Source organism: Chitinophaga polysaccharea (assembly GCF_902150045.1).
Lineage (GTDB): Bacteria > Bacteroidota > Bacteroidia > Chitinophagales > Chitinophagaceae > Chitinophaga > Chitinophaga polysaccharea_A.
Genome location: NZ_CABFVU010000002.1, coordinates 1167401 through 1282743, shown reverse-complemented (window position 1 = coordinate 1282743; position 115343 = coordinate 1167401). Strand labels below are relative to the sequence as shown.

General features: G+C 47.9%; 86 protein-coding genes (1 of these 86 cut by a window edge). 24 read left to right on the top strand and 62 right to left on the bottom strand.

What is annotated here, in order from left to right; genetic code table 11:
• Positions 1-26 precede the first annotated feature (26 nt).
• The gene (locus FN124_RS19915; RefSeq protein WP_142686503.1) at positions 27-569 is read right to left on the bottom strand and encodes a TetR/AcrR family transcriptional regulator; all 543 of its coding nucleotides are present in this window, start codon (positions 567-569) and stop codon (positions 27-29) included.
• 116 nt (positions 570-685) lie between these two features.
• On the opposite strand from FN124_RS19915, the gene FN124_RS19910 reads away from it, so the two are divergent.
• Complete coding sequence (locus FN124_RS19910; protein WP_260607524.1) at positions 686-3436, top strand: alpha-L-rhamnosidase; 2751 nt, start codon at positions 686-688, stop codon at positions 3434-3436.
• On the opposite strand, the gene rpiA is transcribed toward FN124_RS19910, so the two are convergent.
• From rpiA to FN124_RS19885, 5 genes are all read right to left on the bottom strand, one after another.
• Positions 3424-4125 (bottom strand): ribose 5-phosphate isomerase A, encoded by a 702-nt coding sequence (gene rpiA / locus FN124_RS19905; RefSeq protein WP_142686502.1) that lies wholly within the window; start codon positions 4123-4125, stop codon positions 3424-3426. The two genes, FN124_RS19910 and rpiA, sit on opposite strands and share 13 nt — an antisense overlap.
• A gap of 78 nt (positions 4126-4203) precedes the next feature.
• A complete protein-coding gene (locus FN124_RS19900; RefSeq protein ID WP_142686501.1) occupies positions 4204-6648 on the bottom strand; it encodes a glycoside hydrolase family 95 protein in 2445 nt (814 codons plus the stop codon).
• A 310-nt stretch (positions 6649-6958) separates the two neighbouring features.
• Positions 6959-8137: an AGE family epimerase/isomerase gene (locus tag FN124_RS19895; RefSeq protein ID WP_142686500.1), complete on the bottom strand. Its 1179-nt coding sequence runs from the start codon at positions 8135-8137 to the stop codon at positions 6959-6961.
• Positions 8137-9516: an MFS transporter gene (locus FN124_RS19890; RefSeq protein ID WP_142686499.1), complete on the bottom strand. Its 1380-nt coding sequence runs from the start codon at positions 9514-9516 to the stop codon at positions 8137-8139. Before FN124_RS19890 ends, FN124_RS19895 begins: the two co-directional genes overlap by 1 nt.
• A 70-nt stretch (positions 9517-9586) precedes the next feature.
• Complete coding sequence (locus FN124_RS19885) at positions 9587-10513, bottom strand: YihY/virulence factor BrkB family protein (RefSeq protein ID WP_142686498.1); 927 nt, start codon at positions 10511-10513, stop codon at positions 9587-9589.
• Positions 10514-11052: 539 nt separating this feature from the next.
• Between FN124_RS19885 and FN124_RS31825 the strand changes: the two genes are divergently transcribed.
• The gene (locus tag FN124_RS31825; protein WP_221887836.1) at positions 11053-11214 is read left to right on the top strand and encodes a hypothetical protein; all 162 of its coding nucleotides are present in this window, start codon (positions 11053-11055) and stop codon (positions 11212-11214) included.
• On the opposite strand, the gene FN124_RS19875 is transcribed toward FN124_RS31825, so the two are convergent.
• The 7 genes from FN124_RS19875 to FN124_RS19845 all read right to left on the bottom strand — a co-directional run bounded on the left by FN124_RS19875 (position 11147) and on the right by FN124_RS19845 (position 22560).
• Complete coding sequence (locus FN124_RS19875) at positions 11147-11527, bottom strand: tautomerase family protein (RefSeq protein WP_142686497.1); 381 nt, start codon at positions 11525-11527, stop codon at positions 11147-11149. The genes FN124_RS31825 and FN124_RS19875 overlap by 68 nt on opposite strands.
• A 151-nt stretch (positions 11528-11678) precedes the next feature.
• A complete protein-coding gene (locus FN124_RS19870) occupies positions 11679-12380 on the bottom strand; it encodes a DUF3823 domain-containing protein (RefSeq protein WP_142686496.1) in 702 nt (233 codons plus the stop codon).
• A gap of 11 nt (positions 12381-12391) precedes the next feature.
• Positions 12392-14344, bottom strand: coding sequence for a RagB/SusD family nutrient uptake outer membrane protein (locus tag FN124_RS19865; RefSeq protein ID WP_142686495.1), 1953 nt, complete (start codon positions 14342-14344; stop codon positions 12392-12394).
• A 19-nt stretch (positions 14345-14363) separates the two neighbouring features.
• The gene (locus tag FN124_RS19860) at positions 14364-17525 is read right to left on the bottom strand and encodes a SusC/RagA family TonB-linked outer membrane protein (protein ID WP_142686494.1); all 3162 of its coding nucleotides are present in this window, start codon (positions 17523-17525) and stop codon (positions 14364-14366) included.
• Between the two features lie 79 nt (positions 17526-17604).
• Positions 17605-19665 (bottom strand): beta-L-arabinofuranosidase domain-containing protein, encoded by a 2061-nt coding sequence (locus FN124_RS19855; protein WP_260607523.1) that lies wholly within the window; start codon positions 19663-19665, stop codon positions 17605-17607.
• A 2-nt stretch (positions 19666-19667) separates the two neighbouring features.
• The gene (locus tag FN124_RS19850) at positions 19668-21515 is read right to left on the bottom strand and encodes a glycoside hydrolase family 2 protein (RefSeq protein ID WP_142686493.1); all 1848 of its coding nucleotides are present in this window, start codon (positions 21513-21515) and stop codon (positions 19668-19670) included.
• 19 nt (positions 21516-21534) lie between these two features.
• Positions 21535-22560, bottom strand: a complete 1026-nt coding sequence (locus tag FN124_RS19845) for a glycoside hydrolase family 43 protein (protein ID WP_142686492.1) — start codon at positions 22558-22560, stop codon at positions 21535-21537.
• A 189-nt stretch (positions 22561-22749) separates the two neighbouring features.
• Between FN124_RS19845 and FN124_RS19840 the strand changes: the two genes are divergently transcribed.
• The 3 genes from FN124_RS19840 to FN124_RS19830 all read left to right on the top strand — a co-directional run bounded on the left by FN124_RS19840 (position 22750) and on the right by FN124_RS19830 (position 29085).
• Positions 22750-25917, top strand: coding sequence for a ligand-binding sensor domain-containing protein (locus FN124_RS19840; RefSeq protein ID WP_185937277.1), 3168 nt, complete (start codon positions 22750-22752; stop codon positions 25915-25917).
• Complete coding sequence (locus FN124_RS19835) at positions 25899-26678, top strand: response regulator transcription factor (protein ID WP_142686490.1); 780 nt, start codon at positions 25899-25901, stop codon at positions 26676-26678. The genes FN124_RS19840 and FN124_RS19835 overlap by 19 nt, the downstream gene beginning before the upstream one ends.
• A 166-nt stretch (positions 26679-26844) precedes the next feature.
• Positions 26845-29085 (top strand): cation:proton antiporter, encoded by a 2241-nt coding sequence (locus FN124_RS19830; RefSeq protein ID WP_142686489.1) that lies wholly within the window; start codon positions 26845-26847, stop codon positions 29083-29085.
• Between the two features lie 23 nt (positions 29086-29108).
• Here the strand turns inward: FN124_RS19830 and acnA are convergent, their stop codons facing one another.
• Positions 29109-31835, bottom strand: a complete 2727-nt coding sequence (gene acnA / locus FN124_RS19825) for an aconitate hydratase AcnA (RefSeq protein ID WP_185937276.1) — start codon at positions 31833-31835, stop codon at positions 29109-29111.
• Between the two features lie 113 nt (positions 31836-31948).
• Between acnA and FN124_RS19820 the strand changes: the two genes are divergently transcribed.
• Entirely contained in the window at positions 31949-32188 is a 240-nt protein-coding gene (locus tag FN124_RS19820; RefSeq protein WP_142686488.1) for a hypothetical protein, read from the top strand.
• A gap of 18 nt (positions 32189-32206) precedes the next feature.
• Here the strand turns inward: FN124_RS19820 and FN124_RS19815 are convergent, their stop codons facing one another.
• Together FN124_RS19815 and FN124_RS19810 are read right to left on the bottom strand one after the other, a co-directional pair.
• Complete coding sequence (locus FN124_RS19815; protein ID WP_142686487.1) at positions 32207-33223, bottom strand: MBL fold metallo-hydrolase; 1017 nt, start codon at positions 33221-33223, stop codon at positions 32207-32209.
• Between the two features lie 120 nt (positions 33224-33343).
• Positions 33344-35110, bottom strand: coding sequence for a chloride channel protein (locus FN124_RS19810; protein WP_221887834.1), 1767 nt, complete (start codon positions 35108-35110; stop codon positions 33344-33346).
• 147 nt (positions 35111-35257) lie between these two features.
• Here FN124_RS19810 and FN124_RS19805 point away from each other — a divergent pair, with 147 nt between their 5' ends.
• A complete protein-coding gene (locus FN124_RS19805; RefSeq protein ID WP_142686486.1) occupies positions 35258-35926 on the top strand; it encodes a Crp/Fnr family transcriptional regulator in 669 nt (222 codons plus the stop codon).
• Positions 35927-35928: 2 nt separating this feature from the next.
• On the opposite strand, the gene FN124_RS19800 is transcribed toward FN124_RS19805, so the two are convergent.
• Together FN124_RS19800 and cobA are read right to left on the bottom strand one after the other, a co-directional pair.
• A complete protein-coding gene (locus FN124_RS19800) occupies positions 35929-36621 on the bottom strand; it encodes a Crp/Fnr family transcriptional regulator (RefSeq protein ID WP_142686485.1) in 693 nt (230 codons plus the stop codon).
• Positions 36596-37393, bottom strand: a complete 798-nt coding sequence (cobA, locus tag FN124_RS19795) for a uroporphyrinogen-III C-methyltransferase (protein WP_142686484.1) — start codon at positions 37391-37393, stop codon at positions 36596-36598. The genes FN124_RS19800 and cobA overlap by 26 nt, the downstream gene beginning before the upstream one ends.
• 185 nt (positions 37394-37578) lie before the next feature.
• Between cobA and nirB the strand changes: the two genes are divergently transcribed.
• From nirB to FN124_RS19765, 6 genes are all read left to right on the top strand, one after another.
• Positions 37579-40077, top strand: a complete 2499-nt coding sequence (gene nirB / locus FN124_RS19790) for a nitrite reductase large subunit NirB (protein ID WP_142686483.1) — start codon at positions 37579-37581, stop codon at positions 40075-40077.
• Between the two features lie 24 nt (positions 40078-40101).
• The gene (nirD, locus tag FN124_RS19785; protein WP_142686482.1) at positions 40102-40479 is read left to right on the top strand and encodes a nitrite reductase small subunit NirD; all 378 of its coding nucleotides are present in this window, start codon (positions 40102-40104) and stop codon (positions 40477-40479) included.
• Between the two features lie 85 nt (positions 40480-40564).
• Entirely contained in the window at positions 40565-41887 is a 1323-nt protein-coding gene (locus tag FN124_RS19780; RefSeq protein WP_142686481.1) for an alginate export family protein, read from the top strand.
• Positions 41888-41904: 17 nt separating this feature from the next.
• Complete coding sequence (locus FN124_RS19775) at positions 41905-43194, top strand: MFS transporter (protein WP_142686480.1); 1290 nt, start codon at positions 41905-41907, stop codon at positions 43192-43194.
• A 20-nt stretch (positions 43195-43214) separates the two neighbouring features.
• On the top strand, positions 43215-46712 hold the full coding sequence (locus tag FN124_RS19770) for a nitrate reductase (protein WP_142686479.1): 3498 nt from the start codon (positions 43215-43217) through the stop codon (positions 46710-46712).
• Positions 46713-46714: 2 nt separating this feature from the next.
• A complete protein-coding gene (locus tag FN124_RS19765) occupies positions 46715-48187 on the top strand; it encodes a rubredoxin (RefSeq protein ID WP_142686478.1) in 1473 nt (490 codons plus the stop codon).
• Here the strand turns inward: FN124_RS19765 and FN124_RS19760 are convergent.
• The 3 genes from FN124_RS19760 to FN124_RS31660 form a co-directional block, all read right to left on the bottom strand.
• Positions 48162-50237 carry a CehA/McbA family metallohydrolase domain-containing protein gene (locus FN124_RS19760; protein WP_142686477.1) on the bottom strand — a complete coding sequence of 692 codons (2076 nt, stop codon included), beginning with the start codon at positions 50235-50237 and terminating at the stop codon, positions 48162-48164. The two genes, FN124_RS19765 and FN124_RS19760, sit on opposite strands and share 26 nt — an antisense overlap.
• Before the next feature lie 129 nt (positions 50238-50366).
• On the bottom strand, positions 50367-50525 hold the full coding sequence (locus FN124_RS31665; protein WP_312847235.1) for a hypothetical protein: 159 nt from the start codon (positions 50523-50525) through the stop codon (positions 50367-50369).
• A 244-nt stretch (positions 50526-50769) separates the two neighbouring features.
• Entirely contained in the window at positions 50770-51015 is a 246-nt protein-coding gene (locus tag FN124_RS31660) for a hypothetical protein (RefSeq protein ID WP_312847234.1), read from the bottom strand.
• A 169-nt stretch (positions 51016-51184) separates the two neighbouring features.
• Here FN124_RS31660 and FN124_RS19750 point away from each other — a divergent pair, with 169 nt between their 5' ends.
• The gene (locus tag FN124_RS19750) at positions 51185-51559 is read left to right on the top strand and encodes an outer membrane beta-barrel protein (protein WP_142686476.1); all 375 of its coding nucleotides are present in this window, start codon (positions 51185-51187) and stop codon (positions 51557-51559) included.
• 260 nt (positions 51560-51819) lie between these two features.
• Positions 51820-52974 carry an MFS transporter gene (locus tag FN124_RS19745; protein WP_142686475.1) on the top strand — a complete coding sequence of 385 codons (1155 nt, stop codon included), beginning with the start codon at positions 51820-51822 and terminating at the stop codon, positions 52972-52974.
• Between the two features lie 33 nt (positions 52975-53007).
• Here the strand turns inward: FN124_RS19745 and FN124_RS19740 are convergent, their stop codons facing one another.
• Together FN124_RS19740 and FN124_RS19735 are read right to left on the bottom strand one after the other, a co-directional pair.
• Complete coding sequence (locus tag FN124_RS19740) at positions 53008-53817, bottom strand: tyrosine-protein phosphatase (protein WP_185937274.1); 810 nt, start codon at positions 53815-53817, stop codon at positions 53008-53010.
• A 29-nt stretch (positions 53818-53846) separates the two neighbouring features.
• Positions 53847-56723 (bottom strand): TonB-dependent receptor, encoded by a 2877-nt coding sequence (locus tag FN124_RS19735; protein WP_142686473.1) that lies wholly within the window; start codon positions 56721-56723, stop codon positions 53847-53849.
• A gap of 22 nt (positions 56724-56745) precedes the next feature.
• On the opposite strand from FN124_RS19735, the gene FN124_RS19730 reads away from it, so the two are divergent.
• The gene (locus FN124_RS19730) at positions 56746-58065 is read left to right on the top strand and encodes a helix-turn-helix domain-containing protein (protein WP_142686472.1); all 1320 of its coding nucleotides are present in this window, start codon (positions 56746-56748) and stop codon (positions 58063-58065) included.
• Here the strand turns inward: FN124_RS19730 and FN124_RS19725 are convergent.
• Positions 58033-58968: a LysR family transcriptional regulator gene (locus FN124_RS19725; protein WP_142686471.1), complete on the bottom strand. Its 936-nt coding sequence runs from the start codon at positions 58966-58968 to the stop codon at positions 58033-58035. The two genes, FN124_RS19730 and FN124_RS19725, sit on opposite strands and share 33 nt — an antisense overlap.
• A 43-nt stretch (positions 58969-59011) precedes the next feature.
• Between FN124_RS19725 and FN124_RS19720 the strand changes: the two genes are divergently transcribed.
• Both FN124_RS19720 and FN124_RS19715 read left to right on the top strand, forming a co-directional pair.
• A complete protein-coding gene (locus tag FN124_RS19720; protein ID WP_312847233.1) occupies positions 59012-60181 on the top strand; it encodes an alkene reductase in 1170 nt (389 codons plus the stop codon).
• Positions 60171-61265: an alkene reductase gene (locus FN124_RS19715; RefSeq protein ID WP_142686469.1), complete on the top strand. Its 1095-nt coding sequence runs from the start codon at positions 60171-60173 to the stop codon at positions 61263-61265. The genes FN124_RS19720 and FN124_RS19715 overlap by 11 nt, the downstream gene beginning before the upstream one ends.
• Before the next feature lie 116 nt (positions 61266-61381).
• Here FN124_RS19715 and FN124_RS30930 read toward each other — a convergent pair whose 3' ends face one another.
• The 15 genes from FN124_RS30930 to FN124_RS19645 form a co-directional block, all read right to left on the bottom strand.
• Positions 61382-61525, bottom strand: a complete 144-nt coding sequence (locus FN124_RS30930) for a hypothetical protein (RefSeq protein WP_185937273.1) — start codon at positions 61523-61525, stop codon at positions 61382-61384.
• Between the two features lie 73 nt (positions 61526-61598).
• Positions 61599-63119 carry a right-handed parallel beta-helix repeat-containing protein gene (locus tag FN124_RS19710; protein ID WP_260607522.1) on the bottom strand — a complete coding sequence of 507 codons (1521 nt, stop codon included), beginning with the start codon at positions 63117-63119 and terminating at the stop codon, positions 61599-61601.
• Between the two features lie 69 nt (positions 63120-63188).
• Positions 63189-64490 (bottom strand): IPT/TIG domain-containing protein, encoded by a 1302-nt coding sequence (locus tag FN124_RS19705; RefSeq protein ID WP_142686467.1) that lies wholly within the window; start codon positions 64488-64490, stop codon positions 63189-63191.
• A 29-nt stretch (positions 64491-64519) separates the two neighbouring features.
• Positions 64520-66355, bottom strand: coding sequence for a RagB/SusD family nutrient uptake outer membrane protein (locus FN124_RS19700; RefSeq protein WP_142686466.1), 1836 nt, complete (start codon positions 66353-66355; stop codon positions 64520-64522).
• A 24-nt stretch (positions 66356-66379) separates the two neighbouring features.
• Positions 66380-69811 (bottom strand): TonB-dependent receptor, encoded by a 3432-nt coding sequence (locus tag FN124_RS19695; RefSeq protein ID WP_142686465.1) that lies wholly within the window; start codon positions 69809-69811, stop codon positions 66380-66382.
• Positions 69812-69944: 133 nt separating this feature from the next.
• Positions 69945-71072 carry a FecR family protein gene (locus FN124_RS19690; RefSeq protein WP_142686464.1) on the bottom strand — a complete coding sequence of 376 codons (1128 nt, stop codon included), beginning with the start codon at positions 71070-71072 and terminating at the stop codon, positions 69945-69947.
• A 17-nt stretch (positions 71073-71089) separates the two neighbouring features.
• Positions 71090-71632: an RNA polymerase sigma factor gene (locus FN124_RS19685; RefSeq protein ID WP_142686463.1), complete on the bottom strand. Its 543-nt coding sequence runs from the start codon at positions 71630-71632 to the stop codon at positions 71090-71092.
• Positions 71633-71923: 291 nt separating this feature from the next.
• Positions 71924-73033 carry an acyltransferase family protein gene (locus FN124_RS19680; protein ID WP_142686462.1) on the bottom strand — a complete coding sequence of 370 codons (1110 nt, stop codon included), beginning with the start codon at positions 73031-73033 and terminating at the stop codon, positions 71924-71926.
• A 29-nt stretch (positions 73034-73062) separates the two neighbouring features.
• Positions 73063-73932 (bottom strand): PKD domain-containing protein, encoded by an 870-nt coding sequence (locus FN124_RS19675; RefSeq protein ID WP_142686461.1) that lies wholly within the window; start codon positions 73930-73932, stop codon positions 73063-73065.
• Between the two features lie 12 nt (positions 73933-73944).
• The gene (locus FN124_RS19670) at positions 73945-75462 is read right to left on the bottom strand and encodes a RagB/SusD family nutrient uptake outer membrane protein (RefSeq protein ID WP_142686460.1); all 1518 of its coding nucleotides are present in this window, start codon (positions 75460-75462) and stop codon (positions 73945-73947) included.
• 10 nt (positions 75463-75472) lie between these two features.
• Positions 75473-78706 carry a TonB-dependent receptor gene (locus FN124_RS19665; RefSeq protein WP_142686459.1) on the bottom strand — a complete coding sequence of 1078 codons (3234 nt, stop codon included), beginning with the start codon at positions 78704-78706 and terminating at the stop codon, positions 75473-75475.
• 205 nt (positions 78707-78911) lie between these two features.
• The gene (locus FN124_RS19660) at positions 78912-80036 is read right to left on the bottom strand and encodes a FecR family protein (protein WP_142686458.1); all 1125 of its coding nucleotides are present in this window, start codon (positions 80034-80036) and stop codon (positions 78912-78914) included.
• Between the two features lie 332 nt (positions 80037-80368).
• Positions 80369-80929: an RNA polymerase sigma factor gene (locus FN124_RS19655; RefSeq protein ID WP_185937272.1), complete on the bottom strand. Its 561-nt coding sequence runs from the start codon at positions 80927-80929 to the stop codon at positions 80369-80371.
• 270 nt (positions 80930-81199) lie between these two features.
• Positions 81200-81814 (bottom strand): peptide chain release factor H, encoded by a 615-nt coding sequence (gene prfH, locus FN124_RS19650; RefSeq protein ID WP_142686456.1) that lies wholly within the window; start codon positions 81812-81814, stop codon positions 81200-81202.
• A 5-nt stretch (positions 81815-81819) separates the two neighbouring features.
• Positions 81820-83220: an RtcB family protein gene (locus FN124_RS19645; RefSeq protein ID WP_142686455.1), complete on the bottom strand. Its 1401-nt coding sequence runs from the start codon at positions 83218-83220 to the stop codon at positions 81820-81822.
• 601 nt (positions 83221-83821) lie between these two features.
• Here FN124_RS19645 and FN124_RS19640 point away from each other — a divergent pair.
• The 6 genes from FN124_RS19640 to FN124_RS19615 all read left to right on the top strand — a co-directional run bounded on the left by FN124_RS19640 (position 83822) and on the right by FN124_RS19615 (position 91430).
• A complete protein-coding gene (locus FN124_RS19640; protein WP_142686454.1) occupies positions 83822-84448 on the top strand; it encodes a TetR/AcrR family transcriptional regulator in 627 nt (208 codons plus the stop codon).
• Between the two features lie 5 nt (positions 84449-84453).
• Positions 84454-85785, top strand: coding sequence for an ABC1 kinase family protein (locus tag FN124_RS19635; RefSeq protein ID WP_142686453.1), 1332 nt, complete (start codon positions 84454-84456; stop codon positions 85783-85785).
• 120 nt (positions 85786-85905) lie between these two features.
• A complete protein-coding gene (locus tag FN124_RS19630) occupies positions 85906-86946 on the top strand; it encodes a sensor histidine kinase (protein WP_142686452.1) in 1041 nt (346 codons plus the stop codon).
• The gene (locus tag FN124_RS19625) at positions 86946-87656 is read left to right on the top strand and encodes a LytR/AlgR family response regulator transcription factor (protein ID WP_260607521.1); all 711 of its coding nucleotides are present in this window, start codon (positions 86946-86948) and stop codon (positions 87654-87656) included. Before FN124_RS19630 ends, FN124_RS19625 begins: the two co-directional genes overlap by 1 nt.
• A 140-nt stretch (positions 87657-87796) precedes the next feature.
• Positions 87797-90304, top strand: a complete 2508-nt coding sequence (locus FN124_RS19620; protein ID WP_260607520.1) for a TonB-dependent receptor — start codon at positions 87797-87799, stop codon at positions 90302-90304.
• Positions 90305-90431: 127 nt separating this feature from the next.
• Entirely contained in the window at positions 90432-91430 is a 999-nt protein-coding gene (locus FN124_RS19615) for a hypothetical protein (protein ID WP_142686450.1), read from the top strand.
• A gap of 110 nt (positions 91431-91540) precedes the next feature.
• Here FN124_RS19615 and FN124_RS19610 read toward each other — a convergent pair whose 3' ends face one another.
• From FN124_RS19610 to FN124_RS19500, 23 genes are all read right to left on the bottom strand, one after another.
• A complete protein-coding gene (locus FN124_RS19610) occupies positions 91541-92272 on the bottom strand; it encodes a metallophosphoesterase family protein (RefSeq protein WP_142686449.1) in 732 nt (243 codons plus the stop codon).
• A gap of 8 nt (positions 92273-92280) precedes the next feature.
• Positions 92281-92685, bottom strand: a complete 405-nt coding sequence (locus FN124_RS19605) for a 2OG-Fe(II) oxygenase (RefSeq protein ID WP_221887832.1) — start codon at positions 92683-92685, stop codon at positions 92281-92283.
• A 145-nt stretch (positions 92686-92830) separates the two neighbouring features.
• The gene (locus tag FN124_RS19600; protein ID WP_142686447.1) at positions 92831-93520 is read right to left on the bottom strand and encodes an NUDIX hydrolase; all 690 of its coding nucleotides are present in this window, start codon (positions 93518-93520) and stop codon (positions 92831-92833) included.
• A 248-nt stretch (positions 93521-93768) separates the two neighbouring features.
• The gene (locus FN124_RS19595) at positions 93769-94434 is read right to left on the bottom strand and encodes a Rossmann-fold NAD(P)-binding domain-containing protein (protein ID WP_142686446.1); all 666 of its coding nucleotides are present in this window, start codon (positions 94432-94434) and stop codon (positions 93769-93771) included.
• A 94-nt stretch (positions 94435-94528) separates the two neighbouring features.
• Positions 94529-95914 (bottom strand): undecaprenyl-phosphate glucose phosphotransferase, encoded by a 1386-nt coding sequence (locus FN124_RS19590; protein WP_142686445.1) that lies wholly within the window; start codon positions 95912-95914, stop codon positions 94529-94531.
• A gap of 30 nt (positions 95915-95944) precedes the next feature.
• Positions 95945-97180, bottom strand: a complete 1236-nt coding sequence (locus FN124_RS19585) for a WcaI family glycosyltransferase (RefSeq protein ID WP_142686444.1) — start codon at positions 97178-97180, stop codon at positions 95945-95947.
• A 15-nt stretch (positions 97181-97195) separates the two neighbouring features.
• Positions 97196-98629 (bottom strand): capsule assembly Wzi family protein, encoded by a 1434-nt coding sequence (locus FN124_RS19580; protein WP_142686443.1) that lies wholly within the window; start codon positions 98627-98629, stop codon positions 97196-97198.
• Entirely contained in the window at positions 98626-99207 is a 582-nt protein-coding gene (locus tag FN124_RS19575; RefSeq protein ID WP_142686442.1) for a WcaF family extracellular polysaccharide biosynthesis acetyltransferase, read from the bottom strand. Before FN124_RS19575 ends, FN124_RS19580 begins: the two co-directional genes overlap by 4 nt.
• Positions 99208-99213: 6 nt before the next feature.
• Positions 99214-100119 (bottom strand): glycosyltransferase family 2 protein, encoded by a 906-nt coding sequence (locus FN124_RS19570; RefSeq protein WP_142686441.1) that lies wholly within the window; start codon positions 100117-100119, stop codon positions 99214-99216.
• Positions 100120-101250: an XrtY-associated glycosyltransferase XYAG1 gene (locus FN124_RS19565; protein WP_142686440.1), complete on the bottom strand. Its 1131-nt coding sequence runs from the start codon at positions 101248-101250 to the stop codon at positions 100120-100122.
• Positions 101251-101259: 9 nt separating this feature from the next.
• Positions 101260-102336, bottom strand: a complete 1077-nt coding sequence (locus FN124_RS19560; RefSeq protein ID WP_142686439.1) for a glycosyltransferase — start codon at positions 102334-102336, stop codon at positions 101260-101262.
• Entirely contained in the window at positions 102333-103691 is a 1359-nt protein-coding gene (locus tag FN124_RS19555) for a hypothetical protein (protein WP_142686438.1), read from the bottom strand. Before FN124_RS19555 ends, FN124_RS19560 begins: the two co-directional genes overlap by 4 nt.
• Positions 103692-103694: 3 nt before the next feature.
• A complete protein-coding gene (locus tag FN124_RS19550) occupies positions 103695-104621 on the bottom strand; it encodes a polysaccharide pyruvyl transferase family protein (RefSeq protein WP_142686437.1) in 927 nt (308 codons plus the stop codon).
• Between the two features lie 11 nt (positions 104622-104632).
• On the bottom strand, positions 104633-105778 hold the full coding sequence (locus FN124_RS19545; protein WP_142686436.1) for a glycosyltransferase family 4 protein: 1146 nt from the start codon (positions 105776-105778) through the stop codon (positions 104633-104635).
• 18 nt (positions 105779-105796) lie between these two features.
• Positions 105797-107062, bottom strand: a complete 1266-nt coding sequence (locus FN124_RS19540) for an O-antigen ligase family protein (RefSeq protein ID WP_142686435.1) — start codon at positions 107060-107062, stop codon at positions 105797-105799.
• Complete coding sequence (locus FN124_RS19535; protein WP_142686434.1) at positions 107055-108209, bottom strand: glycosyltransferase family 4 protein; 1155 nt, start codon at positions 108207-108209, stop codon at positions 107055-107057. The genes FN124_RS19540 and FN124_RS19535 overlap by 8 nt, the downstream gene beginning before the upstream one ends.
• Positions 108210-108212: 3 nt before the next feature.
• Positions 108213-109766 carry a lipopolysaccharide biosynthesis protein gene (locus FN124_RS19530; protein WP_142686433.1) on the bottom strand — a complete coding sequence of 518 codons (1554 nt, stop codon included), beginning with the start codon at positions 109764-109766 and terminating at the stop codon, positions 108213-108215.
• Positions 109767-109776: 10 nt separating this feature from the next.
• Positions 109777-110874, bottom strand: coding sequence for a GDP-mannose 4,6-dehydratase (gene gmd, locus FN124_RS19525; RefSeq protein ID WP_142686432.1), 1098 nt, complete (start codon positions 110872-110874; stop codon positions 109777-109779).
• Positions 110875-110904: 30 nt separating this feature from the next.
• Positions 110905-112251: a UDP-glucose dehydrogenase family protein gene (locus tag FN124_RS19520; RefSeq protein WP_142686431.1), complete on the bottom strand. Its 1347-nt coding sequence runs from the start codon at positions 112249-112251 to the stop codon at positions 110905-110907.
• Between the two features lie 11 nt (positions 112252-112262).
• A complete protein-coding gene (gene fcl, locus FN124_RS19515) occupies positions 112263-113207 on the bottom strand; it encodes a GDP-L-fucose synthase (RefSeq protein ID WP_142686430.1) in 945 nt (314 codons plus the stop codon).
• Between the two features lie 25 nt (positions 113208-113232).
• Entirely contained in the window at positions 113233-114255 is a 1023-nt protein-coding gene (locus FN124_RS19510) for a mannose-1-phosphate guanylyltransferase (RefSeq protein WP_142686429.1), read from the bottom strand.
• Between the two features lie 18 nt (positions 114256-114273).
• The gene (locus FN124_RS19505) at positions 114274-114786 is read right to left on the bottom strand and encodes a transcription termination/antitermination NusG family protein (protein WP_142686428.1); all 513 of its coding nucleotides are present in this window, start codon (positions 114784-114786) and stop codon (positions 114274-114276) included.
• A gap of 102 nt (positions 114787-114888) precedes the next feature.
• Positions 114889-115343, bottom strand: partial view of a GumC family protein gene (locus FN124_RS19500; protein WP_142686427.1) — the end only. The gene runs 1897 nt beyond the window's last position; the window shows 455 of its 2352 coding nt (coding positions 1898-2352); its start codon lies beyond the right edge, outside the window — the gene reads right to left on this strand; the stop codon is at positions 114889-114891.

The window sequence follows — 115343 nt, the reverse complement described above, 5'->3', positions numbered from 1 at the left end:
CTGCGGCGATGCGTATTTTGTCTGACTCACAGCAACCCCAGCGCCATTTTCTTCGCTTCCTGTACCGGCCACTGGTTCCGGTAAAGCTGGCTTTCCACGATGGCCGACTCAAACAGTAAGTACACATGGTCCTTTACAGCCTGCTTCTCATGAGTGAGGATTTCTGCCAGGAAGGCACGCAGATCTTTTTTGTGATCCTGTATTACACTCAATACAGCAGTATCCTTATCTGTTGTTTCCGACAGGATATTCAAAAAAGCACAACCCCTGAAATGCTCCTTCTCATTATTATCAAACAGGAAATCAAACGCCGCCCCAATTTTCTCCTTCGTTTTACTTACCTCGCCGGTATAGCTTTTCAATCCGTTCATCCAATCGATATGCCGCTGGTGCAGGAACGCCAGCAATAAAGATTCCTTTGATTCATAATGCAGGTATAAACTGGCCCTCGCCACGCCGGCCTCCTCAATCACCTGGTTAATGCCCGTAGCATGATAGCCCTGGTTATAAAAAAGCGTTGTAGCCGTTTCAAGTAAACGCTGTTTCGGATCACCTGTTTTCTTCTTCATGGAACAAAGATAAGAATAAATAGACAGATCGATCTATCTTTTTCTGGTTTTTTTATAAAACAGGAAAAAAAAGTGAAGCATATTCTATCTTGTTGACAAATAATCAAGCGCTTAGCATGTATTTAATATTCCGGAAACTGTTTATTTACCTGTTCCTTTTATGGCCTGTCGTGTTGGTGGGCAAACCCGTATTTGTAAAAACCGCTCCTATGCCTGCCGGCTATCGCCATACGGGGGTAACTGCAAGTGCCGCTTCGCCCGCTACAGTCACCGGCCTGAAATGTGAGCACCTGGTAACACCAATTGGTGTCGATGCCGCTCATCCGCGACTATCGTGGCAACTGGGCGATAACCGCAACGGCGCGCAACAAACGGCCTATCAAATCCGGGTATCCACTGATTCTATGACCCTGGATACCCACCCGCTATGGACTTCCGGTAAAATCAACAGTGCAGACATCATGACCAGCTTCCCCGGGAAAGCGCTGCAACCATTTACCCGCTACTACTGGAGCGTGGAAGTATGGGATAAAGACGGCGTGAAAACCACTCCCGGCCGTTCCTGGTTTGAAACGGGCATGTTGCAGCAAAGCAACTGGAAAGGCGCGTGGATCAGCGATGGCGACGATATCCGGCTAAAGCCCGCCGCCAATTTCAGAAAAGTTTTTACCGCTACTAAACAGGTGAAATCGGCACGCGCCTATATTGCGGTGGCCGGCCTGTACGAACTGTATATCAACGGAACCAAAGCAGGCAATCACCGCCTCGATCCCATGTACACCCGTTTCGACCGCCGTACCCTGTATGTTACCTATGATGTTACCACCCTCCTGCAATCAGGCAGGAACGCCATTGGTGTAATGCTGGGCAATGGCTGGTACAATCACCAGTCTACCGCCGTATGGAACTTCCACGAAGCGCCCTGGCGCGGCAGACCCGCTTTTTGCCTCGATCTGCGGGTTACCTATACCGATGGCAGCGTGGAAACCATCAGCTCGGGGAAAGACTGGAAAACAGCACTGGGGCCTGTTGTATTCAACAGCATCTATACTGCCGAACATTACGACGCCCGCAAAGAACAACCAGGATGGAATACGGTTAATTTCGATGACAGCAAATGGAAAGATGTTATTTATCGCGCAGCGCCTTCACAGCACATTGTTTCACAACAGTTGTATCCTATCGAGAACGTAGAGGAAATTCCTGCCGCCAGTGTTGCCCATCCCAACGACAGCACCTGGATATACGACCTGGGCAGGAATATTGCCGGCGTAAGCAGGATCCGCGTAAGCGGCCCGGCAGGCACGGTGCTTAAACTGAAACACGGGGAACAACTGGATAAAAAAGGCTTTGTGGATCTCTCCAATATTATAGTGCATTACCGCCCTACAGATGATACCGATCCTTTCCAGACAGATATTTTTATTCTCAGCGGAAAAGGAGAGGAAACCTTTATGCCCCGCTTTAACTATAAAGGATTCCAATATGTGGAAGTGACGAGCAGCCAGCCGGTACAACTTCATAAGGAAAGTCTCACCGGCTACTTCATGCACAGTAATGTGCCTCCTGCGGGGCACATCCATGGCTCAGATACCATGATCAATAAACTGTTCGCCGCCACCAATAACGCCTATCTCTCCAACCTGTTCGGCTATCCTACAGATTGCCCCCAACGTGAAAAGAACGGCTGGACCGGGGATGCGCAAATTGCCATTGAAACAGGACTGTACAGCTACGATGGTATCACCATCTACGAAAAATGGCTGGCAGACCATCGCGATGAGCAACAACCCAACGGTGTGCTGCCTTCCATTATCCCAACCGGCGGCTGGGGATATGAATGGGGTAACGGCCCCGACTGGACCAGCACTATTGCCATCATTCCATGGAACATCTATCTTTTTTACGGGGATACCACGCTCCTCTCCGCCTCGTATGACAATATGCGCAGGTATGTAGACAGGATCACCGCTATCAGTCCTTCAGGGTTAACTACCTGGGGCCTGGGCGATTGGGTGCCGGTTAAATCAAAATCGCCGGTGGAGTTCACCTCTTCTGCCTACTACTACGCCGATGCAATGATACTTGCCAAAGCAGCCAAACTGTTTGGCAAAACCGCCGACTATACGAAATACAGTACACTGGCAGCAAAGATCAAAACTGCCTTTAATGCGAAATATCTCAATAAAGAAACAGGCATTTATGGAGAAGGCGTACAAACAGAGCTAAGTGTGGCGCTGTATTGGGGCCTGGTACCGGATTCCATGAAAAACAAGGTAGCCGCCAATCTTGCAAAGAGAGTGGCGGCAGACAACTTCCACCTGGATGTGGGCCTGCTTGGCACCAAAAGTATCCTGAATGCGCTTAGTGAAAACGGGTATGCAGATGTGGCGTGGAAGCTGGCCGCCCAACGCACTTTCCCATCCTGGGGCTGGTGGATCATGAACGGCGCCACTACCCTTTTTGAAAACTGGGATATCAATGCCTCCTCGGATCTTTCCCGCAACCACATTATGTTCGGTGAAATAGGCGCGTGGATGTATAAAGGCGTGGCCGGTATCAGGCCTGATGAAAATGCGCCAGGGTTTAAAAACATTTTACTCACGCCCAACTTCGTGGAAGGACTGGATCATTTTGAAGGAAGTCACGACAGCCCGTACGGTACCATCATTTCTTCCTGGAAAAGAAACGGCGCTGCCATCACCTACTGTGTAACAGTGCCTGCAAATGCCGGGGCAGATATCTTCTTTCATATCTCCCCTACACAAAAAATATATGAAAACGGTAAACCTGTGATAACACAAAACACCGGGAAGGGATTACAATATCATGTAACCGCTGGTACAAGAGAGTTTCAGATCAGGTAAGCCGGATCTTTAAGAATAAATTCCACTCCCTTCTTTCCCGCTATGATGGCAGCATGCGCCATATTATAAAAAAGCGAGGTTTCGAGTACGCCCGGGATCTCCTTTAAACGATGATTGAGGCTGTCTAATGGCGGGAAGGAACGGAACCAGATATCAATGAGCAGGTTGCCATGCTCAGTAATTACCGCCCCGTCTTTTTTATTACTAAGCCGCAACTCGGGATTTGCGAGCGAAAATATTTTCTTCAGCTGTTTCATTACAAAGGGAATCGCTTCGGGTATCACTTCTATCACCACGGGAAAAGTAGTATACAACTGTGCTACATATTTGGCTCCGTCGCCAATCAAAATAAATTTATCGGCCATTGCCGCCAGCAATTTCTCCTGTGTATGAATACCGCCGCCGCTTTTCAATGCGTTCAGCTGGTAATCAAACTGATCACATCCATCAAAATAAATATCCAGCCGGGATACATCTCCGGGTTGTTTAATATTGAATCCGTGTTCCCGCAGTTGTTGTAAGGTGTTATAGGAAGAAGTGACGGTAGTAATATTTTTAAACAACGCTTCTTCGCTTTTCAGGTAGTTCACCAGGTGAGCGATGGTGCTGCCTGCACCCAGTCCGATGGTTTGACCGGATTGTATATAATCCAGTGCTGCCCTGGCAGCCATTTGTTTCAGATCTTCCATATGAGTTGTTATGAAAGATAAAGATGCGATTTTTTTGTCTTACCCGGTATACACCGGGCAAGACAAAATTCCGCCACCTTATACTGTAATGCGATACTTCATTCCTTTCTTTGTAGCGAAGCGCAGCACGCCATCTTTGTACTGATGCGGCACTACCGCTCCGCTACGGTCCTTTACCACAGCGCTTTCCGGCAGTAACAGGCGGCATTCCGCACCTGTATTGGAAAGCAGGCTGAGCTCGTGCACAGTTTTATTTTTCCAGCTGAAATCCACTACAAAACCATTGATAGCGCAGAGGCCCTGTACCTGTCCGGCTGCAAATTCAGGATTATCCGGGAGTGCAGGCAGCAGGCGGATCACGTTATCGCCACCATGACTTTGCAGCAGCATTTCCGCGATACCGGCTACAGCGCCCAAGTTACCGTCTATCTGGAAAGGCGGGTGTGCGCAGAACAGGTTGGCATAAGTGCCTGCGCCGGAGCGCATACTGATTTCGCTGGTGGCTGCGGCAGGCGCCAGCAATTCCTGCAGCATTTTATAGGCGTGGTTACCGTTGCCTAAACGGGCCCAGAAAGCGATTTTCCAGGCACGTGACCAACCGGTACCGCCATCGCCTCTCCTGAGCAGTGTTTTCTCTGCTGCAGCCGCCAGTTCCGGTGTATCCCAGGGAGTAATTTCATCGTAAGGATATAAGCCATACAAAGGCGATACATGGCGGTGATGCGGGTCTGCCTCCTTGTAGTCTTCCAGCCATTCCTGGATACCGCCGGTAGACGGGCTTACCTGGTTAGGCGCCAGTTTACCGAGCACTATCTGCAGGCTATCCGCCCAGGCCTTATCCGTTTGCAGGATGCGAGCGGCTTCCTGGTTAGCTTTGAGGAGGTCTCTGCCTATCTGCATATCCATGGTAGGTCCCATACAGGTTTGCCCCTGCTGCCCGTTGGGCAGGATATATGCGTTTTCCGGGGAGTTAGAAGGCGCTGTGACCAGCCACTGATGCGATGGTTCCGTGATCAGGATATCTTTATAAAAAACAGCCGCGCCTTTGAGCACAGGGTATATTTCTTTCAGGAATTTTTTATCGTTGGTATACTGGTAGTGTTTCCAGAGATGAGTGGCCACCCAGGCGCCGCCCGTTAGCGTAGAGCCCCAGTCGGCCCCTTCACCGGGAGAGGTAAAGCCCCAGGGATTATTGATCACGTGCGCCACCCAGCCATCGGCTTTATAGTAGGTGCGTGCAGTGCGCTGTCCGTATTTGGCCATTTGTTTTGCCAATGTAAATAAAGGCTGGTGGCAATCAGACAGGTTGGTAACTTCCGCCGGCCAGTAGTTCATCTGTACATTGATGTTCAGGTGGTAGTCTGCATTCCATGGCGTTTGGTATTCTTCCGCCCATAAGCCCTGCAGGTTGGCCGGCATGCCGCCATTGCGGGAAGAGCTGATGAGCAGGTAACGGCCAAAGTTAAAATACAGTGAAGCCAGGGAGGCATCTTTATTGCCATCGTGCAGGCGTTGGAGCCGGTCGATGGTAGAAAGGGACCTTACCTCATCATTACTGTTATCTGCAAATGAAAGGCGGCAACGGTTAAAGAACGACGTATAATCTTTCACGTGGGCCCGCAGTAATCCCTGCCAGGGAACCGCCGCTGCTTTACTGATATCAGCCACCGTTTGGGGCATAGGCGCCGGGCCAGGCGTTTCCACTGCCGGCCAGTTCATATTGGTGCGGGCTGCCACCAGTAACAGGCATTCATTGGCGTTGCTAATAGTGATCTGATCATTACTTTCTGAGCGGGTACCGCCGTTGGAGATAACTTTCAGTATGGCCGCATATTGCACGCCGGGATCATTGTTACCGCCATTCAGTGTACCGCTCATTTCCAGGTTACCGTTTACCACTTTCAGTGCGGCGCGTTCCTTACGGTACAATCCTGTAGTGAAAGAAAGGCTGCCGGGTTTGCTGGCGGTGAGACGTACCACCGCTACCTGCCCCGGGACAGACACCAGTACTTCTTCCTTAAAACCGGTTCCGTTCCTTTCCCAGCTTACAGTGCTCAGGGCACTGTCCAACCGCAGCCACCGCTGGTAGTTGCTTATAGCCGATGTAGTATCTTTCCACTGGATAAAAAGATCGCCCAATGTCTGGTAGCAGCCAAACTTCACGTTAGCGCCACCACTGCTTCCCGGACCTTTGCAAACAAAATACTGTTGCAGCATTTTCTGCGCTTCAATATTCTTTCCTTCCAGCAATAATGTTCTGATCTGTGGCAGGTAGTTGCCGGCCTCTTTACTGTCGGCATCCTGTACACCGCCGGCCCACATGGATATTTCATTCAGTACAATCCGTTCCCTGTTGGTGTTTCCAAACACCATAGCGCCCATGCGACCATTACCCAGCGGGGCGGAAGCTGTGAAATGCCGGGCCGGTTCACTGAACCGTACGGTTACATCAGATTGCGCCGATAAAGTAAGGGCGCCCAATAAAAATGCGGCTTGCAGCGTGGAATATATCTTGCAGTTCATGTGCATCAAGATATATAAAATAGTGATGCACCGGAAGCTGGTGGGAGCGATTTGCTAAATACAAATTAAAAAATGCGAATTCCGTATTGGTGGGGGTCGCCTTCGGCGACGCGGGATTTGTCTTGGAACACTGATTATGATGATTTTGATGATTACTTTGACTTTATTTTTTGAATAATTATTAAGAGAGATATAAGCGGGTATTCGATTTTACTTTCTATCTCTCATAATAATTATTCAAAAAAATAAAAATAACATCAGCGTAATCATCAAAATCATCATAATCAGTGTTCCAAGACAATTTCCGCTGCTACAACCGCTTTATCCCTTCGAGGCAGGCGCGCGCATTGTGGTAGGGGCATTTCCAGAGCCCTGCTTTGTCTTCCGGTTTGATGGAGTAGTCTTTATACACACCCCAGAACCATTCGCCGTTGGTTTTATCAATGATGTGCTTTTCAATAAAGTGCCAGGTGTTCAGTGCATGCTGCAGGTAAGGCCCCTGTGGCTGTAGTTGCCAGGCATTGACAAACCCTACCAGTGCTTCGGCCTGCGGCCACCAGTGTTTTTCAGCAACCATATGTTGTTGGGCGGTTTCATATTCATACCAGAGACCGCCGTCTTTATCGGTTCCTTCCTGCAGGGTGAGGTTGGTGATCACCAGGGCCAGTTTTTTGTAGAGAGTGATGAGGGCGGCGTCTTCAATGATTTCCGCTGCCTGCAGCAACAGCCAGCTGGCTTCAATGTCGTGCCCGTAGGAAATGTTATTGCCTTTTACCTGCCATTGTTCATCAAAAAATAAATGCAGATGCCCGCTTTTCTGATCGATGATCTTATCATGGAATAATTGCAATAAGCGTTTTATCTGGACGCGCAATTGCTGATCCGGCCAAACGGTGTAGAGGTTGGCGTATGCTTCCACCACATGCAGATGGGTGTTCATCGTTTTCTTTTCGTTGGCATCTTTTGCGCTGAGGCGAAGGTCTGCTATTTCCTGCCAGTTGCGTGTAAAGGCTTCAAAGTAGCCATCATGCACAGGGTCGAAACTGTGCTGTTCAATACTGTTGTAAAGAGAGATAGCTGTTGTGAGCACTTCCGGATGCGCAGTCGCTTTATAGTATTCACTATAGGCATACAAAGCAAAGGCAATGGCATATACCTGTTTTTTTGTTTCCGCCGGCCGCCCGGTATAGTCTACCGTCCAGTATACGCCTCCATAAGTATGATCAATAAAGTGCGCATTAAAATAACGGTATGCACGGTCTGCTGTTGCAAGGTATACAGGATTGAGCGTATGATTGCAGGCAGCGGCAAATGTCCATAAAATACGGGCATTTAATACAGCTCCCTTTGCCGCTTCCGGTACAGGAATATTATCATTTCCCAGCTTCCCGTAAAAACCTCCGTATACTTTATCCGGTGTATACTTCATCCAGTAATTAAGGATAGCTGCGAGCTCTTTTTCCAGTGCTGTTTTTAATTCCTGTTGCATTATTTTCTTCTTTGTTCCAGTTCCGCTGATATAATAGCGATACGCTCTTCAGAAAGCGGGTACATGGCAATAAATATGACAGACAATACCGAACCTATAGCCGGTAAAAAACTAAGCATTAACAGGATGCCATTCTGTGCGGCATCCGCCTGCACCTCATTGGCTTTAAAACCAAAGGCGCCCAGCAACCAACCGGTGAGCGCACCACCGATGGTCCATCCGAATTTCTGCGACATGGACGAAGACGAGAAGATGAGCCCTGTAGCACGGCGCCCGTTCCTCCATTCGGAGTAGTCTGCGATATCGGCATACATTGACCATAGCAACGGGAAAATGATCCCCGCACAAATGCTGATGAGGAACTGGAATACAAAGATCAGTGTAAGCTGTTCCCTTCCAAGCCAGTAAAACGCTATACTAAGTGCCGAAGCTATTACCATAGCCCCCAGGTAGGTATTTTTCTTGCCTGCTTTATTGCCTAAGGGAGAGGCCAGGATGACGCCCGCTATATTCGCCGCCTGGCCCAGTACCAGGTACAAGGTGGACCAGGTGATGCTCATACCGCCCAGTTTAAAAGCATCCATATCACGGATATAATATTTGAAATAGTAAAGGGTGGCGCCATCACGTATAGAATTGAAAATAAGCGCTGCAACACCTGCTCCCAGCAATATCCACCAGGGCTTATTCTTATAAAGATCCTTTATATCTTCCTTCAGGGACGGTTGTTCATCTTTGATAGGTTGCACCCTTTCCTTTACCCATGCAAAGCACAACAGGAATAAAATTACGCAGATAACCGCTATTACTGCTACCCCCAGCTGCCAGCCGGCTTGCAGGTTCTCCTTTCCGCCGGCTTTACTGAATAAATTAACCAGGGGCTCTATCAAAGCCAGTGCTATCAGGCTGCCGCCAAACGCAAAAGCCATACGGAAAGAGGCCAGTGTATTCCTCTCCTTTCCATCTGCGGAGATTACACCGAGCAACGAAGCATAAGGCACGTTGATCAGTGAATAGATCATCATCATGGCGGAGTAGGTAATGTAAGCGTATACCAGCTTGCCCGTGGCGTTGTAGCCCGGTGTGGTAAAAGTGAGTATACCGATGATACCGAAAGGTACCGCCATGTATAAAATGTAAGGCCGGAACTTCCCCCATTTTGAATGGGTTCTGTCCGATAACGTTCCTACCACCGGATCAAAAAAGGTATCCCATATACGGGTGATCAGGAACATGGTGCCTACTGCTGCGGCAGCAATGCCCATTACATCTGTATAAAAAAATAACAGGTACATCCCGAATAACTTCCAGAACATGGAAGAAGCCATATCTCCAAAGCCATACCCTATTTTTTCCTTTAACGAAATTTTGTTATTCATAGGCGGAATACGATCCCTGTAAAATAGCATTATTTATCCATTCAGGGCGCCTTGTTATCAAGCTGAAGTATCAGTCATCCGCAGGGGTGATCTCAAACCTGCCGGCATAAGGCAGCGGTTCCACCGGGCGGTTGGTAAGCGTGCCCCAGGCATAGGTAAAACAGGCCCCGAAGTAAAAGATCAGGGAAGAATAAAACATAAACAACAGCAACAGCACTGTAGAGGCAGAGGCTCCATAGATACTGTTGATACTGCTGTAGGTGAGCATCACTTTCAATACCATTTTCCCCATATTAAACAGGATACTGGTTACCAGTGCACCGGTAATACCCACCCGCCAGCGGGGGCGCCCATCCGGCAGAAAATGGAATACCAGGAAAAACCAGATGGTAACAATGATGACAGAAATTACGTAATTAAGGGTGCCGTTATAATAACTGCCCAGGGCAGGCAGGTACTGGTCTATGTATTTCCCAAGAAAGATGCGCGCAGTTTCCGCTACCAGGTCGATGATAAAAAGAACGCCTGCAAAAACGATCACCAGTACAGCTTTGAGTCGGGATACCATTATCTCTCCAAAGCTGCTTTTATGGATGGGCCTTATTTTCCATAGTTCATTCAGGGATCCTTTAATGATTTTAAAGAGCGTGGTAGCTACGAACAGCAGGAAAATAAACCCTGCAATGGCAATGATCCAGTTTTGTGCAATGCTGCGGAACGCTTTCAATGTTCCAAGGATGGCTTCGGTTGTTTCCTGTCCAAACATATTTTCCAGTTGCTTCATCAAACGCTGACCAGGGTGCTGGATCCGGAAAATAATACGCAGCAGCTGGATGATAATGATGAGGATGGCGGGTAATGCAAAGGTGGTGAAAAAAGCAGTAGCACCGGCCATCCGCAGCGGATCGGCGGCCTGTAATGCCTTGTATGCCTCTTTGAAGGAAAGCAGAAAAAGCTGCCAGCGTGGTAATTGTTTTCCTGTTGTAACGTTATCCATACCTGCGCCCAATTTACAGATTAATTTCCTTTATCTGTACCTTTGGCTATTCATGGATGCCGTTATACATAAATCATTTACGGGGATAACGCCGTCAAAATATAAATACGCGGTGCAGCGGGGACTCACTCATGCAACGTTTCCTAATGTGATATTTGATACTGCTCTGTAAAGGTCAGGTGTTCGTCTATCAAATCCTGTTTCCATCACATTTAATTTCAACAATATTGCTTCCATCCTTCGCTCCAAAGCATCAAACCTGGTTGGCAATTGTTGAAAAGTATCCTGCTCTATGTGTCATTATTTATCAAATGTAATATCTTCATAAAGAGCAAAAAAATATCTCCACAGATATTTTTTTTCATCCTATTATTCTGATCCTGTAATTATCAAATACAAGGAAATTTTGCACAATTTCCTTTACTGTTCAATCCTCATATTTCCATGAAAAAACATGAAGAAACTGAAGGCATATATCGCCGTTAGCCTGGATTTATTGCTTACCATGATGGAAAAACTGACTGGTTGGCGGTGGGCAGTTGAATGGTGCACTCCTGGAAGCTAATCTCATCGATGAAATGATTATCCATGTAATACCGGTAGCATTGGGGAGCATTATTCCAGGTAACATGCCTATTGGATCATCTGTGCAATACCGCGGCCAAATGACCAATCGGCCAATTCATTCTCCACCAGGATAATCACAACATCATCAATACTTACCGGCGTAGCCGCGGCAATACGGGATGAAATTTTTTCATACAACGCCTTCTTCATATCCGGCGTTCTGCCGGCTTTGCATGTAATACGGATATAGATCAGATTGTCCGTGTGTGGTACATCAAAGTAGCTTTCAGGGTAAAGAATATCACCTGGTTCCATAGAATGGATCACCTGGAAGTAATCATCTAACGGGACGTTGAAGATATCCACCAGGCTTTGATGAACAGCGAGTGAAATATCTTTTTTATGTTGGGAAAGATGATTTCCCAGGTAGATCTGTATAAAGGGCATGACTTAATTAATTATTTATGAAGTTGTTTTGATTCAAATTTAGGGTGATTTCATAGATTTTCAAATTGCAGCATTTAAAACTAAACTTTAAACAACATAAAAAAGCCCACCGGGGAACCGGCGGGCATGTTAACAATCTGTTCATCATTCTTTACAGCGTGATCTCCTGTACCGGGGAGAACAGCAGATCTTCCACGCCGGCTATCTTTAAGCCAATCCTGGCAAACACGGTAGCCTGCGCAGGCTGCACATCCGGGATATCCAGCTGTAAACTGATATTAGCGGGGTTGGTAATATCCCCACCTGCCAGTTCAGCTGTTTTGATACTGTTCCTGTTATCCACAAACTGGGTTTTGCTCACATACAGGAATACCCGGTCAATATCGCGGGCGTTTACATCCTTGATGATCTTTTCCGCGCTGAAAGTAGCAGTAAGCTTTCTGGCCACTGCTGTAAATTTCGGGGAGCGGATCATGTAATATGGCATTACCTCAATGTCCTGGCGCAGGTTGCCGGAAATAGTCAGCGGTATGGTATCTGTATTGGTTGTTTTGTCCGGGATAGAGATGAATGGTCCCTGGGAAGACGGGATCAACAGCTTATAGGCAGCGTTGAACAGCAATGCTGAAAACGATCCGTCCTGGCTAACATTCACGATTATAGGCGTTCTTGTTCCCCAGCCTGATTCCCATAATTCAAAATACACGTCATTATAGCTCACATTAATGGGCTCGCCCTGGTATACCAGCCTGCCGTTAAAAGTACTGGACGGCGCTTTATAATTATCTTTCTTGCAGGAGGCAGAGAATATACCTAACGCAATGAATATAGCATACTGAATTTTAGTTCTCATAATAAATCACTTTACTGGTTAGGATTCTTAACTATCTTTGGATTATTGCTCCGGATACCTTCATCAATAAAAGCATAATAATTTCCAAAACGGAACAGGTGTGCAGAAGTAACTGCTCCCGGCAATACCTGTTTAAATACATACTTCCCGTTATTGGGGCTTCCGGGGTTATACACCTTATACGGCCACAGGCCAAATACACGGGTGCTCACAGCGGTAGCGCTTCCAGGGGTAGTAGTGAGCGGAACTTTAGCGCCATTCCATATCTTATGCGCCAAACGCCAGCGTTTCATATCCCAGAACTCGTGCCCTTCAAAGGCCAGTTCCACTTTTCTTTCATGTACGATCCGGTCGAAGGTGATTTGTGCAGCGGTGAGCGGGATGGTAAATCCGGCCCTTTCACGTACCTGGTTGATATAGCCTGCAGCCACGCCTGCCTGTCCCAGTTCAAACGCTGCCTCCGCCGCATTCAGCAATACTTCAGCATAGCGGTAGCGGATCCACCATACCTCGCTTTGGGTACCAATACGGCCGGAGCCAACAGTGGGGTCCATATATTTGCGGATAATAAAGCCGGATTGCGCACTGAATTCCAGGTTATTTACCGGCCCGTCGAAACCCACTACCTGCACATCCGGGCCACCTGGCTCCAGCTTTGCCTTCGCGCCAAAGTTATCACCGGTAACAATGCTGCCGTCTTTCTTAATATAGCCGGCCCAGATATCCACTTTCTTATCTTTGAACTCAGATCCAGGCAGCATAACAGTAGCGGCTAAACGCGGATCCCTGTTGGCGAACAGGTCGAGCGGATCATTATAGTAAATATAGTCTCCACCGGCAGTATTGATCGGCAACGGCGCAAAGGTGTTGTCCAGTAACTCGAACGACTGTACGAGATTCAGTGATGGGTTCAAACGGCCACCCTGTTGTTCTTCTGCATTGGAACGGGGCTGACTCCATAAGGTCCAGGGTTGTACCCTTCCGCTTTGCAGCTTATAATCCTTTGCAAATATCACTTCCGGGTTGGAGCCTTTATCTATAAACAGGCTGATGAAATTCTGTGTAAGGTTATCGGTATTCTTTTTATACAAAGAATAGCTTCCGGTAGCTATCAGTTCCTGTGCAGCCTGTAAGGCAGTATTATAATAAGCGGCGGCCTTTGACGCGGGAATACCTACTTCTCCGCCTGGCAGTGTTACCTGCGGTGTTTCAGCGCCATGCTTTGCAATAGAGCCGGCATACAGCGCTGCCCTGGTTTTGGTGGCCAGCGCCAGTCCTACGGTAACACGGGTTTTGCTGATGGGGCTTGCGGGCACATATTTCTTTACCGTATCCATTTCGCTGATCACAAAATCATAGATCTCAGATTCTTTTGCGCGGGGGCTTTGCAGGTAGGAAGGATCGTTCTTATAGTCGTATTCCATCGCTTTAAGGATCAATGGCACGCCTCCTACTCTTTTCACTTCTTCAAAATATACTACTGCTCTCAGGTAACGCGCTTCTGCTACAAAGCGGTCTTTCACTTCCTGTTTCAGCTTTGTAGAGGCAGCACATTTTTCAATGAAGATATTCAGTTCCCTGATGTAGGCATAATCCCAATAGGTTACTTCCGCGCCACCCTTAATAATCATGCCCGGGAACACGTATGGATAGTCAACAAAGCTATGCCGCCAGTACTGGCCGTTCTCAGAGGCAAAGGCTTCATCAAACCGGGCAAACTCGCCCCAGTTATCAATGGTTTGTACCACCATAGAAGGGATAGGGGAATTATTGACATCTGTTTGCCTGTCGGGATAACGGTCGTACAGATCTGCCAGTACAGACAGGATCAATCCTTCATCATTCCATAACTGTTCATTCTGCAGGATATCAGTGGGAGGTACATTGAGAAATTCTTTATCTCTGTTACAAGCCGTGCTTAAAACGAGTGCACAAAGACCTATATATAACAAACTTTTTTTCATAACGAAACTTATTTATTACTTAGAAAGTAAAGTTCAAACCAACATTCACCAGCTTATTCTGCGGGTATTGCAATCCGTTCTCATCTGCTATTTCCGGTTCTATTCCAAGGTCTTTCACATTATCCAGGGAGAACAGGTTGTAAGTATTTACATATACCCTTACTTTCTTAAACTTAATCCTGTCCAGTATCTGCTGTGGAATAGAGTATCCGATCTCCATTGTCCTCAACCGCAGATAATGCACATTCTGCAGCCAGAAGGTGGATGGTTTGTTATAGTTGCTGTGACCACCTTTGTTAAACCGCAACGGCGGGTTTTTACCAGGGATCCATTTGCTGTTCAGATCAAAGGGATCTTCACGGTGCCAGCGGTCGTCGTAGAATTGTTTCAGGAGGTTACCGCCGTTCTGGTAAGGCCATCTCATTTCCCAGTTCTGGTTATAAGAATACATGGAACCGCCGGAGAAGTCGGCTGTAAAGTCGAATCCATTCCATCTTACGCCGAAGTTCAAACCGAAGTTAACGGTAGGGTTACCGGTTGTCTGGTAGCCGATGGGGCGCTGATCGTAATCGTTGATCACGTTATCGCCGTTCATATCTTTATAGATAATGTCTCCGGGCAATAAAGTTTTGTTACCCTGCCCGTCGACGTTAACCGGGTATTTGTTGATCTCTTCCTGCGACTGGAACTGGCCGATAGCTTCATATCCCCAGAAGATATTATTCCAGCGGTCTTCGATAGAGTTCCTGTAATGATCCCATGAGTTGCCCCATATGGGTTTGTAGCTTTCCAGGAACCTGCTGCGGGAATAGGATACGTTACCTCCTACCATAAAGCTTACTTTGCCGGCCTGGCCGTTGTAAGCTGCGGAAAACTCGCCACCTCTCTGTGAGTCGCTGTTCACATTTTCATCCGGCAGGTTGTAGCCGATCTCACTTGGCACCAGCACATCATATTTGCGGCCCCGTAAGCCGGAGCGTTTACGGTTGAAGAAGTCGAGCGCACCGGATATTTTACCGTTCCACAACTGGTAGTCCAATCCTACGTCGGCAATTTTACTAGTAAACCAGGAGAGGCGGTTGTTGGGAACACCTTTATCCCGGGAGCCTCTTATCACCGTACCATCAAGGATCACCGTGGAAGTGCCGTAGGTGTATCCGGGCAGGTAGTCGTATGCCCCGATACCGATGTCATCATCACCCAGTTCTCCATAAGAAGCGCGCAGCTTTAATTCTGTAAGAATAGAATTCCTGCCGATCCAGCTTTTGAAGAAGGGCTCTTCTGTGATTCTCCAACCTCCGGAGATAGATGGGAAGAAGCCCCATCTTCTGTCCGGGGCAAATTTCCAGGAGCCATCATAACGGCCGGCAATTTCCAGGAAGTATTTATCGGCGAAGCCATAGTTCAAACGGCCAATGTACCCTACGCGGGCTTCTGTCCAGTCTTTATCATTGTAGGTGTCCATATCGGAAAACTGGATCAGCGGCAGCACGTTACTTTTTGGTACGGCATGCGCCCATACATCCAGTTCCCGGCGTTTGATACGTTCAGACACCAGCGTGGCGCCAATGGTATGTTTGCCGAAAGTGTTGTTATAGTTGATCTGGCCCTGCAGCACATTTTCCAGTACTTTATGTGTGCCCCTTTCCCGCCATGGGTTGGAGCTTCCGCCGGTACGCAGATAGGTATCAGTGGCTTCCTGGTATGTGTAGGTATCATACGTATATTCGTGACCGTTCATCAGCTTGTCAGCGAAGTAATACGAGTACATTCCTTTCAGTGTAAGTCCTTTAACAGGCGTTTCATACGTTGCGTTGAAGTTGGTTTGCAGTACGCGCCAATCTTCCGTCCAGTAGCCGGAGATAGCTTTTGACTGCACCGCCCAGTTCTCGGTGTTATGGCCTATATCGTTTGGATACAGGGGATTGTCGTTGGCATATGCCCTTTCTGTAGGCCTGTTGCGGAACAGGGCAAAACGGGGCGCCCAGTAGTCATCGCCACCAGGCACGCCGGGATTATCCCGCTGTTCAATACGGCCGTTGATCTGTACGCCCACTTTTACACGTTTGGCTACTTTGGCATCCACATTACTCTGGATGTTGGTGCGGTTAAAATCAAACTCCCTTCCCAGTACTGATTTCTGATCCAGGCGGGTAAGGGAAAGATAATAGTTGATATTCTCAGAACCGCCGGTAGCATTTACGTTAATGGAATTCTGCGGGGCATTTTTCTTGATGATAAAGTCGTACCAGTCGAAGCTCCTGTATCCCTTTTCAGTTCCGGCTTTCCATTTTTCCAGTTCTTCCCTGGTGATGTCCGTATGGGGGTTTTCATCATTCATTTCTGCATCTGCCTTACCCAACATCCATTCGTAGGCGTTTACTGTTTTGGGAAACCTCGACCAGTTCTGCCATCCCGTATAGGCGTCTACGTTAATAGTGTTTCCTGCGCCCATTTTACCTCTCTTCGTAGTTACCACCACTACCCCATTTGCAGCCCTTACGCCGTAAATAGCTGCAGAGGCGTCTTTGAGCACTGTAATACTTTCGATGTCGTTGGGAGAGATATTATTGAACTGGCCTGCATCTTTCTGTATACCATCAATTACATACAGGGCGTTTCCGAAGTTACGGATCTGGATGTTGGCGCCTGCACCTGGGCGGCCATCGGGCATACGGAAAGATACGCCGGGAATTTTACCCGCCAGGGTAGCGCTCACGGTAGAGGCATGCACTCTTTCCAGGTCTTTACTGGTAACGCCGGAGATGGCGCCTGTGAGCGATTCTTTTTTCTGTGTACCATACCCCACCACTACTACTTCTCCCAATCCTTTGCTATCGGTTTCGAGTTGTACGTTCACTACTTTTTTACTGCCAACCGGTACTTCCTGTTTTAAAAATCCCACATAGGAAAATACCAGTATGGCGTTATTTTCAGGAACAGAGAGGGAGTAATTACCGGCGCCATCAGTAGCGGTCCCTTTGTTGGTACCTTTTAAATTGACTGATACGCCTACCAATGGTATCCCTTTATCGTCTGTTACCTTACCGGTAATCACCATATCTGCAGGGGCAGCATGGGCCATCAGGCCAAGGGAAAGCAACAATACCGTAAGCAGCCGGCAATAGGCGCCTGGTATCACTTTCCGGATTGAATTGCGGAAACGTAATCGTTTTTTCATAACAAGTTTTTGTGTGGTCTTTTTAAATTATCAGTCTTACATAACTGTCGTTTTGGTTGAATATGCCCAGGGCTGTTGTTTACTTCACTACCGGGAATGCTACAATTCTCACCTTGGTACATCCATAGGGCACCAGGGTAATATTGGTTTCTTTATCGCTTACTTTGCCTTTATAAACACCGTTCCTGTCTGTTACGGGTTGTGGCGCTACATCATCTACAAGTTTCCATTCGGGAATCTGTTTGCCAATGGTGGTAATTGCTACAGGTGCATTTGCCAGGTTCCATACAAATGTGTCTGTTACAGGTTTCACGTTGCTTACCTGCAGGTATTTAGCCGGTTCCCGGATAATCTTTTCCGGCAGACCGTAGTTCCATTCTCCTTTGGGGTAAACGCTGAAATAATCTCCTTCTGCTTCATCATGCCCTTTCTCCCATTGCTCTTCTAACTTCAATGCGTATACAAGCGGACCTCTTTCTACAGTACGTGAGTTACGGCCCCAGTTGGAGGTACGCACCTGCATGGGCAATTGCAGTACCAGTTGGTCGTTGTTGTTCCAGTTGCGGTTTACGGTAATTACCTGTCCACCTTTTGCGGTGCGCAGCTTTTCCCCGTTGAGCAGCACAGTGGCCTCATCGCACCATGCGGGGATACGTAGTTCCAGTGGAAATACAACCGCTTTTTGCGTGGTTATACGAAAAAGCACCTGTTCTTCAAAAGGATAACCGGTCACTTCGCGGATAGTGACAGGCGTATTATTCTTTCCCACTTTTGCGGTCACTTCATTCGGGCTATAGGTAAGCGCTGCCAAACCGTTGCCTGCGGTGCCATACCAGAGGTGGGTGGCAAATTTTGTCCAGCCCTGGTGCATATTCGCCAGGCAGCAGGTGTAGCCGCTGCGCATACCCAGTACGTTGTTCATTTCCCGGTCGAACGGCAGCGAGAAATTGAATACTCCTCTTTTTATATTCACCTGGTTGGCTACCTGGAAGTATTGCTTGTTGTTATAATCGTCTGTGGTTTGTGTAGGTAATGCGTTAAAGGTCATTCGCTCCAGTGCATCCATGTACAACGGATCACCGGTGATGCCGATAATCTCTTCCAGTGAAAACATGGCTTCCACCACCGCACATAATTCCGTTCCCTGCGTAGGGGCGTTACCGTGAAGATCCTCATCTGCAGAAAAAATACCCATTGGCAACCCGTGCAGGTTCATCAGGTCGGCAAAACCGGTATGCAGGTCTTGCAGGTACTTTTTGTTGCCGGTGCGTTGGTAGTTCATCACCGGGTCTTTCAGGCCCATACCTACATTCACGCCGTGGCGGCGCATCCAGTGCTGGTCGTTTTGCTGTGCAGCGGCGTCTATTACCCAGCTGCGGTTGCCCAGCCAGCTGCTCCAGGTAAAAGCCTGTGATTGCAGCAGGGCTGCCAGTTCCAGCAATTTTTTATCCTTATTGATGCTGTACAGCCATTGTGCTACCATTACATTTTCGGCGCCCCGTGAGGTAGCCCATTCTGTCCATTTACCAAGCGGGCAGGTTTTTAGCACCTCCAGCTGATAATGAAAATACCGCGTCATAAAAGGTAAAACACGGGTATCATTTGTGGCCGTATAATATTGTTGCAGTACTTTCAGCATTACCATCTTTGGCCACCAGTCGTCGCCATCCGCAGCATTACTAACGCCAATGGGTATATTTTTTTCCCTTTCCGCTTTGGTGATGGGGCCAAAATAACCGGAGGGACGCTGATGATCCAGGGTCCAGTTGATATAGCGCAGTACTTTATTCTTTAATGTTGCATCGTTGAGCAGGTAGGCCAGCGGCACTGCGCCATCCAGCCAGTAGGGCGTTTCTTCCCAGCCGTCGCCTTTTCCGCCGAGCCATCCGTTATCGTTCTTTACTTTGCCGTATACTTCATCGAGGTGGCCGCTGGTACCGTTGCGCATGATCTGCAGCTGGTGCAGCAGCCATCCCTGCGGCTTTACGGCGCCCAGTGGTAGCGTAGTATATACCGGCGCTACAAAGGTATTGGTATTGGTATCGGCACTGGCGCCCGGCAGATGCGCTGCACCTGCCGGGATATGACCAGCCAAAAAAGCGGAAAGCATCAATAAGCCAAACAACTTTCGCTTTTTCATCGTTATGGTTTTATAGTTACCAAAGCCGGATTATATAACTTCTGATGAATCACCTTTAGTTTTTCTACAGGCATCTTCTGTACTTTCCGGTCGTAGGTCATCAGGCCGTTCGTTTCCACTTCCACATCGGTGGTTTGGGTGTACACGGCGGCAGATAATCCCTGCTTAATGAGCGTTTCCAGGCGATCGGTAAAACCGCTGTACCGTTTAAACAGGTCTTCTTCATTTTTGAAGCTCTGGTAGCCCCAGTTATCTTTCTGCTGCCATACGTGGCCGTTCACCGGCAAACCGAGCCCGCCGAACTCGCCCAGAACAATAGCGCGCTTGTCGCCATAAATAGCCGGATCCGGCATTGCAGGTTCGGGATAGTTATGCAGGTCGATGATATGTCCTACAGGATAGAAATTACCGCCACTGGCTGTATTCACCAGGCGGGACGGATCTTTTTTCATGGTCCATTCCGCAATTTCCACGGTTTTGAATTGTCCCCATGCCTCGTTGAACGGTGTCCATACTACGATAGAAGGATAGTTATATAATTCGTCGATGATAGTGTTCCATTCTTTCCGGTAATATCCTTCTGATTCAGCGGAGCGTTTCTGATCGGAACCGCGTCCTATAATACCGGGGCGTGGTTCCCAGCCATTGCCCAGATCACCACTTGGCATATCCTGCCATACCAGCATGCCCAGCTGATCACAGTAGTAGTACCAGCGTGCAGGCTCTACTTTAATATGTTTCCTGATCATATTAAAGCCCATGGCTTTGGTTTGTGCAATATCAAATTTCAGGGCTTCATCAGTAGGTGCGGTATATAAACCGTCGGGCCACCAGCCCTGATCCAGTGGGCCGTACTGAAATACGAATTTATTATTCAGCAGCATGCGCTCTATTCCATTGGCATCTTTACCAATAGAAGATTTGCGCATAGCGAAATAGCTTTTCACTTCGTCTATCACTTTACCTTTACGTGTAACCGTAAGGGTGAGGTTATAGAGGAAAGGATTTTCGGGCGACCATAATTTTGGAGATGCTATTTTCAGCACGGCATTATCGCCGCTGATCACGCTTTCAGCTACTTTAGTACCGCCATCGTAAGCAGTTACTTTCACTTCATCGCCTGCTTTTGCGTTTTCTACATTGGCTGCTACGGTGAGGGTTTGCTGATCAATATCAGGTGTTTGTTTGGTAGATGCGATATAGGTATCTGCCACGGCTTCTACCCATACTGTTTGCCAGATACCGGTTACAGGCGTATACCAGATCCCTTCCGGGCGCTTTACCTGCTTGCCTCTTGGCTGATCGCCATCATCAGTGGGGTCCCATACCTTTACTACGATTTCCTGCTTGCCTTTTTTTACCAGGGAGGTGATATCGAAAGTAAACGGATCGAATCCGCCTTCATGGCTGCCTGCTTCCCTGCCATTTACATATACGGTAGTGCGCCAGTCGGATGCGCCAAAGTGAAGCAGTATTCTTTTCCCCTGCATGCCGGAAGGCAGCGTCAGTGTGGTGTTGTACCACAGCGTACTGTCTTTCCCAACGGTGCGGCCTACGCCCGACAGTGCTGATTCAACCGCAAAGGGTACCAGTATCTTGCCATCCCAGGTTGCAGGTTGATTTTCATCTTTTGCTTTAATGGCGTAATTCCACAAACCGTTCAGATTTTTCCAGTTGCCGCGAACCAGCTGTGGGCGCGGATATTCCGGCAAAGTAGCTGCCGGGGATACCTTTTCGCTCCAGGTAGAAGCGATCCTTCCTCCTACCATTTTCCAATCCTGCTGTTGCGCTATTGCTGTACTGCTCGCCAATCCAAGTGCCAGTGCAAAAAATAGGTACTTCTTTTTCATATATTTTCTTAAAGTGATTTTATTCTCCTGAAGGATCTTTAATCCATGTATTTATTTTCACCGGGTCTCCGAAAAACGGGGTGCCGTCGGCGTTCCAGCTGATCTTTTGTATACGTGGGTTGCGTTGGTTGCCGCAGCCCTGGTTTGGTTTGGAGTTGGCGTGATAGATGATCCAGTCTTCCTTCCCGTCCGGCGACTTGAAAAAACCGTTATGCCCTGGTGCATAGGCGCCGTTTTCCGGCTTGCTTTTCAGTACAGGATCCGGCGATTTGGTCCAGCTTTGCGGCAGCATAGGATCCGCGCCGGGCTTTAATTTCATGATACCGAGTATGTAGTTTTCTGTCCAGCAGCCGCATGCGGAGAAAACAAGGAATACCTCTCCTTTTTTATTCAGGAGGATTTCAGGGCCCTCATTAATACCGTTTTGTTCCCATGGATATTGCGGTGCGGCTATCTCCACTTTTTCAGCAGCCAGCGTCCATGGATCTTTCATAGGAGCAATATAAAGGCGTTGTACCGCGTCTTTTCCATTATGCCCGCTCCAGATGAAGTAGTTGCGGCCTTTATATGGGAAAACGGTACCGTCTATAGCAAAATGCTCCGGGTGAACAGGATCTGCTATCTGCCCTTTATCGATCCAGTTGCCGGTAGCAGGATCATCCGCGGTATTTTCCAATACAAAGGTGTGCTGGGGATGAATACTGTCGGACGAACCGGCGGTATAATATACGTACCACTTCCCATCAAGGCGATGCAGTTCAGGCGCCCAGATATCCCTTGCATTGGGGCCTTTTGCCGGCGGCCTCCAGATCACTATTTCGGATGACCGGGCCAGGGCCGACATACTCTTTGTTTTTCTCATTACCAGGCTATGGCCGTTGGTATGCATATAATAATATGCGCCATTGTGCCTTACCACCCAGGGATCAGGGCCGGAGCCCAGTAAAGGATTCTTGAACATGCCGGTGGTATCCGCAGTTGTTGCGCGGCATAACCCACTGATGAACAGACAAAATATCAATGAAAGTAGTTGGCTACCTTTCATAACATGGATTTAGAGATGGCTTTATTTAAGCGTATATTTCACGCTTCTCAAAGAAAGACTATCCACCTGATACTTGTTTGCCCATTTATCTCAATTTTTCTCGCTTTTGTATCATTTTGGCTTTTGGCCGGACCAGGGTGGGTTTTAGCGGAAAAACCATTAGTTTTAGGGTTTCCACTAAACGAACACATGCCAATAGTCCGTTATTATATACTGTTCATCCTGCTGCTGGCAAGCAAAGCGCTATGCGGGCAGTCGCCCGGCTTTGTGCATTACCAGGTTGAGAACGGCCTGTCGCACAACGCTGTTATCTGCACCTTACAGGATAAGCAGGGTTTTATGTGGTTTGGAACATTATATGGCTTAAACCGCTTCGATGGCTACACTTTCCGCGTGTTCCGGCGAACAGAGCAGCCTGGAAGTATCGGCGGCAATTATGTGCTTTGCCTGTTCGAGGACGATGACGGAATGCTGTATGTGGGATCCGACAAAGGCGTATTTGTGTATAACCCGCGCAATGAGCAGTTTCATGAACTGGACAGGAAAGTACAGGGGGAAGTGCGCTCTATTACAAAAGACCGGCAGGGAAACATCTGGATTGTATCCGCAGGGCACCCGTTCCGCTACCGGCCTGCCAACGGCAGCTTAACCGAAGTGCCCGGCTTTACCGACGCCACCTCTGTTTGCGTAGATGGCGGGGGACGTGTGTGGCTGGCCTCCGGCGGTGGAAATATGGGCATCTACAATTACAACAAAAATAATTTTACCACCTATTCATTGTTTGCCCATTCCGGTAAACCCAATTCTTACGCCATCCAGAAAATAGTGCCTATGGGCAACGACACTGTATGGGTATGCACAGCAGGACAAGGCCTGAAGTTGTTTAATGCACGGACACGTACCTACGAAGATTTCTTTACCAGGGATACCACGGGCATAGAATTGTATGCAAGAGATATTATCCGACGAAACAGTGATGAATACTGGATCGCAACGGAATCCGGCATTTACATCTATCATATTAAAACCGCTAAGGTCATCAACCTGAAAAAAAGTTATGATGATCCTTATTCCGTTTCTGATAATGCCATCTATAATATTTATAAAGATAAAGAAGGCGGTATATGGGTAGGTACTTATTTTGGCGGCGCCAATTATTTTCCCCAGCCGTATACATATTTTGAAAAACTGTTTCCGAAAACCGGTTCATCCTCCCTCAGCGGTAACGCAGTGAGGGAAATCCATCCCGATAAATATGGCCATTTATGGATAGGCACAGAAGACGGAGGGTTGAACAAATTCACGCCGGCAGACGGCAGTTTTTCTGCTATTAAGCCTTTAGCCAAACATGCGCCGGGATTATCACATACCAATTTGCATGGGCTGATGGTTTCAGGAGATTCCCTCTGGATAGGGACTTTTGAGCATGGCCTGGATATCATGGATATTCCCAGCGGGAAATTTATCCGGCACTATGCACCGGGCGATGGCCCCCACCAGCTGCACAGCGGCTTTATTTACAGTATGCTGCGCACAACCGATGATCATGTATTGGTTTGTACCACCTGGGGATTATATGAGTATATCCATGACCGTGATGAATTTAACAGAGTGAAGGAAGTGCCCCATTATATTTTCTATACGGCTGTTTTTGAGGATAGTGAAGGCACTATATGGCTAGGCACAGTACGCGACGGGCTTTATTATTACAACCGCCGCACCGGAAAGAAAGGGCTTTACCTGCATAATGCCAGCGACAGTAACAGCCTGAGCAACAACAGGGTGAACAGGATCTTTGAAGACAGCAAACACCGTTTATGGCTGGCCACAGACGACGGGCTCTGTTTATACAACCGGCAGCGGGATAACTTTACCACGTACAGAACACGGCATGGCTTCCAGAGCAATATGATGTTCTGCATCCTGGAAGATCAGAGCGACCGCCTGTGGGTAACCACTTCCAAAGGGCTTGCCTGTTTTACGCCAGCCACGGAAAACGCAGTGGTATACACCAAAGCCAGCGGCCTGTTAAATGACCAGTTTAATTATAATTCTGCTTATAAAGACAGCTGCGGCAATATGTACTTTGGCAGTGTAAAGGGATTGATCCGTTTCAACCCCGAATCGTTTGTACGTAACAGTTACCTGCCCCCCGTATATATCACCGGTTTCCAGGTGTATAATAAAGAAGCATTGGTGGGCGATATACTGGAAAAATCCATCTTTCTTACAGATACCATCGTATTATCGCATGATCAATCCACGTTCAGCATCAGCTTCGCTGCACTGAGTTATACGTCGCCTGAAATGACAGCTTACGCTTATAAGATGGAGGGCCTTGACCGCGACTGGACCTACCTTGAAAGCAACCGTAAAACTTTTTTCACTAAGTTGTCGCCCGGCACTTACCGGTTCATGGTAAAAGCAGCTGCCAGCGGCGGCAGCTGGAGCATTACGCCGCGTGTGCTTACCATCACCATACTGCCGCCCTTCTGGGCCAGTTACTGGGCGTATGCTGCGTATGTTATCCTGCTGGTTAGCCTCGCGTATCTTATTATCCGCTATTATCACCAGCGTGCGCAGCAAAAACAAAAAAGGCAGCTGGAGTTGCTGGAGCATGAAAAAGAAAAAGAGTTATACCAGGCAAAAATTGAATTCTTTACGCATCTTGCTCATGAGATCCGCACGCCGCTTACATTAATCAAGGGTCCCATGGAAAAGGTGATCCGGAAGGCGGATGAAGTGCCCATGATCCGCAAAAACCTGCGCATCATGGAACGTAATACTGACCGGTTACTGGAGCTTACCAGCCAGCTGCTCGACTTCCGCAAAACTGAGATCAATGGTTTCAGTCTGAATTTTGTGCGCACTGATATTTCTGAGCTGCTGAAAGAAAATCACCTACGGTTTACGCCGGCTGCAGAGCAGCAGGACATCCGGTTCAAAATAGAATTATCCAGCCTGCACTTTTTTGCCTATGTAGACAGTGAGGCTTTACATAAAATATTAGGCAACCTGATCAACAATGCTATCAGGTATGCTGCTACAAGGGCTTCCATACACCTGATGCCCGTTGGTGAGAACGACGCTACTTTTACCATACTCGTGAAGAACGACGGCTATATTATTCCTGCGGAGATGAAGGAAAAAATATTTGAGCCATTCTTCCGCGCAAAGGCAACTGCAGACAAATCGGGTACCGGCATCGGCCTTTCCTTATCAAGGTCTTTAACGTTGCTGCATAAGGGCACCCTGGAGTTGATATCCACTGATGGAACATTAAATGTTTTTTCACTTACTTTGCCTGTTCACCAGGAAATAGAATTTAACCTGAGCAAATGGAAAGCAAACCACTGATACTGCTAGTTGATGATAATGAAGAAATACTTTCTTTCATTGCAGACGACCTGGAAGATAAATACAAAGTGATCACTGCACGCGACGGGCAGGCCGCCCTGCTTTTATTGCAGGAACAGCCTGTGCAACTGGTGATCAGTGATGTAATGATGCCTGTAATGGATGGCTTTGAGCTTTGCCGTATTATTAAATCTGATTTTGTATCCAGTCATATTCCTGTGATCCTGCTCACCGCGCGCAATACCATGCAGTCAAAAATAGAGGGCCTGGAACTGGGCGCCGATGCCTACATTGAAAAACCCTTCTCCCCTGAATTCCTGCAGGCGCAGATTGCGAGCCTGCTGAGCAACCGTCATAAAATAAAATCCTACTATGCCAGCACGCCACTGGTACACTTACGCAGCATGGCGTATACCAGTGCAGATGAGCAATTCCTGGAGAAGTTGAACGACCTGATTAACCAGCACCTCAATAATATTGACCTCGATGTAGAGCAGCTGGCGGACTTTATGAACATGAGCCGTCCTACTTTTTACCGTAAAATAAAAGCGATATCCGACCTCACCCCACATGAGCTGATCAATATTGCACGGCTGAAGAAAGCAGCATCCCTGTTATCAACTGGATCATACAAGATCAATGAAGTGGCGGAGCTTTGCGGCTTTGCATCCCTGACTAATTTCGGAAAGAATTTCCAGAAACAGTTTGGTATACTACCATCGAGGTATGTAGCACAGATACAGGCAGAAAAGGAGCGATAACCTCTTCCTGTTCCCTTATACCTAACTTAATGTTGCTTCCCCGCAGGAAAAACAATATATTAGCAATAATTCAAAGATCCGGAAACTGGCACCTGACACATATGTGTGCTGATTTTTCAGCGCCATAAAGGTACATCACACGAAACATTAAATCGATTCAAACTGTATGCATCTACCATCATTGATCATTGACCTGGCTTTAATATTAGGAGCGGCGGGAGTTATTACATTACTGTTTAAAAGGCTGAAGCAGCCGATGGTGCTGGGGTATATCATCGCGGGGTTTATAGTGGGCCCCAATTTTAAATTATTCCCCACTATCGGGGATACGGAAGGCATCAAAACATGGTCCGAGATCGGCGTTATTTTCCTCTTATTTTCGCTGGGCCTGGAATTTAGTTTCAAAAAGCTGATGCGGGTGGGAGGCACCGCCACCATTACAGCGTTTGTAGAAATAGCACTTATCACGGTAGCCGGTTACTTCACCGGTAAGCTGATGGGATGGGGCTTTATGGACAGCCTGTTCCTCGGTGGTTTGCTGGCCAGTTCCTCTACTACCATCATTATCCGTGCATTTGAGGAATTGGGCGTCAAGAAAAAATCGTTTACCAAAATTGTATTCGGCGTATTGGTGATAGAAGACATCGTAGTGATCCTCATGATGGTGTTGCTGTCTACCATGGCGGTAAGCCGTAAGTTTGAAGGCACGGAGATGTTGTTTACCATAGCCAAACTGATGTTCTTCCTGGCGGTATGGTTCCTGGCGGGGATTTTCCTGTTGCCTACCGCACTCAAAAAAATAGAGCGTTACATGAATGGAGAAACCCTGCTGATACTGAGTATAGCGCTCTGTTTGGGAATGGTGATCCTTGCCACTAAAGTGGGCTTCTCTGCAGAGCTGGGCGCCTTTATCATGGGCTCCATTATAGCGGAAACCACCTCTTCAGAAAAAGTGGAGCATCTCATTCAACCGGTGAAAGATCTTTTTGGCGCTATCTTTTTTGTATCTGTAGGGATGCTCATTAATCCTGAAATGATCATCGAATACCGCTGGCCGGTATTGTGGATAACACTGTTAACGATTACCGGCAAGTTTTTCAGTACCGCGCTTGGCGCGCTCCTATCCGGCCAGCCGCTGAAACAGGCCGTACAGGTAGGTATGAGCATGGCGCAGGTAGGTGAGTTTGCCTTTATTATTGCCACGCTGGGTCTTTCCCTGGGTGTAACCAGCGAATTCCTGTTTCCCGTAGCAGTAGGGGTTTCGGCTATCACTACTTTTACCACGCCTTACATGATCAAATTTTCCGTGCCGTTTTATAACTGGCTGGAGAAGATCATCCCCACCCGCTGGATGAATGCCCTGAACCGGTATAGCGCCAGTTCCCAAACCTTGCAGGCGGAAAGCGACTGGCGTATTGTGTTGCGGAGCTATGTGAAAGTGATCGTACTTAATGCGGTGATTATGCTGGCCATCATCCTGCTGAATACGTATTATATAGGTCCGTTTGTTATAAAATATGTGAAGAACCTGTTCCTTGCTGAGCTGTTGAGTGTGATCATTGGCATAGCCATGATGTCGCCGTTTATCTGGGCGCTGATGGTACAGAAGATCTCCAGTAATTCTTATAAAGCGTTGTGGCTCGACTCCAAATACAATCATGGCCCCTTAGTGGTTGTGGAAGTAGTGCGCAACGTGGTAGCGGTGCTGCTGGTGGGTTTCCTGGTGAACCAGTACTTTCCCTTCTGGCAGGCATTGCTGGGCACCGGCTTTATACTTGCCTGCGTGTTGATAGTACTGCGCTCACAATTACAGAAATATTACAACCGCATAGAAAGCCGTTTTCTTACCAACCTGAATGCCCGTGAAACCGCTGATGCCGCCAATCATAAAGCCACTGCGGCTGATCTGCTTCCATGGGATGCACAGGTTTCGGAAATAGAAATAGACCCATGGTCTACCCTGGTAGACAAGCCGCTGATAGACCTGCAACTACGGGAAAAATACGGCATCAATGTAGGCGCCATCAAAAGAGGGAATGTAACCATCTATGCGCCTACCCGCGATGAAAAACTATTCCCGCATGATATCCTCACCGCTATTGGTACTGAAGCACAGCTGGAGGAATTCAACCGCGTTGTAAACACCCTGAATGTAGAGAGAAGTGATGATGTGGCCGATGAAAATATTGGTCTTACCAGCATCGTGGTGGATGAGCACAATGGCCTCAAAGGGCAAACCATCCGTGGTTCCGGCATCCGGGAAAAAACGCAGGCGCTGGTAGTAGGTATTGCCCGCGGCGGTGAGCGGATCCTCAACCCTGCCTCCGAAACAGAGTTCGAATGGGAAGATGTAGTGTGGCTGGTGGGCAACCGCCGGAAGATACTGGAATTTTCACGCGGGAAATAACGCGGATTTTGACCGAAGGTCTCCTACGCTTTTTCGAGGAATGCTCTCAACACGTACTGCAGGATACCACCATGGCGGTAATATTCAATCTCAATCAGAGAATTCAATTTTGATTTTACTTTAAAGATAATGGGCTCCCCTTCTGCCGGGATAGCCGTTACCGTTAGTACCTCATTGGGAACAAGGCCGTTGGAGATACCGCTGATAGTATAGGATTCCGTTCCGGTGAGATTCAGGGTGGCTGCATTTTCACCTTCCATATATTGCAGCGGAAGAACGCCCATACCCACCAGGTTGCTGCGGTGAATACGCTCATAACTTTCCGCGATCACTGCTTTTACGCCAAGGAGGTTGGTGCCCTTTGCAGCCCAGTCGCGTGAGGAACCGCTGCCATACTCTTTCCCGGCCAATATAATAAGGGGTACCTTTTTAGCAGCGTATTGCTGAGCCGCATCATAAATGGGCAGCACCATGCCGGATGGAATGATGGTGGTAAAACCGCCTTCTTTGGGCGACAACTCATTTTTAATGCGCACATTGGCAAAGGTACCGCGGATCATTATCTCATGATTTCCCCTTCTGGAGCCATAAGAGTTGAATAACCTCGGATCGATGCCGTGGTCCAGGAGATATTTGCCGGCAGGGGTATCCTGTTTGAATGAGCCCGCGGGAGAAATATGATCGGTAGTCACCGAGTCGCCCAGTTTAAGTAAAACGCGGGCATTCTTTACATCTTCTACCGGAGGTGGAAATTCAGACAATCCTTTAAAGAAGGGTGCTTCGCGGATATAAGTAGAATCGTTGCTCCAGTGATAATTAGTTCCGGAGGGCGCCAGTAGCCCCTGCCATTGTTCGTCGCCGTCGAATATCACCTTGTAAATATTTTCAAAGTCTTCCTGTTTTACAGCAGCAGCCACCGCATCATTGATTTCCTGCTGTGTGGGCCAGATATCGCGGAGATACACCGGTTCTCCGTTAGGATCATAGCCCAGCGGGGCCGTGAGCATATCCACATCAATGCGGCCGGCAATAGCATAGGCCACTACCAGCAATGGGGAAGCAAGGAAGTTCATTTTTACCTGCGGATGCACCCTTGCTTCGAAGTTACGGTTGCCGGATAACACGGATGCCACCACCAGGTTGCCTTTCTCTACCGCTTCGGCAATGGCCGGCGGCAGCGGACCACTGTTACCTATACACGAAGTACAGCCATATCCTACAATATGAAACCGCAGCGCTTCCAGTTCAGAAAGTAAGCCTGATCGTTTAAGGTATTCCGTTACCACTCTTGAGCCTGGAGCAAGACTGGTTTTCACCCAGGGCTTCACGTATAACCCGCGGCTGATGGCTTTTTTCGCTACCAGTCCGGCGCCTATCATTACGCTGGGGTTAGAGGTGTTGGTACAGCTGGTGATAGCGGCAATGGTGATAGCGCCATCACTCAGTACATATTCTTCATTTTTCAGTTTAATGCGTACAGATTTAAGGTAATCCAGTTCTACGGCCACTTCTTCCACCTGCTTTTGTATTTCGTATGTAAAGGAAGTACCGGAGCCACCTTCCGCCAGCCATGCAGTGTCGCGGCGTTTTCCTTCTGGCGTATACATGCGTTTGAACTCCTTGCTGAGCAGGGTTTCAAATTCGTTGTGCAGGTCACGCACCAGGATACGGTCCTGTGGCCGCTTGGGGCCTGCCACGGCAGATTGTATCTGCGACAGGTCCACTTCAAGAATATCTGTATAAGTGATTTGTTCGCTGCCATGCCTCCAGAGCATATTCTCCTTGCAATAGGCTTCCACCTGTGCAATATCGGCTTCGGAGCGGTTGGTGCGATGCATGTATTGCAACGTTTGTGTGTCTATCGGGAAATAGGTAGCAGTGCATCCAAATTCCGGCGACATATTAGAAATTGTAGCGCGATCCGGTACGGAAAGAAAATCCAGCCCGTCGCCAAACACTTCCACAAATTTATCCACCACGCCGTATTTGCGCAGCCGCTGGGTGATGGCAAGCACCATATCTGTAGCCGTAACGCCTTCTGTAAGCTGCCCGGTGAGGCGCAGCCCGATCACCTGCGGACAGGTAAAATAAATCGGCTGTCCTAAAATGGCTGCTTCCGCCTCGATACCACCCACGCCCCAGCCAAGTACACCAATACCATTCACCATAGGCGTATGCGAATCTGTGCCCACCAGCGTATCAGGAAACAGCCAGCCATCACGGTTAATCACTCCTTTCGCGAGATATTCAAGGTTTACCTGGTGGCAGATACCCATACCAGGAGGCACTACCGTAAAATTATCGAAGGCCTGTTGCGCCCATTTCAACAGCTGGTAACGTTCTTTATTACGCTCATATTCATAGGCCACATTTTTCGTATAGGAGTAGTCTGTTCCAAAAAAATCTACCTGCACAGAGTGATCCACTACCAGATCCACCGGGATAGCCGGGTTTATTTTAGCGCCGTCTTTACCCTTACGGATCACTTCCGCGCGGATGGAAGCAATGTCTACTACCGCAGCTACACCGGTAAAGTCCTGCATCAGCACGCGGGCCGGTTTAAAAGGTATTTCCTTATCTGTTCCCGCCGGATCCCAGTTCACCAGTGTTTCCAGGTGCTCATCAGTAATGGCGAAATTGTCGTGGTTCCGCAATACATTTTCCAGTAAGATCCTGATCGAGAAAGGCAACCGGGAGATCTTTCTTCCGTCCTGTTCCAGTTTGCTGAGAGATGCGATACGTGGCTGCATAATCTGAGTTGTTGACATTTAGTGAAACAATGATGCTACCATTTTGTTTATTAAAGATACCTTATTATGAACCGTTTATGCGCGTTTCATATTAAAATAACCCTGCTATAGCTATGCATTGCGCAATATTAGCTTTAGTACAGGTACAGCTCAGGATGACTCCGAAAGTGACAGTTCTTTCCACGTCCTGCCCGGAAAAGCAGCAGATCTATGAAGATAATGATGCCTGTAAGTTGTTGGTGGATTTTATTAAGTGCGATGTAATGGATACCGCACTGCTATGGGGTAAACTGCCGGAAAGCAGCTCACCGGGAGCACCCGTTTATTTCATGCACCCGGTGAAGATATTGTGAAGATGTTGCGCTTCCGGATCAGGCGTTTGCCCACCAGTGTTCCTGCGGATAATGTGCGCCTACCGTTACCGGTTCTCCTATACGGGGAGTGGTTACCAGCAGGCCTCTTTGTTCACCGGCTGCAGTGGCTCTTTCCGGAGAATCGTTCCAGGCATGCATAGCCAGTACAAATTTGCCCCAGTGTACCGGTAGCAGGGCTTTTGCCTGCAGGTCTATAGCCGCCTGCACGGTTTCTTCCGGTTTCATATGGATGAAAGGCCAGTAATCGTTGTATTGTCCACATTCCAGGATCACCAGATCAAAGGGACCAAATTTATCGCCAATGGCTTTGAAATGTGTGTCGTACCCGGAGTCTCCCCCGATAAAAATCTTATACCCGAAAATTTCCAGTACAAAAGAAGACCAGAGACTACCGCCTCTTTTAAGCCCACGGCCGGAAAAGTGCCGTGCAGGCGTAGCCGTTAGAACGATCTCTTTTGCTATTTCACGGGTTTCCCACCAGTCCATCTCCGTGATGTTGTTGCCCGTTGCCAGGCAATGCTGCAGATCGCGGCCCACGCCTAACCCTGTATATATTTGTCTGGTGCGGGGTTTCAATGCTGCCAGTGTTTTTTTATCGAGATGATCATAGTGATTGTGGGTGATGATCATCAGGTCTATTTCCGGCATATCTGCAGGTGTATAGACATCTGCACCGGGGAATGCCTTTACCATAAATGACATGGGCGATGCGCTGCCGCTGAACACGGGATCTACCAGTATATTAAATCCTTTTACATGGATAAGATAGGAGGAATGGCCAAACCAGATAACCACGGGCTTTTCCGAATACAATGCCCTGAGGTCGGTATGCACGGTAGGCATGGGTCCCGGCGGTCTTGTGTTTGCCGGGCGCCGCAGCATTTTACGCAGCATGGTAAAATAGGTAACATTCTCCGGCTTCATAGGCGTAAGGGAGAGGTTCTGGAACGCGCCGTTCCGGAAGTTCTGCGATTGTTGTATTCTTTCTTCGATAGAAGATAATTTCCGCTGCATGTATTAAAGTTAAGAAGCTTTTATACGAAGACGGGCATCGCAGCGGAATATTTTACCGCGAATAAAAAAAGGCCCGCCCCAAAAAGGGCAGACCCGTATTTCAACCGTTATGTCGGCAGGTTAAGATCTTGCCAGCAAGCGTTTACCCCTTGCCATTAATCGCAGCAGGCGGGTATTACCATAAAAAGCAGAATGATATTTTTCAGCTGCCTTACGGCGTTCGCTGTACGTTTTCAACACCGCATCTGCGGTCACAATACCATTTAATTTCTTTTCCGGGCCCAGCACAGCCAGGATATCCGGTGGATAGTTGTCGAAAAGCTCAGTTACCAGGCTGATATTATCAGCAGGATACAGGTAAGGTGCAGATGGCTCCAGGTGTTCCCTTAGCGGTGTAGTACCGGCGGCCGACAACTGTTGCCTGTTAATATATCCTTTGAAGTGCCCCTCCGTATCCGTTACCGGCAGGAAGCGGTAGTTGTAGGCAGCGTTGCTTTGTAGCTGCTGGTAAGCCTGCGCCAGGGTAAAGTTTTCCTGCAGCATAACAACAGGCTTAACAGTTACGGCAGCCACATTGATCAGCTGCATCATATCCGGCATATACTCTTCCGGGGTGGCTACGCCTCTCCGGCGGATCTTTTCGGTCATGATACTGCCTTTCATCAGGAAGAACGACACGAAATAAGCGGCTGTGCAGGCGCCGATGAGCGGCAGGAGGCCATGGGTTTGCCCGGTGGTTTCCAGTGAAAATACGATAGCAGTGAGCAATGCGCGGGAAGCGCCGGCAAACATGGCGGCCATACCTATGAGCGCCGCTGTAGCGATATTGATACCGCTGCCGGGAAATATCTGCAAAACCGCTACGCCCAGCAATGCACCGAAAGCGCCGCCAATAGTGAACAGGGGCGCCAGTGTTCCGCCGGAAGTACCGCTGCCCAGGGAGATCACCCAGGAGGAATATTTAAGCACACATAATGATACCAGCAGGGCCATTGGCGCAGTACCGGTAAGCAACGTTTTAATATTATCATAGCCAACGCCCATGGTATGCGGGGCAAAGTAGCCGATCACACCTACGGCAATGGCACCCAGCGCCGGCCACCACATCCAGTGGATGGGCAGTTTCTCGAACAGGTCTTCCACGAAATAAACGGACTTCGACACATAAGCGGCCACCACACCTACTATAGCACCCATCAGCACATAGGTGACCAGGGCAATATCAGTAACGGCAGGAATATCCGGCATGGCAAAAACCGGGTTGCTGTCGAACAGCAGGATATGCATACCGGCGCCGGTGATACAGCCAATAGCTACAGGTATCACCGAACGGGGAGAGAATTCAAACAACAGCAGCTCGATGGCCAGCAGGATAGCTGCCAGCGGGCTTCCGAATATAGCCGCCATACCAGCGCAGGCGCCGGCTGCCAGCAATACCTTTCTTTCTGAGGAAGAGATATGGATCACCTGCCCGGTGAAGGAGCCGATAGCGCCACCTGTGGCGATAATGGGGCCTTCCGCACCAAAGGGGCCACCCGTGCCGATGGAGATAGCGGCCGAGATAGGCTTTAGTAATGTGATTACAGGCGGGATCTTGCTTTCGTTGTCAATAATGTTTTCCATGGCTTCGGGGATACCGTGGCCACGGATCGCTTTGCTGCCGAAACGGGCCATCACGCCCACCAGGAGGCTACCGATGATAGGGACTGCAATAACCAGGATGCCCAGCTGGTTTCCCGCCGGCCCTGCTTCTTCAAATGAAAATTTACCGTAAAACGAGAGGTTGGTAATGAGACTGATAAGCAACACCAGTGCTTTTGCCACTACGCCGATGGCCAGCGCGTTGATACATGCCTGGAGACTAAGGTAAAATACTCTCCGTGACATGTTCCCGGCAAATTTTTGCTCTTTTTTATGATTCATACTATATAAAGTGACGATAATTTATTCTTTTCAACTGCAAAAATATGATCTAAATCATATTAAAACCTATTTTTTATTCCGAAAACCCAAAAAAACACTAGTATTGCAATCATGAAAAAAGCCGGAAACTGCGATTTAAAGACGTGTTTTTTATGCCAGCACAGTATTCCAGAATGGATTGCGGCAGTATCGGATCACAGGCAACATCTTTTTTTTAAGAAAAATGAAACCATTTTCCAGGAAGGCAGCCCGGTGAAAGGGATCTTTTTTTTGTATGATGGAAAAGTGAAGGTGCATAAACAATGGGGGCCTGATAAAGAGCTTATCGTCCGCTTTGCGCAACAGGGCGATATCCTGGGGCATCGTGGCCTGGGTAGTGGGGAGCGCCTGTACACTGTTTCGGCTACCGCTGTGGAAGACACCACGGTATGTTATACGGAGCTGGCGTTCTTTGAAGCGTCGTTGAAAGTAAATCCCAACCTGTCGCTGAAGCTGATGCAATTTTATGCAGATGAATTGCAGGAAGCGGAAAGGAAAATGCGCAACCTGGTGCACATGGATGTAAAAAGCAGGCTGGCAGATGCTTTGCTGGAACTGAGCCGCTTGCACAAAGCGCTTCATTTCACTATCAGCAGGCAGGACCTGGCCTCTTTTTCAGGCACTACCTATGAAACGATTTACCGCAATTTGCAGGAGTTTATTGCAGAGAAACTGATCACTGTAGAAGGGCGTGCCATTACCATATTAAGCGAGAAGAAGCTGCGCAAATATATCGCCTGATGCTAACTGATTTCCGTGAGGCGCAATAATTTATTTTCATTCAGGATAGTGATATTTTTTCCTGAAACCGCCACCATTCGTTCTTCTATCAATTCATTCAATACCCGGAACGTGGTTTCATACGTGGCGCCGATATAGGAGGCAAGGTCCTGTTTGCTGAGCGCCAGGTCAATAAAACCATCCTTGTTAAAGCCAAACTTTTGCTGCAGCAACAGCAGTGCATTGGCCATACGGCCCTTCACAGACATATGCGCCAGGTTGCGCATCTGTTTTTCGGAGGTTTGCAGTTCCTGTGCATAGAACAGCATTAGCTCGTACAGCAGGTCGTGATTGATTTTGAGAGATGCCTGGAAGAAATCCATCTCTACAAAGCAAACTTTTACAGGTTCCAACGCAGTAGCAGAGATGGGATAAAAATGTTCAGTGCCGCCTATACCGCGGTGGCCAACGATATCGCCTTTTTGTGCAAAGCGGACGATAAGCTCTTTATCAGGCCCCCAGTGTTTATGTACTTTCATGCGGCCCTCATAGATAAAGTAGATGCCTTCTACCTTATCACCTTCTCTAAACAGGGTTTCTCCTTTGTTCAGCATAAAATTTTTGCGGTGCAGCATTGTTGCGGGCGCCCATTCTTTCAGGGATAACCGGCAAAGGAGACAGGTTTTACCATCACAGCCCTGTTTGTCTTTCTTCATGTATGATACTACTGTTTTGTAATTGTTGTAATGTTTCGTTTGCCAGCAGGGATTGCAGTTTTACTACCTCCCCTACCACTATAATAGCAGGATTGCCCATACCGGCTGCCTGGGCGCGCCATGCAATATCCTTTACGGTGCCGGTTACCATTTTCTGCTGCGGTGTGGTGCCGTCCTGGATAATGGCTACCGGAGTGTTTGCTTTACCATGCGCCTGGAAAATGTCCATGATGCCCTCCAGTTTACTCATAGCCATCAGGATCACTACAGTAGCAGTGGATTGGGCTGCCAGCGCTATATCTTTTGAGATATCGCCGGATTGTGTAGTACCGGTGGTTACCCAGAAGCCTTCTGCGATCCCCCTGCAGGTAAGCGGTATCATTTGTGACGCCGGTACGGCCACCGCACTGGAGATGCCTGGTATCACCGCTACCTTGATCCCATGCTTACGGGCAGCTTCGATTTCTTCTACCGCCCTGCCAAACACGAAGGGATCCCCACCTTTAAGCCTTACAACATGGCCATGAGCCTGTGCCATTTCCACGATCAGGTGGTTAATCTCCTGCTGCGACAAAGCATGGCAACCATATCTTTTGCCTACGAACTTAATTATCGCTCCCGGCGAGGCGTACGTCAGCAAAGATTCATTTACCAACGCATCATATAATATAACGTTTGCCTGCCGGATGGTGTTGATCGCTTTCAGCGTGATCATTTCGGGATCTCCGGGCCCTGCTCCTACTAAAGATAAAGATGGATATGATGCCTGCATACATATTGTATTTAAAATTATGTGATGATTTAACATTGAATCATACATAAAATTAAAACAAAAACGCTTAATTTTATAACCAACATCATACACCTCCGCTAAAAATCATCTCCAAAGCAAGAAATAATATTATATTAAATAAATTATAATATAATTCAAGTTTTCTGATCCTTAAATATAGTCGAATGAAAATAGTAGTTATAGGAAACGGTATGGTGGGCTACAAATTTTGTGAGAAGATCCTTTCCAAATCTGCCGATACCCCGATAGAACTGGTTGTATTTGGAGAAGAACCCCGTCCCGCTTACGATCGTGTACATCTTACTTCCTGGTTTGACGGCAAAACAGCCGATGATCTACTGCTAGCTACGGCCGACTGGTACGTGGAGCAGGGAATACGGCTGCACCTGGGCGACCCGGTGCTACAGATTGACCGCACCCAGAAAACGGTACAGTCCTATAAGGGCATTGTGGAAAACTACGACTACCTGGTAATTGCCACCGGATCCGCCGCTTTTGTACCACCGGTACCGGGCATGGATAAAAAAGGCGTATTTATTTACCGCACCATAGAAGACCTGGAAATGATGAAGGACTATGCGCCCAATGCCCGCAGCGGCGCCGTGATAGGCGGTGGATTGCTGGGACTGGAAGCCGCCAAAGCCCTCCTTGACCTCGGTATTAATAACACGCATGTGGTGGAGTTCTCTTCCCGTCTTATGCCCCGCCAGATAGATGAACAGGGCTCTACTATCCTGCAAAACAAACTGGCAGGCCTGGGGCTGAAAGTACTAACAGGCAAAAATACCCGGGAAGTACTGGGTGATGATGCCATAACCGGCTTACAGTTCTCCGATGATACCATCCTGGAAACAGACATCCTGGTAGTGTCTGCCGGTATTAAACCGCGCGACGAACTGGCACGTGCGGCTGGTCTTACCGTTGGCCCGCGCGGCGGCATCGTGGTAAACGAACAAATGCAGACAAGCGACTCCTTTATATATTCCATTGGCGAGTGCGCACTTTACAACAACATGATCTATGGCCTGGTAGCCCCGGGCTATGAAATGGCAGAAGTGGCCGCCTCCCATATCACCGGTGAAGCCAAAGCCTTCATCGGCTTTGATATGAGCACCAAGTTAAAGCTCATCGGGGTAGATGTAGCCAGCTTCGGAGATCCTTTCTCTGATCCTGAAAACTGCCACAGCATTGTATTTGAAGATAAGTTCAAAGGCACTTATAAAAGGATCAATATTACTACAGACGGCCAGTTCCTCCTGGGCGGCATCCTGATAGGCGATGCAGCGGCTTACAACATGCTGCTGCAAACCACTAAAAACAAATTGCCGTTACCTGCAAACCCGGAAGACCTGCTCCTGGGCAACAGGAGCGGCAGCGCTGATACGGGCGCCGGCGTTACAGCCCTTCCCGATGAAGCAATGATCTGCAGCTGCGAAAGTGTAAGCAAAGGCACTATCTGCCAGGCAGTAACCGACGGATTTGAAACACTGGACGAAGTAAAGAAATGTACCAAAGCCGGTACCTGCTGCGGTGGATGCACTCCTATGGTGAAAGACCTGATCACCGCCACCATGAAAGCACAGGGCAAATATATCCGCAACGTGGTGTGCGAGCACTTTCCCTACTCCCGCCAGGAAATGCTGGATCTTATTAAGGTAAAGTCGCTCCGTTCCTTTGATGAGGTGCTGGACCATTATGGCGACGGGGAAGGCTGCGAGGTGTGCAAACCAGTGGTAGCCTCCATCCTGGCCAGTTTGTGGAACGATATGATCCTTGATAAAGGCAATGATACTGCACAGGACTCCAATGACCGCTACCTTGCCAATATCCAGAAAGGTGGTACCTATTCCGTGGTTCCAAGGATACCGGGAGGGGAAATCACACCGGAGAAACTGGTAGTGATCGGCCAGATAGGCACTAAATATAATCTCTATACGAAAATCACCGGCGGACAGCGCATCGACCTGTTTGGCGCACACCTCAGCGACCTGCCCAATATCTGGGAAGAACTGATTGCAGCGGGTTTTGAAAGCGGTCATGCTTACGGTAAAGCGCTCCGCACCGTAAAAAGCTGCGTAGGCTCCACCTGGTGTCGCTTCGGACTGCACGACAGTGTGAGCTTTGCCATCCGGATAGAAGAACGTTACCGCGGCCTGCGGGCGCCGCATAAAATTAAATCGGCCGTATCGGGTTGTATCCGCGAATGCGCAGAGGCACAATCCAAAGACTTTGGCATTATTGCCACCGAAAAAGGCTGGAACCTTTATGTATGCGGTAACGGTGGCTCCAAGCCCCAGCATGCACAATTGCTGGCTTCAGATATCGACAGCGAAACCTGCATCAAATATATAGACCGCTTCCTGATGTTCTATATTAAAACGGCTGATCCGCTGACACGTACAGCCACCTGGCTCAACAAACTGGACGGTGGCATGGATTATTTACGCAATGTAGTGGTGAATGATAGTCTTGGTATAGCCGCCCAGCTTGAAACAGAAATGCAGTTCCTCGTAGATAACTACAAATGCGAATGGAGGGAAGTGGTGGAAAACCCTGAGCTGCGCAAGCGTTTCTCCCACTTTGTAAATGCCCCGGCCGACAAAGATCCGACCGTAAAATTTGAATCAATGCGCGCCCAGAAAAGGGCTGCGGAATGGAAATAAATTCTTTACACAAAATACACTGCTATGTCTACTACTCACACAACTACCATCAGCTGGTTCCTTGCCTGCAAAACATCAGATGTACCTACCAATGGCGGCGTTTGCGTAAAGTATAAAGAGGAGCAGATAGCCCTGTTCTTTTTTGCCCGCAGAAATGAATGGTATGCCACCCAGAACCTTTGCCCGCACCGCCAGCAGATGGCGCTCAGCCGTGGCATGACCGGCACCGTAAAAGATGAGCCTAAAGTAGCCTGTCCTTTTCATAAAAAAACATTCTCACTGAAAGACGGCCGTTGCCTGTCAGACGAGCACGAATGTTCCCTCACTACCTACCCTGTAAAAATCGTGGATGACATGGTATATATAGGCGTAACAGCTGAGATGGAAATGGCCGGCGCATAATATAATAAACGAAACCCGGCAGCTGGCAGGCTAACCGGGTTTCTGACCTGAGATGATTGGCTCATTCAAAATCAACCAAAGTTACATGAAAAAATGGTTTCCAGGCAAGGTATCATTGATACTACCCGGACTGTTGTTATCGCAGTACGGTTATGCCCAGCTCACACTCGGCGCACAACTCAGAACCCGCACCGAGCTACGTAACGGACAAGGGTCCCCCCAACCTGAGGGCGCAGCGCCCGCCTTTTTCACTTCCCAGCGTACCCGGTTAATGGCCGGATTCAGCGCCTACCGCATCAAGCTGGGATTAACGGTGCAGGATGTACGCGTTTGGGGACAGGACGGATCTACTATTAACCGCACCACTACCCCGGATAACAACGGGTTTATGCTGCATGAAGCGTGGGCGGAAATATTACTGACAGACACAGTGGTGAAAAATAAAAGTCTTTCGCTGAAAATTGGCCGGCAGGAGCTGGTGTACGACGACAGCCGCCTGTTGGGAAACCTCGATTGGCTGCAGCAGGGTCGCCGGCATGATGCAGCGGTATTAAAGTACGAAAGCAATGCCTGGATCTTCCACATAGGCGCAGCTTTCAACCAGAATAAAGAAAATGCCAGCGGCAGTATTTACAATGCTACACCTCCGGGCAACTATACAGCCAATACCAATGGCGGGAATATGTACAAAAGCCTGGAGTATGCATATGTATCCAGGAAACTGAACAAAGGGAACTTATCTTTTCTTTTCCTGGCCGACCAGTTTTCAAAATATCATATCGACAGCGTGGAACATGTAGCGGTGAAAACCTATGAAGGAGCCGTGAACACCCGCATGACCACGGGATTATTTTATACACAGGCGTTCAACAGATTTACCTATACAGCTGCCGCGTATCACCAGTTTGGTACCAACGGGAACGGACAAACGGTGAGCGGCAGTTTACTCTCCGGCTCCTTCTTTTACAGTGTGAATAAAGTATTCAGCGCAGGCGCAGGAGCAGATTACACCAGCCCTGATTTTGACCCGCTGTACGGCACACCGCATAAGTTCTGGGGTAATATGGATTACTTCTATGTAGCCAGCGGTTTTGGCAATAAAGGACTACAGGATTATTATGTAAAAACAAAATTGAAACCGGGCGCCAGGTGGGCATTAACCGGCGATGTACATGAGTTTTTCAGTGCCGCAGATGTAACCGGCATGAATAAACAGTTTGGAACGGAAGCAGATGTAACAGCAAATTACACGCTTACCAGGATGATAGGACTAGAAGCAGGCTACAGCCACTTCTGGAGTACTGCCACCCTGTCTTCCCCTACTGTTAAAAATGTAAAAAACGCTTCGCCGAACAGTAACTGGGCGTATATCTCGGTTAACATCCGTCCTGAATTCCTGATTAAATAACCTGTAAAACATTACACATGGCTGCTCCTTTAGAGAAATTAAAAATATTCAGTGTTGATACCATACAGATGCGCACGTTTCATATTACGTGGCTGATGTTCTTTGTCTGCTTCTTTGGCTGGTTCGGATTAGCGCCGCTGATGCCTACCATCCGTGCAGATCTCGGATTAACCAAATCGCAGGTAGGTAATATCATTATTGCTTCCGTATCCGGCACCATCATAGCAAGGCTGATCATTGGCCGGCTCTGTGATACCTGGGGGCCCCGCAAAACCGCTATCCGACTGCTATTGCTGGGCTCCTTGCCTGTATTCCTGGTAGGATTATCAAAAGACTACACCTCCTTTCTGCTGTTCCGTTTAGCCATCAGCGTTATCGGAGGTTCTTTCGTTATTACGCAGTTTCACACCTCCCTTATGTTTGCCCCTGCCATCAAGGGCACCGCCAATGCCATTACCGGTGGCTGGGGCAACCTGGGCGGAGGCGTTACCAACATGGTGATGCCGGTGATATTTGCTGCGATTGTTGGTTTTGGTTACACTAAACATGAAGCATGGCGGTATGCCATGATACTGCCGGGTTTGATGATGCTGGGTGTAGCGTACCTGTATTACCGCTATACAAAAGATACGCCTAACGGTAACTTTGATGAGATAGGTTATAATAAGAAAGATAATAAAACGGATTGGTCTGTGTTGGGCGACTGGCGCATCTGGGCGCTTACACTGGCATATGGCATGTGTTTCGGAATGGAGATCACTTTCGACAACGTAGCGTCCTTACATTTTGTAGATACTTTTCAACTTTCGCAGGGCAGCGCGGGGTTCTGGGCCGGCATCTTTGGTTTTATGAACCTGTTTGCACGGGCATTGGGCGGCATTATTTCAGACAAAGCAGGCGCCAGGTTTGGCATGAGAGGAAAAGGATGGTTATTGGCCCTGATGCTGCTGGCGGAAGGTATTGGTTTATTATTATTTGCACAGGCCGGCTCGCTGATAGTGGCCATCATTGCTATGCTGAGCTTTGCGCTTTTCCTGAAAATGGCCAATGGCGCTACTTACGGCATTGTGCCTTTTATCAATGAAAAAAATGCAGGACTGGTAAGCGGCATTGTTGGTGCAGGTGGTAACCTGGGCGGCATGTTGTTCGGCTTCCTGTTCAAATCAGACAGCATCAGTTACGTACAGGCGTTCACGTATATCGGTTATGTAGTGATAGCTATCTCCTGCATCGTAATGCTGACACGCTTTACCCGGCAACCTGCTGCTGAGGATGCACCGGTAATAACACCGGTAGCAGTTTCATAAATCATTGTAAAACCTAAAGCATGCAAGCATCATTCAAATCCACCTGTTGTTACTGTGGCGTAGGCTGTGGAATAGTGGTACATAAAGACCGCCAGGGCAAGCTGCATGTAGAAGGTGATAAAACACACCCGGTTAATAAAGGCATGCTTTGTTCCAAAGGAATGAACCTGCATTATACGGTGATGGATACTTCAGACAGATTGTTATATCCTGAAATGCGGTATCATCGTAACCTTCCACGGCAAAGGGTTACCTGGGACCAGGCGTTGGAGCGCACCGCCGCGGTGTTTGCAGCAATTATCAAAAAACATGGTCCGGATGCAGTAGCCTTCTACGCATCCGGGCAATGCCTTACAGAAGAATATTATGTAGTAAACAAACTGATCAAGGGATTTATTGGCAGCAATAATATAGATACAAATTCCAGGCTGTGTATGAGCAGTGCCGTGGTTGCCTATAAGATGGCTTTGGGAGAAGATGCCGTGCCTGGCACCTATGATGATATAGAGCAGGCCGATTGCATTTTTGTAGCAGGCGCAAATCCTGCATGGTGCCATCCTATTTTGTGGCGCAGGGTGGAAGCCGCCAGGGCAGCCAATCCCGCCATGAAGATCATTGTAAGCGATCCGCGGGTTACGCAGAGCTGTGCCCTGGCCGACCTGCACCTGCAGGTAAACCCGGGTACTGATATTGTACTGCATCATGCCATAGGCCGGGCGCTTATTACCGGTGGGTATACCGACAGCTCCTTTGTAAAAGAGCACACCAATGGTTTCGACCGGTATAAGGATACCGTGATGGAACGCACAATAGAAGAGGCCGCGGCCATTTGCGGTGTAGCGGCAGAAGATATTCACAGGGCGGCAGATTATATTGGCAACGCCTCCGGCTTTATGACCTTCTGGACAATGGGATTGAATCAAAGCTCAGTAGGCGTGCATAAAAATCTCAGCCTTATAAACCTCCACCTTATTACCGGGCAAATCGGCAGGCCCGGCAGCGGACCATTCTCCTTAACAGGCCAGCCTAACGCCATGGGTGGCCGCGAAGTAGGCGGTTTATCCAACCTTCTCCCGGCACACCGGGTGCTGAACAATCCCGCACACCGCAAGGAAGTACAGGAATTCTGGGGAGGTACGGAACTTTCAGATAAACCTGGTCTTACCGCTACAGAAATGTTCACCGCGCTGAACGACGGACGGCTAAAAGCCATCTGGATCATGTGTACTAATCCGCTCGTTAGCTTACCGGATGCACGTTTTGCCGAGGCTGCACTGCAAAAGGCAAAGTACGTGGTAGTACAGGAAATATCCAATAAACCGGAAACCCTGCGCTATGCGGACGTGGTACTGCCCGCTGCAGCATGGACGGAAAAAGAAGGAACCATGACCAATGCCGAACGGCGCATCAGCTATCTTGCCAAGATAAACGACGCACCTGGAGAAGCACTGCCCGATGCAGAGATCATTTGCCGGTTTGCACAAAAAATGGGATATCACGGTTTCGATTATACGAATGCATCTGAGATATATGATGAGCATTGCCGTCTTACTGCAGGTACCAATATTGATGTAAGTGAACTGAACTACGATATTATCAAAGCACAACGCAGCGTGCAGTGGCCTTATCAATCCGGTAACGGCACACCACGGCTGTTCCGCGACCACCAGTTTTACACGCCCGATAAAAGGGCTGTGATCCATAGTTTTGACGATGAAAACAAGTCGGAGCCACTTAGCAGCGAACTGCCGTTAATTCTTACCACCGGCCGTATCCGTGATCAATGGCACACTATGAGCAAAACCGGTAAGGTTAGTAAACTGAAGCAACACATCTCCGCCTCCTTCCTGGAAATACACCCTGAAGATGCGCGGCAGCGTGGCATTTCCGCTGATGATATTGTTACCGTTACCAATGGGCGCGGTACGGTGCGGGTAAAAGCACAACTGAGCAACACCATAAAAAAAGGGGTGGTGTTCCTGCCTATGCATTGGGGCAAAATACTTCAGAACGATCTGCACCGCGCCAACAATCTTACCAGCACTATACTGGATCCTATTTCCAAACAGCCGGATTTCAAATATGCAGCCGTGCAGGTAGAACGCTACCGCAAGCCTGTACAGAAGATCATGATAATAGGAGCCGGAGCCGGAGCCTGCGGCTTTGTAAAGTCGTACCGTGAACTGAACACCTCCGATGAAATTGTGGTTTTCAGCAAAGAAAATCTCCCGTTCTATAACCGCGTGATGCTGCCGGACTATATCAGCGGCACACAACAGTGGAAGCAGCTGGTAAAAATGACCCGTGCGGAAGAAATAGCTTATAATATCACATTACACAGGGGAGTGAGCATTACGCATATTGACCGCGCGAACAAATTACTTACAGACAGTAACGGGAACGTACATACGTACGATATACTGCTGATGGCTACCGGCAGCCGGGCAGCCACTCTCCGCGATATTCCCGCCATACCAGGCATATTTACCATGCGCACCCGGATGGATGCAGACGCCTTCAAACAACATATAGATCCCGCCAGGGGGAAAGTAATGATAGTGGGAGGTGGATTATTGGGGATTGAGCTGGCGGCATCTCTCAAAGAAATGAATATAGACGTTGGCGTTATACAACGTACTTCCCGGCTGATGGACCGGCAACTGGACGCACTTGGCGGACAGCTTCTTTATGAAGAGCTCACCGACAGGGGTATTGACATCTACTACAACGATGAAATCAACCGTTTTTCCGGGCATGAGCAACTGGAAGGCATACAGCTGAAAAGTGGTTTATATATTCCCTGCCAGGCGGTGGTAATGTCTATAGGCACGGTTCCCAATATAGAGCTTGCACAGGCTGCGCAGCTGGAATGTAACCGTGGCGTGGTGGTAAATGAATACCTGCAAACCAGCGACCCGGAAATATATGCCATCGGGGAAATTGCAGCTTTCAACGGCACCCTGTACGGTATTACCGCGGCAGCGGAGCAACAGGCGGAAGTGGTGGCCCGTTACCTGAACGGCGATATCAGCAACTATTACCAGGGCTCCCTGTTTATGAACATCCTGAAAATGCACGGTACTGATCTTTGCTCGCTGGGAATGGTAGAAACACCCAAAGACCCGGCATACGAAGAGGTAGTGTTCATTGATAAAGCAAAACGGTACTATAAAAAATGTATCATTCACCAGGACAAACTGGTGGGAGCCATCCTGATCGGCGATAAATCAGAGTTTATTGAATTCAGGGACCTTATCCAGCAAAAAATAGAACTGTCGGATAAGCGGCTGGAGCTGTTACGCTCCGGCAAAAAAGGCACACCGGTGATTGGCAGGCTGGTATGTTCCTGTGGCAATGTAGGCGAAGGCAATATCATGGAAAAAATAGCCGATGGCTGCGATAACCTGCAACAGCTTTGCCAGGCTTCAGGCGCAGGACTGGGTTGCGGCAGCTGCAAATCGGAAGTGAAGGCATTGCTGGAAAAATCTATTCAAAAAACCGCAGCAGCACTAGTATAATTATGGCGAAACATACGCATACCTTATCCGTTAACTTTACCGGTGGCATTATTTCACCGGGCTACCTGCTGGAGCTGCTGGATACAGCTACCGCTGCACATGCCACGCATGTACGTTTCGGGTTGCGCCAGCAACTGCTGATAGATATACCGGATAAAGGCCTTACTACCTTTAAAAATAGCTGCGCGGAGAAACAGTTGCCTATTGCAACACAGCCGAACATTATGAGCTCCTATCCTGCCGCTGGTATTTTTATCCACGACAGCTGGCTGAGCGAGGGAATTTATAAAGATGTATTTAACGGGTTCGACTACACGCCGTCGCTGAAAATTAATATATGCGACAGCCAGCAAACATTTGTGCCACTGTTCACCGGGCATATCAACTGGATCAGTTCCGACAGCTTACATTACTGGTACCTCTATATCCGTATGCCGGGAAGCCAGCAGCTGTATGCATGGCCAGAGCTCATTTATACCAATAATATTGCCGCCATGAGCAGGCAGCTGGAACAGAGCATTAATGAAGGCGATTCGCCGGAAGAAGTGTACCACCAGGTAAAGCAGACAGCGAAATATATCAGTCGCCCGAAAGATAAGGAACCAGACCTTCCTGCTTTTCATTTACCCTATTACGAAGGTTTCAACAAGCACGACAATAGTTACTGGTTAGGTATTTACCGGAGAGATGAAGATTTTCCGATTGCTTTCCTGAGAGAGGTATGCACCATTTGCCTGGAAACCCGTGTAGGGCAGTTGTATGCCACGCCGTGGAAATCGCTTATCATAAAAAATATTGAGCCAGCCCACCGCAAGCTATGGGACTATGTACTGGGAAAATATGGTATCAATGTACGTCATGCTGCCAATGAACTGAACTGGCAGGTGGAAGACAACTGTGAAGATGGCCTTGTACTGAAGCGGCATATCATCCGCTATTTTGATACCGCTGATGTACGGACCTATGGCTTATGTTTCAGTGTAAGGATCAACCGGCCGGCCAGTCTTTTTGGTACGGTAGTGATCCGCAAGCAGGAAAACAGGCATGGCAGCAAGCTGAAATACATGCAACGTTATGATATCCTTTATACAGCGGGGTACAATGCCAACTCTGCGCAATTGCTTTTATACCGTGAAGGCGTTTCCAAGGAACACCTCGGGCCTTACATTGTAGCGCTGTGCAGAACGTTCTATGAGCGGGAAAGCGAAGCCAATGTATTGCAGCATTACGTAACAGAACAGCAATCACTCGTAACTGTGGCGGCGGTGGAAAGAACCGTGCATCAGTGCGGGGAATGTTTAACGGTATATGATGATATTGCCGGGGACCCGGAGCAGCAGGTTCCCCCCGGTACTTTATTCTGTGAGCTTCCTGCAGATTACTGCTGCTCCGTATGTTCGTCGCCGTTAGACGCCTTTAAGCCTGTCAATGAAGCGGATTTACATGCAGCTACTTTATCCACACACATTGTGTAAATGCTCCGTTGGCTGCTGCATCCCACAACTCAACGCGTACCCATTTGCGTTTTTCCAGGTTAATATTAAAAGTGAAGGATCGGGCGCCGAATGCCTTTGTATCATGCAGTAAAATTTTCTCCCTGTAGCTTCTCTCCCCGTCGCCGGAGATGATCACTGCATAGTTAAGCGGGAAAGTCCAGCTGGCAGATACTTTCACAACTCCTTTACGGGTTGCCGGGATTGTGCTGCCGGAAGGTTTTCCATTCACGGTAAAAGCGGGCAACAGTATTTCACCGGTAGTAACAAAAAACTTTCCCTGCTGCATGGCATCAAGAACAGGTTGCCATCCATCTTTAAACGAAGGCAGGCGATCCAGCTGAAGGTAGTTCACATTCAGGTGCCCATATAATTCATCTTCCGGTGTAATACGGAAAAGATCTGCTTCTGCAATCATTGTTTTATGCCCACCCCAGTTGCTCATATCATCCAGCAAATCTAATGCACGTTTACCGAGATATGGCTGCGAAAGATCGGCAGGTAAAGCTTTCCAGGCGGCACCCATAAATTGCGGCGATGCAAAAAAAGCTTCGTCTTTATACTTATCAGGGAACCCGGTAGAGCCTTTGGTACGTGCATGCGCCGTCCAGGCCATTCCCTTTTCCTTTTGCAGCAATTGCAGCATTTCCTCTTTATTGCTTACCCGGTATACCTTTCCATAAACAGGATCATCAGATACAAAAGGCTGTGAGGGTTTACGATCCATCACCCAATACACCGGTTCGGGGAAAATATTCATCCAGTGGCCGCCGAAGAAGTTATTGGGTTCTTCTCCCGGCAGTAGCAGGAATCGGGAATTGGATAAACGCTCACATTCCCTGAACATTGTTTGCTGTTCAAGGAAACGCTGGTTCTCCGGGCCACGTGGATGGCCAGGCCCGTGGAATTCTCCCAGGTGAACAATGTCTACGCCGGTTTCCCGGAAGGCCTGTATAAACGCCGGGACCTCCGGCATTGCTACCTTGTTCAATACATCTGTGGTATGTTCCTGGTGAAAGTGGCTGCTCATGGTCTTGTACCCCGGAAGCGGCGTGTAGGTGTCGCTATGCGTATAGCGGCGTACCTCCTGCAATGTTTGGCCGGCCGTTGTATTGCTGAGCAAACAAAAGAAATGGAGGCGTTGTGCGGTGCCGGGGGGCGCGTTAAACCAGGGCACCCATCTTTTATCGCCTTCCGGTTCCTGGCGTATGCCAATGCCAAACCCCGGTTCTGTTCTGTTATAGTTATTCCCGTACCAGGTGAACGACTGGTTAAAGCAGTTATCCAGCGGATAAAAGAACTGGTGCGGTGCCGGGAACAAAGCCAGACTGCCGGTTTTGCTTTCTCCTATAATGGTGCGGTACTTTACTGCCACGTTGGTGCTTTGTTCGCTTTGCACCGCTGGTGCGGATTGCATAGCGCCCCTGGGATCCGCCCAGCGGATCTGCTGCCATGGGATATGCGCTGCCGTTAGTCCTGCATCGTACAGGATTGCAGTGGAATCTTTCTGGGTAGTCATCACGGCTGCTATATTCATTAACCCACTGCCATTATACAGTGTTATTTCTACCGCCCCGCTGAAAGGCCCTGCCGTTGCACCGGCCACCCGTATAATAGTACGTGAACCATCTGTGATAACGGCGATACTGTCTTTCTGCAATTGCACCTGGTAGGTAGTGCGGGGCAATTTTGCTGTTTTATCAAAGAAGATATTCCAGCCGTTTTGAGACACCAGGTCGCGTTTACCGGTGGTGAGAAAAAATACCGGCTGCAGACCTGAAGCCACTGTTTGCCATGTTTCCTTGCCATTATTCCAGCTGAGACTATGGATAAGCGGCTTCGCCGGTTCCAGGTCCAGTATCATCTGCGCCCGCTGGTTGGCGCCGGAGCTCCATACCGCTGTAAGCTGCTTATTGGCCACATTTACCTTCGTTTCAGCAGAGGGCTTATAAGCATTCAGGTTAATTGATACCTGCGCCACAACAGGTAAATAAAAAAAGCAACAGCTAACATAATACAGGAAGAAGCGCATAACACGTGGATATTTAACTGACAAAAAAGAGAGAATAATTACCCGTTTGTAATCATCTCTCCCTACAAAATAGTAATTGTCAGGATAACATCCCGTTGTTTTTTTATGACCGGTTACAGCCAGAATCATTTAGGTAGTAAGCTTAATAAAGTCCAGGTTCTTACTCACCTGGCGTACAGTGCTGTCGGATGTAAACCCATCAGCCGGTGTATTGATGGCATAGTCCAGCATCCGGTCGATCGTAGTGGTAGCCACATGCATGCGGGTATCAGACGACGCGTAATACATAAATATATTTCCCTCTTCGTCTGTTACCCAGCCATTGGAGAATAATACATTAGATACATCGCCTGTGCGCTGGTGATATCATCTGCCAGTCCGAAACCGATACCGCCTCCATTACCGGCTTCAATAAAGCCATCCTGCGGACGTGTATAAAAAGCATACTTTCCGTTTATCCATTCAGGATGTAGTACAACATTACGTTGTTAGGGGGAGCTTGTTTTCAGATCCGGTAACCGTTCCCAGGCGATCAGGTCCCTGGTACGGACAATGCCGCATTGATGCCAATACGTTCCTGCAGGTTTGGGTTAGTGCGTGGATCCAGGTCATATTTCCAGAAAAAAGGTATATGCGCTGCCGTTAGTACCGGGTATTTATAGCGGCTAAAGATGCCATTGTAGTTACCTGCAGGCTGATTGCTGCGTTGTATCAGCTGTTCATACTGTTCCTGTAATTGTTCCACCTGTATAGTGGCATTCTTCATAGTATGTTCCATAAATATGATTTAGAGATATCAGCTGCTACCCGGCTCTAAATAAAAATACGGACGTATGCAATACTTTACTGACACTTTCTTTTCCAAATCTTATACTATTTCAATCAATTGAAGATACCCACCGGAATGTACCGGTTACCTACCGGAAAATAACCACCCGCAAACCTATCTGCAGTTACCGCTCCTGGCCGGGTATCAATACCATATTACTCCCGTTTACAGGCTTTTTGTTCAGGCAGGGCCCTATCTCGCCTTTGGAATCGGGGGTAAGGAAATAACAAAGAGCAAAACCATTCACCAATCAGAAGAAACAGACAGAAAAGAGACATTGACAGATACCTTCGGAAAAACAAAACCCGGGCTATCAAGAACAGACTACGGGTTAAGCGGCGGACTGGGAGTTGGATTTAAAAAACTTGCACTGGTGGTTAATTATGAACTGGGATTGACAAATATTGCACCTGCTATAGAAGAGGGCACTACATCTTCTTCACGTAACTATAAGAACAGGAATTTATCTATTACCATTGGATACAGGCTATAATTTCTCCTGCTTACTTATGGAAAACGTAAGCTGCGGAGCTCCCGTGCACTCAAAGGGGTATAGATGGCTACGCAATGGAATCATCAACCATAAATCATTTAATACTATATACTTAAATATAACAAAGCATAATTCTTAACATCGCTGCGCCCGATATAAGTGTCAGCATTACAATAATCCGCACATTTCCCGGGTCAAATCTCCCCGGATTTGCCTAATTTTGCACCGTCAATGCCACAAACAGGTGTGTAGCGCAGATCATGTTAGCAGATATTCAAAATGAAACCGATGCCAGGCAATACCGCATCGCTATTTCCGTCTTCTTTTTCATCTCCGGATTAGGTTATTCCTCCTGGGCTTCCAGGATCCCTTCCATTAAGCAACAGTTGCACTTAAATGAAGCGCAGTTCGGGCTGGTGCTGCTGGCATTGCCCATCGGGCTGATGCTTACCATGCCTGTTACCGGCAAACTGCTGGGGTTGTTCAGCAGCAGGAAGATCATGGTGTTTGGCGCCATGGTATTTAACCTGATACTGAGCCTGCCCGGTTTTACTACCAGTATCTGGCAGTTGGCACTGGTGCTGTTTTGCTTTGGCTCTGCCCGCAACCTGCTGAATCTTTCCATGAACGCGCAGGCGGTGCAGGTACAGCACCTGTTTCCTCAATCCATCATGACCACGTTTCACGGGATCTGGAGCGTAGCCGGCTTTGCAGGCGCGGCTATCGGCTATCTGATGGTGACCATGAACGTTGCTCCCTCCTATCACCTGCTGATGGTAAGTGTATTATTGCTGGTGTTCACCATGTATTATTATCCCAAAACCCTTCCGGATGAGCCGGTAAAGGAAACGGTAAAAAGAGCGGCCTTTGCGCTTCCCGATAAATCATTGCTGAAATATTCCCTGATCTGCTTCGCGTGTATGGCTACAGAAAACACGATGTACGACTGGAGCGGCTTATACTTTGAAAAAATTGTCGGCGCCAGTAAACCTACTGCTGTGGCGGCATTTGGCATATACATGGTGGCCATGACCACGGGGCGTTTTATTGGCGACAGGCTCGTGAACAGGTTGGGCATTAAATCAATGCTGATGTACAGCGGCTGGTTTATACTTACCGGGTTACTGCTGGCCATTGTGCTGCCTTATCCGTTTACCGCAGGTATAGGATTTATTTTTGCAGGGCTCGGCGTGGCATGCGTGGTTCCCCTGGTGTTCAGCCTGGCAGGCAGATCGAAGAGCACTAACAGCGGGCAAACACTGGCCTCCATTTCCACTATTGGTTACCTCGGGTTTATGATAGTACCACCGCTGGTAGGATTGGTGGCCCAGGCTACCAGTTTGCGCTGGTCTTTTGCCATTATGGCCCTGTGTGGCCTGGCTATTGTTGCGCTGGTTAAAGGATTAAAAGAATAGTTAAGCGGAGGGAGCCACCCTCCGCTTAAACCCTTAAATAGTATACTTCTCTTTCAGGATAGCCCTCTCCTTTTCACCTATACCCAATTCTTTCTCAAAGAAATTCTCTACTGTACCGTATTTACCTTTAATAGCGTTGAAAAGGCTATGCAGTAACTCTGGTCTCAGTTCCAGCGCTTTACGGATAGTTTCCTCATCCATGCCGGTGCTTTGTTGTAACCCCTGGAACATCCGCTTGTTCATAGGCAGCAGGTATACATTGCTGGCAGTAAAATCGGCCTCTATGGTTTGCTGTGGCACGCCCAGCGCATAGAGGAACAAAGCGGTGGCCATACCGGTCCTGTCGCGGCCACCGGTGCAATGATACATGATGGATTCATTCGCCGGCAGCATCAGCAGTTTCTGGAACAATGGTTTATAACGATCGCCCAGGTATTGGGTATTGCCATAGAACTTCTCAAGGAAATTACCGTTCTTAATGATCTCCCCCATTTGCGCGGCGCCAGGGAGACTATCGCTTCCCGCCGGGCAGAGCAGGTAATCCGTTTTGGGCAGCAAGTGGTCTGGTGCGGCAGCGGCTTCTTTCACCCCACGGAAATCAATCACAGTATGGATATGCTTTTGCTCCAGCACAGTAAGATCCTGGTCTGTCAAGCGGCTTACATCAGCCGAGCGGAACACTTTTCCCCACACTACTTTTTTACCATCTTTTGTTTTGTATCCGCCTACATCGCGGAAGTTCACAGTTCCCTGCATATGCACTACCCGTTGCGCGCTGTCGGCTAATTGGGCAAAAGTTGCTCCCGGTAAGGCAATAGCCAGTACCAACATTAATTTTTTCATATGTTGTTTGTTATTTTTTGAAAGATGAATTATTTGATGATATCCCAGCGGATACCGGCCTGGCCGCGACTTCCATACCATTCTTCTGCGGCTACACGCCGTTTATCGCCCATATAGGTTTTCAGCGGTTCGTTAGTGATATTATTGAGCTCGGCAAACACCCGTATTTTGGAAGTGATGTTCACAGTGGCAGAGGCATCTACAGTAAAATTCTTATCTGTCCAGATATAGAAGTCCTTACCCAGCTGCTGGTTGATGGTTTCCACCGAAGCGCCGCGATAGTTACCGGCAACGCGGATCATGACGCCTTTACGCTCATAAAAGAGGATACTGTTAAATAGATGGCGCGATTGGTTAGGCAAGCTGGTTTTATCAGTGATCTTATTTCCACTTATGGTTCTCGGCACTTCAACGGTTGAATTAATAAAAGTATAGTTCAGCTCTGCGCCTAACCCACTGAGGATACCTGGCAGAAAATCGAACCGTTTGTTGATACCTGCTTCCAGTCCGGCCAGGGAAGCATTATTCAGGTTCTTTGCCTGTGCTACCACATAATTCACCCCATTCTCCACATAGTAATTTTTATCTGCAAAAATCACATGGCTGATCTGTTTATAAAAAACACCGCCGGAAATGAGACCAATATTTTTAAAATAGTATTCCCCCATCAGGTCGAAGTTATTGGAGAAGGTAGGCTGCAGATCAGGGTTTCCTTTGGTGATGGTTACATTGGAACCTGTATTGTCCACAGATTCACCCGGGGTGAGATCGGTGAAGTTAGGACGGATAAAAGTACGGGTATAGGCTGCACGCAGGTTAGCCTGGTCGTTGATGCTGTATTTAAGATGCAGCATAGGCAGCAGGGCATTGTAATTGTTTTTTACCGTAGCCGGCGTAATGACTGTTTGTTTCGGCGAGCCTTCTGCTGTAGCCTTTGAGCCATGCAGGGTGAATGTGGTATATTCATTTCTCACACCGGCAATCATTTTCAGTTTATCTGTCACATCCACTTCTGCCATCGCATAGGCTGCAGCTACATTTTCCGTGCCCGTATAAATGTTGGTGGCATTGGATTTCGAGGTATAATCTGCGAAGCCGTTCTTACGTAGCGTGGCAGTATCATATAAATCAAACAACTGTTGTTTGGTGAGGGGATCTATCATAAACTGATCGTAGTTCCCTTTCAGGCCCTGGAAGAAACCGCCTCGAACGGGGAAATCGGTGGTTTGCAATGTATTCAGCGGCAACAGGCCTGGTGAATTTGGAACACCCAATGCTGCGCCCGGCAGGTATACGATGTTGGAACCATACATACCGGCGCGGTCTTTATGGCGGTATTTGGCGCCGAACTTCAGGTTTACCCTGGAAGATGCGCTCACCTTAAAATTCAGCTGTGCGGTTTTATCTTCTTCTTTTGTATCCAGCTGAGCAATCACCAGCTGTTGCAGTGTAAGCTTTGCAGGATCCATTACTTCCCCGCTGTTTTTTACACCGGCATCAAAGTGCAGCGGGTCGCCGCCAATACCTCCCGGAGAATCGAAGCCCCAGTACCGTTTACCATCTGCAGAAAGATTATTAAACCCGCCGGTTATTTTCTGGCGGAAAGTAGCAATGGGCAGTCCTTTATTACTATTGGTGGGTGGTGTTTCAAGAAAATATTTCGTATAGTAGTCGCTGATAGCCCAGTCCATTTTTACTTTGGACGACAACTGGTGCTCGCCGCCAAGTTCTCCGCCGTTAAGCACTGTCTGATAATAGGAGTAGCGATAGTTATACTGGTAGCGGCTGTTATTGTAATCTACATAGGATTCGTATACCGGGCGTATATCGTTAAACTTATCCATCAGTCCGCGGAAGAATATTTTATTGGAGGAGTTAAACCTGTATTCCAGTCCAGCGTTAGCGCCATAGGTCTGGCGTTTCCCCATATACCGTTTAAGCATAACGGTACTGATGGACTTCTGCTGGGCAGGATCGGGCAAAGCCGTATTGTAGGCCACTTCAAAGGCATCCGTTCCCCATTGGCGGTCCCAGATGGCGCCGGCAATCATCACGCCCAGTTTGTCTTTGAAAAAGCGGTCGCCGTACACGAGTGATGCATTATAGGTTGCATCTTTTGAAAAAGTATTATACCCACCGGCCGCGCTTACATTAAGCGTTCTTTTAGCAGGAGCGGTGCGGGTAATGAAGTTTATGGAACCGCCGATAGCATCGCCCTCCATATCCGGTGTGATGGCCTTGGCCACCTGTACGTACTGGATAATTTCTGAAGGTACCGCATCGAGTACAGAGTTACGGTTGCCCAGTACATTGGCGCTGGGCAGGCGGCTGCCGTTGAAAAGGGTGGATGTCCACGCGAAGGGTGTACCTCTTACCGTAGCGGCATCCGCTTCTCCGTGGTAGCGGGCCACTGCCACGCCCTGTATACGTTGTACTGCTTCTGCCGCGTTGCGATCCGGCAATTTCCCTATGGCATCTGCCGCGATAACATCCATGATAGCGAGGGAATTCTTTTTAATACTGAGCGCCTTTACGGTGGAAGGCGCCATGGTACCCTTTACCAGCACTTCCCCCAGTTTACCGCCGGTGGGCGCCAGGACGATGTTGCCGGCATCGTTGATACCTGGTTTTACCGTAAGCTCCACTGTTTGTGTTTCATGCCCTATATAAGATACCAGCAAGGTTACTTTACCGGTGGCGTGTACGTTTAAAGTGAATGCCCCATTTAAATCGGTGGCTGTACCTTGTTTGTTGCCTGCAGTTTGCACGGAGGCGCCGGGCAGATGACCTTCCCTTCCGTTGATGATTCCTTTAATGGTTTGTGCCTTTGCCGCGCCTGTTATTACTAGCAGAAGCAGTAATGTGCAGCAGCGGCTACGTTTTAATGGTATAAAGATGCGATCCATATGAAGGTATTTTTCAGCAAAAGTGGGGATTGCTGATGATGCGTTCGACCGCATCCAACTACTGCTACGTGTATACGTATCTTTCGGTTTAAACGTACTCACTTTTATTGAAAACCAGTGCCTTAACCTGTGTTACGAAATCATTACCAATGGAGCTGCAACTGGCGGAACCGGCAGGTTTAACATTGTGGTAATATTGGTTTTATACTTTCGGTGGCATATCCGCACTATGATATATGTTATTGCCATCGGAGCTTTTCAGGCGCTAACCGCAGTAGCTTTGCTAAGCAGCAGTAAACTGCGCAGCAAGGCCGACTTCCTGCTGATCTTATTGTTGTGCAGTATTGCTGCGCATCTTGCTATTAAATTCTGTATCTATTCGTTTGTGGACGATCATGAAGTGCGTACGCAGATGAATACCTTTATCGGTTTTTGTTACGGGCCATTGTTGTACCTGTACGCTTGCCAGCGCCGGGATGCAGCATTCATTCCCGCTTCCCGCTGGTATGTTTTCCTGCCATTTATATTTGGTGCGGTGGGTTATCTTACAGTAGTATGTGTGCTGATGTGGTCTGCCGATGCAGGCCATGCCGTGTTGTATTATTATAATGAAAGCACTACGTGGATGATGATGATACCGGGCTTCCTTTTCCCGGCGTTGTCGCTCCGTATTGCAAAGCAGTTAACTGATATGCCGCAGGAGAAGAAGCTGATCAACAGTATCAGTTACCTGCTGGGTATTATAAGTATTATTTCGCTGGGATTTAAAACGGCGCAATCACTTCATATGCTGCATGGTTCGTACAATATTATCTGCAGGGATATCGTATACTCGTTGCTGTTAGTAGTGTGCCTGGTGATCATCCGGTACAAATATGTAGGGATTATAGGCTTACAGACGGTGAAAGCAGAGGCGCCTCCCGGAACGGCGGAGATACCTCCTGCCCGCAAAATGCAGCTCAGTGCTGAAGAACAGCGGCAGGTGCTACAGGTGCTGGAAGCACATCTTCATAAAACCAGGATATATACAGATGCAGCGTTAAACCTCGACAAACTCGCTCAGGGAGCAGGTATCAGCAAATATCATATTTCCGAAACGCTGAACAGTTATGCAGGCAAATCGTTCTACCAGTATATCAATGAATGGCGAATCAGGAGGGCCATGGAACAGATCCGTTTCATGAATGAAAAAGCACTACCGGTGAATGTGCTTACACTGGCGTATGATTGCGGCTTTAAGGCCAAATCATCCTTCAACCAGTATTTCAAAAAGATTACCGGTCTTACACCTACCGAATATATTAAATCGTTAGTTACGCCGGGCGTTACTATTCACGAGTGAAGGCCTGCGGAATTCTTTGGTAAAGATCTGCTGTACCTGGTCTATTTCGCCGGCGTACATTGTTTTTTTCCGGGTGCCGAAATACAATGTATTTTCCATTGCCGGTTCACCTTCCCATACCAGTTTCATGGCACCTGTTTCAATTTCCTGTGTGCATAAAAAATCGGGCACCACGGAGAAACCTGTTCCCCCGCTGAGGCAACGAACAATAGAGCAGATGTTGGGAACAATATAATTGGGTTTGAAATCCATGTGGTGGCGGAAGTTATGCTGCCAGAAACGTTTCAGGTGCTCCATATCTGCGGCGGTACTATACCACAACTGCTCCTTCAGCCAGTTCTCCGCAGCTTTGATATCCTTCTTCTTTAATAATGCGAGCAGTGGTTTCACATCTGTTTTCCCGTCGGCTACCAGTACGATCCTTTCTTTGGAAAACGGTTTAAACTCCAGGTTTTTCTGATCCCCTTTCTGTGGCGTAATGATGAGGTCCAGCAGGCCTTTATCAAGATCGTTGATCATCTGTGGATAATCACCGAACTTGATGATCACATTAAATGGCAGCCTGGCAATATATTTCTCCAACGTATACTGAAATGTTTCAAAACACATACCTATGCTGATAGTGGCCCTGTCGGCTTTTGTGCTTTTGTGGAAAAGCTGTTCTGCATTTTCCAGTTTAAGTAAAGGTTCCTCTATAAAGTTGTAGATCACCTTGCCTCTTTCTGTAGGCACCAGTTTTTTGGCGGAGCGGTCGAACAGTTTATAGCCGGTATATGCTTCCAGGGAATTGAGGTGCAGGCTTACGCCAGGTTGCGAGATAAAAAGCTCCTGCGCCGCTCCTGTAAGCGAGCCCTGCTCATAAATGGATTTGAAGGTACGGAGCCATTCCAGGTTGAGTCCCATATCATTATCATTTTTATGATACAAAGGTATAAGTTAAATAATTATGATAATAATACTTTTTAAGGGAATTTTGCTTTATCAAAATGCGAAAACAATGCTTTTTACAGATTATAAACTAGGCGGGCTTCACTTGAAAAACAGGATAGTAATGCCGCCGATGACCAGGTCCAGGGCCGCCCGTGGCGATGTAGCCACTTCACAGATGGCCGAATATTACAGTCAGCGGACCGGCGCCGGGTTGCTGATATCAGAAGGCACACAAATCAGCCGGCAGGGCCAGGGATATGCCTGGACGCCGGGTATATACACCCAGGACCAGATAACCGGCTGGAAACAGGTAACGGATGCGGTGCATGCCAATAACGGGCTCATCTTCGCACAACTATGGCATGTAGGCCGGGTATCGCATATTTCCATCCAGGAAAACGGGGCTGCCCCGGTGGCGCCTTCCGCTATCCTCGCAGAAGGCGTGAAAGTATTTGCCGATCCGGCAGGCAAAGGGCCTGAAGCCGGGGCCGGAGAAATGGTGCAGCACTCTATGCCCCGCGAGCTAACAAAGCCTGAAATCAAAGCTATCATCAATGAGTTTGCGCAGGCGGCTAAAAATGCTATTGCCGCCGGCTTTGACGGTGTGGAGTTGCATGGCGCCAACGGTTACCTGATTGAGCAGTTTATCGACTCACAAACCAATCATCGTACAGATGAATATGGCGGTTCCCTGGAAAACCGTTTGCGGTTTCTGAAAGAAGTGGCAACTGCTGTAGCCAATGCCATCGGGAAAGACCGTGTAGGCGTGCGGCAGGCGCCTTTAACTACGCTGATGGGCGCCATGGACGACCACCCGGAAGAAACCTACATTGCCGCTGCAAAAGTGCTGAACGATATTGGCATTGCGTATATCCACATTGCTGAAGCCGATTGGGACAATGCCCCGGTGATGCCGGTGGCATTCAAGGAAGCGTACAGGAAAGCTTTCACGGGTACGCTCATCTACGCCGGTAAATATACTGTTGCCAGGGCCGGGGAAGCATTACAGAAAGGATGGGCAGATCTTATTGCCTTTGGCCGTCCATTCATTGCCAACCCGGACCTTCCCTACCGGCTGCAGCACCAGCTGCCATTAAATGAGCCCGACAGATCTACATTCTTTGGTGGCGGCGCAGCAGGTTACACAGATTATCCTACCATTAAAAAAACAGCAGATGTTATTTGAACCATATACCGGCAAAAGCCTGGCATTAAAGAACAGGATCGTGATGGCGCCTATGACGCGCGCCAGGAACCCCAACGGGATTCCCAATGAAATGAATGCGCTGTACTATCGTCAACGTACCAACGCAGGGCTCATTGTCACGGAAGGCACTTCCATCTCCCCTACGGCATCGGGTGTATTACATATTCCCGGGTTATTCGCGCCGGAGCAGGTGGAAGGCTGGAAACTGGTTACCAGCGCCGCTCATGCGGCAGGCAGCAAAATATTCACACAGTTATGGCATGTGGGTCGCGTATCACATACCAGCAATCAACCCGGTGGTATTGCACCGGTAGGCGCATCAAGCATCCAGGCAGCCAACTCGCATGCATGGGGTTATGATGAAAACGGCCGGGAAGCATTTGTAACCTGCTCCGTTCCGGTAGCATTAACTACAGAAGGTGTAAAGGCAGTGGTACAGGATTTTGCCAATGCCGCCGCCAATGCGGTGAAAGCAGGCTTCGACGGTGTAGAGCTGCATGGCGCCAACGGCTATCTCATTGAGCAGTTCCTGAATCCTTTTGTGAATAACCGTACAGATGAATATGGCGGCAGCATTATTAACCGCAGCCGCTTCCTGCTCGAAGCCATCGATGCGTGTATTGCCAACATCGGCGCAGAGAAAACCGCGATCCGTCTTACTCCCTATGGCGGCCTGCATGAAATGCCGCACTACGACGAACTGGAAGCTACTTATCAATATCTTGCCACTGAACTCGGCAAGCGGAACATCGCTTACATCCATATCATGGATCAGCAATCAAGAGGGAGCTTTGCCTTACCGGAAGGCTTCATGGCCCGGTTCAGGAAACAATTCAATGGTGTGATCATCCTGGCAGGTGGTATGAACCGGGAAAAAGCGGAGCAGTATTTAAATACCGGCATCATCGACCTGGCTGCATGGGGAGAACCATTTATAGCCAATCCTGATCTTACTGAACGACTGAAAAACAACTGGCCATTGAATCCACCCGACCGGGCATTACACTATGGAGGGGCTGCGCACGGGTATACCGATTACCCGGCGTATGAGGCGGCACTTTGAATATGAGGAAGCATTAGGGTACCGTGATGCTCTTCAAAGAAGTAAAACACTGAACCCGCCTGTGACAGCGGGTTCAATTCAACTAAAACAAACTTTAGCCATTGGGTATCCGGCTATTAGCATACCCAAAAAGTTTCTCCGCAGGAAATAAACTGCGTAGTTGGCAGCGAGCGGTCTTTGCCTTTTTCCGGTGGTGCTTTGCTAAGACTGGCCACGGTAATTTTTGTGAGCTTCAGCTTTGAAGTGATTTTCTTTTTCATATTGATACAGATTTAGGTTACTTCAATCTACGATTAGAATCTGTTATCATCAATCACGTAAAAAGGGGATTTATCATTGCTGTGCTCCTTTACTGATCTTATTATTTACGATACGTGCATTACCGTCAATATCAACACTCCCGTTCACTGCCTCAGAAATAACTATCCCCGTATTACGGGCAGGTGAGCTGGCAGCAATATGCAGGTCTGGCACAGTGGTACTGATGAGTAACGGATCGGTACCATATACCGAGGCAGCATCTGTACCGGAGGTGGTTTTCCAGGCATTAAAATCAGTAATGATATTTGTGTTGGTACCATTCCAGATCCATTGCGGCGTACCGGTGGTGAAATAAAGATTATTGTCGATGATATTGCCTGATCCGGTATTGGTGTACTTATGTATAAATATATCTACCGGTCTCGCATATACGATATTATTACGGATCACATTATCAAAGCATTGCTCGGTAAGCCGGATCTCTCCCTCTATTTCGCCGAAAGCGCCCGGCTCCCGGTCATTGAACAGGAGCGTATTGTTCACCACGTAGCAATTACGTGTACCGCCCGAAGTATAGCCCAGGTAACCACCCAGATAAATACCCGTACGCCAGCAGTTATACACGAAATTATTCCGTACAATACAGTTACTGGTAGGATAAGCATCATTCTCACTTACAATACCAATGCCGCGGTCGGCCTCATGAATGCGGTTCCTTTCCACGGTAATGTTCCTTGCACCATCCACGTAAATAGCAATGGCGCCGTGACCATGTACGCCGCCCACAGGCCCACGGGTCATATCAATGTTGTACAGTTCATTTTCGCTGATCACACCATTCCTTGCATAGTTAAACGCAGGATTAGTATTAGCCGCGTAACCGCCTGCCGCATCAATACCAATGTTTTCGGTATTGTAAATGGTGTTCCTCCTGATTATAAATCCATCTACATAACCATTGATAGTAAGATTCTCACTGTAACCTGTTTTAGTGTCATGAATGATATTATCTTCCACGAGGATGTTCTTCATCACATCAGCCGTGTTCCCGATAATTTCAATACCATGGCCGCTGCGGCCCTGCGAAGGATCTACATTATGTTCTATGTTATAGATTTTATTTTTCCGGATGATGATATTGCCGGCTCCTGCATCTGCTGTAATCCCATTCACATTGGCGCCTGCCGCGTTGCTTTTTAAGTTGCAGATATCAAATCCCTCCAGCACTACATAGCTGGTGTTACTGATCGTTACCAGTGCTTCCCTGCCGGTAACAATCATTCCTGAGCCGTCAATCACGGCCTTTTCACCGGGATAAGCTTTTAGAGTGATCAGCTTTTCAAGCCGGCCTGAACGTGGGAATACTACCTTTTCCGGGTAGGTACCTGCCCGTACCAACACTGTATCGCCGGGCAGGGCTTTGGCCAGGGCAATGTTAATGCTGCGCACAGGTTTACTGATAGTACCGGCTGCGGAGTTATCTCCGTTTTCTGCCACATAGTAAGTATGTGTTTGTACAACATCAACGGGAGTAACGGTAGTAGATCCTTTACTACAGGCCCCTGCCAGCATAGTGAATAGTAATAAATGCATGTTCCTGTTTAACATCTTAAAAAAATAAACGGCAACAGCAGGAGCTGTCGCCGCAGGTTTACGTATCGGTTATTCAGAAATTATTTTCCTCACCCTGTTATTGTTTTTGTCCAGCACATATACTACACCATTCTTATCCACCGCCACGCCCATTGGCGCATTAAATGAAGCAGCGGCTCCAATGCCATCTGCAAAGCCTGCAGCATTGCTACCGGCATAGGTGATCACGTTCCAGGTATTGGCGGAAATAGCACGGATGCTTTCATCAGCATTAGCGCCATAGCTACCGTTGCCGGCCACATAAATATTACCGGAAAGATCTACTGCCACTCCCCATGGATTGGCAAACCTTGCAGCAGTGCCGGTTCCGTTTACATATCCGGCTACTCCTGTTGATCCTGCTATCACAGTGGGTTCCCAAGTGCCTGCCTTAAAACGGATAATGGTATGACCTGTATTACTGGATACATACAGGTTACCGGCCTTATCGAAGTCCATTCCGCCGGGAGCGGTGATACCGTTAATAATAGCGGTGCTGCTGCCGTTGGCGCTCATTTCAAAAACGCTTCCTCCCCCATTACTGCAATAGTACACCTTGCCGGAAGTTTTATCCACGGCTACATTCCAGGGTTCCTGTACTGTGCCCCCGAGTGTGGTAGTGGTACCATCCGGCGTAATTTTGCGGATGCTCCAGGTACCCGGATCTGCGGCATACACATTGCCTTGTGCATCTAACGCCACACCATATGGTATCTGGAAACGTGCAGCTGGTCCTTTGCCATCGTCGCTGCCGCCATTACCAGGGCTGCCGGCAAGAACGGTAGCATTACCTGCGCTATCTATTTTACGGATACAGGCGTTGCCGGGATCTGCCACATATACGTTCCCGTTATCATCGGCAGCAATGCCCATCATCCGGTACCAGCTTTGCCCGTTGAAGTTAAACAAAGCATCGGCGCCTTTTCCGTTGGCAAAACCTGCAGTCCCGTTACCAGCAAGTGTACTAACCGTTCTGGAAAATACGTAGGTAAACGGCGTACTGCTCGTTACACTGTCCTTTCCTACTTTTACCACCAGGTTACCGGTACCACATTTCTTTGGCACTATTACCATAATCTGTTTCGTATTGGCGTTCACGATAGCACAACGTTTGCCGTTGATGGTAACAGTGATATCCGATGTGTCTGCAGAAAAATTATCACCTGTAATCAATACTTCCGTGGTAGCTCCGCCAGTGGCGGGAATAAAGTCGTTGAGCAGTACGGGCTGCCCGTCTGCATGTTTCAGATCGTCGTCTTTTGAACATCCTGCGAGCAAGACAGATACCAGTAAACAACCTTTCAATATATATGAATTCAGTGGCCTGATCATAGCAGTTAGTTAAAAATTAAATAAAGAAATTACCAGCCGGGGTTTTGTACTAAAGCACGGTCCCTTTCCAGGTCCTGTTGCTGAATAGGGAACATGTACATCTTGTTGTCCCAGTATCTTTTCTGGAACAGGGTACGTGTATAAAAACCGGTGAAAGAAAATCCCTGGTCATTGTCTTTCGCATTCACATTCATACCATAGATCGCCTGGTTCTCCGGCTTGCTCATCAATAACCTGCGGATAAGAGTATAGTACCTGTCGCCTTCGAAGCAGAATTCCACCTGTCTTTCACGGAGGATATACTTCCTCATTTCTTCCTGGTTCCCTACGGCGCCGGGATATACAGTTTCAATACCAGGCAGGCCTGCGCGTGCTCTTACCATGTTAAGGTATTTTACGATATCGGTATTGGCCGGATCATATTCGTTTAATGCTTCCACATAGTCCAGCAGGATCTCTGAGTAACGGATAAGAATATACGGAGAACGGTATGCATCGGTAGACATACTTCGGAGGTTATCATTCGGGCTCAGTAATTTGGAGGGAAGATATCCTGTAATAATATTGCTACCCATTCCCAGCATGCCTGATTTACCGCTGTAGTAAAACTCCTGGCGGCCGGTGCCGTCTTTATTTTTTTCTGAGGAGAAATAGTTCTTATCATCTACAGATACCGCTGCTACCACAGGACGGCGATTGTAGGCAATGTATGCGTAGAACCGCGGCTCACGTTTGGCATACATGTTCCAGTCGCCTTCTTTATTTTCCCAGTAGTGATCGCCATCCTTCGTAGCAAAGCCAGTTTCCACATACCCGGAAGAAGGGTCGGTGATAGCTTTACCATTGTTCATATAAAACGCATCCACTACATTTTGTGTGGCGTTATACAAATTATACCCCGCGGGACCAGGAGAAGAACAAATGGTGTATCCCCAGCGTTGCCAGTTCATGGAGGCGAGGATAATTTCATCATTCCAGGAAGTAAGGAACAGGTCGCGGACTGAGAGAAACGGATCGAAGCTGGTACCGCCGTTGTCGAGATTAGTAAACAGTTTATACTTGTTGGAATCAATAATCGCTTTTGCTGCCTGTGCAGCGATGCGCCACTTATTCACATCATAGCCGGAAGGCGCCAATGCGGTACCGTCCTGGTTTTTGAACGATGCAAAAGCGGGGTTGCCATTCCATAAGGGGCTGGCCGCCCATTGTGCCACTTTTGCTTTTACAGCAAGGCATGCGCCACGGGTAGCCCGACCATTGTTACCAGAAGAGTTCCATACAAAAGGAAGACCAGCCGCGGCGCCATCCATCATATCATTGATAAATTTCACACAGGTATCGAAAGGCGCCCTTGGATATTTATTCATGTCTTCATCCTGGCTTACGGTGTTGGTAAGTTTTACAAACGGACCGTATTGCCTTAACAGCATCCAGTAAAAATAGCCGCGCAGAAAAAGGTTCTCTGCCTTGTATTGTGCCTTCAGTTCGTTACTCAACTGATCCGCCGGCACCTTATCGATGTTCTGTTCAAAGATGAAGGATTTCCGGATGGCGGTATAATATCCGCCCCAGTTATAGTAGTACCAATCGGAGGCGCTCCAGTTACCGCCTACCATATACCTTACAGTGGTACCGGGAATGGAAACGGACAATTCATCTGCCGCACCGATACCGGCATAGTCGCCGCCCGCCTGGCGGGCGCTGTAAATATTACTCAGGTAGGCTTCGGCGTTGGCCCTGGTTTGCCAGATCTGCTCTTCCGTGAGCAGGTTATCAGGTTTTTTATCCAGGTACTTACTGCAGGATACCAATGTAATAGCAGTGATACCGGTGAAAAGAAGTAACAGGTATTTATAGCTGGTCATGACGATGATCTTTTTGGTCGTTGATTAAAACTGCGCCCTTACACCCAGGGTAACTGTTTTCGGGAAAGGATACCTTGAGCCGGAAATGCCCAGTTCAGGATCCCATAGCTTAAACTTCGTGAACGTGAGCATATTGGTAGCCGTTGTGTATACCTGCAGATTGCTGATCCCTTTGCGTTTCATATCCGGCGTAATAAAAGAGTAGCTGAAAGTAGCCTGTTTCAGGCGCATAAAGCTGCCGTCGCGTATCCACCAGCTACTGTTTAAATAATTATTGTCGTTGATGTTGGCTATGGTGAGCCGTGGATAATGTACATCCTGGCTGGGGTTTTCTGTTGTCCAGCGGTTCATCATATCTTCCAGTACGCTGGCGGTATACTGGCCCATACCAGCGAAGGGTACTACGCCTACTCCATCTGCGCCGGCGCCATTGCCGGTAACGCCTATACCATTCGCCATAATACCCACATCTGCCACACCTGCAAAAACAGCAGAAAGCTCAAATCTCTTATAACCGATATTAAAACCGTAACCGTATGACCAGGTAGGGAAACTTGATTTACCCAGATAGGTTTGATCATTACCATCTACTTTACCGTCATTATTCAGATCAGCGTATTTCACATCACCCGGATGCACTACCCTGAACTGCTGCGGGCTTTTCTCTACATCATCCTGGCTGGTGAAAAGGCCGAGGCTCTGATAGCCTTTGAATTCGCCGTATTTATGCCCTTCCTGCTGGGCATAAGCATATAAGGCAATGGGATTATCAGCATAGATGATCTTGTTTTTTGCATAGGTAACGTTACCGAATACACGAATAGAAACATCCCTCCCGATATGGTCGGTATATTCTATACTACCATCTACTCCTTTATTCACCATTTCGCCGATATTACCATAAATCCTGCTGCCGCCATATCCCGCAACCGGTGAAATAGACTGCCTTTCTACAAGAATGGCGCTTCTCTTATCCTGGAATCCATCTACGACGATATTCAGTTTATTTAAAACTCCTATCTCCAGGCCAATGTCTGCTTTCGCTGATTTCTCCCAGGTAAGGTTCTGAGTACCGATTACATCAGCATTAATACCTCCATAATAAGAAGGTGTGCCGGAGCTGCCAAAAGATACGCCGCTCGCACCGTTATAATAGGTAAGATAACCGAAGCGGTTCTGGTCGATCTGATCATTTCCTGTCATGCCATAAGATCCGCGGATTTTCAGAAGACTTATTACTTTTGTATATGGCAGGAAGAAATTTTCTTTAGAGATCACCCAACCAACGGAACCTGCCGGGAAGTACCCCCATCTTTTTCCCCGGTCAAAGTTCTCTGAACCGGTAGCGCCCATATTTGCTTCCGCGAGGTATTTATCCATATAAGAATACGTAACCCTTGCCGCAGCGCTCTGGTTGCGGTAAGGAATGGCGCCTTTTACATCTCCTGCGGAGCCCACCAGGCGATTCCGGATACTACCTACCAGTAGTCCGCCAAAGTTATGTTTACCGAAGTTGTGATCGTAAGTGAGATTGCCTTCCAGGTACATCATACGTTCACCGGTAGATGAAGCTTCATAACCAAGATAGGTGTTTCCGGTCCTGGTTTGGTTGTATACCAGGTTACCATTTTCATCTCTTCCGGGTGCATAGAACAGGTCATTTACACCTTTCCTGCTGTTATCAAATTCGCTGTAGGTATCAAAAGAAAAACGGGCATTCGCGCTTAATCCTTCAGTAATTACATCCAGCTTCTGATTAAGCGATAATACAGATTGGATGGAAGGTCTGAACTCTGTGGAATAGCCGGAATTCTGTACAAGGTTAAACGGGTTGGAACCGCCGTTGTTTACCGGGCCGGCCCATTTACCATCGGGGTAGGAAACAGGGAAGGATATAGGATTGGTAGCGTAGGTGGAATACCATATAGCTCCTGCCGAATTGCCCGGGTAACGGGTATTTACCAGCATGGAAGCCAGGTTAAGGGAAAGTAAGGTTGTTTTGGTGACGTTCAGATCTACATTGCTCCTGAAATCATATCTTTTAAAATTGAGATTGGGATTATAACTGATGTCTCTTACATTATATTGTCCGTCCTGGTTATAAAAAGACATAGACACATAATAGCGCATAGCTTCTCCGCCACCACTTACATTCACATTGGCATTTGTCATGGATGCCCAGTCTTTATAAATGGTATTGATCCAGTTTACATTGGGATAGATATACGGATCAAGGCCGCTGGCCGTTTTACGGATCAGCTCATCAGAATATACTGGTTCTTCACCGGCGTTGGCACGGGCTTCATTGTACAATTTCATATAGTTCACGCCGTCCAGCATTTTGGGCATTTTCGTAAGACCACTGAAACCCGTTTCTGCTTTGGCAGATACTTTGGGTTTACCGGCAATACCCCTGCGGGTGGTGATGATCAATACCCCATTGGCTCCTTTGGCTCCATATACGGCAGTAGCAGAGGCATCTTTCAGCAGCGAAATGCTCTGGATGTCTTCCGGGTCAATGTTATTAAAAGCACCGCCGTAAGTACTGTTTACATCTTCCCTCTGCACACCGTCAACAATAATGAGCGGGGAAACGCTTCCTTTAAAAGTACCGATCCCACGGATGGTAAAATTCGGATTATCATAACCAGGTTCGCCACCGCCGCTCTGCATGGAAATCACCCCGGCCACTTTTCCCACCAGTGCATTGGTTAAAGAACGTACCGGCGTTTGCATATCGGCCATGTTTACAGTGGATACGGCGCCGGTTACGGTTACTTTTTTCTGGCTGCCAAAACCAACTACCACTACTTCGTTCAGCTTGTCCACTTTTGCAGTGAGACTCACCTTCAGCGTTTTCTGGTTAACGACCTTTACCTCTTCAGGGTTCATGCCCATCATAGCCACCTTGAGGATATCATCCTTGTTGGCTGCAATGGAAAACACGCCCATTACATCTGTAACAGTTCCTTTTTTACTGTCTTTCACCGTAATGGTAGCGCCGGGCAGGGGATTTCCATCCACATCCATTACCTGCCCGCGAACCAGCCATTCCTCCTGCTTTGCCGCCATCGGCGTTGCGGTGTTTTCCGGTGCATCGGCTTTTTTGTCGAGCACAATCCGATTGCGTTGCAGTACATAGCTGATGTTTTTATCTTTAAAAATAAAAGCCAGCACCTCTTCCAGCTTTGCCTGGCGGAAGTTGAGCGACATTTTCTCCCCATCGTTCAGCAGCTGGTTGCTGTAAACAAGGGTAAGACCTGTTTGTTTTTTAATGGCCCGGAAGATCTGCAGGAGCGTTACCTCATTGCCGGTAACCGTGACGATCGATTGCAGCGAAGGCTCCGGTGTTTGTGCTTTCACGCCGGAAAATGAAGTGCATAAAAGGGCACACAACACCAACATGCGCACAACGTTTCGCATAGCCAGCTTACAGTGGCGTATACTTTTTCTCATTCGGGAATTGTTTACAAGTTAAAATGATGGTACAGCAAATGACAGTAACAAATGCTTTCATCACAACTACATCGTTTTCCTGGAAACGGGTGACAAGGAGTAGTAAAAATATTTTTTGAGGGGAAGGAAAATCTTATTTCAGGGTAATTTCATTACCTGATAAACGATAATCGATATGTGCAGTTGTTTTGAGATCGGAGAGGAAATCTTCCAGCCGGTTGCGGTCCATCAGCCCTGTAACCACCTGGTCAGCCGCTTTGTTTTTATCCAGCACAAAGCGCATCCCGTAAAAGCGGGAGGCAGTGGCGATAAGCGTAGCAAGCGGCATACGATGATAATAATAAATGCCATTGCGCCAGGCCAATACTTCTTCTTCATCAAAGTGACGGGTCACAAATCCTTTACCGGCATCATAATCGGCCTGGATACCGGGTTGCAGCGCCTGGCGCTCGTTCATTTTCCCTTTGGTGATCACCCGGCCTTCCACCAGGGCCGTTTTCACTGTACCGGCCTGGTACGTATTAATATTAAAAGCTGTTCCCAATACCTGTACACTGGTCAATGCGGTATGAACCACGAAGGGTTTTCCCGCGTTGGAGGCCACCTTAAAATAAGCTTCCCCATCTACATATACTTCCCTTTCCGCACGGCCAAAATGGAAAGGAAAACGGAGCCTGGTAGCGGCATTCAGCCATACCTCCGTACCGTCGGACAGTGTTAGTTTATAACTTTCGCCGGCAGGTACATCAAGGGTATTCAATACAGTATCGGCAGAAGTATATTGAAGCGCGCCATTGCTGGTGCTCAGTGTGGCGTTGTTAAGGGCAATGGTTTTGGCGCCGCTGTCTTTAGTCAGCTCTACTTTTTCACCATTGCTCAGCAACAGGCGCACCGGTTGCTTTTGTTGCTGCATGGCTACAGTTGGAGATATCACAGGAGCTGTGCGGGCAAAGAAATAATAGACGCCGCTACCCGCTAATAATAACACAGCAGCAGCTGCCAGCCACTTTTTAAGGTGGGTGACCGGGCGGTGTGCTGCCCTTTCTTCCCTGATCTGCCGGAGGGCAGAAGCTGAATCTATCTGTTGCAGGTACTCGTCTGTATGCAGCGTAATGCTTTCCTGTTCAAGCTGGTTCCACTGCGCCTTGAAGTGGGCATCGTGCAGCAGCATTTCCTGCACATAGGCTTCTTCATCTGCAGAGAGTGCTCCCGACAAACGTTGTAGATATAATTCAAATATTTTCTCCTGTACCTGCTCCATTGTTAACAAATCGGGGACTAATACCCTTTATTAGTAATTGCATGACGTAATACTTTCAATCCCCTTTTCAGGTGGGTTTTGAAAGAATTGATACTGATGCCCATTTCATCCGCCGCTTCCTGGTAACGCTTTCCCTGGATGTATACCATTTGTATAGCCGATCTTTTTTGTACGGCCATATCATTAATGGCAGTGAGTACCTGCTTATAATAATCCGGTGAAACTTCAGTGCTCGTAAAACAGGAATCGTCCTGCAACTGCGTGAAGGCCACTTTATTCTCCAGTTCTGTTCTTTGTTTTTTAAGATGCGTCAGGCAGCGGTTCTTGATGGCCTGATGCAGGTATCCCCTGATATCACCGGTAAAATGAAGGTATAACTTTTTGTCCCAGATGTCGAGGAAAAAAGTTTGTACAAGATCATTTGCTTCGGCTTCATTCCGCAGGAACCAATAAGCATTCAGGCAAAGCAGCTTGTGATACTTTAAAAATAAAGCATCATATGCTGAAGCATCGCCTTCCTTTAAACGTTGTACCAATACTATGTCTGATGAATGACTCATGTAACCGGAACCTTATTGGTAATTATTCATTACAGGTAGCTTAAACACATAATATATCTGTAACACTGTCAGGTGACAGGTTTATTACAGTGATTTTGACCAATGAGAGTGGAAGAGATTTATTTCTTCCATTGTTCACGCTTTGATACTAAAGATTTTGGCGAATTAATTATTAAACCGCAATCAAGGTAAATAATAAAATTGGAAAAATATACGTCCAGCGGTAAAAAAATTAAAAGCCCCGGTAAATGATACCGGAGCTTTTTTTCCATGGGGGTTTCAGTAGATAGCTTATAATTTGAAGAAGATCTTCTTTTTATATAACCAGTAGCATAAGCCCCATTCCAGTGCCAGTACAGCAAAGGCAGATAAGATATCCCGGATGCTTTCAGGGATCCCCGCCAGGGCGGTAAATCCTTTTATAAAGATGCCGGTGGTTGGGTTCACCCATTGGCCACCTACTGTTTCAAAGAAGAGGTAAATAAAAATGGCGTTCATGCCTACCACGGTGGCTATCCAGGCGTAGCGCACATTTTGTTTTACATCTATGAGCCAGTACAGCAGGGCCATTACCAGCATTACCCATCCCCCGGAAGCCAGCGTAAAAGATGCGGTGGCAATCCGTTTGATAATGGGGATAATACCTGCCAGGTCAAGCCCGAAGCCGGTAACAAGCCCAATCACGCCTGCTGTTACCAGGATCTTTATTTTCTGCGCCTTCGGCCGGTCGCTGATCAGTAACTTCCCCGCCAGTGCGCCCCAGATGGTATGCGCGGCAGTGGGTATAAAGTTAATGGTCACCCATCCGTCAGGGTTGATCTTCCCCATCAGCACAGTATCCATAAATGCTCCGAAGTTATGTCCCTGTGTAAAGGGCTCTTCGAAACCGGGCAATAAAACAAACCTGTACATTAAATCGGTTGCCAGCAACAACAACAGGCTCACGCCCAACTGGAAACCAAAGGAACGGCGTATAATAAGGTAGGCGATCAGGGTGGTTACAGACAACTGCGTGAGCACATTCCATAACTCCCATACTAACCTTCCTGCATATACGCAATGGAGGGCAGTACCAAATATAAACAACTTTAAACAACGCAAGGCTATATGCCGGAAATTTTGTGACCAGGTAACGCCCTTTTGTGTCTTATAATACCAGGAGATGAACATGGCTGCACCGGCCATTGTCATAAAGGCTGGCTGCACCAGGTCCCAGGCGCGTAGCCCGTTCCAGGGATGGTGAAAAAACTGCTGTATCAGGCTTCCTCCGATACCCGTAGGGTGCAGGTGTGCTATCGACTCATAGATACGGGCGCTTTCTCCTGCCAGGAGGATCATGATAAGGCCGCGCATCACATCCAGGGAAATCAATCGTTGGCTGACATTGGTGGTTTGGCTCATTGTCCTGTTTGTTGGCTTAAATTAATAATTTATTCCGGCATATTTAATAAAAAAGCGGCAGCGCCTTCATCAGGGATAGTGCCCAGCTGGGTGGACCAGTCACTGGATGTAGCCACCATGCCAAGCCGTATAGCCGCTCCCGTAAAGCCCTTGATTTTTGACCGGTCCAGCTTTCCTTCAAAGCGCACTATGCCACCTGCTTCCGTAATGGTGCCCATAGTGAAAAAGTCGGTGCCCGATTGCTGATCGAAGGTAAAGCCGGTTTGCGGTCCGTTATGGTAATACATAGCCATTGGGATGGGTGCAGTGCTTTGCTTCAGCAACAGCTGTCCTTCCAGCAGTACATCATAGGCCCCACCGGTAAACAGGGCCGTGAGCAAACCTGTAGCAGCGCTGTTATCGCTGTCGATATACATATCGAAAATAGCGCCATCGGATAATTTACCGGTCATCTCTCCATAGAAATAAACATTCTGCCCGTCGTAATCCAGCTTCAGCTTTTTGAAAACGCCACCGGCCGGACCGGCAGTGATCACATTCTGGCTGATAGTATCCCAGTCGGACAGGCTGTTGTCTGTTAGTTTCACCGGCGAGGTTTTGGAAATACGGATCACAGTAGATCCTTCCGCAGTAACCCCTGCGGCGGAAGTGGCATACAACGTAGGCACATATTTACCTTTGCCCTGGTAAACATGCACGGGGCTTTGCTCCGTAGAGCTGGTGCCATCACCAAAGTCCCACTTCCAGGAGGAGGCGCCGGTAGTGGTATTATTAAAGGTAACCTGGTTCCCATCTACCGCAATAGTGTATACTACCAGTGGAGCAGGGTTATTATCGTCTTTTTTACAGGCCGTAGCTGCACAGAGCAGCAACAATATATAGAGCAGTTTCTTTTGCATGATCAGGTGGTTTTAAGGGTTCTGTACACACAGTTTGTTGGTTTCTATTTCATCGATAGGGATGTAATAGATGATCTTCGGATTATCGGGCTGTATCACCATGCCGGCATAACCGGAAGGGTTTACGGCAGGATTGATATCCGATTGCTTCAGCCCCGGCAAATGATAGCCCCAGTAGGTCCTGTTCATCGCCCTTTTATTGCGGTACACATCAAAACTGCGGTGGCCTTCAAAGGCCAGCTCCAGTCTTCTTTCCTTCAATACCACATCCAGCGCGGTTTTACCTGCCGGCAGCTGCTGGTGGTAAAGGGCCCCTGATAACCCGCGGTTGCTGCGTATAATATCCAGGTCGTCCAGTGCGGCTGCCGTTTTACCGGCTTTGGCCGATGCTTCCGCCCTGTTCAGGTACATTTCCGCCAGCCGGAAAAGAATAGGCGAGCTTAAGGTAGGACTTCCACCCTGCCCGGAAAATTTGGAGATATAATAAATGTCGATGCCATTTTTCTGCTGCAATACACCACTACCGTCTTTAAGAGGTATAATATATTTCCAGCGCACATCTTCCGGGTTGGCCGACATGGTATCCCTCAGTGAAGCGGATGCAAATTCCTCGCCCCAGCCGGAGTTACCATTGGAATAGATCATGGAGGCAATAGAGCCAAACTTGCCATAATCGTCTACGGGCGTAAAGGCTACGCAAAAAATGGTTTCCGACCCTGCTGTAGCGTTGGCGAAAAGATCAGGGTAAGTAGCAGCGGTAGTGAGTGAAAAGCGGCCGGATGAAATTACCTGCGAAGCAAAGTAAGCGGTACTGTCGTTGTTGCCTTCATAAAGATATGCCCTGGAAAGCAACGCCCATGCAGCTTCGCGGGAAGCGTACTGAGGGCCCCTGCTTTGCGACATCAGGTCCGCGCCTCTCTTCGCATCAGCAATGATCTGCGCATATACTTCACCTACGGTAGACCGGGCCTTTTGCGCGGGATCACTGGTAGAAGTACGGAGGATCACACCGGGCGCACCAGGGTTTTGCGTATAGGGCATGGCAAATAATTTCACCAGGTTGAAGTGGCTGAAAGCGCGCAGGAAATAGCATTCACCCAGCATCTGCTGCGTAGTGGCGTCGGGGTTACCCTGCTTCTCCACCGCTTCAATAACAGTATTGGCATCGTTGATGATCTTGTAAGAAATATACCAGAAGTAACGCACGTTTGTTTGCGTGGGCGAATGACCCAGCGAGAAGCTATAGAACAGCGGATCTTCTGTTGTTTGCCCGCATACAATATCATCGCTGGCAAAATCCGAGAGCTGGAAATACTGGCGCAGGTACATATTGTTATCATCCCTTGTACCGTTAAACTCCACGTGATCCTTCAACAACGAATATGCGCCATTCACCGCATTCTTCAGTCCTTCAGGAGAACCGGTAATGGTTTCTGTGGTAAGGGCATCACTTGGATTCACATCTTTCATACAACCTGTTTGCCATAACAACACAGGCAATAGTATTAATATAATAATCGCTGATCTCATGACAGGCATTTTAAAATCTGAAATTAATGTTGAACAGGTACTGGCGGTTGTTGGGATATTTAAAGTCCGATACGCCTGGCATCACCTGCGAACCCGGTGTGATGGTGGTTTGCGGGTCCTGCCCCAGGAAATTGGTGAACGTATGCACATTATCTGCAGTAAAACCAACTGTTACACCATCCAGGCGCCACCTGTTCACAAGGGCCTTTGGCAGTTCATAGCTCAGGCTGATATTACGCAATGCCCAGAAGCTGCCGTCTTTCAGGAAGCGTGTAGACGTTTGCGTGCTGTTAGCAGAGTTCTGCGGACTTGGCTCGGTGGCATTATCGCCGGGCTTAGCCCAGGTGCTGCTACCTTTGGGAAGGTTTACCTGGTTGTAGTAAGGTTCATTGCCATCATTCTCCACAAAGCGGAGGTTGTTGCTGTATACCTTGTTGCCCGACAGGAAATAAATATTCACACCCAGGGAAATACCGCTGTAAGTGAAGGTATTGGTCATACCACCCTGGAATTTCGGCAGTGCGGAACCCACTTCCTGGTAGGTAGCGCTGGCATAGTCTGAGGTAGACGACCTGTTGCCGTCTTTATCCACCACTTCCCACAAAGGCGCGCCGGTTTGCTTATCTACCCCCAGCCATTTGGGCATGTAAAATTCATAGAGATTACCACCGTTGCGGTAGATCTGTGAAATGCTCCAGGTAGATTGTGTGTTAATAATATTAGCCGGGAATTTCTGCAGTTTGTTAGTGTTAAAGTTGATATTAAAATCAGTACTCCACCGGAACCTGCGGCTGCGGATATTAACAGAGCTGATACCCAGTTCCACACCGTTATTCACCAGCTCGCCCACGTTCTCCCAGCGTTTCTCAAAGCCTACTGATAAAGGCTGGGACACCTGCAGCAGGAGATTTTTGGTGATGTTGTTGTATACATCCACACTGAGGTCTATGCGCTTAAACAATCCTATATCGATACCGCCGTTCCACTGGTATTTGCTTTCCCAGGTGAGGTCGGGGCTGGGCAGCTGTGATGGCGTTGCCGCTGTTTGCCCGTTGTACTGGTTATCCAATGAAAATAAAGCCAGGTAACGCGATGACCCGATATCCTGGGTACCGGTAACCCCGTAACTGGCGCGGAGTTTCAGGGTGGTGAACACACTGTTGTCTTTCAGAAAATCTTCATTGCTGGCCAGCCATGCCGCGGAAACAGCCGGGAAAGAGGCCCAGCGGTTGGCAGATGGGAAATTGGAAGAGCCATCTACGCGGAAAGATGCAGTGAGAAAATATTTATCCTGGTAACTGTAGTTTACCTGGGAGATGAGCGACTGTATAATCGCTTCATTGATACTGCCATTTACCAGCTGGCTGTTGGATACGATGTTCAGCACTTTTAACCCGGCGGGCAATCCTTTTCCTGAAGCTCCCATCAGTTCAGTATTGCTGCCTTCAAATGCCACGCCTGCAAGACCGCTGATCCGGTGATCGCCCATCCGGAAATCTACTTTCAACAGGTTGTTGGAAATGTAACCATAGTTAAGCGTGCTTAATTCATTGAGAAAACCGGTTCCATGATACTGCCCCGCCACATCCGGTGAATACCAGGTTTTATTTTTATTGTATCCCAGCGAGAGGCGGTTGGTGCTGGTAAATGTAAGCCAGTCGGTGATGCCGATATTAAGCCCCATATCATAATTCACATCAAAGTTTTTATAGGGATGTTCTGAATTATTAATGGTATGGATAGGGTTTACCTTATCGCGCGACCACCATTTAAAGGGGGAGTTGCCATCTACATACAATGCTTTACCGGAGCTGTCGTAAGGATTATCCCAGGGCATGTTCAGGAAGGCATAGTACATATCGTTGTAGTCGTATGTTTTACCAAAGGATCCGCTGAGATTGATGTTGTTGGTTAAGCTGATACGTTTTGTAAAGTGATAGGTAGAATTAGCTCTCAGGTTTACGCGCTGGTAATTGGTATTCATAAAAGTTCCTTTCTCATTGTAATAAGAAAGGCCCAGGTAGTAATCTGATCTTTCTGATCTGCCGCTGGCGGAGATATACACGTTTTGCATGGGCGCACGGCGGAACATATCTGTGAGCCAGTTATAATTCTGATCGCGCAGGGAGAGCGGGCGTTCGTTATAGAACTTCAGCAGGTCTATTTTATAGGAGTTGTTGGTAGCGCCGGGAATGTAATCGCGGTAATATTCTTTCTGCCTTTCGTACAATTCGCTGCCGTTCATCATGTCCATGGTTCCGAAGTCGGGTGTACGGAAGCCGGTAGTTACTTTTGCCTGGAATTGTATTTTACCGGTGGTCGCTCTTTTGGTAGTAATAATGATTACGCCTGCATTGGCCTGTGAACCATACATGGCAGTAGCCCCGGCATCTTTGAGTACGGTCACGCTTTCTATATCGTTAGGATCGTAGTTGCCGCCAATAATACCATCTACCACTACAAGCGGGCTTTGCGAGGCATTTACAGAAGAGATACCGCGCATACGGATTTCCGCTGCTGCGCCGGGAACGCCGGAGCTGCTCACTACCTGCAAACCGGACACTTTGCCCTGCAGCATGGTGCCTACGTCGTTGGTGGTTACATCTTTCAGTTTTGCGGCGTCTACTACGGTAACAGCGCTGGTTAATTCACTTTTCTTTTTATCGGAGTAGCCTACCACCACTACCTGGTCAAGCTGGCTGTTGGCGGTGCGCAGGGTTACCTGCATACCGTTGCTGGCCGGCAGTTCCTGTTTATCGTACCCGGTGAAGGTAACTACCAGTATTTCACCGGGGTTGGCAGATACGGTGAACCGTCCCCCGGCGTTGGTGGCATTCCCCCTGCTGGTGCCCTTTACAATTACCGTAGCACCGGGAAGCAACGTACCATCGGGGCCACGCACTGTACCGGTAATACGGCCAATAGTATCTGCCGGGGGCGGCGGGGGGACCAACTTTGGGCGGATCACAAATACGCCGTTGTTGATGGTAAATGTTACCGGCTGGTGTTGCAGGCATTGCTCGAGTACAGATTGCACGGAGGCGTTGCTTACCTGCAGGGTAACGGGGCTGGTGTTTTTGAGGGTGGATTCGTTATATACGATAGTGGCCCCTGATTGCAGGATTATTTCTGCAAACACTTTCTGTAACGGCATATTTTTCACCGACAGGGTAACCTGTTGGGAAAAACCCCTGGCGCTTACATGCAGGCAGGCAGCGAGGATAAGCCATGTGGTCATTTTCATAACCCGCAAAATTTTGGTTAATAAAAGTCCCTTGGGGAGAAATGGTATCTCCTTAAATTTTAAATGCATACTTTTAATAAGGTTTAGAATTCTTAAATGATCGTCGCTGATCTTACAGGATGCTAAGCTGCTGCCGGGGGTGTGTCACCATCCCCGGCTTTTTTCATTGTTCCATGTGTTACTTCATATGTTCTATTTACAGGTTTTACGGTAATACCACTACTTTATTTCCATCTGTTTTAAAGTGATTAGTTCCGTTTTCTTCCAGAACGCGCAATACGGCTGATAAATTAAGATTCCGGCTGATGCCGCCCCCATACAGTTCTTTGCCGGGTGCAGACTGATATACTATTTCCACATCATACCAGCGGGCTATTTCCCGGAGTATGGTAGGGAGGTCCATATTATTAAACACGAAAAGGCCGTTTTTCCAGGCGGTGATCTTATCAACATCGGCCTCGCGTATTGTGAGCCGGTGGCCTGAAAGTGCCAGTACCGCCTGTTGACCGGGTTGCAGGATCTTATCCTGTACTTTTATTTTTCCATCCACCAGGGTAGCGTTGATGGTGGGCTCATCGGCATAGGCCATCATATCGAAGCGGGTACCCAGCACGGCCACTTCCATTTCACCAGCCTGCACTTTAAATGGCTGTGTGGCATTGGCGGCAATTTCGAAGTAGGCTTGTCCCTGCAGGGTCACCTTTCTTTCTCCTCCGCGGAAAGCGGTGGGATAGCGGAGTGAAGTAGCTGAGTTAAGCCATACCTTGGTACCATCCGGCAGCACCAGCTGGTACCTGCCACCCCGGGGCACAGTAAGGGTATTGTATACTACTGCGCTATTGGCATCGCCGGCCTGGTAAGCCAGTTGTCCTTTTTCTTTTTTTATAACGCTGGCGCCCCCCTGTTTGCCAAGCGCGCCGTTGGCGGCATCATCCAGTGCAATAGTGCTGCCATCGGCCAGTGTGAGCATAGCTTTTTTGTTGGCAGGCGGTTTATCTGTTACGGAGGTATTGTATGCCGTTATATTTTTTTGGGGAGATAAATGCCGGTGCTGCCACACCATTGTCCCGGTTATCGCTACCAGGGCCAGCAGGGCCGCAGCAGCAGCATAACGCCAGAAAGGGAACCTTTTACTTTCAAGTGGCTGCATCACTGGTTTCAACCGGTTGAGCAGCCGTTGTTCCAGCATATTGCGGTCTTCCCCCAGCTCCAGGGGCAGGAGCACTTCGCTGTCGTCGAAGCTGTTGTACCACTCATGGAGCGCTGCTGCTTCTTCGGGGGAAGCATTGCCTTTCAGGTAACGTTGGATCAGGTCTTTCAGGTGCTGCATAATAACAGAGTACAGAAATACTGCTGTTACCCTTAGTGTTTTTTATATTTTTTTTCAGTCTACCGCTAAATTACCATCCTGGCGAAAAATGGAAAAACCAATCCGCTGGTTTTGCCGCTTTTTGCCGGATTTCGTTGCATTGGTGTATTTTTTTTGGGGCTAAGAGCATGCACAGTGCAGTAGGAGTGCATCAGGAGTGTATTAGGGGTGTATGAGAAGAGCATTAGGACTATATAAGGACTATATGGGGTGCACGACACATAAACGACTCCTAGGTATCCGAGAAGTATCTGTACTCCCATTCATGCCTTAACCGGACAATATCGATTTTTTCAGAGGAAGAAAGAGAGATAGGGATATACGTCTTTTAGGCGGACACGCAGGTGCTTGAGCGCTTTTGTAAGATGGGCTTCCACTGTTTTTTCCGACAGTTGCAGGGCGGTGGCAATTTCCTTGTTGCTGTATTGGTCGCGGCGGCTATAAAGGAATACGAGGCGGCATTTTTCCGGCAGTGTGGCTATTTCCAGTCCAAGCCGCTCCTGCAGGCGGCAATAATCCAGGTGATCCATATCCGGTGCCTGTATCATTTGCTGTGCTACATCGGGCGTATCGAGGGGATGATCCGGTAGTAAACGGCTGATTTGCCGGAACACGGCATAACGGGTAGCAGTAGCAAGATAACCGGAGAGGTGACGGATATCCAGTTCGGCTTTCCGGGCCCATAAACTGGCCAGTACTTCCTGCACCACATCTTCAGCGGCAGTACGGCTACGTAAACGGTTATACGCAATAGCGTACAGTTTCTCCCAGTAACGATGAAATATTTCGGTATAGGCAGATTCATCGGATTGCCTTAGTCTTTGTAATAGCGCTATGTCACTTAGTTCCTCCACGTGTGGTAAATGGTTGATATGCGGTGTGTGCTATAAAAATAAGTAAAAAGAAGCGGAATTTGTCTTGGAACACTGATTACACTGATTTCATTGATTCTATTTTTAAGTTTTTGTAAAAACCAGGGAAATGCGCGCAGGTAAATTCGCTTATATTTTCCTTTTTACAGAAATTCAAAAGAATAGAATCAATGAAATCATCAAAATCAGTGTAATCAGTGTTCCAAGACAAACTCCGCGTGATCGCCGAAGGCGATGAAAGCACCCTTCTTCTTACAGCCGCTCCCTGATCACTTTCACCGCATCTCCTCTTTCCAGTTCATTATGCTCCTGCCAGCGTTGCTGCTGTTGTTTTACCAGCTCGCCGGTTTGCCATGCGAGGAACTTTGCTTCCAGCCGTTCCAGGCATAGTTGCTTGTTCTGTAATTGGGAACGGCTATCCATTGCCAGCACCTGTAAGCCGCTGGGACGGTGGGTACCACGAACAGCCGTTTCCACTTTATTCACATGTTGTCCGCCCGGACCGGCTGCACGACAGGTTTCCAGCGTTACGTCCTTCGGATCCCACTGCACCTGTTTTCTGATATCAAAAACCGCTACGCCTACAAACCAGTTTTTGCGCTTGTGGAATTTACGGTAAGGGCTTTGCGCAATCCACTGAATGGTACCTTCCCATGGCTGACAAAACGCCGCCACATTTTTTCCTTTAAGCAGCAGGGTAGCAGAAAGCAGGGTACCATTAAGATCTCCTTTTACATTTTCCAGTACCTGTATGCTGATGCCGGCCGCGCGGCCTTCCCTGATCATTATTTCCTGCACCTTTGCCACTACCCTGCTGCATTCCGCAGGGCCGCGGCCGGAGGTGATCTGTACTATCATTTGTTCCATAACTGTTAGTCTTTATTCATTCTTACAATAGCAGGCATAAACCTTCCTTGTACATCTACTAATTCCTGCTGTGCGCTGATCACATTTTCAATGTCTTTATACGCCAGCGGGTTCTCTTCCACGCTGCCGCCGATGAGGGTTACCCCTGCTGCGGCAAGCATTTTTTTCATCCCGGACACGGTCATGTTCTCTTTCGCCCTTTTACGGCTCATGGCCCGCCCAGCGCCATGTGAGGCGGAGTACAAGGCGTTATCCACGCCTTTACCCATCACCAGGTAAGCGGCGGTGCACATGCTGCCGGGAATGATGCCCATTTCACCGGCGTGAGCCGGGGTAGCGCCTTTGCGGTGAATGATCACCCGTTGTCCATTTGCCAGGGTATCTTCCCAGGCAAAGTTGTGATGATTCTCCACTTTCGCAAGCGGCTGCAATCCCAGCGCCTTTGCAAGATTGAGATGGATGCGGTCGTGACATGCCTTTGCATAATCGCCGGCCAGGTTCATAGAGAACCAGTACTCCTGTCCTGCTTCACTGTTAAGATCCAGCCAGGCCAGCTGCTGCGCCGATTTTGGCAGCTTGCAGGTATCCATGGCAATGCGGGTATAATGCTGCGCAATGTTTGCCCCCAGCCCACGGCTGCCTGAATGTGATAACAGGGCCAGGTATTTTTTGGGCGGTAGCTGCAGCGCATTGTCTTCTTTCAATTCAATCATACCAAATTCCACGAAGTGATTGCCGCTACCGGAAGACCCCAGCTGCCTGGCAGCCTTTGCCTGCAGTTTCCGCAACAGTTCTGTCGCCTGGAATGCGGCGCTGTCCAGCACTTCATGTTCCTGTGGCAATTCCAGCCCGCCTTCCATTCCAAAGTGAGTGTGCGCTTTCAACGCTACTTTTACCTGGTGTGAAAAACGTTTCAGAAAACTTTCTCCTTCATCAAAAATGGTAAGCGCCATACGGCAGCCAATATCCACTCCCACTGCAAAAGGCAGTACGGCATTATTGGTGGCCAGCACTCCGCCTATAGGCAAACCATAACCGGTATGTGCATCGGGCATAAGCGCGCCTTGTACGGTAACCGGTAAAGACATAGCCGTTTCCATTTGTTGTTTGGCAGAGCGCTCTATTTCTTTAGCGCCATATATTTTCAGCTGCCCTGTTTCTTCCAGCAGGCTGTACGACTGAAAATTGCATTCCACCGGTTCGTCCATAAAAGTATCGGCTATTTTCCCCAGTACTTCGTGTGAACGGTAAGCAGCAGGATCCGCTTTGATGGCGGTTAACATGCTCATGATATCTGCTTTGGCCGTGTGTTTGAAATGTTTTGAAATAATGTTGATGACAAGGCTTCTTGCCTGGTCATTTGTATAACCTATTTTACTAAGTTCTTTTGTTTTTATATTGCCCATAAAAGCTAATGTATTTGCAGCATGCAACCCTTACGGGCACAGCGCTGCCGGGACTGACCAAAAAGTAAAATAAAAGCGCTGCTGATCGCGTAACCGCGGCCCGCTTCCAGCTTCTTAGCCAGCCTGGATATTGAATTATAATTATGTGTAAATTTTGTTCCGTACAGGAACATCACTTCCGCCGGAGGTGGCAGATAAAGCAAACAACGTCACTAACGTATGCGTATATACGAACTATAATTACACCGTGATATAAAATTGTATATAAGTATTATCCCGGCTTATGTAAAATTAAGCGGCATCGTTTGCCAGATCAGGCAAGCAGCGAAAGGAGCGATATGTGGGTATGTTCTGTCATGATTCCTTGCATTTTAAAAGATGACGGATAAGGAATTCGCGTGCAAAGGTATATCTATTTTACAAATAGATCCCAATTTTTTCACATAATAATATTATTTCTCCCGGCCGAAGATTTTAACATTTCGCGTACCGATAAAAAAGGGTTTGTAACCATGCTTGACGTAAATTTGTATGTACCCGCGTATTTAACCTCCGGAACCCGCTCCGGACGGGCTACATCAACATTATAAAACTTTTTCTTATGGACAAACAGCTCATCCGCAACGCCTATAAAGTGTACTGGCTGGAAAACGGCAAGGCACCCGTTTCTGTTTATGCGCTCTGCAAAATTGTGGACGTTTCTGAAACTGAATTTTATGAACAATACAGTTCACTGGAAGCAGTAGAAAAAGACATCTGGCTGGCTATCTTCCAACAAACATTGGATCAGCTGCATGCAGATGAAATTTATCAGCAATATAATGCGCAGGAAAAATTGCTGGCCTTTTATTTCCTCTGGGTGCAGAAGCTGAAGGAAGACCGCAGCTACCTGTTATTACAGCGTAAGCACTTCCGGCTACCTGACCTGTACCGCAACAAACTGGAAACTTTCCGGCAGGCGTTTAACAGGTATGTAAGCAACCTTATAAAAGAAGGTTATCAATCCAGCGAAATCAAAGAAAGAAAATATATCTCCGATCAGTATGTTCATGGTTTCTGGTTACAGGCCCTGTTTGTACTGAAATACTGGCTGGACGATACCAGCAACCAGTTTGAAATGACCGATGCCGCCATTGAAAAAGCAGTGAACCTGAGCTTCCAGCTCATCAAATCCAATACCCTGGATAGTTTGCTGGATTTCGGGAAATTTATTTTTACGCGGAAATAAGCATCATGAAAGAACAATCCAATATTCCCACTTCCAAAGTGGAAAGGGCAGGCAGATTCGTTACGACAGGATTGAAGGTAGGTACCAATTATATTAAACACTACACGCGCAAACTGATGGATCCTTCTACCACAAAAGAAGAGCTCCACCAGGACAATGCCGCGGATATCTACGATACACTGAGCAACCTGAAAGGCAGTGCGCTGAAAGTGGCGCAGATGCTGAGTATGGACAAAGGCATGCTTCCGAAGGCCTATACCGAAAAATTCGCCATGTCGCAATACAGCGCTCCCCCGCTGAGCGGCCCGCTGGTAGTGAATACTTTTGTAAAGACATTGGGAAAATCGCCCTCACAGCTGTACGACCGGTTCGATCTGCAGGCCTGCAATGCCGCCTCCATAGGGCAGGTGCATAAAGCCGTGAAAAACGGCAAAACCCTGGCAGTAAAGATCCAGTATCCCGGTGTGGCCAACAGCGTAAAATCCGATCTCCGCATTGTAAAACCCTTTGCTATCCGCATTGTGGGCATGAACGAGGTGGATATGGATAAATATTTTGATGAAATAGAAAGTAAACTGCTGGAGGAAACCGACTACCAGCTGGAGCTGCGCCGTTCCATGGACCTGTCCGGGGCATGCGCCCATATTCCCAACCTGAAATTTCCCGGGTATTACCCGGAAATGTCGTCGGACCGGATCATTACCATGGACTGGCTGGATGGGCAGCACCTGAAAGAGTTCCTCCTCACCAACCCTTCACAGGAAGTGCGGGATAAAATTGGCCAGGCCCTGTGGGATTTTTACCAGTTCCAGGTACATAGCCTGAAACAGGTACATGCAGATCCGCATCCCGGCAATTTCCTCATGCGCCCCGATGGTACAGTAGGTATCTTCGATTTTGGGTGTGTAAAGGAAATACCGGAAGATTTTTATGAAAATTATTTCCTGCTGGTAGATAAGGAAGTACTGAAAGATGAAAAACGCCGGCACCAGATCTATACCAACCTGGAAATGATCCATCCCACCGACAGTCCCAAAGAGGTGGAATTCTTTTCCGGCCTGTTCCAGCATATGATCGACCTGCTGACGCTTCCCTTCACACTGGATACCTTCGACTTCGGCAATGAGGCCTATTTTAATGAGATATATGCCTACATGGACGAGCTTTACAATATGAAAGAGATCCGTGATTCAAAGGTAGCACGCGGCTCCAGGCATAGCCTTTATATTAACCGTACCTATTTTGGATTATACTCCATTCTCAGCGATCTGAAAGCAAATGTAATCACCGGCCCCGCCAGGATTCAGGAGCTGATGGCTGCAGGAAAAACTGCTTAACAGGCTTTCCGGGGCAAATCTTCCCCGGAAAGCGCTGTTTTTTCCGATGTTAGTCGTAGAATTCCTGCAATTGGTCGCAACTCTTTCCTGATAATTACCCGATTGCCCTAATTTTGCGCCATGAAACAGGAATGGTACCAGCAGAAATGGGCAGTAGTAGCCAGGCATATCCTTGCATGGCTTATATTCTTCTCCCTTCCCTATTTGTTACATCCTACCAATGAAAAGTACGAGCAGGACCGCTTGAATGAAAAGCATGTCTGGGCCATGTATATGTATTTTTCCTACCTGGTGCTGGTGGTTTTCTTCTACCTGAACGCCTGGGTGCTGATTCCAAGACTCGTATATAAAAAGAAATTTTTCGACTATATCCTTTATATCGTGGGGATATTTATTTTCATGTGCAGCATGCGATACGGGTTCGAAAAAACATTTCTGAAACCGCATGTCATAGATATAAAACCCGCCATCCTGTTCACCTTTTTTACCTTCTTCTTTGTACTGTCTGCCAGTACCGCCTTCCAGATGATTGTAGATAAAATGAAGCTGGAACGGCAAACCAGCGCTCGGGAAAATGAATTGCTGAAAACGGAATTATCGCTTTTACGCTCGCAGGTAAGCCCGCATTTTATGTTCAATGTGCTCAATAACATGGTGGCACTGGCACGTAAAAAATCGGATGTACTGGAGCCTTCCCTGATCAAGCTTTCCTCGCTGATGCGTTATATGCTGTACGAAGCTGATGAAGACAAAGTACCGCTGCAGAAGGAAACGGAGTACCTGCAAAGTTATATAGACCTGCAACAGCAGCGGTTCGGGAAGAATGTCACCATCCTCGTATCCCTGGAAACAGCAGACTCCAGTTATGAAATCGAGCCCATGCTGCTGATCCCTTTCGTGGAAAATGCTTTTAAACACGGTACCGGCATGATTACGGACGCCACTATAGATATCCGGTTATACACAAGTTCCGGTATGCTGTTTTTCTCCGTACGCAACCGGTTCAATAAAGATTCTTCCGAAATAAAGGATAAAACAAGCGGTATTGGCCTTACAAATGTAAAAAGGCGTTTAAATTTATTGTATGGAGATGATTATGTTTTGCACATCGATAAAAAAGATGACTGGTTTATAGTATCCTTACAATTAAATCTCCACTGATGATGAAATGTATTGCCATAGACGATGAACCGTTAGCGCTGGACCTGCTGGAAGATAATATCAGCATGGTGCCTTACCTGCAGCTCACCGGCAAATGCAACAACGCATTTGAAGCGATGGAGGTTTTGCGGCACCAGCAGGTAGACCTTATCTTCCTCGATATCCAGATGCCCGGACTTACAGGATTACAGTTCCTGGAATCGCTGCCCAACAAACCATTGGTGATACTTATTACCGCCTATGAAAAATATGCCCTTGAAGGTTTCAACCTGGCAGTAACGGATTATCTGGTAAAACCTGTATCGCTGGAGCGTTTCATCAAAGCCTGCAATAAAGCCCAGGAGCTTTTCCTGCTCAGAACCGGTGGAAAAACGGCGCGGGAAGAAGCTGATTTCTTTTTTGTAAATGTGGATTACAGCCTGCTGAAAGTGGTATTTTCCGATATCCGCTGGGTGGAAGGATTGAAAGATTATGTAAAAATACACCTTAGCAGCAGCCCCAAACCGGTTATTACCCGTATGAGCATTAAAGGCCTGGAGGAGCAATTGCCCGGTTCCCGGTTCGTACGTGTGCATAAATCATATATTGTTTCTGTTGCCGCTATTACCACCATCCGGAAAAACAGTGTTTTCCTGGATACGCTGGAACTCCCTGTGGGCGATACTTATCGTGATGCAGTATACGCCATTGCCGGCAAGGCCGGTCAGTGATCCCGACAGTTCGTAGCTATTTTTTCCCCACTCATCTCATTTAATTCATTTTATCCATCTGGTGACTATACTTTTGCGTCATCTGAATTTATATTAAAATGCATAAGATTTATTTGTTTATCACCCTGTTTTTGCTTTCAATGAGTGCTATAGCTCAACCACCCGCAGGCGCCAAAATGCCGATGGGTATGGGTATGAGTGGCCATGTATATGGCAAAATTATTGACCCCGATGGAAAAGCGGTACCGTACGCATCTGTAATTATTCTCGGAAACCGGATGGACAGCGCCACAAAAAAAATGAAGGAGAAGCTGCTCAAAGGCGTACTTACCAAAGGTAATGGTGAGTTCAGCCTGGAAGACCTTCCCGGCAGAGGCCCGCTGAAACTGCGGATCACCGCTACCGGGTACAAAACCATTGAGCAACCGGTCACCTTTCCTCCATTTGAAAAAGACCTGGGCAATATTAAGCTGGAAGTGAGCACCACCCAGCTCCAGGGCGTTACCGTAGCCGGCACCAAACCGCTGATGCAGATGGATATCGATAAAAAGGTGTTCAATGTGGAAAAAAACATCGTGAGCGCCGGTGGTACTGCGCTGGATGTGATGAAAAACGTGCCTTCCGTAAATGTGGATATTGACGGTAATGTAACCCTGCGTAACAGTGCCCCGCAACTGTACATCGACGGGCGCCCCACTACCCTCACGCTGGAGCAGATTCCTGCGGATGCCATCGAAAATGTGGAAGTGATCACCAATCCTTCCGCCAAATATGATGCTTCCGGTGGAAGCGCCGGTATCCTGAACATTGTGCTGAAAAAGAACCGCAAAACCGGTTACAACGGTAACATCCGTGCCGGCGTGGATAAACGCGGCGCTGTAAATGGCGGCGCGGACTTTAACCTGCGCCAGGATAAGGTAAATATTTCCGCCAGCGTAATGGGCAACCAGATGAAAGGGCGTACCAATGGTACTACCGAGCGGAATAACTTTGCAGACGAACCACCTACCTTCATTAACCAGTACAACGCCAATAAAACAGACGGAGGCTTCGTTTTTGGTAAACTGGGGCTCGACTGGTTTGTAACCAACCGTACTACCTTATCTGTTGCCGGTATTAAGGTACATGGCTCCATGAATCCATCTGAAAGGATCGATATTAATACCGACACCCTGGATAAATCCAGTACCATACGGGCTTTCAGTCAGCGTAACTCCACTTCCCACAATAAGTTCAACGCAAACGGCGTGGTATTGGGGATGAAACACCTTTTCCCTAAAGAGGGAGAGGAACTGACGGCCGACTTTAACTACTTCGGTGGAAAGAGCGACAATAACTCCGACTACCGGACCGACCGGTACAACGGCAGCAATATCAGCGGCAGCGATATACAGCAGATCCTGGGTAACGGCTCTGTAAGCTTTATGACCATTCAAACGGATTATGTAAAACCATTTACCGGGAAACTAAAGCTGGAAACAGGTTTGAGAGCCTCTATCCGTAACACGAAGAGTAATTTCAACAACTATATACTGGACCAGGAAACACAGAAATATGTACTGATCCCGGCCGCCTCCAATAATTACAAGAACAGCGATAACGTATACGCAGCCTATGTTAGCGTATCCAATACCATTGGTAATTTTGGCTACAAGGTAGGCGTACGTGCTGAAAGCTCCAATTATACCGGCGACCTGCTGAACAACGGGCAGCACTTTTCAAACAACTACCCGATAAGCCTGTTCCCCTCCCTGTTTCTGAGCCAGAAGCTGAAACATGACCAGGAGCTGCAGCTGAGTTATACCCGTCGTATTAACCGGCCCAATTTCTTCCAGCTGATCCCTTTCACTGATTCTACTGACAAGCTGAATATCACGAAAGGTAACCCGGGCCTGGTACCGGAGTTCACTACTTCACTGGAAATGTCGTACCTGAAAACGCTGAAAGGTAACAATACTATATTGGCATCAATTTACTACAGGCATACCAACAACCTGATCACCCGTTACCTCATCAAGGAAACCGATCCGGTAAACGGCCAGGAGATGCTGGTAAATACATACATCAATGCGAATTCCAGCTATTCCGCCGGTGCGGAACTAACCGCTATGTATAATCTCACCAAATGGTGGAGCGCCACGGCCAATGTGAATGTGTATAATTCACAGATCAATACCGATAACGTTACACAGTCGCAGGATGCGCTCTGGAGCTGGTTTGGCAAGCTTAACAATACCTTTAAGCTGCCCGCTAATTTTGAAGTGCAGCTCACCGGCACCTACCAATCGAAAACCAACCTGCCGGTAAATGACAATAAAAACGTACAGGCCGGTCCGCCCATGCAGCAATCACAGAATGCGTCCCAGGGCTACATTGCTTCTTTTTATGGTGTAGATGCCGCTATCAAAAAGAGCTTCCTGAAAAACAATGCCGCTTCCGTGACGTTCAGCGTGAATGACATCTTCAGAACACGCTGGTCTGACCAGTATTCACAAAGCGATTATTTCACACAATATTATAGCCGCCTCCGCGACCCGCAGATGATGCGCCTGACCTTTGCTTACCGGTTTGGTAAAATTGACGCCAGCCTGTTTAAGAGAAAGAACATGGGCGCCGGTATGCAGGGAATGCAGGAAGTGATCCAGTAAGAAGTTGTCTTATAGTGTAAAGCACCGGAACGCAAGGGGGTACACCTGAGCGTTCCGGGCTTTTTTTTATGTGGGATTTTTTACATCTTTGAGAGATATATTTGTAACCTAACTATTGTCCCTTATCATGAAAAGATTCTTTTTGTTAACTTCCGTTTGCTACCTGTCAGCAGTAAGGAGTAATGCACAGATCCTCAACCAGACCACCTTACAGAGTGGTGCTAATTTTAATATAGATGGGATTGGGCGTGCCAGCCTGTTCAACACTTCCCGTACAACCGCCGCCGGGCTCGGTTCAGGACACTATATGTTAATGCAGAATGGTGTCTATCGATGGGGTCTGGGAACCACCAATGTAGAAAGCGGTACAAACCTCGAAGGCAGTGATTTTGCATTATTTGGTTATAATAATGATGGGAGCCTCAGACCAAGGTACCTGACTGTTATGAGGAGCAATGGGTTTACAGGGGTTAATACGGCTTCGCCTACGGCTCAATTGCATGTTTCCGGTTTACCTGGAACAGATGGAGCTGAGCCAGCAACATTGGCTAAATTCACTTACACCAATGTTGCTGAAACAGAAGCTGTGCTTCGCTTTTCCAATGCTACTTATCAGACAGGCGCCTATATCCCGGGTATTATCGGCCGGTCCTATAGCCCTGGAAGACCATATGGTATTTCTTTGAACGGAGAGGCTGAGGATGTTGTCCCTTCAGCATTGGAACCATATTCAGCAGCTGTAATGTTGGACGGAAGAAGTAAAACCAATGCAAGGCTCGCCAATGCCAATGTTTTTTCCGTTAATTCCTATGGTACCTCGTTGCTGATGATCAAAGCCAATGGCAACGTGGGCATTGGCACTACTGCTCCCGGTACCAATAAGCTCGCCGTGGAAGGCACTATCGCCGCCAGAAGGGTTAAAGTAACACAAGCCGCCACCTGGCCCGATTATGTTTTTGAGCAGGATTACCCATTGCCATCTCTCCAAAAAACCGAAGCTTTTATCAGGGAAAACAAACATTTACCGGAAGTGCCTTCTGCAAAAGAAGTGGCTGAAAACGGCCAGGACCTGGGAGATATGAACGCTATACTCCTGAAAAAAGGGAAGAGCTCACCTTACATCTGATTGCCATGCAGAAAGAAATAATGGAAGTAAAAGCTACCAATAAAACATTGACAAATGAGTTAAAAACACTTCGTGCTGCTTTGAATAAATAATACGCTAAATGGCCGGGATCATGGGTTCCGGCCATTCTCCCCAGGATACAGCAAATACACGGCATCGCTCTGCCACACCTCCTTCGTATCCACATTCATCGCGGAAATTTTGCCTTTGAAAGCCGCACCGGTGTCGATGTTGTGTACGTTGCAGGCGATCATGGGGAGCTCCTGCCCATAATTAAGGCTGGGCGTATGACCAATATAGATCTCTTTAAACTGCAGCAGTCTTTTCGGGTAAAACTTTGAATCCCTGGGTATACTGCGATCCATCGCCAGGGCAAGTTCCCAGAGGCTCCGGTCCCAGTAAAGCATAGGCTCAAACCTTTCATGGGCAGGGCCATGCGTGGAAGTAAAGCCTGCATGTATATACAACCTGTTCTGGTCATCAATGTAGTACATACGCATGCGGTTCAGGAACTGGCGATGGCATTCCAGTGCCTCAGGTGATAGTTTATTGAAGCTCTCCACGGTGGCTTTGCCACCGTTACGCTGCCAGGAAGCTTCCGGCATTATGCCATTCAGCCAGGACTCGCACCAGGCGTCGTGGTTTCCTTTGATAAAAATGCAGTGGTATTGCGATTCCAGTTCCATGAGCCAGGAAATCACTTCAGCTGACTCCGACCATCCATCTACATAGTCTCCTAAAAAAATCAGTGTATCGGTTGTTTTCGGCGCGATACGCTCTACCAGCTGTTTCAAGGCCTTCAGCGCACCGTGTATGTCACCTATTACGTAGGTTGCGGGCATGTTTTGTTTTATTTGTACATAATATCTGTACGAAGCACATATTTCACACCGGCGGTAAGCATGGAACCTTCATGCCGCAGCGGATGATGAAATACCAGGGCAGTACCGGTTTCAGGCCGGATAACTTCACCGGAGGCAAAAATGGTTTCCCCGCCGGTATATGCTTCGTTCAGGTAGATCATAAAAGTATACTGGCTGGCTTCAAAACGGTTCCGCTCAAAACTGCCGTCCTTATGCATTTTAAAGCGCTGGCCCGTGCTGTATTTATAAAAACGGAACAATTCATTTACTCCCGAGGCATTCCTGCTATCTTTTCCTTCAGGAGCAAAATTTTTCAGCCTTTCCCAGATAAAGGTAGCATAAGCCTGGTCCTTATACAAGACCCGCTCATTATTCCGTACGCCTTTTATCATACGTTGTACGCCTCCGCCCACGTCTACAGTGGCTTCTTCATAACCTATTGCCTCGCTCTTTTCTATGAGGGCGGCGCATTCCTCTGTGCTGAAAAAATCTTTGATAATAAAGATCTACGGGGTGCAGGTGATTTTTTCCATAACATCAGGTTTCGTTGGGAACATTGATCTGGAAACTATTTTTCTTCAGTTGTTTATTGAACTTATACAGTTCGGGATGCCTGTTCTTTAGTCCCTCGCGTTTCAGACCTGTATTGATCACATAAGCGGCATCCAGTATTTTCCGGCGGAAATTGCGGCGATCAATAGTGGTTTGCAGGATACATTCATAGAGCTCATGCAGCTCCGTGATGGTAAACAGCTCATCCAGCAGCTCAAATCCAACAGGGTCATACTGTATCTTCGACCGCAGCCTCTGGAGCGCCTGCTTGAAAATATGTTTATGATCAAAACCCAGGACAGGCATTTTCCTTACATTGAACCACTTTACGTCGTTGGCCATACTCCCTGCTACCACGCTGAATTTAGCAGGATTGATAAGCGCGTAATATCCTACTGCGATAACCCGCCCGCGTGGGTCCCTGTCTACCGCATCAAAAGAATAAAGCTGTTCCAGGAATACTTCTTTCATACCCAACTTGGTTTGCAGGATACGATAACAGGTATCCAGGAAGGTTTCTTCCATTTGCAGGAAACCGCCCGGTAAGGTCCAGCAGTCCTTAAAAGGCTCCTCCTTACGGTTCAGCAGCAATACCGACAGGGTATTGTCGTGGTAACCAAATACCACCAGGTCTATCGCCAGCGAAGGGTTCTTATACTCGTGGAACGGCTTCATATATTGTTTGCGTCAATTTAACGTGAAGTAAAGGATTTTGGGGGAGATAACCTAATAAAGTTGTCTTATGTGAGCAGATAAAACAAAAAGGCGGCGCCTGAGCACCGCCTTTTTTTATTTGGACCCGGGATAGGAATATTCCAGTCATCTCATAACCTACAACTGTTACACTGTTAAAGTAACAAGATGCAAATATACATCCCTCAGGCTATATAAAGTGAACTGCTATCCCCCAGGTTACCAGCATTTTACGGATGATGAGCCAAAGCCACAATATCCTTTACTTCCAATACCGTCCTGGGGTACCCATAACGGGTAACGTTGATCATGGCCTGTCCCACCTCCGCCAGGGTACACACCCATTGTGGAAATACCCGCCTGAAAAAAGGATAGGCCCGGCCTATATACTTGTAATATTTGCTGGTATTCTTCAATCCTTCCGTAGACCGCATAAAACCGGGCCTGAACATATACACCGCTTTAAACGGCTGTTTCTGCAAATCATTCTCCGTCTTGCCTTTTACCCGCGCCCACATGATCCGTCCTTTCTCTGAGCTATCCGTACCCGCGCCGGATACAAAGCAAAAGGTCATATCTGAATTAAGGGCAGCCAGTGTACGGGCTACCTCCATCGTAATATCGTAAGTAACACGTTTATAGGCATCCTCTTTCATACCCACGGAAGAAACACCCAGGCAGAAGTAACAGGCGTTATAGCCATGCAGCTTCGTGGCAATGGACAGCATATCATAAAAGTTTTCATGAATGATTTCCTTCAACTTAGGATGTTGTACCCCGCAGGGCTTACGGTTAATGACCAGCACCTCCTTTACATCCGGATGCTGTAAACATTCATGCAACACCCCTTCCCCTACCATTCCGGTACTTCCTGTAATGATGGCTCTTATCTCCATAGGAATAATTTATGTCAAGATAATCCTAATTTAGATCTTTGCCGGATATCTGCAAAATATCTACCAGGTTATCATTTACATAAACCATACCTGTTCAAAACGCATTTTCATCTCCTTTGATCGTATTCCGGATCGTTAAAAAAATAATCCTCAGATCAAGATATACCGACCAGTTTTCCATATACCAGATATCATGTTCTATCCTTCTGCGCAGATGCGATTCCTCTGTAATTTCCCCACGCAGGCCGCATACCTGCGCCCATCCCGTAATGCCCGGCTTCAAAAAATGACGGATCATATACTGCTGGATCACCCTTGAAAATTCTTCGGTATGCCGGAGCATATGAGGCCGGGGGCCTACTATAGACATATCGCCCATAAATACATTCAGGAATTGCGGCATTTCATCGAGATTGGTTTTCCGGAGGATACGCCCTATCCTTGTAAACCGGCTATCGTGCCGCGTGGCCTGCTTCGCATTTGCTTCATCGTTCACATACATGCTCCGCAGCTTCAGGCAGGGGAAATTCATATTATTCCGGCCCGTACGGTACTGTATAAAAAATACCGGCCCTTTGGATTCCAGCTTGATCAGCAGCGCCAGTAAAGGGATCAGCCAGGTAAGAATAAAAACGATCACAAGGCCGCTGAAAATAATATCAAACACCCGCTTACGGATGCGGTTGGCAATATCATCCAACGGTTCGGAGCGTAATGAAATAATAGGAATATTATTGAAGTAATCCACAAAGATCTGCCTGTTTACAAACAGTTTGAAATCCGGAACAAAACGGAAATGGATCAAATTCAGCTCCGCTTCCCGCGCCAGAGTATACAGGTAGGGAAATTTTTCGGGAGATAATGTGGAATATATTTCACGGATGTTGTTAGACTGTGCATAGGGCACACAGGCTTCCAGGTTGCCGATCACCGGGTAATAAGACAGCTCATGTACATTACTGTATTCCTCAAAATAGCCCTCAAATTTCAGGTTACTGTTATCTTCTATCAACTGGTCGGCCAGTTGTTTGGAAAGATCGTTATACCCCAGGATCACCACTTTCTTTTCCACCCCGCTCCTTCGCAGGATGTGACGGGTCACCTTGTAAAAAAGCCAGCGCCCCAGCAATACCATGCAAAGAAAACTGGTACAATAGCTAAGGATAAACAACCGGGAATATAACTGCTTCGTCAGGAACAACGACAATAACAGTAGCAGCAGGTATAGCGCTATGCTCTGTATGGTTTTACGGGCAATACGGTCAAACGACAACTGCTGGCTGAGAAAATAGATACCAGTAGTGTACAGGGCGGCCAGCCAGGAAAGGTTTGACACCACAAGGAAAATATCCACATCAATGTCCTGCATACGGTCGTACCGCTGCAACCAGGAACTGGTTAAAAAAAACAATACATTCAGCCAGATAAAATCCAGCACAATCAACTGGATACTGCAAATTTTGAGATACCGGTTCAGCATAAAATAGAATATGGTTGATCAATAAAAACGCTACGCCACCTGCTCTTCAAAGCGCGTCATCACTCCTGAAATTGAAAGGTGGCCGGTGGCAAATTCACGGGCATTTCTCGAAATGTCTGCTGTGTTTTCCCATACCGCCTTGCCTATGCCCGCTTGCAGGGCTTCCTGGTCTTCAGCATTTACCAGGATGCCCATTTGATAACGGCTAACCAGGTCATGCAACCCGGTGCCTTCATTGGCCGTTATCAGGGCAATCCCCCCCACTGCCAGTATGGTTGTTAACTTTGATGGCATCACAAGATCGCTGGCATGCGCCTTTTGTATAACGAGATGCACATCGGCCATGTTCAGGAAACGGTTAAACTCTGCAAGCGGTTGCAACGGGAAAAATATCGTGTTCTTTAACTGCAGTTCCGCAGCGAGCTGCTCCAGCTTCTCTTTATAGGGCCCTGACCCGCAGATCAGGAATTTCATTTCCTTCCGGTGCTGCCATGCAGCGGCCGCGTGCAACAGGGCTTCCAGGCCCTGCTTTTCACCGATAGCTCCTGAGTACAACACAATTTTATCAGTAGGCGAAAAGCCAAACGACTGCTTTAATATATCCTTTTCCGTTAGTGGATGAAACTGCGTTACATCTACCCAGTTGGGAAAATAAAATACCTCCCTTCCGGCTTTGTCACTGATTTTCCGGATCATACCATCGGCAATACTGCTCACATGATCTGCCTGTCGCAGGATTATCTTCTCCAGCTTCAACAACCCGTTGATAAGCCCCCGGGAGCGGATCATTTGTAAGTCGCGCGCAGCTTCAATCTGCAGATCCTGCACATGATACACAAAGCTGGCTCCTCTCAGCTTTTTATAAAGCACCGCCAGCAGTCCCAGGTGGAAGGGAGGCGCTACGGTAATAACAATATCATACTTCTTTTTCCACACCAGCTGCATTATCTTAATAAACGCAGCAGCAGCAAAAGAGGCATCCTGCAACATCCTTTTTTTCCCGGAAGGCTCCGCCGGTACGTACTGCGGGCAACGGTACACAGTGAATGTTCCCTTTCCCTGCGGATGCACTTCCTTTTTGAACCAGTTCTTTGACCGTTCATAGGGCGGTTGCACCTGCCATTGCGGATAGTAAGGATAAGTTGTAATTACCGTACAGTCGTACCCGTTATTGGCCAGCCAACTGATCATTTCCCCGTTATACTTCCCTATACCTGTTGGCTCTGGTGAGAAATTGCCGCCTATCAGTAATATTCGTTTACCCATATACGTTATTTTTAATTATTTCCGCCAGTTCCATAATACACCCATCGTAAACCCAACGTTATCGGACAATTGCCCCTGATCCACTGCCATTGCAGCTTTCAGTGACAGCCCCTGCGCGGTTACCTGGCACTGGAACTCCTGTAATGCATACCATTGCCGTTTCATGGGCTTAAAAAGAACGGTGTTGGTGTAGGTCCCGTAATTCTGGGTGTAGGTAATTAATGTTCTGCCGGTAATTTTTTTGGGGAGATGATAAAGCGCACCAATATGCACTCCCATGATACGGTTATTAATGATGTTTCCTCCTTTTGCCCGCAGTGAATCTTTTGGGGCATCCCAGTTGAATGGCTTCATGGAGGGGAAATAATGCTGCCCACGGTCCCTGTCAATAAACAGCGGCGTGCCGATCACCCGCTCATGATAATCCCAACCAGTAAGATAAACCCCGTTATTGTAGTAGCTTTCACGCTGATGAAGCGGAAAAAAATCATTCATTTGTTTGGTGTAGATAACCTCAGTTGTGATCTTTTGCAGCCAGCCCCCTGCCTGCTTGTTAATATAAACAATGCCAAGGAGGCGGTCGATGTTACGGATATCTATTCCCTGCCCGGATTCAAATGGTGTTTGGTTATACATACGAAGCAACAGCCGCTCATTCTCCCATTCAATACCTCCTTCTACGATACCCCGGTGATCGCCGGGCCTGTTAGGCTGTATGTCTGTAGTGCCCACTGTACCATCATCTTTTGTTTTTACCAGCAGCACATCCATAAATCCCTGCCAGTCGGCGGTGATCCTGGGCAGGTCTTTCCGGTTCCCGCCCCATACGGCATAATGCTGGATGCCTCCAAATACCTTTAGTTTTCTTTTACCTATGCGGAGATAAAAATTCTTTTCGTGCAACCAGGCTTTTTTGATATACTGATCGTTTCCCATCCAACCATGGCTGATAAGCCCTTTAAACTGCAGCCACCCGTTTGTGTATGGTATATTGGTATAGTCTGTTACGGCAATACCAACTTTAGGTATAGGAAGCGCATTTCCACTGATACCCATAGAGCCGCTGCTGAGATCTCTATCTGTTTCCCCTATGATCTCCTCATATCGCCCGGCCCTGATTTCCCAGTGCCGGTAACCGGCTTTCACATACCCTTGTTCTATAAACGTTTGATGGAACTGGTCATTGTTATAAACATCCAGACCGTATCTTATATAGAAATCATCCTTCCATACGTGCCGGTTGCTGAAACCTATATGTGTGGATACATCGCCTTTCCGGTCGCTGATGGTACCAAAATGATTCGCCATGAGCCAGAGCGGTTGGTAGTCTTTTGATGCAATAGTACCGGTAAGACCAGCGTGCACCTCCAGTGAATCCGCTATGTGGGTTTGTGCCCATGCGGTTGTACAACCACCTGTTAACGCGATATATAACCACCACTTTTTCATATAGCCGCCGTATTTAATAAGGTTACCGCATGCGCATTAATTTCCCGCTTACGTACGGGCATTGCAGGATTACCAGAATAGATCTGCCAGGGCTGCAAATCCTTTGAGGCTACGCTGTTCACAGTAAGCACCGCATGGCTTCCACAGGTCACACCGGCACAAACCACTGCCATGGCGCCAATCCATGCGCCGTTATCAATATGAATTGCACCCAGGCGATAGGGAAAGTCGGCCTGCTTATAGTCATGGTTACCTGTCAGCAGCAAGGCCCCCTGGGAGAGGCAAACATGATTACCCAGCGTTACCGGGGCCAGGTTATCAATCCACACTGACTCTCCTATCCAGCAATGATCGCCTACACTGAGTAACCAGGGATACTTGATCCTCACCTTGGTTTTTATAACGAAGCCTTTGCCTATACGCGCACCAAACAGCCTCAGCAGTCCGCTTTTGAAGCCATAGGGCCAGGGGAAGGCACTGTTAAAAATATAATAGTTACAAAAGTACCATAACAGCACTTTCCACTTTGGGCCGGCATAATAATCGCCGGTATTAAATGCAGCAAGATTAGTGGTCATGTGACATCAGATATGAATGTTATAGTCTTGTTTCAACAACGCCATAATATCTTCCCTGCTTTCATTTCCATCCAGTTTCTGTTGGAATTCCTGCACGTTAACGTCTACGAGTAAACGATACCAGTATCCCTGCATAAAATGAAAAAGGAAACCCTTATACCCGTCAAGGAAACCCACCCGTACTATATAGCGGAACAGGAAATACAGCGAGGCACGCATTCCCGGCGACATGGCCGCATAAACTTTTTCTTTCAGGAAGCGCTTCCGCTTTGCCTGCGTACCATTAGCCCGCAACAGTCTTTCATCGGTTTGCCAGAAACCATAACGGATATTCAGCAGGTCTACCATTTCACGGATAGCGTAATTATTGTGTTTGTTTACCCACCAGTGAATGGAGTTCAGGTTATCATCTACAATATGCTCTTTAAACAGCATCGTAGCGCCGTTGGACAATACAATATGCTCATCCATCCAGCGCTGCTCGATGCTGCCTACCCCATTGCGCCATATCCGCAAAAGGGTATGCGGGTAGAAACCGCCGAAGCGGATCCATTTACCTTTGAATAACACCTTACGGCGTATATATATTCCAGTTATATCGTCCGGCACTTTGCCTATACGTTGCTGGATCTCTTTTACCAGCCCGGGTTCCAGGTATTCATCCGCATCCATGCGCATTACCCATGGCGCTTCAATACCACAGTGGTCCAACGCCCATTGAAACTGGTTGGCATAATTGATCCATTTCCGCTGAAAAACCTTTGCACCATACTTCTCTGCTATTGCCACTGTATCATCTGTAGAAAAAGCATCGATTACATACAGCTCATCCGTTATTTGCCGGAGGTTATCCAGGCAGCGCGCCAGGTGCAACGATTCATTAAAAGTGAGTATAACTACCGCTATCTTCATCTAACTACATTTTTCATACAATGCTACATAAGACGATGCCAGTGTGGCATCATTGAAATCATTACGGATCTGCACAGGTGCAGAAGAGGTGATGCGTTGCCGTTGCTCCTTCTCCCGGTAAGCGGTGGTGAGCTTCGCTGCAATCATCTCCACACTATCAATTCCTGTGATCCAGCCCAGGCCATGCTGCTGCACATATGCCGCCAGTCCTACCTGGTCGCTGATCAGCACCGGCGTACCTGCATACAGGGACTCAATCACCACGATGGCGAAATTTTCATTCCGCGAGGTAAGCGCAAAAAGGTCGGTGGCAGCGAGGAAATGAAATTTATCCTCACTGCCTTTCCAACCTACCCATTCGACGCTATTATCCATATTAAGCGAAGCAATTAATTCCTTCAGTTCAGACACGTAAGCCGCATCGCCGCTACCTGCAATCTGCAGGCGATAAGGGAACGACACGTTAGCCAAAGCGCGGATCAGCAGGTCCAATCCTTTCTTTGGATCTACCCTTGAAAGAAAACTGATGGTAAACACTTCGTTCTCCTTCCGTATAAAACTTCCTTCCGGTAAATCCACCAGATTGAATACCTGTCCGCCTTCCCATTGGCTGTTCACCTGCCGGCACTCCTTCCACTCCAGCTCCGACGATACATGCAGGTAAGTACTCTTTAATAACCGTTTGCCCATTACCGTATGTAATAATTTCTTCTTCCTGTTGTTGCGTGCCGTAAGCACATAATCACAGAACATACCATGTGGCGACAATACCGGTTTCAGGTTTTTCCATTTACAGATAAACGAAGCTCCCATTACAAGAAAATTCCACCAGGAATGTATGTGCACTTTATCAAACCGGCCGGCATTGGACCACACAGCCTTCCACAATGCTGGCGACACATGCGTATGATCACCGGTGATCCTTTTGAAATAGGTGACCTTTACCCCGTCCACCGTCACTGTGCTATTAGCCGCTATATCCAGTTCCTTCGCGCCGTTGGCTGTAGTGGTATATACTTCCACCTGATGCCCCATTAACACCAGCTGCTCTGCCAGCCGTGCGATTACCACAATAGGCCCTCCATATACATAGGCCGGCTTGTAGGAAGGAACAATAAAAAGTATCTTCATAAACGAGCTTTATTTATTCATTGCATCCAAAGAGTGAAAAGCATTATCCACCATAGCGGTCATGGTAAGATGCGCTCCTACAAATTGTTTCGCATGTTGTCCAAGCCTGCTGATCTCCTCATCCGACAACTGGTCCAGCGTATACAAACACTCTTCCATATTGTCGAAGATCAGCCCGTTGTAACCATCCCGGATATAACTGTACTCCACACATTGCAACACTTCTTCACTCCGCTTAAATGTACATACCGGCTTGCCGTAAGCCATTGCTTCCACAACCGACAAGCCCACCCATCCGGGCTGGAAATACAGATCGGCGATACCAAATAATTCCTGTTTGATAGTTGCGTCATACACAGCCCCGAAATCATGCACATGTGGATAACCACTGAAGTCGGGTTTATATTTACCGGCACCGATTATGATAAAGCCATACTGTTCGGGATCGGTTTCCTGCACCAGTTTTTCCAGCAGGTCTATACGGCGGCCGGTTTCGTTAAACCTTGCACAATAGATCAACACACGTTTGGAACGGATCTTATACTTTTCACGAAGCGCCGCCTTATCGGGCACTTCCCGTTGTATAATCTTCTCTACTTCTGAAATAGTATTATTCAGGGCCACTGCTTTTAAACCGGGCATTTCCTGTTGCCACAGGGCCATTTCCTTCGGCGTATAAAACCAGGTGGCATCTGCCAGTCGGATCATCCATTTCAACAGGCGACTAGGGCGCTGTTCTTCCTGTACATACCGCTTCACAGATATGCCATGGCCCCAGAGGATGATTTTCTGCCTCAGCAGGGGCTTCAACAGCAGGATCATCCAGGTGGAAAGATGCGCGAAGTTGAGCATCAGCACCAGTATCTTATAATCCTTCCTGAAAAAACGCAGCGGGTTATATAACACAAACGGGCCTACGTTAAAAGAAGGCAATTGCTTCACCACGGTATTACCCGCTGAAAGATTTTGTTGTTTAATGGCATCCGCCTGATCGTAGCAGTACAGATCGAAAGGCGCCTGCTCATGGAGCCGGTTAAAAAAATGCTCGCGGTAATGTGGCACCAATGGTTGCAGAATGGCAATCATACCAATACATTTTTATGTGCATGAATAATACTGCTCACATCATAACCGTAAATCATGCGCCGGCCTTCATGGATGGAGTCGAACGCCACTACATTGCCATCCCGTTTCCAGCGCGGATGCAGATCACAGTGCAGGCCACTGCGTGTAAAGGCCATCTGCTCCAGGGAGAAAGCTTTTAACACAGCCTCTTCCACACCGGCCAATAAAGGATGCGACTGTTGCAGGTCTGGTTTATCATCGATCATTCGGTAAGTGCCCAGGTCAATTTTCTGCTGTGTACTGAACTGGAAAAGAAACAATGTGCGTATTCCCTGCTGGTTGGGATAAGTATCACAGATCATCCAGTCGCGGTTTGCGGGGCAAAACATCGGATGCCCGTCTTCCGTAATAATATCTTTTGCCAGCATAGCCGGCGCCACGTTATCCACATCTTCCAGTAACAACCAGTTAAAGGGCGCTACTGCTTTTGCACCTTTCTCCCGGGTATATAACAATTTCTTCAGCACTTTCTTCCCACCGGCAATTAGTCCCGAAGGCATCATTTTATACAGGAGCGACCCACGCAATTTTTCAATGTTACTACCGGTTCTGCCCCAGATGGCAATATGCGAATCATCTTTCCAGTCGAAATGGCTAAGAAATCCTGTAGCCAAACATTTCAGATCGCTGCCATCTATTCCTATGGTCATGAGCCGGGTAGTTTCTCCTCCGTCCTTCAACTTATAGCGATGCAGAAATGCAAGCCGTTGCTGAGAAGGATTCAACAAAAGATGTGTGATATAATGATGTTGCCCCAATGCAGGATTCATTTTATAGTTGGCTGCAGCAGCGATAGACAGCAGCAAGGTTTGTTCACCTGTGTATACGTTGTGTTTTACAATACCGGAAGTATCTGGCACGTGCATATGTGCATACTTATCAGGAAGACCGGTATATCCGTATCCACCTACGCGGTACAACCGCGCATAGTCGATGCCGAAGGCAATCCCATCATCCGTGATCACATGAGCCGGCTGATGCAATACGCTTACACATTTACCTGCATTCGCATCATAGATCCGTGAGCCCCATACCTCATCTACACGGTCGTTCACGATAAAGGTATCCGTATCGCCTATCCATTGCTGGCGGGCGCCCTGCGGATAATTGTAGGCATAGGTATCCCCCATTTTCCGGAACTGTTGGGCTGCATCAAAATAGCCAACTCCGCAGGGAATACGGGGATCCGGGGGAACGGTGATATCGGGTGTTTGCAATGCAAGCAATTTATCACCTGCGGCATTCCAGGCTACCAGGTCATGAAAACCAAAAAAGAAATGCCCTGTTCCTGCTGATAAAATAAATTCCTGCTGCATATATTAATGTGTTGTGATGAAAGATGATTTACCCAGGCACTTTTCCTTTCTCAGTAAAAAAGCCTGATCATGAATTTTATTATCAATCCGCCTGATGACATCATCTTCAGATAAATAAAAACCTGTAACGCCCTGCAACATTTTCAGGAGCTCGGTTCTCACGATATCCCTGGCCATAAACTCAGCACTGATGCGGTTACCGGAAAGGCTTTTAATTTTTTGATGAAGAAAACTTTTACGGTAAAGTTTCACTTGTGTGGCATTGATGTTATACAGCTGGATACCCGCCTGCCAGTCCATCCATTTGAATTCAGCCACGCCGCTGCCTTCCGTATATGGCGTAGACAAAATGAAACGGTGCCAGGGAACCCGCAGCGCATCAGCCAGGATAGCGCCGTGCATGGCTTCCGCAATCACATATTCCGATGCGGCAATTTCCTGCAGCGTATACTCCACCCCTTTTTCAGACCTCGGTGAGATATAGTTAAAGCCCAGTTTTTTACAGAGTGCTTCCCAGTCGAAAAAGGGCACTGATTTAAAGTAAGGGATCACGCTCACCTTATGTTTCTTCGTCACCCTCATGAACTTGTCGAACTCCGGCAGCTGGCGGATAGCATAAGCGGCATCTGCGATATAGGGGAACTGGTTGTTAAAAGCATACGCAGACAGCGGTCCACGGAGGAAACGGATATCCCAGCTGCTGTTAAGGCTAAACGTTTGATAAGAAGGCCGTACACCCGTACCAAACACAATTTTGCTTTTATCCGGTATATCCCTGAATAACGGGGATCCGTCGAACAGGATAGAGCCAATACCCAGGAACACTTCCGGGTCGCTACTGCTTCCTTCTCCAAAAAGTTTGGGCCACAGCCATCCGTTCAGGTCATCACCGAAATTTCCTTTTGGATCCTTGTAATAAACATAGTTCACGTTGTTGTCATTTACAGGTTAGCAATACGTAATAGTTTTACTGCATCATTACTGTTAATCCATGTTGTAAAATCAATGGCCCGTCGTTCCCAGCTGTGAGCTTCACTGTTCACTGTTCCCGGCTCCAGTCTTCCATTGGCCAGCTTGCTGATCAATACTGCCAGCGATGCCGGTGCGTTGTTATTGAAATAATATCCCTGCTCACCAAATATCTCCAGCGGCTCCCCGATAGCGCAGGTGAACACTGGTTTCTCAAATGGCAGGTACATATAAATTTTGCTGGGGCAACGGGCCCAATCCTGCACGGTATCATTCAACGGGGAAATAAAGGCATCAGCGGCTGTAAACCAGGAGCTCAGCTCTTCTTCCGGCGCATAGCCCTGGAACTCTACCTGTGCCTCCAGCCGTTTCTCTTTTACATAAGCTTTTGCATCTGCCATATGACGTCCCTGACCCAGCAACAGCAACACCACATCCTTTCTCTCCTTACTTACCATTTCCATTGCCTGCAACATGGTGAACAGGCCATAGTTACGGGTGAGCGTTCCCATGTAAATCAGGATTGTTTTACCATGATAAGTGTCCTGTATGTCCTGCAGGCGGATCCGGGGAGATTCGATCACCTCGTTATTAAATGCATAGGGAGAGTATAACACCGGCAATTGCTTACGGAACAATTGCGCAGCCCTTTTCGTATAGGTGTTACAGAGATACCTGCTGGCACACAGCAATCCATCTGCATATAACACCGACCAATACTCCAGCGCCAGCATGGCCAGTTTACGCATCCCCTTGTTATCAGGAATACCTGAAGGCAATTCAGAATGTTCTATAAGTATTTTAGGCTTTACTGTGAGTTTACTTTTGGAGATACGATTGCGGAAACTGAAGGAACAAAACAACACATAGTCCGGCGCCACCTGGTTTACCAGCTCTGTTTTAACGCGTACCTCTTCTGATGCAGTGCCTGGCTGATAGTAGTATACCTTCACCGCTTCACTGCACTCCATGGCTATACGCTTGCGGTTCTCTTCACTGTCCTGCGCAATGATGGACACTTCCCAACCCAGCGCCATGAGCGGCCCGGCCATGCCTATGGCCCGTTTCATAGTGGCAATGAACTTAATATCCCCTAGTGTGATGAAGCATATTTTCATAGCTGATGTTTTTACCGTTTATATTTTTCCTCCGGGAGATAGCATACCGGTTGTTTCCATGGTTTGGAGTGTAATTTCTTCTGTATCCACTTCTTCCTTAAAATCATAATACGCACGCAGCAATATTGCACCAATCGCAGGTATATTAAATCTTAGCTGCTGGATAGGTGAAAAGAGAAAGGTCCATATTACACCGATCGTCATCAATACCAGCACCGGGTATAAGGCAGTATCGGCGGCATTACGGATCATGTAAAAGCCCATTCTCAACAGGAGTATAAACACCATAAGCACCGCTGCAAACCCGCCCACCCCACAGTTTACCCAGGCGCCCAGCAGGATAGAGTGACTGGGGATCAGGTGATCTGTTGAAGTAGCCAGCTGCTCATTCATCTCTTCATTCTGGTATAGTAACAGGATACGGTAATACTTCAGGTTATCATCTTTTGCCCAGGAACCGTGGCCAAATAACGGTTCATCACTGATGGCGGCCAGGGCTGCGAATGTTTCGCCTCTTCCTGTCATTAGCAACGCCAGTGGGTTATAGGGGTTATCGAGCCGGTCTATTTGTTCAGAAGCATGGTCTCCGCCAATCTCATGATTCATGACGGCATTTACATAACATACATAAGCAAACTGGAAAAGGACAGCGCCTGCAATACCAAACACCAGGAGCCTGTCGCGGGTAAGGTACATACCACTGTTAAAGCAATAGATAATGATAGCGCCAATGAAAAAGACCATGCCTGTAGAACGGGAATCCCGCGCAAAGCACAAAAGGCTGTATCCTAACAGTAACGCCAGTACGGCTTTCCATTGCCCTCTCCTGTATAACAGGAATGAACAGATGTACACTGCATATGAAAGGATGGGCACCATCTTAAATTTGAAGTACGACATATCCGTGTCTGCATTCTCATCAGTCCAGATAATATTCTTAATAAGGGTCAGGCAAAGGAAAAAGAAGATCGCTTTATCATCTTCCAAAGTTTTAAACAGAAAAATAAAAGAAAGTATAGACATTACAATGGCTGCCCATCCCCGCATAAAATTCTCGGAAGAACTATGCACTACAAACAGATCAGTAACCGCCTGGCATACAAACAGCGCTACCAGTGCAAAAATGATCTTGCGGAACATGGGATAAGCTTTAAAATCCCGCAGGTCAAATACAAAGGGAGCAGATAGCAGCACCATGATCTCATTGAGCTTCAACTGGCCTACCATGGCTACATTTACGCCACTCAGCAATGTATACAGCGCTATTTTGATCCGGTTAAACATAGGCGGGCATTTTACCGCGCACGGCGTAATGAACAATTTGCTGTAACCGTTGCCGGTTTACATCCATGCTATATTCCTGTAAAAAATCCTCCCGTAGCCGGGCGCCTTTATCTGTTTCGGGATCAAACCGGAGTAAAGATTGCTTAAACGCCTGTGGTTCATCAGATACAATAAAGTGATGGCTTTTCACTCCCTCCACCCCTTTGCGGGTACTGATAATGGGCGTGCTGAGAGCCATGGCTTCCAGGCATTTGAGGCGTGTGCCGCTGCCATGTACCAGCGGAATGATCACCGCGCTCGCCACAGAAATATACCATTTCACATCATCAACTTTTCCAAAGGCTACAATATTGCGATACTCTTCTTTACCGGTAATCTGTTTCAGCGCTTCTTTTGATCCCCTGCCAACCAGCCACAGGTCGTACTTACTTGCCAATTCGTCGTCCCATACATTCTCGATGAACCATTTCAGACCGGCAAAATTCATATATACGCCGAAGTTAGCCGTCATTACCAGCACCCGTTGCTGCTTTTTCCCGGAGAAGTGATAGTCCTTCTCATCAAGGAAGTTAGGAATGGTAAAAACTTTCTGCTTTGGCAGGAAGCGTGTATGATAGGCATTATCATCATCACTAACTACCAGCACTGCAGCCGCTTTATTAAAGTACATGCGCTCATGCAGCTTTTCCATACTGAACAGCTGCCACTTACGCAGCTTATCTACCAGGCCCTTGGAAGGTAGCTGCCAGGTGATCATTGGTTGTGCATTGTGAGTGCCTAAAATAACCGGGATCTGCTTTTGCCGGAAATAGGAAATATAATGTCCAACATAGCCATAGTCCAATATTGCAGCTGCCAATGGATATTCCCGGCACACTTCTTCAAAAATGTTCATCACTGTGGCAGAGCGTTGAAAATATTGCTTACCGGTGATGCGGGTGAGCAGATCGAATGGTTTTGTTTCATAGGTATAAAAAGTAACATTTGGGAGATGGTATTTCTGTAAGTCTACCTTCTCCACGTTCCTCACCACGGCAATCACCTCATAGCCCAGCTGCGATAAAGCTTTGATCAGGTAATAGCTCCTGATCCTTTCTCCCCCGTTTTGCGGAAAGGGAGATATGTCTGTGAAGAAAAGAATGTTCATATGTTAATTCGCTTTTAATACCACCAGTCCCGCCTGTAGTTTTGTAAAAATCCTGTTAAGCAATTGTTCCACTTTTGCCGTTTCATCTGTTGTAAGCCCGATAAGCCGGATGAGGAACACAATACTTATAATACTTACCAATGTTGTTATGCCCAGCCTTACAAACCCTTCCGCCATGAATAGCTGTGGAATACAGGACAGTCCGGCTGCCAGCAGTACCGGCACAATTGCCTTAATGACCACCTGCCGTGTAAATACGGCCGGCGACAAACCCGTGATATTCTTTGCAGCCACCATACGGTAAACACCACTCACTACTTCTATTATGATAGCACTGATAAGCACTGATGATGCGGGGTACCCTGCTTTCAGCAGCAGCCAGGCAATGGGTATATTGAACAGCACCATAGTGCTCACTATCACCTGGTACTTCCTTATTTTGCCCACCGACTGCACCGCCACCTGTATGCCCGATGATAACTGGTTGATCAATGTAGCGATGATGACAAGGCGGCACATCATTACCGTAAAAGCAGGTACTTGTTTTAACCAGCATTGCAATACAAAAGGCATTTCTATCATCATGGGGATAGCAAAAAAACTCAGCAGGTAGAAGGAAAACTTACTGGCAATCATGGCCAGGCGCAACATACGCGGGCGATCGCCACTGCCTTCACTTTTAATGATCTGCGGGTTCAACGCCCGCAGCATGGTAACAGAAAAGTAGCTGAGCTGTGCATTTACCTGGTTAGCGATGCCATAAGCGGCATTTACAATAGTGCCAAAGAAAATATTCAGCAAAAGGGCAAGCCCCTGGTTACGCGCTACAAAACTGCCCGCGCCAAACATATTCCATCCTGCATAAGCAAACATTTCTTTCAGCAGGTTGCGATCGAAATACTTCCGTATCCGGATACGGCTTTCTTCATATTTCACTGCACAGTATACCTGTTTGAATACGAGCAGTAATATAGTAAGCAGTGCCATCAGTCCTCCATACACAATCAGCCGGTCGTAAGAAGTATATTGCAGGCTGAGCGCAATCAGCAACTTGCCTACAGATTCTACAATACCCAGTATAGCCACCATTACCATGTTCTCCTGTGCTATCAGCGTAGCATCATAAGGCACGGAAATGATGGTAAAGAAAGCGCTGACCACCATGAACTGGAAAATGAGCTTGGCTGCCACGGTGCGGGATGCCGGGTAGTTGAGCACATGATCAAAAAGGTAACTCCCCATTACTTCAAACAACAGCACCAGGGCCAGTCCTAATACGAAATGCAGCAATACGCTCGAATTAAACACCAGTCTCAGTTTATGCGTATCCCTTGTGCCCAGGTGAAACGACATATACCGTTGCGTGCTGATAGTCATTGCCATGTTCAGGAAAGATAACATGGCAATGACCCCGCTGATCAGGTTAAACAATCCATAGTCTGCCGCGCCCAGGAGATTAAGTACCAGCCTGGTGGCGTACAGGGAAATAAAAACGGTGATCAGCATCCGTCCGTAAAGCGCGCCTGTATTCAGTATCACCCTGTTTGCTACCTGCATGTTGCTTATATTATCCGATTAAATGTTCCAGTTGTGTAACTTCTTTTTTTGCAAACAATGCCACATCGCCGGCCATCATTTCCTTTACCAGTGCAGCCAGGTCGTAAGCGGGTTCCCATCCCAGCACTGTTTTGGACTTGGTGGGGTCGCCTATAAGCAGCTCTACTTCTGTAGGCCGGAAATAACGTGGATCAATGGCCACTACTTCCTTTCCTAACGGCAACGCATATACTTCATTTGTACAGGCCGTTACTGTACCAATTTCTTCCACACCGCTACCGGAGAAAGTGATCTCAATACCCAGTTCTGCAAAGGCCATGCGCACAAATTCCCTTACGGTGGTGGTGATGCCGGTGGCAATTACATAATCGTCCGGTGTTTCCTGCTGCAGGATACGCCACATTGCCTCCACATAGTCTTTCGCATGGCCCCAGTCGCGTTGTGCATCCAGGTTACCCAGATACAGCTTATCCTGTAGCCCCAGGGCAATAGCAGCCGCTCCCCTGGTGATCTTGCGGGTCACGAAAGTTTCGCCACGCAGGGGGCTCTCATGGTTAAAGAGGATCCCGTTGCAGGCATACATACCATATGCCTCGCGGTAGTTTACAGTGATCCAGTAGGCATATAATTTAGCAACGGCATAAGGGCTGCGGGGATAAAATGGCGTGGTTTCGCGTTGCGGTACTTCCTGTACCAGCCCATACAACTCAGAGGTACTGGCCTGATAGATGCGTGTTTTCTTTTCCATTTTCAGGATACGCAGGGCTTCCAGGAGTCGCAGGGTACCGATGCCATCTGCATTGGCGGTGTATTCCGGCGTATCGAAGCTCACGCGCACATGGCTCATGGCCGCCAGGTTGTATATTTCGTCGGGTTGGGTTTCCTGTATAATGCGTATGAGGTTGGTACTGTCGGTCATATCGCCATAATGCAAGCGGAAACGTACATTCTCGCTGTGCATATCCTGGTAGAGATGATCAATTCTTTCTGTATTGATCAGTGAGGCGCGCCGTTTTACGCCATGTACCATATATCCTTTTCCCAGCAGCAGTTCTGCCAGATAAGCGCCATCCTGGCCGGTAATACCTGTTATCAGGGCTACTTTCATACGATTATTATTTTAGTGATAAAGAAATAGTTATTGCATGAGTGCATTTACTGCGGCAGCGGCATTATTACCGATACCATAATAGGTGAACCCGTGTTTTACCAGTTGTACATCATCATAGATATTCCTGCCATCGAACAGTAAAGGTGTTTGCAGTAAGCTGCGCAGGCGCGGCCAGTCGGGCATCCGGAAGGCATTCCATTCCGTTACCAGTAGTACGGCATCAGCACCTTCCGCGGCGGCATACATATCCTTTGCAAATGTGACGCTGTTGCCCAGCAGCGGCAACGCTTCCTCCATGGCAACGGGATCGTATACACGAACCTGTGCGCCGGCATCCAGCAGGCTGTTGATCAGCACCAGGGATGGCGCTTCCCGCATATCGTCGGTATTGGGCTTAAACGACAACCCCCATACGGCAAATGTGCGGCCCCTGATATCCCCATCGAAATGACGGAGCACTTTATCTGATAATATCTTTTTCTGGTCTTCATTTACTGCTTCCACTGCTTCCAGGATTCGAAGCTGGTAGCCATATTCGCGGCCGGTCTGGATCAGGGCTTTTACATCTTTAGGAAAACAGGAGCCTCCGTAACCAATACCCGGATACAGGAAATGTTTTCCTATACGGGGATCGCTGCCAATGCCTTTGCGCACCTGGTTCACATCTGCTCCTACCAGTGTGCATACATTGGCGATATCATTCATATAGGAGATCCGCGTGGCCAGCATGGCGTTGGCGGCATATTTGGTCATCTCTGCGGAAGCAATATCCATAAACAACAGCGGGTGCCCGTTTAATACGAAAGGGCGGTATAGCTGCTCCAATACTTCACGGGCATGAGTGGTGCTTACGCCGGCGACTATACGATCCGGTTTCAGGAAATCATTAACGGCTGCACCTTCCTTCAGGAATTCAGGGTTAGAAGCTACGTCGTATTCGATAAACATTCCGCGGGCGGAAAGACTTTCCTTTACCGCGCGGTTCACACGGGCAGCAGTACCCACCGGCACCGTGCTTTTTGTGACCAGCAGCAGGTAATGCTCCATGTGCTGTCCTACTTCACGTGCTACCTGCAATACGTATTTCAGATCAGCGCTGCCATCTTCTCCCGGTGGTGTTCCCACCGCGATGAATACCACTTCTGCACCGGGCAATGCACTGGCCAGTGAAGTAGTGAATGCAAGACGGCCGGCGGCCTGATTGCGCATCACCATTTCAGGCAAGCCTGGTTCGTAGATAGGCAATACCCCTTGCTGAAGCCTTGCTATCTTTCCTGCATCCACATCCACGCAGGTAACACTGGTTCCCACTTCGGCCAGGCATGCACCGGTAACCAATCCTACATATCCTGTTCCTACAATGACTACTTTCATACCACTGGTTTTTAAGATTGTAATTTGAACTGATCCTGCTGCAGGAAGTCGCGGTAAGCCATTACCAGCCCCTCTTTCAGACTGATGCTGTGCTTCCACCCCAGGCGGTGCAGCTTCGATACATCCATGAGCTTACGGGGCGTGCCATCGGGTTTTGTGTCGTCAAAAATGATGTCTCCTTCGTAGCATACCACTTCCCGGATGTATTCTGCCAGTTGCCTGATAGTGATATCTTCTCCCTTCCCTATGTTCACCGGTTCTTTGTCGTTGTAATGCTGCATGAGATATACACAGGCATCTGCCAGGTCATCTGCAAAAAGAAATTCCCGTTTAGGCGTTCCCGTTCCCCATACGGTTACGGAAGGCTTCTGGTTTACTTTGGCTTCATGAAAGCGGCGGATCAGGGCCGGAAGCACATGTGCATTCTCCGGGTGATAATTATCGCCGATACCAAACAGATTGGTAGGCATTACGCTGATAAAGTTGCAACCATACTGATCGCGGTAAGCTTCGCATAACTTAATGCCTGCGATCTTAGCGATGGCATAAGGCTCATTGGTTTGCTCCAGCAAACCTGTTAGCAGGAAGCTTTCCTTAATAGGCTGCGGGGCCATACGGGGATAAATGCAGGAACTCCCGAGGAACTGCAGCTTGGTAACATTATGTTTCCATGCTGCATGGATCACATTGGCGGCAATCATGAGGTTGTCGTAGAGGAACTCTGCGCGATAGGTATTATTGGCATGGATACCACCTACTTTGGCGGCGGCCAGGAATACATACGCCGGTTTTTCCTTTGCAAAAAACTCGTCTACCGCAGCGGCATTCCTTAAATCCAGGCTACCGGATGAGCGGGTAATAATGTGCTGGTAACCTAGTGTTTCCAGTCTTCTTTTAATAGCACTTCCTACCATTCCGCGGTGGCCGGCTACATATATAAGATCGTTTGCCTCCATACGTATTGATTGATTGTGTTTATGTTTAAAGCAATTCCGGGCGGTTTTCCCTTACCCATTGATGCAGTTGTTTAATATCCTGACCACTGCCTTTCTGCATGATGAGCAGTGCGCTTTCCGTGTTCACCACCACCATGTTCTCCACACCTACCAGGGCTACCAGTTTGTCTTTCCCGATCACTATGCTTTTGCGCGGATCGCTTTGAATAAATACTGCCTGGTGGTTCCTGTACTGGTAATGGTGTGAGAGGGCGTCTGCCAGCGCTTCATAGCTGCCTACATCGCTCCAGTCCATTTTACTGGGCACTACTTTTACGATATCGCTTTTCTCCAGTACAGCATAGTCGATGCTGTCAGCCGGTATGGCTTCCATGCTTTCCCTCGACAGCACACCGGTCTGCTTCCATTCTTCCGCTGCAATGGCAGCAGCTTCATAAATGGCCGGTGCATGCTTTTGCAGTTCCTGCAGCATAATGCCTGCCTTACAACAGAAGATGCCGCTGTTCCAGAGGAACCCGCCGGCCGCCAGCATAGCTTCCGCTACCGTGCGATCGGGTTTTTCCACGAAACGAAGTACATCGTGGCCGGAATAATTGATGTAGCCGAAACCGGTATCAGGACGCGTAGGTACCAGGCCAATGGTAACAATATGATTACCTGCAGCCAGCAGGCCGGCCGTTTCAATAGCCATGGCATATCTGTCTGGCGTACCAATAAGGTGATCTGCAGGTGTGATCAGCAATATGGTTTCCGGCGTCGTGGTGAAGGCTGCCAGGGCAATCGCTGCGGCGGTGTTACGGCCTACAGGTTCTGCCAGGCATACCGGGGCAGCTGCGCCGGCCTGTTCCAGTTGTTCCTGCACAATGGCAGATTGTTGCTCATTAACAATTGCCATTACTTTACCACAGGCAAAACGGTTCCGCCGGAAGGCCAGCTGTAAAAGACTATAGCCATCAAACAGGGTAAGTAACTGCTTGGGCGTTTGCTGGTTAGACAATGGCCATAACCGTGTGCCGGAGCCACCGCAAAGGAGAATATGCTGCATCATGGAATGATTGGTTTATGGTCAGTAATGATGTCCGTTAACGGTTTTATGTCCTGTGATCACGGTCATTTCCCTGGATGGCACCGTTGCTACCAGCATGCAGCCCAGGGTGCTCAGTTCCACCTTTACACGATTGCGGCTGATCTGCAGTATTTTGGCTGAAGTGGCCGTACGTTGTTGCTGTTCTTCTTTCGCCTGTATGGGAAACTTCTCCACAGACACGTCTTCATAATCCCGGATAAAATGACGGATCAGGGCTATTTCGTGATCCGGTATCACTGCCGGTTGCCCCAGCCAGTAAACAAAATTGATCACGTTGTCTGTTTCCTTTACCACCCAGCTCCTGCTTTCAGGAATATGCACAAATACGTAGGATGGGAAAAGAGGTTCCTGGATGATCTTACGGGCACGTACCACTGGTGTAGCAGGAACGTAGTGCTCCACCTTTTTTCGGGTGAAAAGGTCTGCCACTTTTTTTTCGCATTTGGGCCGGGTATATACCGCATACCAGACCGGAGGCTGTTCATTAAACATAGTAGCCGGTTTTAAGGTGATCGGATAGTTTTGTGCAGAATTTATAAAGGCAGGTACAGGCAATGTATTGCCCTTTGGTTATTTTGAGTGATTACAGCGTTGTTATTTTACGCTGCGTCTGAATAATCCTGGTTTCTTTGTTACTTCCGTGTATCCGTATCCGTTAATATCTCCATATCCGGACCCATAGCCATATCCTGCTACTCCCTGACGTTTGATACCGTTAAACACAATGTTCAGCTTTCCCAGTTCTTTATTCTGGTATAACTCCTCGATCAGTTTAAGGTAATTCTTCGGGGTACGCTGATGGCGCACTACATACAAGGTGGCATCACAATAGGGCGATATCAGGCGGGCATCGGTTACCAGCCCTACAGGGGCCGAGTCAATGATGATATAATCAAAACGTTCTTTCAGTTCATTCAGCAACCGCTCCAGCTCACCATTGAGAATAAGCTCGCTGGGATTGGGCGGCATTATACCAGCGGACAGGAGATAGAGATACTCATTGTCTCCCACTGGCTGCAGTATCTGCTGCAGGGTTGCCTTTCCAACAA

Bases quoted from the DNA above. Each gene is read 5' to 3' on its own strand.
- FN124_RS19710 (WP_260607522.1), bottom strand. From the start codon at position 63,119: ATGCATTTATTACTATTCACTATGCTGGCAGGGGCCTGTAGTAAAGGA.
- FN124_RS19810 (WP_221887834.1), bottom strand. From the start codon at position 35,110: ATGTCACGGAGAGTATTTTACCTTAGTCTCCAGGCATGTATCAACGCG.
- FN124_RS19540 (WP_142686435.1), bottom strand. From the start codon at position 107,062: ATGTTTAACCGGATCAAAATAGCGCTGTATACATTGCTGAGTGGCGTA.
- FN124_RS19555 (WP_142686438.1), bottom strand. From the start codon at position 103,691: ATGCAGCAGGAATTTATTTTATCAGCAGGAACAGGGCATTTCTTTTTT.
- FN124_RS19630 (WP_142686452.1), top strand. From the start codon at position 85,906: ATGAAACAGGAATGGTACCAGCAGAAATGGGCAGTAGTAGCCAGGCAT.
- gmd (WP_142686432.1), bottom strand. From the start codon at position 110,874: ATGAAAGTAGCCCTGATAACAGGTATTACCGGCCAGGATGGCGCTTAT.
- FN124_RS19885 (WP_142686498.1), bottom strand. From the start codon at position 10,513: ATGGATAACGTTACAACAGGAAAACAATTACCACGCTGGCAGCTTTTT.
- FN124_RS19600 (WP_142686447.1), bottom strand. From the start codon at position 93,520: ATGAAGCCGTTCCACGAGTATAAGAACCCTTCGCTGGCGATAGACCTG.
- FN124_RS19585 (WP_142686444.1), bottom strand. From the start codon at position 97,180: ATGGGTAAACGAATATTACTGATAGGCGGCAATTTCTCACCAGAGCCA.
- FN124_RS19535 (WP_142686434.1), bottom strand. From the start codon at position 108,209: ATGAACATTCTTTTCTTCACAGACATATCTCCCTTTCCGCAAAACGGG.
- FN124_RS19700 (WP_142686466.1), bottom strand. From the start codon at position 66,355: ATGACCAGCTATAAATACCTGTTACTTCTTTTCACCGGTATCACTGCT.
- FN124_RS19665 (WP_142686459.1), bottom strand. From the start codon at position 78,706: ATGAAAATGACCACATGGCTTATCCTCGCTGCCTGCCTGCATGTAAGC.
- FN124_RS19815 (WP_142686487.1), bottom strand. From the start codon at position 33,223: ATGCAGCGGAAATTATCTTCTATCGAAGAAAGAATACAACAATCGCAG.
- FN124_RS19615 (WP_142686450.1), top strand. From the start codon at position 90,432: ATGAAAAGATTCTTTTTGTTAACTTCCGTTTGCTACCTGTCAGCAGTA.
- FN124_RS19610 (WP_142686449.1), bottom strand. From the start codon at position 92,272: ATGCCCGCAACCTACGTAATAGGTGACATACACGGTGCGCTGAAGGCC.
- FN124_RS19715 (WP_142686469.1), top strand. From the start codon at position 60,171: ATGTTATTTGAACCATATACCGGCAAAAGCCTGGCATTAAAGAACAGG.
- FN124_RS19800 (WP_142686485.1), bottom strand. From the start codon at position 36,621: ATGAAGAAAGACAAACAGGGCTGTGATGGTAAAACCTGTCTCCTTTGC.
- FN124_RS19620 (WP_260607520.1), top strand. From the start codon at position 87,797: ATGAGTGCTATAGCTCAACCACCCGCAGGCGCCAAAATGCCGATGGGT.
- FN124_RS19840 (WP_185937277.1), top strand. From the start codon at position 22,750: ATGCCAATAGTCCGTTATTATATACTGTTCATCCTGCTGCTGGCAAGC.
- FN124_RS19725 (WP_142686471.1), bottom strand. From the start codon at position 58,968: ATGGGACTCAACCTGGAATGGCTCCGTACCTTCAAATCCATTTATGAG.
- FN124_RS19830 (WP_142686489.1), top strand. From the start codon at position 26,845: ATGCATCTACCATCATTGATCATTGACCTGGCTTTAATATTAGGAGCG.
- FN124_RS19845 (WP_142686492.1), bottom strand. From the start codon at position 22,560: ATGAAAGGTAGCCAACTACTTTCATTGATATTTTGTCTGTTCATCAGT.
- FN124_RS19745 (WP_142686475.1), top strand. From the start codon at position 51,820: ATGTTAGCAGATATTCAAAATGAAACCGATGCCAGGCAATACCGCATC.
- FN124_RS30930 (WP_185937273.1), bottom strand. From the start codon at position 61,525: ATGAAAAAGAAAATCACTTCAAAGCTGAAGCTCACAAAAATTACCGTG.
- FN124_RS19720 (WP_312847233.1), top strand. From the start codon at position 59,012: ATGATAATAATACTTTTTAAGGGAATTTTGCTTTATCAAAATGCGAAA.
- acnA (WP_185937276.1), bottom strand. From the start codon at position 31,835: ATGCAGCCACGTATCGCATCTCTCAGCAAACTGGAACAGGACGGAAGA.
- FN124_RS19670 (WP_142686460.1), bottom strand. From the start codon at position 75,462: ATGAGATCAGCGATTATTATATTAATACTATTGCCTGTGTTGTTATGG.
- FN124_RS19660 (WP_142686458.1), bottom strand. From the start codon at position 80,036: ATGCAGCACCTGAAAGACCTGATCCAACGTTACCTGAAAGGCAATGCT.
- FN124_RS19895 (WP_142686500.1), bottom strand. From the start codon at position 8,137: ATGCAACAGGAATTAAAAACAGCACTGGAAAAAGAGCTCGCAGCTATC.
- FN124_RS19695 (WP_142686465.1), bottom strand. From the start codon at position 69,811: ATGAGAAAAAGTATACGCCACTGTAAGCTGGCTATGCGAAACGTTGTG.
- FN124_RS19835 (WP_142686490.1), top strand. From the start codon at position 25,899: ATGGAAAGCAAACCACTGATACTGCTAGTTGATGATAATGAAGAAATA.
- FN124_RS19760 (WP_142686477.1), bottom strand. From the start codon at position 50,237: ATGCGCTTCTTCCTGTATTATGTTAGCTGTTGCTTTTTTTATTTACCT.
- FN124_RS19860 (WP_142686494.1), bottom strand. From the start codon at position 17,525: ATGAAAAAACGATTACGTTTCCGCAATTCAATCCGGAAAGTGATACCA.
- nirD (WP_142686482.1), top strand. From the start codon at position 40,102: ATGTCTACTACTCACACAACTACCATCAGCTGGTTCCTTGCCTGCAAA.
- FN124_RS19640 (WP_142686454.1), top strand. From the start codon at position 83,822: ATGGACAAACAGCTCATCCGCAACGCCTATAAAGTGTACTGGCTGGAA.
- FN124_RS19910 (WP_260607524.1), top strand. From the start codon at position 686: ATGTATTTAATATTCCGGAAACTGTTTATTTACCTGTTCCTTTTATGG.
- FN124_RS19855 (WP_260607523.1), bottom strand. From the start codon at position 19,665: ATGAAAAAGCGAAAGTTGTTTGGCTTATTGATGCTTTCCGCTTTTTTG.
- FN124_RS19915 (WP_142686503.1), bottom strand. From the start codon at position 569: ATGAAGAAGAAAACAGGTGATCCGAAACAGCGTTTACTTGAAACGGCT.
- FN124_RS19575 (WP_142686442.1), bottom strand. From the start codon at position 99,207: ATGACCACTAATCTTGCTGCATTTAATACCGGCGATTATTATGCCGGC.
- FN124_RS19875 (WP_142686497.1), bottom strand. From the start codon at position 11,527: ATGCCCTTTATACAGATCTACCTGGGAAATCATCTTTCCCAACATAAA.
- FN124_RS19780 (WP_142686481.1), top strand. From the start codon at position 40,565: ATGAAAAAATGGTTTCCAGGCAAGGTATCATTGATACTACCCGGACTG.
- FN124_RS19900 (WP_142686501.1), bottom strand. From the start codon at position 6,648: ATGAACTGCAAGATATATTCCACGCTGCAAGCCGCATTTTTATTGGGC.
- prfH (WP_142686456.1), bottom strand. From the start codon at position 81,814: ATGGAACAAATGATAGTACAGATCACCTCCGGCCGCGGCCCTGCGGAA.
- FN124_RS19865 (WP_142686495.1), bottom strand. From the start codon at position 14,344: ATGAAAAAAAGTTTGTTATATATAGGTCTTTGTGCACTCGTTTTAAGC.
- FN124_RS31660 (WP_312847234.1), bottom strand. From the start codon at position 51,015: ATGGAACATACTATGAAGAATGCCACTATACAGGTGGAACAATTACAG.
- FN124_RS19680 (WP_142686462.1), bottom strand. From the start codon at position 73,033: ATGAGCCAAACCACCAATGTCAGCCAACGATTGATTTCCCTGGATGTG.
- FN124_RS19820 (WP_142686488.1), top strand. From the start codon at position 31,949: ATGCATTGCGCAATATTAGCTTTAGTACAGGTACAGCTCAGGATGACT.
- FN124_RS19635 (WP_142686453.1), top strand. From the start codon at position 84,454: ATGAAAGAACAATCCAATATTCCCACTTCCAAAGTGGAAAGGGCAGGC.
- FN124_RS19520 (WP_142686431.1), bottom strand. From the start codon at position 112,251: ATGAAAGTAGTCATTGTAGGAACAGGATATGTAGGATTGGTTACCGGT.
- FN124_RS19775 (WP_142686480.1), top strand. From the start codon at position 41,905: ATGGCTGCTCCTTTAGAGAAATTAAAAATATTCAGTGTTGATACCATA.
- fcl (WP_142686430.1), bottom strand. From the start codon at position 113,207: ATGGAGGCAAACGATCTTATATATGTAGCCGGCCACCGCGGAATGGTA.
- rpiA (WP_142686502.1), bottom strand. From the start codon at position 4,125: ATGGAAGATCTGAAACAAATGGCTGCCAGGGCAGCACTGGATTATATA.
- FN124_RS19735 (WP_142686473.1), bottom strand. From the start codon at position 56,723: ATGGATCGCATCTTTATACCATTAAAACGTAGCCGCTGCTGCACATTA.
- cobA (WP_142686484.1), bottom strand. From the start codon at position 37,393: ATGCAGGCATCATATCCATCTTTATCTTTAGTAGGAGCAGGGCCCGGA.
- FN124_RS19545 (WP_142686436.1), bottom strand. From the start codon at position 105,778: ATGAAAATATGCTTCATCACACTAGGGGATATTAAGTTCATTGCCACT.
- nirB (WP_142686483.1), top strand. From the start codon at position 37,579: ATGAAAATAGTAGTTATAGGAAACGGTATGGTGGGCTACAAATTTTGT.
- FN124_RS19530 (WP_142686433.1), bottom strand. From the start codon at position 109,766: ATGCAGGTAGCAAACAGGGTGATACTGAATACAGGCGCGCTTTACGGA.
- FN124_RS19805 (WP_142686486.1), top strand. From the start codon at position 35,258: ATGAAAAAAGCCGGAAACTGCGATTTAAAGACGTGTTTTTTATGCCAG.
- FN124_RS19870 (WP_142686496.1), bottom strand. From the start codon at position 12,380: ATGAGAACTAAAATTCAGTATGCTATATTCATTGCGTTAGGTATATTC.
- FN124_RS19740 (WP_185937274.1), bottom strand. From the start codon at position 53,817: ATGAAAAAATTAATGTTGGTACTGGCTATTGCCTTACCGGGAGCAACT.
- FN124_RS19580 (WP_142686443.1), bottom strand. From the start codon at position 98,629: ATGAAAAAGTGGTGGTTATATATCGCGTTAACAGGTGGTTGTACAACC.
- FN124_RS19565 (WP_142686440.1), bottom strand. From the start codon at position 101,250: ATGAAGATACTTTTTATTGTTCCTTCCTACAAGCCGGCCTATGTATAT.
- FN124_RS19590 (WP_142686445.1), bottom strand. From the start codon at position 95,914: ATGCTGAACCGGTATCTCAAAATTTGCAGTATCCAGTTGATTGTGCTG.
- FN124_RS31665 (WP_312847235.1), bottom strand. From the start codon at position 50,525: ATGTATTACGCGTCGTCTGATACCCGCATGCATGTGGCTACCACTACG.
- FN124_RS19645 (WP_142686455.1), bottom strand. From the start codon at position 83,220: ATGGGCAATATAAAAACAAAAGAACTTAGTAAAATAGGTTATACAAAT.
- FN124_RS19705 (WP_142686467.1), bottom strand. From the start codon at position 64,490: ATGATCAGGCCACTGAATTCATATATATTGAAAGGTTGTTTACTGGTA.
- FN124_RS19595 (WP_142686446.1), bottom strand. From the start codon at position 94,434: ATGGAGATAAGAGCCATCATTACAGGAAGTACCGGAATGGTAGGGGAA.
- FN124_RS19850 (WP_142686493.1), bottom strand. From the start codon at position 21,515: ATGAAAAAGAAGTACCTATTTTTTGCACTGGCACTTGGATTGGCGAGC.
- FN124_RS19625 (WP_260607521.1), top strand. From the start codon at position 86,946: ATGATGAAATGTATTGCCATAGACGATGAACCGTTAGCGCTGGACCTG.
- FN124_RS19675 (WP_142686461.1), bottom strand. From the start codon at position 73,932: ATGCAAAAGAAACTGCTCTATATATTGTTGCTGCTCTGTGCAGCTACG.
- FN124_RS19685 (WP_142686463.1), bottom strand. From the start codon at position 71,632: ATGAGTCATTCATCAGACATAGTATTGGTACAACGTTTAAAGGAAGGC.
- FN124_RS19510 (WP_142686429.1), bottom strand. From the start codon at position 114,255: ATGATGCAGCATATTCTCCTTTGCGGTGGCTCCGGCACACGGTTATGG.
- FN124_RS19570 (WP_142686441.1), bottom strand. From the start codon at position 100,119: ATGAAGATAGCGGTAGTTATACTCACTTTTAATGAATCGTTGCACCTG.
- FN124_RS19560 (WP_142686439.1), bottom strand. From the start codon at position 102,336: ATGATTGCCATTCTGCAACCATTGGTGCCACATTACCGCGAGCATTTT.
- FN124_RS19605 (WP_221887832.1), bottom strand. From the start codon at position 92,685: ATGATAAAAGGCGTACGGAATAATGAGCGGGTCTTGTATAAGGACCAG.
- FN124_RS19765 (WP_142686478.1), top strand. From the start codon at position 46,715: ATGGCGAAACATACGCATACCTTATCCGTTAACTTTACCGGTGGCATT.
- FN124_RS19770 (WP_142686479.1), top strand. From the start codon at position 43,215: ATGCAAGCATCATTCAAATCCACCTGTTGTTACTGTGGCGTAGGCTGT.
- FN124_RS19505 (WP_142686428.1), bottom strand. From the start codon at position 114,786: ATGTTTAATGAACAGCCTCCGGTCTGGTATGCGGTATATACCCGGCCC.
- FN124_RS19690 (WP_142686464.1), bottom strand. From the start codon at position 71,072: ATGGAGCAGGTACAGGAGAAAATATTTGAATTATATCTACAACGTTTG.
- FN124_RS19890 (WP_142686499.1), bottom strand. From the start codon at position 9,516: ATGAATAACAAAATTTCGTTAAAGGAAAAAATAGGGTATGGCTTTGGA.